The organism is Stenotrophomonas sp. 107298_Sma, from assembly GCF_056480345.1.
Genome location: NZ_CM151094.1, coordinates 3,377,372 through 3,489,049, shown reverse-complemented (window position 1 = coordinate 3,489,049; position 111,678 = coordinate 3,377,372). Strand labels below are relative to the sequence as shown.

Below are 111,678 nucleotides of genomic sequence, written 5' to 3'. Positions count from 1 at the left end.
CCGGTACCGACGTATCCACGGCTGCAGCCACGCGCAGCACATCCCAGTTGGTCATGCGCACGCAGCCGTGCGATTCGGTCTTGCCGACATGGCCGGGCACCGGCGTACCGTGCAGGCCGTAATGGGGTTTGGACAGGTCGATCCAGACCCGGCCGACCGGATTGTTCGGGCCGGGCGGAATCGTGGCCTTGCGATCGCCCTTCCTGGCATCCCAGAACAGCTTCGGGTTGTAGTGGAATGGCGGGTCCGGGTAGACGCCGAGGATCTTCCACTCCCCGATCGGCAGCGGGTCGTGCTCGCTGCCCGACGATACCGGTACCTGCGCGATCACCTTGCCCTGCGCGTCCAGCAGCTGCAGGGTGGAGTCGGATTTGTCTACCACCAGCTTGGCGGCCTTGGGCAATGCAGCGGGCGCGATGTTGGGCACCTGGATGCGGCTGCCGGCCTTGCTCAGATCCACACCGGGATTGAGCGCCTTCAGCAGCTCCGGTGCGGCATGGAAGCGCTCGCCCAGCGCTTCCTCCACGCTGCTGAACCCCAGTGCCTTGAGCTTGGCCTGGTCGGCGGGCTTTTTGGGAACCGCAACGAACGGACCGGCCACGTCCTCTGGGGTCAGCGTGTAGCTGGCAAGGGGGCTGACCGAGTCGGCCTGCAGGGCCTTCCAGGTGGCGTCGTCCAGTTCGCCGCTGACCGTCAGCCCGTGCGCTGCCTGGAAGCCGGACACCGCGCGGCGTTGATTGCTGCCCACTTCGCCATCGATTTCGCCCGGAGAGAAATTGGCGCGGTCCAGAAGTACCTGGGCGTGCAGGGGCGAGTGCGCCGCCGTGTCAGGGCTGGCCTTTTCGGCGATGGGTGCTGGCAGGCCGGCGGGCGGGGGCGTCTGCGCAAAGGCGGGCGACATCAGCAGCGACAGGGCGAGCAGGGCGGGGCGGCATACGGGCATGGGCATCTCCAGGCAGATCACGCCTCCACCCTGCCCGTAGACGCTGCGCAGCCGCCGTGAAAGAAAACTGATGCCAGCATGAGCAGTGGGGCCGCGCCGCCGGGCCATCCTCCCACCGCAGAAGCGGGAGGCCGGGTCTCACCAAGGTGAACGGCTTCCGACGCAGTCGAGCGGGAGGCGATCAAGATTCCCGTTTGGCAGGCCGATATGGGCGCATCCCCCCCGTTTTGGATTCACCCCATGAACTACTTGAGGAACGTCAGGGTCGCCTGGCGTCTTGGGCTTGGCTTTGGCCTGTTGTTGCTGCTGGTTGCAGCCGTGGTCGCTACCGGTGCCACCGCCACCATGGTGCAGAAGCGCGCGATGGAGCAGGTGGTCGAGGTCGGCGTAGCCAAGGTGCGGCTGCTGTCGGAGATGCTTGATGCCAACAACCAGATGATGGTCGTGCGCCGCGAGATGCTGATCCGCCAGGGCGAAGACCGTGCCAACGACGAGCAGCGCATCGCCGATCTGGTCAAGCGCTACGAGGCCAGTTGGACGGCCTACCAGGCCCTGCCCGGCGATGCCGAAGGCAAGGTGATCGGCGAGACCATCGCCGCCAAGCGCGCGATCGCCCGTCCGCTCAACAAGCAGACCAGCGAACTGATGGAACAGGGGGATTTCCCCGGCGCCGTGGCGCTGACCCTGGGCCCGGTCCAAGAAGCGGCCAATGGCTGGAACAAGGCACTGGCCGATGGCGTGGCCTTCGAAGAGAAGGAAAGCCGTGATGCCGCCGCCGAGGCGATCCGCCTGGGCGAGCGCAGCCTGCTGCAGCTGCTGGTGCTGGGTGGGGTGGCGCTGCTGGCAGGCATCGCCGCATCGGTGCTGATCGGTCGCAGCATGACCGGCCCGCTGGCGCGTGCAGTGCAGCTGGCCGAGCGCCTGTCCAAGGGTGAACTGGACCAGGAATTCCGCCTGGGTGGCCGTGACGAGCTGACCCAGCTCGGCGAGGCCATGGCCAGCGTGCGCCAGAGCGTGCAGGCCGCCATCGGCGCGCAGCTGCAGATGGCCGAGCAGCATGAAGCCGGCGCGATCCGTTACCGGATGGACGCCAGTGCGTTCCCCGGCGACTTCGGCCGCATGGTGCAGGCAACCAACCACCTGGTCGAATCGCACGTGCAGGTGCAGCTGCTGATGGCCGAGGTGATGCAGCGCTATGCCATCGGCGACCTCAGTCGCGATCTGCCCGAGTACCCGGGTGAGAAGGGCACGCTGACCCGTACCCTGGCGGCGGTGAAGCAGAGCCTGATGGCGATCAACGCGCAGATCGATGAACTGGCCCGTGCCGCGCGCGCTGGCGATTTCAGCGTGCGTGGCGACGCCGCGGCATTCCAGTACCAGTTCCAGGCGATGGTGAACCACCTCAACGGCATGATGGCCAGTTCGCAGGCCAGCATCGCCGATGTCTCCGACGTGCTGCGCGCCATCTCGCATGGCAACCTCACCGCGCGCATGGAGGGCGAGTACGAGGGCGTGTTCGCGCGCATGCGTGACGATGCCAATGCCACCACCACGCAGCTGACCGGTATCGTGCGTGGCATCCAGGTGGCCGCCGACAGCATCAACAACGCGGCACAGGAACTGGCGGCCGGCAACAACGATCTGTCGCGCCGTACCGAACAACAGGCCGCGAATCTGGAAGAGGCTGCCGCCTCGATGGAAGAGCTGACCTCGACCGTGCGCCAGAACGCCGAGCTGGCACGCCAGGCCGACAGCGAAGCGCATGCGGCCGGCGTTGCCGTGCGCGAGACCGAGCAGGCCATGGCGCAGATGGCCACGGTGATGGGCGAGATCGATCAGTCTTCGGCGCGCATTTCGGAAATCTCCACGGTGATCGATGGCATCGCCTTCCAGACCAACATCCTGGCGCTGAACGCTGCAGTGGAAGCGGCGCGTGCCGGCGAACAGGGCCGCGGCTTTGCGGTGGTGGCCAGCGAAGTGCGTACGTTGGCACAGCGTGCCGGTGTCGCTGCCAAGGAGATCAAGGAGTTGATCGAGGACGCCGCTGCCAAGGTGCAGAGCGGTCTGGCCGTGACCGTGGAATCGGAAGCCGCCATTGCCCGCGTGGCCCAGGCGAGCTCGCGTACCACCCAGCTGATGAGCGACATCGCCGCCGCCAGCAAGGAACAGGCGGCCGGCATCGAGCAGGTCAACCAGGTGGTGGTGCAGATGGACCAGGTGACCCAGCAGAACGCTGCGCTGGTGGAAGAGGCGACCGCTGCCAGCCGCGCGCTGGAAGAACAGGCGCATGCGCTGACCACTTCGGTGTCGGTGTTCCAGCTGGAGCAGGGGGCACGCATGCACAGCCTGCCTGCACGCGCGGCGTAGGCCAACGGCAGCGCGATGTTGGATGGCGCCCTGCATGCGATGACCCGTATGCAGGGCGTCGATGCACGCAATGGTTGAGTGCCGCTAGCGCCCGCGTGCCGAGCGTTCGATCAACCAACCGACCGCGTACAGCAACAGCAGTGTTGGCGGAACCAGCACCGCATACGCGGTCGACCAGGGCTTGCCGTACAACAGGCTGCCTGCGCCAATGGCATCAAGCGCGGCAGACTGCAGGGTGATGGGGAGTGCCATCAGGATGTAGGTACCCTTCGGGTCGGCGTCTGTCTGCGCGCCGTGGACCAGCCACGCGGTCAACAGCAGGTAGACCACGCACAGCGCAAGGCCTGTCCGGCTCAGCAGTCGTCGCATCTTCATCTGCAGGCCTCCTGTCAACGGACGTCGAAGCGGGCCTGCAGGGGCAGGCTTACATTCCGCAACAGATCCCTGACCACCACCTGCGCGGTCCACGTGCCCTTCGGGTCACCTGCTTCGGCGACGAACTTCAGCTGCACACTGGTCATGTACAGCAGGGTTGGCGGGCCGGGCAGGGCGGCAGTGAAGCAGGGAACATCGCGTTCGTCGACACTGGTACTGCCGTCCGGGCGAAGCATGCGCAGATCGCAGTGCACCTTGGGTACGCGGTTCTCATCCAGTTGCGGGTTGGACAGGAATGTCAGCAGGAACAATTCTCCGCCCAGGTGGACTTCGCTGGCCTCGGTAAAGCTGGGAGTGCTCTCCGGTGGAGTTTCCCACTTGGCCCGCCAGTCGGCGTCGGAGGTGACCAGCAGGGATGCCGCAAAGCCATCGCTGGCTTTCATGGCATCGGTCTGCGGCACCGCCTTGCCGTCGCCATTTATCCAGCCATCGCTGGCAAAGGTGGTCAGTGGCAGCATCAGGGCCATCATGGCCAGTGCGTAGGTCCCTCGCATCAACGCTCTCCTTGGTAGCCGCATCCTGCGGCAGAGCCGGCAGTATCGCGCAACCTTGGCCGGCACAGCAGAGGGAGAGCCAGGAAGAGGTTCCTTCGCCTGCCGATCCGGGCGATGCTTGCCAGCAAAGGAGCTGGCATGGGAACGGGACGTGAGGAAAAACAGGGCTGTGATGCCGCGTCGGCCGCGCCGCTGCACGTACTGATGCTGCCAGGCCTGGATGGCACCGGCAGCATGTCGACCCCGTTGCTGTCCGCACTGCAGGCTCATGGGCTGACGACGCAGGCGATCGCGCTGCCTGCGCAGGGCGGGCAGGATTACGCCACGCTTGCCAGATGGCTGTGGCCGCAGCTGCCCCGCCACCCCTTCATCCTGCTTGCCGAGTCCTTCTCGGGGCCGTTGGCGGTCGAGCTGGCCGCGCGACAGCCCGCAGCGCTGCGCGGACTGGTGCTTGCCGCGACCTTTGCGCGCCGGCCCGTGCCATTGCCGGCAGCCGGCGCGGCACTGCTGTCACCGGCCTGGCCGGTGCCTCCCGTGGCGTTGCTGGCGCGCTTCCTGCTGGGGCGGTGGCGCACCGGCGAGCACATGTCGATGCTGCGCGCTGCGTTGGCTCAGATTCCAGCGACCACGTTGCGGCAGCGCGCCGCAGCGACCCTGCGGGTGGACGTACGCGCATTGCTGCCGCAGATCGGGGTGCCGACGCTGTGCCTGCAGGCGGGCCATGACCGGCTGCTGTGGCCGCCGAGCGTAGCCGAGCTGCAGACCCTGCTGCCGGACGCGCGGCACGTGGCCCTGGACGGGCCGCATCTGCTGCTGCAGGCCTGTGCCGAACCGGCCGCCGCGGTGGTGGCCGGTTGGGTGAGGGCGCTGCCCGCTACCGGCTAACTGCCGGCGCGGGTGCGTGCGGCCTTCTTCGCCGCGGTCTTGCGTACCGCCTTTTTTGCTGCACGGGTCTTCGCGGCCTTCTTCGCTGCGGTGCTGCGTGAGGCGCTCTTCTGCGTTGCCTTCCCGGCGGCCGCCTTCTCTGCAGGGACCTTCGCAGGGGCCTTCTTCACCGCCTTCTTTGCAGCAGTCTTCCTGGTGGCGGCCTTCTTCGCAGGCGTCTTCTTCGCAGCGGTCTTATTCGCCACCTTCTTCGCCGGCGCCTTGCTTGCGGAAGCCTTCTTCGCCGTTGTCTTTCTGGCCACCTTCTTCGTTGCCTTGCGCGCGCTGCCGCTGCGCTTGCCACCACCATCCTGCTTGTTCACGGTGGCCCAGGCGATTCGCTCGGCGGTGCCTTCACTGGCACCGCGTTCGCGCTCACTCTCTTCGATATGCTCGGCCTGGCGCTTCTGTTTGTCGGTATAGGCGGATTTGTCACCACGGGGCATGGGGATTCTCCTGTCGGATGGTCAGGCCAGCAGGCGCAGCTTCGGCTCGCGGGCCCACTGGCGGGTGGCGGCAGCGGCGAGGAAGGCCTTGCTGTCCTCGGCCTCGACGGTACCGGCATCGTTGCCGACGCGCGCTGCCTTCAACAGGGCCTGTGCGCCTTCGTCACTGGCGATGGCTTTCAGGTGCGCCCAGGCATCGCTGACAAAGCCCACGGCTGCCGATTCCTTTGCCAAGGCCTTGCCGGCGTCGGCACTCAGCACTACCGCCACTGCGTCGAACACCACCGACGGGGTACCGGCCAGGTGTCCATCGGCGGCCTGCACCTTGCCGTCGCTGAGTGTGGCACCACCGATTTTAGGTGCGATCAGCTTGACGCTGGCGCCGGCCTTTTCGGCGGCCTTGCGCAGAGTGGCGATCACCCGTGCGTCGGAGCCCTCGTCGAACAGGATGCCGATGCAGCGCCCCTGCAGCAGGGGCTTGTTGCGGCCGATCACGCGGACCTCGGGTGCGGCGGGCAGGTCCTGTGCAGGGGTTGCCGTCGGTGCCGGGGCGGGCAGGGTACCCAGTGCCAGCCCGTCGGCCACGCGCTTGGCCAGGCCTTCGTCGATGTTGCGCAGATGGCTGACGGTGCGCACGCGCACCTTCTCGGTTTCCACCTTCGACAGCTCGAACACCAGCGCCGAGGCCAGGTGCGCCTGTTCCGGTTTTTCCAAGCTGCGGAAGAACATCCGCGCCTGGCTGTAGTGGTCGGCAAAGCTCTCCGCGCGGGTGCGGCCCTTGCGCCCATCATCGGCGCTGGCGTGGCTGCGGAAACCGGCAGGCGTCTCGCGAGGGCTGTCTTCCTGCAGCGAGCTGGGGTCGTAGGCCACGCGCCCCTTCGGCACCTGCATCTGCATGTGGCCATCGCGCTGGTGGTTGGCGAACGGGCACTTCGGTGCGTTGATCGGAATCTGGTTGAAGTTCGGTCCACCCAGGCGGATCAGCTGGGTATCCAGATAGGAGAACAGCCGCCCCTGCAGCAGCGGGTCGTTGCTGAAATCGATGCCCGGCGGCACGTTGGCCGGGCAGAAGGCGACCTGCTCGGTCTCGGCGAAGAAGTTGTCCGGCCAGCGGTCCAGCACCATGCGTCCGATCACCTGCAGCGGCACCAGCGACTCGGGAATGATCTTGGTCGGGTCCAGGTGGTCGAACGGGAAGCCATCGGCCTGTTCTTCGGTGAACAGCTGCACGGCCAGTTCCCACTCGGGGAAGTCGCCGCGCTGGATCGCCTCGAACAGGTCGCGGCGGTGGAAATCGTTGTCGGCGGCCTGCAGCTTCAGCGCCTCGTCCCAGATCGTGGACTGCAGCCCCAGCTTCGGACGCCAATGGAACTTGACGAAGGTGGAATTTCCTTCTTCGTCCAGCAGGCGGAAGCTGTGGATGCCGAAGCCTTCGATGGTGCGCAGCGAGCGCGGGATCGTGCGGTCACTCATCGCCCACATGATCATGTGCATCGACTCGGGCATCAGCGAGACGAAATCCCAGAACGTATCGTGCGCGCTGGCCGCCTGCGGGAACGCGCGGTCCGGTTCCATCTTCACCGCATGGATCAGGTCGGGGAACTTGATCGCATCCTGGATGAAGAACACCGGAATGTTGTTGCCGACCAGGTCCCAGTTGCCTTCCCTGGTGTAGAACTTCACCGCGAAGCCGCGCACGTCGCGCGGGGTGTCGACCGAGCCTGCGCCGCCGGCAACCGTGGAGAAGCGGGTGAACACCGGCGTCTTCACCCCGACTTCGGTGAGGATCTTCGCCCGGGTCACCTTGCCCAGCGACCGGGTCAGTTCGAAGAAGCCGTGGGCAGCCGAACCGCGCGCGTGGACGATGCGCTCGGGAATGCGTTCGTGGTCGAAGTGGGTGATCTTCTCGCGCAGCAGGAAGTCTTCCAGCAAGGTCGGCCCACGCGGCCCCTGGCGCAGGGAATTCTGGTTGTCGGCGACAGGGATGCCCTGGTTGCTGGTCAGTACCGGATGGGCGCCTCCTGCCAGCTGATGCAGTTCATCGCCCTGGCCGCGGCTGTCACGGTCGGCGGAGGGAGTGACGGGAGCGCGCTTGCCGGTCGGCTTGCTGGCGGCCATGGAGGTTCTCCTGGAGCGGGTAGGGGCAGACTCCGGACACTGGCGCGGGTGGCGTTAATCCCCAGTCCCCTGGGGGTGAACGCGCAGGGAAATCGGCGGCTCGGGTATGCTTGCCGCATGCGAGTCGAACCCGCCGACATCGAAGCCCTGTTCGACGCCATTCCGGACGTGCTGTTCTTCATGAAGGACCGCCAGGGCCGCTACACCTACGTCAACCAGACCATGCTGCGACGGCTGGGCCTGCGTGCGCGCAAGGACGTGATCGGCCGTACCGCGGCCGAGATCTACCCGACCGGCCTCAGTGCGGATTACGTCGACCAGGACGCCCGTGTGCTGTCCGGCGAGGTGATCGAGAACCTTATGGAGCTGCACCTGTTCGCCAACCGCGAACCGGGCTGGTGCCTGACCTGCAAGCGCCCGCTGGTGGTCGACGGGGCGATCGAGGGCCTGATCGGCATTTCCCGGGACCTTGGCCAGAAGGACAGCCTGGGCACCCAGTACGAGCAGCTGCGACTGGCCCTGGCCCACCTCAATGCGCACTACGCCGAGAACGTACGCATGCAGACCCTGCTGGACATCACCGGCTTCTCGCTGTCCAAGCTTGAACGCAGTTTCCGCAAGGTGTTCCAGATGACCCCGCAGCAGGTGCTGACCCGGCTGCGGATCCAGATGGCCATGCACCTGCTGCACGGCGACGACAGCATCGCCTGCATCGGCCAGGCCTGCGGTTTCAGCGACCAGAGCGCCTTTACCCGCAAGTTCAAGGCTGAAACCGGTTTCTCGCCGCGCGCCTATCGCGCCCGTATCGGTGGGAACGTCGGCGAGCCAGCGCTGGCCTGAGCCGCCTGCTGCGCTGTGCCTATCCCCGTGGGCATGGGACAGGGTAAGGTGTCGCCCCTGTAGCCGCCGCCAGCCCTGCCGATGCCCAACTCGATTCCGACCGCTTCGCCGTCCCGCCTCGGGCACTCGCTCAAGCCCCGCCAGCTGATCATGATGGGCCTGGGCAGCGCCATCGGCGCCGGCCTGTTCCTCGGCTCGGGCGTGGGTGTGCAGGCGGCCGGTCCGGCGGTGCTGGTGTCGTATCTGGTGGCTGGCGCGCTGGTGATCATCGTAATGAACGCGCTGGGCGAAATGGCGGCGGCCAAACCGACCAGTGGTGCGTTCTCGGTATATGCGGCCGACGCCATGGGCGCTACCGCCGGCGCTACCGTGGGCTGGCTGTGGTGGGTGCAGCTGGTGATCGTGATCGCCGCCGAGGCCGTCGGTGCAGCCGGGCTGCTGGCCTCGGTCTGGCCGGTGATACCGGTGCCGATGGCGGCACTGGCCTTCATGCTGTTCTTCACCGCGATCAACCTGCTCGGAGTGAAGAACTTCGGCGAGTTCGAATTCTGGTTCGCCATCCTCAAGGTGGCGGCGATCCTGGCCTTCATCGCCATCGGCGTGGCGCTGCTGATGGGCTGGCTGCCGCAGGTGGCCTCGCCGGGCCTGAGCAACTTCACCGAGCATGGCGGCTTCGCGCCGAAGGGGCTGGCCGGTATTGGCGCGGCACTGCTGGTTGTCGTTTTTGCCTTTGGCGGCACCGAGATCGTGGCGGTCGCCGCAGCCGAAACCGAAGATCCCGAGCGCAGCATCGCCCGTGCCATCCGCACCGTGGCCTGGCGCATCCTGGTGTTCTACATCGGTTCCCTGAGCGTGATCATCGCCGTGGTGCCGTGGACCAGCGAGGCGCTGAAGTCGCCGTTCGCTGCGGTGCTGGATATCGCCCGCATCCCGGGCGCAGGTACGGCCATCACCCTGATCGCCGTGATCGCGCTGCTGTCGGCGCTCAATGCCAACCTCTACGGCGCCTCGCGCATGATGTATTCGCTGGCGCAGCGTCGTGAAGCGCCGGCCGTGCTCGGCTGGACCGACCCGCGCCAGGTGCCGGTGATCGCCGTGCTGGCCAGCGTGCTGTTCGGCTTTGCCGCCACGGTGATGGAGCTGCTGTTCCCGGACCGCGTACTGCCGGTGCTGCTGAACATCGTCGGTTCCACCTGCCTGCTGGTGTGGACGCTGTCGCTGGTCTCGCAGTTGGTGCTGCGCCGCCGCGCCGACCGCCTCGGCACCCGCCTGCCGTTCCGCATGGCCGGTTTCCCATGGCTGACCGTCTGTGCGCTGGGCATCCTGGCACTGATCTTCGGCCTGCTGCTGAGCGAGTCGCATACCCGGCTGCAGTTCCTGTCGATGGTGGCGCTGACCGCCACGATCGCCGCCGGCAGTGCCATCGCACGGCGCATGCGCGAGGCGTGACTGAAGCTGCCGGCCAGCGGCCGGCACTACCACGGGGGCTGCACATCCGCCGTGCCATCCTGATCGCGTGGGCCGCCAGCGGCCCGTCGACCAGGAGTACCGCATGCTGCGCAGTCGCCCCTTCCTGATGTTCACCGGCCAGGCCGAGGCCGCCCTGGCCCTGTACGCCGAAGCCTTCGCCGATTTCCGCCTGCTGGCAATGCAGCGCCATCCGGAAGGCCCGGGAGCGGGCGTGCCGGGGCAGGTGCGCCAGGCCATCTTCCTGCTCGGCGGCACCCATTACCTGTGCTTTGACAGCCTGGACGTGCACGATTTCACCTTCTCGCCGTCGATCTCGCTGTTCGTGGAGTGCTCCGGCGCCGAACAGTTCGAGCGTGCCGCGCGGGTGCTGGGCGAGGGCGGTCACTGGTTGATGCCGGTGGGCGACTATGACTTCAGCAACCGCTATGGCTGGGTGCAGGATCGCTTCGGCGTGTCGTGGCAGTTGAGCCTGGGGCAGATGCCGGACCCGTGACCGGATGTTTGTGGGTGTGGGCCTTGGTCCATACGCCCTTATGAAAACGGCCCGCTTGCGCGGGCCGTTTTCTTTACCGATGCAGCGAGGAATCAAGCCTCGACTTCATCATCCTTGTAGGCATCGACCGGGATACAGGCGCACATCACGTTCTTGTCGCCGTACACGTTGTCGACGCGAGCCACCGGCGGCCAGTACTTCTGCAGCTTCAGGCTCGGCAGCGGGAACGCAGCCAGTTCACGCGGGTAGGCGTGGGTCCACTCGCTGGCGGTCACCGCGGTGGCAGTGTGCGGCGCGTTCTTCAGCGGGTTGTCCTCGCGGTCCAGGCGGCCGTCTTCGATCGCGGTGATCTCTTCGCGGATCTGGATCATCGCGTCGATGAAGCGATCCAGCTCATGCAGCGATTCGCTTTCGGTCGGTTCGACCATCAGCGTTCCGGCCACCGGGAAGCTCAGGGTCGGGGCATGGAAGCCGAAGTCGATCAGGCGCTTGGCCACGTCTTCGGCACCGATGCCGCTGGTCTTCTCCAGCGGGCGCACGTCCAGGATGCACTCGTGTGCCACCAGGCCGTTGCGGCCGGTGTACAGGGTCTTGAAGTGCGGAGCCAGGCGCTTGGCGATGTAGTTGGCGTTGAGCTGGGCGACCTGGGTGGCCTTGCGCAGGCCTTCGGTACCCATCATCGCGATGTACATCCAGCTGATCGGCAGGATCGAGGCGCTGCCGAAGCTGGCCGCGCTGACCATGCCGACCGGGCCGTGGTCCCCCAGCTTTCCCGGCAGGAACGGCGCCAGGTGCTCCTTGACCGCGCACGGGCCAACGCCCGGGCCGCCGCCGCCGTGCGGGATGCAGAAGGTCTTGTGCAGGTTCAGGTGGGAAACGTCCGAACCCCACTTGCCCGGCTTGGCCACGCCGACCAGAGCGTTCATGTTGGCACCGTCGGTGTACACCTGGCCGCCGTGCTTGTGGATGATCTCGCAGATCTCCACCACCTCTTCCTCGAACACGCCGTGCGTGGACGGGTAGGTCATCATGATCGCGGCCAGGCGGTCGCTGTACTTCTCGGCGTTGAGGCGGATGTCCTCGACGTCGACGTTACCGTTGGCGTCGGTCTTGGTCACCACCACCTTCATGCCGCACATCTGCGCCGAGGCCGGGTTGGTGCCGTGCGCCGAGTCCGGGATAAGGCAGATGTCACGATGGTCTTCGCCGCGCGAACGGTGGTAGGCACGGATCGCCAGCAGGCCGGCATACTCGCCCTGCGCGCCGGAGTTCGGCTGCAGGCTCACTGCGTCGTAGCCGGTGCATTCGACCAGCATCGCTTCCAGCGAGTCGATCAGTTCCTTGTAGCCCAGCGCCTGATCGGCCGGCACCAGCGGATGGATCTGCGAGAACTCCGGCCAGGTCACCGGGATCATCTCGGCGGTGGCATTGAGCTTCATGGTGCACGAGCCCAGCGGGATCATCGTGCGGTCCATCGCCAGGTCCTTGTCGGCCAGCGAGCGCAGGTAGCGCAGCAGCTCGTGCTCGCTGTGGTGGGTGTTGAATACCGGGTGGGTCAGGAATTCAGACTGGCGCAGCAGGCCGGCCGGCAGGGCGTCGGCGGTGCTGGCATCCAGTGCGTCCACGTCCAGCGAAGCACCGAACACGGCAGCCACGGCCACGATGTCGGCGCGGGTGGTGGTTTCGTCCAGGCTGATGCCGACCGAGTCGCTGTCGATCGCACGCAGGTTGTAACCGGCGGCACGGGCCTTGGCGTGGATCTCATCGGCGTGCACGCCGGTGACATGCAGGGTGTCGAAGAAGTCACCACCGACCTGCACGCCGGCCTTGCGCAGTGCCGCAGCCAGGATCGAAGCCAGGCGGTGGGTGCGGCGCGCGATGCGGGTCAGGCCTTCCGGGCCGTGGTAGACGGCATACATCGAGGCCATCACCGCCAGCAGCACCTGCGCGGTGCAGATGTTGGAGGTGGCCTTCTCGCGACGGATGTGCTGCTCGCGGGTCTGCAGGGTCAGGCGGTAGGCCGGGTTGCCCTGCGCGTCGATCGAGACGCCGATCAGGCGGCCCGGCATCGAACGCTTGTAGGCGTCACGGCAGGCCATGAACGCAGCGTGCGGGCCACCGAAGCCGAACGGCACGCCGAAACGCTGGCTGTTGCCGACGACGATGTCCGCGCCCCATTCGCCGGGGGCGGCCAGCAGGGTCAGCGCCAGCAGGTCGGTGGCAACCGCCACCAGGCCGCCGCGTGCGTGCACGGCATCGACCAGCGCCTTGTAATCGCCCACCTGGCCGAAGGTATCCGGGTACTGCAGCAGCAGGCCGAAGCCGTCCGCTTCCAGCGCTTCGGCCGGCGTGCCCACGCGCAGCACGATGCCCATCGGTTCGGCGCGGGTGCGCAGCAGTTCCAGCGTCTGCGGGTGTACGGCGTCGTGCACGAAGAAGGTGTCCGACTTCGACTTGGCCGAACGCTTGGCCAGGGTCATCGCTTCGGCGGCGGCGGTCGCTTCGTCCAGCAGCGAGGCGTTGGCGATTTCCATGCCGGTCAGGTCGGCGCACAGGGTCTGGAAGTTGATCAGCGCTTCCATGCGGCCCTGCGAGATTTCCGCCTGGTACGGGGTGTAGGCGGTGTACCAGGCCGGGTTTTCCAGGATGTTGCGCAGGATCACGTTCGGCGTGTGGGTGCCGTAGTAGCCCTGGCCGATGAAGCTGCGCAGTACGGTGTTCTTGTCGGCGATCGCGCGGATCTTCGCCAGCGCCTGCACTTCGGTGATCGACTCCGGCAGCGCCAGCGGTGCCGGCGACTTGATCTTGGCCGGCACAATGGCATCGGTCATCGCATCCAGCGAGGCGTGGCCGATGACGCCGAGCATCTGCGCGATCTCGGCATCGTTGGGGCCGATGTGGCGCTCGACGAAGGCCGAATGATGCTCGAGCTCACGCAGGGAAGGGGTGTTCTGGGACATGGCGAAGGATCCGTCAGGAAAGGGCACACGCACGGGCACAAGCCGCCGGTCGGCGGTCTGCGGGGCGCCCCTCTGTCCTTTTGCCTGAGAGTTTGAAAGCGCGGCGGACCGCTGCTTCTTGCCCCTTCGGCGCCGGATTGAACCGGTCTCTCCAGAGTTCTGTTACGGGTGGTATCGGGCCTGAGCGATTACGGGCGTTGCGCCTTCGGCAGCGGTGTTCCGCTTCTCCCACCGTGTTGCCCGCCGATTATAGCCCGTTGCGCGCCGGCCGGCCGCTCCCGGGAGGCGCCGCTGCGCCTGAATGGCCGATGGCCCGGCCGTGCGTTTTGTGCATCCGTGCATGGCGCGGGGCGCAATCCCCACCTATGATGGGCGGATACCCGAATTCATCTGGCGCTGTCCCTGTTTCAGGGGACTGGCGCCCGCCGTGCGTGCCGCGCATGGCCCTGCCGGACGCCTCTCCATGACCGCCGCTGTTGCTCCCTCCACCCGCCGCATGGCCCTGCTGCTTGCTGGCCTGGCCATGTTCGGTCCGTTCTCGATCGACACCATCTTCCCGGCGTTCCCGCAGCTGGCCCAGCGCCTGGCGGTGGACGAAGTGGCGGTGCAGCAGACCATCAGCGTGTACCTGCTGTTCTACGGCCTGATGAGCCTGGCCCATGGACCGCTGTCCGACGCCTGGGGCCGCAAGCGGGTGATCCTCGGCGGTCTGGTGATCTTCGTCGGCGCCTCGGTGGGCTGTGCATTGTCTACCGACCTGACCACGCTGCTGGCGTTCCGCGCACTGCAGGGCCTGTCGGCAGGTGTCGGCATGATCGTCGGCCGAGCGGTGATCCGCGACCTGTACCACGGCCACGACGCGCAGCGGCTGATGAGCCAGGTGTCGATGCTGTTCGGTATCGCCCCGGCGATCGCCCCGATCATCGGTGGCTGGATCCTGCTCAGCGGCGCTGGCTGGCCGTTGATCTTCTGGTTCCTGGTGGTGTTCGCGCTGGTGCTGCTGGCGGCCACTGCACGCTACCTGCCGGAAACCCATCCGGTCGAGGCGCGCGTGCCGTTGTCACCGCGCGTGCTGCTGCGCGACTACGTGCGCATCGGCTTCAATCCGCGTTTCCTGCGCCTGGCGCTGGCCGGCAGCATCGGCTTCGGTGGCGTGTTCCTGTACATCTCCTCGGCGCCTGTGTTCGTGATGCAGCACCTGCACCTGGGCGAGGGCGGCTTCGCCTGGCTGTTCATTCCCACCATCGGCGGCATGACCACCGGCTCGTTCCTGTCCGGGCGCATGGCCGGGCACAGCAGCCCCACGCGACAGGTCTCCATCGGTTTCGGCCTGTGTGCGCTGTCGGTGCTGCTGAACATCGGCTACGTCGGCCTGGCACCACAGTTCGCACTGCCGTGGGCGGTGATGCCGATCTTCCTGGGCGGCATGGGCATGGCGCTGATCTTCCCGATCCTGGCGCTGGCGGTGCTGGACATGTATCCGCACCAGCGTGGCCTGGCGTCCTCGCTGCAGGCCTTCGTGCAGCTGATGATCAGCACCGTGGTGGCCGGCGTGGTGTCGCCGCTGCTCAGCGCCAGCCCGCTGCACCTGGCACTGGGCCAGGCCGCGTTCTTTGGCGCCGGCTTCGTGTTCTGGTACTGGGAACACCAGCGCGAGCGCGCGGCGCAGGCAGCCTGCACGGGTCATTGAGCAGCGTGCAGGGGTAGAGCTGGCGGGGATGCCGGCACATCCTTGCAGCCGCGGACAACCGGACTAGGCTGGGCATTCCAGCCAGCCGGTGCGTGGATGCACGACAGCCAGCCAATCCGATGTCGTCGCATGAGGTACCCCCATGGCTGCGCAGCAGACCTACCGCCTGTTCGAGGTGGCGCTGAAGGAGCGCCGCGTTCTTTCCCCTTCCCTGGACCGCATGGTGTTCACCGGTGCCGACGTGGCGCGGATGAAGACCGAAGGCCCGGACCAGCGGATCAAGGTGTTCTTCCCCTTGCCCGGCCAGGAGGTGCCACAGGTGCCCAGCGGCGAGGACTGGTATCCGCGCTACCGGGCCCTGCCTGATGAGCTGCGGCCGCCGATGCGCACCTACACCATCCGCCAGCTGCGTGCCGAGCAGGGCGAGGTCGACGTTGATTTCGTCATCCACGGCGTGACCGGGCCCGCTTCGCGCTGGGCCATGCATGCGCGGCCGGGTGACCGTGTCGTGCTGCTGGCCCCCGATGCCGACTGTGCCGACAGCAGCGAAGGTTGGGAATGGAAGCCGCCGGCCGGTGTCGGCCAGGTACTGCTGGTGGCCGATGAGACGGCGTTGCCTGCGGTGGCGGGCATCCTGGAGGAACTGGCGGCCATGCCTGATCCGCCGCGCACGCTGGCATTGCTGGAAGTGGCCCAGGCCGGCGACGCGGTGCCGTTGAAAGCGCCGGACACCGCCGAGCTGGTGTGGTTGCCGCGTGGGCAGGCCGCCTATGGCCAGCCGCTGCTGCAGGCGGTCCAGGAACGGCTGGCAGCGACCTCGAGCGTGGCTGCCGGCGATGCGCTGGAAGAGATCGATGTCGACGCGCAGATCCTGTGGGAGCAGGCCGATGCCAGCGTGGCCGGACCGCTGTATGCCTGGGTGGCCGGCGAGGCGGGTGCGGTCATGGCGATCCGCCGCCATCTGGTGCGTGACTGCGGGCTGGACCGCCGCGCCATCACCTTCATGGGCTACTGGCGGCACGGCAAAGTGCTGGACTGAGCGTTGGCGTGAAGCGGTGCTGCGGGCGGGGTGCGTTATCCTTGCGCCCCCCTCGCAGCGGTACCGCATCATGTCCACCAGCTCCAAGATCCGCCGCGACCAGCGCCGTCGCCAGGAAAAGCAGGCCGCCAACAAGGCAGCCGCGCAGGCCTCGCCGGTGGAGCCGCATGCCGAACTGCGCGACCCGCAGCGTACGCTGCTGGCCGGTATCGTCCGGCGCGATGGCGAATGGGTGCTGGGCATGGATGGCCGCATCGCCGGCCAGAGCGAGAGTGCTGCCCAGGTGCTGGCCTTGATCATGCAGGCCGGCGAACTGCACGAACGCAACGGCACGCCGGTGCGCCTGGTGTACTCGGATGCACTGCGTGATGCTGCGCAGGCCGAAGCGAAGGAAAAGGGCCAGACCTTCGAGGAATTCAAGGCCGAACTGGCCGCAGCGATGGCCGCGAAGAAGAACAGCTGACAGGCATTTCGGTAGAGCCGGCCGCTGGCCGGCTGCCCGTTGGGTCTTCATCGCGTAGTTGCCGGACAGCGGCCGGCACTACCAGAAAGGGGCGGATCCTCGCGGATCCGCCCCTTTTTTCATTTCGCCGCCGGTGCCGCGTTGGCCTGCCAGCCGCACATCTGGCCTTCGTTCTGCTGCTTCAGCCATTCGTTGACCGGGCTGAAGTACTCGATCATCGGGCCGGCATCGAGCTTGTCGGTGCCGGTCAGTTCCTTCAGCGTGGCCTGCCACGGCTGGCTGGCACCCTTGCTCAGCATCGCCCAGTACTTCTGGCCGGCTTCCTTGTTGCCGTAGAAGGTGCACTCATGCAGCGGGCCCTTGTAGCCGGAGGCATCGCACAGGCCCTTGTAGAACTGGAACTGCAGGATGCGCGCCAGGAAGTAGCGGGTGTACGGAGTGTTGCCCGGTACGTGGTACTTCGCGCCCGGATCGAAGAACTCTTCGCCGCGGGTGCTGGCCGGGGCCACGCCCTGGTACTTGGCCTTCAGGTCCCACCACGCCTTGTTGTAGTTGTCGGCGGTGATGGAGCCATCGAACACGCCCCAGCGCCAGCGGTCGATCATCAGCCCGAACGGCAGGAACGACACACCCGACAGCGCCATGCGCATCTGGTTGTTGATGACCGCCTCGCGGCTTTCGGTCGGCGCATCGACCAGGCCGATCGAGCTGAGGTACTTGGGCGTCATCGCCAGCACGATGGTGTCGCCGATTGCTTCATGGAAGCCATCGTTGGCACCGCCCTGGAACAGCGGCGGCAGCGGGTTGTAGGCCAGGTCGTAATAGATGTGGCCCAGCTCGTGGTAGATGGTGGTGAAGTTCTCTTCGTTCGGCTTGATGCACATCTTGGTGCGCACGTCGCCTTCCATGTTCATGTCCCAGGCGCTGGCGTGGCAGACCACATCGCGGTCATCGGGCTTGATGAACTGGGTTTTTTCCCAGTAGGACTGCGGCAGCGACGGCATGCCCAGCGACACGTAGAAGTCCTGCGCGCGCTCGGTCATCTGCTTGGCGGTGCGCAGTTCGGCCTCGCGCTGCGCCTTGTACTGCGCCGCTACGTTGGCATCCTTGCCGGCCTTGGCCAGCGCCGCGCTAAGGTTGGTCTGGTACTGCTTTTCAAGCGCAGCGGTGATGTCCAGGCTGCCGGCACCCGGGTACGGTTCCAGCTGGTCCCACAGGTTCGACCAGTCCTGCTGCCACATGTTGCCCAGCAGATGCGCCGCGATCAGGCCGTTGCCCACTTCGGCCTTGTCCTTGCCGTAGGTCTTGTCCAGCTTGCCGCGTGCATAGCAATGCAGCTGCTCGTACATCGGCTTGACCTGCTCCCACAGGCGGTCGGTTTCCGGGCCGATCTGCTCCGGCGGCATGTCGTAGCCGCTGCGCCACATCTGGCCGGCATCGGTGAAGCCCATGCCCTTGGCACCTTCGTTCACCAGGCCGACAAACTTCTGGTAGTCGCCGCGCATGCTCTTGGTGGTGCTGTGCCAGCCCTGCCATGCGTCGAGCTGCTTGTCGTAATCGCGGCTGCGCGCCAGCACCTGCTCCAGCTCGCCCAGCTGGCGGCAGGAGTTCGGATCGTTGGCATCGGTGCAGTACTTGCCGGCACCGTAGCTGCCTTCCATGCGGGTGGCGATCTGGGTCAGTTCTGCCAGCTTGGCCGGGTCACGGGGTGCCGGCATCGAGGACATCAGCTTCAGCAGGTGGATCGCGCGCTTGCTGTCCTCGCTCATCGGCTTGCCATCGAACTTGGCGGCCTGTTCGATCCAGCTGTTGAGCTGGGTCAGTGAGCGTTCGTTGGCCTTGGCCGCGATGCGTTCCGAATCACTGTTGATGTAGGTGGAGGACAGCCACTGCGCCGAGGTCATCTCCGGGTAGGCGGCCTTGAATTCGGCATTGATGCGGGCCACGAACTGGTCGGCGGTTTCGCCGGCCGGGGCGCTGCTGCTGGCGGTGTCGGTGCCTGGCGCAGCTTCCTTCTTGCAGGCGGCCAGGGCCAGCGTGGCGGCGGCGATTGCCGAGGCCAGCAGGAGATGACGGTGTTTCACGGGCGGTCCTTGGGTGGTGAACGACCGCCGAAGGCTAGTGGGCAGGCGTTGCCACCGCAAGTGGCGGAAGTCGGTAGGGTTCGGCAGGGCTGCGCCCTGCACCCGCAGAAGTAACGGCAACGGCCGAAGCAACAGCAGAAGCGGGCTATCCGTGGGATGGCGGCGCGGCGTGGGCTTGCAGGACACGCCGTAAACCCATCCATGGGGGCTCGATGGCGCCATCCATGGCGCCAACGGTCCTGCAAGCCCACACCGCCCCACCTCTGACAGATCGCGGCGGCCGTTGGTGGGTGTCGACCTTGGTCGACACATCTGTCAGGTATCGAAAATCAAAATGGGGTCGGATCCGTTTTCCTCAGGAAAACGGATCCGACCCCACGGTCGTTCCATCAGATCGCGGCAAACTGTCGAAGGCGGGGTGGGTCCGGTTGCGGGGGCGTGAGCCGCATGGATGCGGCGACCGGGCCTACATGGATGTATTTACGGCGTCCCCCGCAACCGGACCCACCCCGCCACCCCTCGGGAAACCCGCTTCTGCTGTTGCTTCGGCCGTTGCGGTTGACGTTGCCTCTGCAGGTGCAGGGCTGCAAGCCCTGCCGAACAACCCTCAACCTTCGCAGTTGGCGAACACGTCGCGGTCGCGCTCGTACAGCGATGTCTTCACCTGCATCAGACCCAGCACCGACGGGAACAGGTTGTCGTGGTCGGTATACGCTGCCGAACGTGTGCGCAGGCACTGCAGGTTCAATCCGCGGCTGCTGGCGAAGCCCTGCGAGAACCACATCGTCATCGGCACCCGGGTCTGTTCGGCCGGGGCGATCGCGTAAGGCACGCCGTGCAGGAACAGGCCCTTCTCGCCCAACGACTCGCCATGGTCGGACAGGTAGATCATCGCCGAGTCGTAGTCCTGCATGCCCTGCAACGTGCCGATGGTCCTGGTCAGGAAGTGATCGGTGTACAACACGGCGTTGTCGTAGCTGTTGGTGATTTCTTCGCGCGAGCAGCGGCCGATGTCACGGGTGTCGCAGGTCGGGGTGAAGCGTCGGAACGCCGGTGGGTAGCGCTCGAAGTAGGCCGGGCCATGGTTGCCCAGCTGATGCAGCACCACCACCCGGTCGCCCGGTTTCGCACGTACCTGGGCGGCCAGATCCTGCAACAGGATCTCGTCCATGCAGCGGCCATCGGCACACAGGCCCGGTGTGGTCGCGTCGGACAGCGACTGGAAGTCCAGGCCCTCGCACACGCCCTTGCAGCCGGACTGGTTGTCACGCCACAACGGGGCGATGCCGGCGCGGTTCAATACGTGCAGCAGCGACTGGTGTGCGCGGATCTTCTTCTCGTCGTAGTCGTGGCGGCCCCACGGCGAGAACAGACACGGCAGTGAGACTTCGGTGCTGGTGCCGCACGAATGCATGTCGGGGAAATTGACCACGCTGGCCTGTGCCAGTTCCGGGGTGGTGTTGCGCCCGCCGTTGAGGCCCCAGTTCTGCGCACGCACGGTCTCGCCCATGACGATCACCAGCAGGCGCGGCTTGCTGGCTGCTGCGCGTGGGGTGGCCTTGGCGTCGGTGCCGATCGGCAGCTTCGGTGCGCGCTGCACCGGGTTGTCGCCACGCAGTGCACGCGGCAGGCCGAGCAGTACGTTGGCCGGGGTGGCCAGGTAACGCACTTCGCGCTGGTTGCGCATCAGTGCCGAAACATCCTGGAACGAAATCAGCGCACCGCCGAGTGCGGTCACCGCCGCCACCACCAGGAAGCCGATGCGCCACAACAGGTTGCGGCCCCAGCTGCGGCGGCGCAGCTGCACGCGCCACAGCACCACCATCGGCAGCACTGCAAGCAGCAATACCGGCCACAGCAGCGACACCGTCATCAGCTCGCGGCTTTCCTTGGGATCGGTCGCCAGCACATTGCGCAGCATGTCCGCATCCAGATAGATGTGGTAGCGGCTCATGTAATGCGCAGCGAACGCGGTCACCAACAGCAGCACGCTGATCACCACCTTGGCGTTCCAGCGCCAGACCAGGATGCCCAGCAGCAGGCCGTGCGCGCCCAGCAGCAACAGCAGCAACGAAAGCGCGTAACGCAGGCTGCCCGGATGGCTGGCCATCGCGCTGTGCCAGAACAGGCCGTTGCCGGCTACTGCGAAGAACAGGCTGGTCAGCGTGATCAATGCTTCGGTGGACAGCTGCGGACGCCAGCGAAGAAGACCCGCCAACGCAGGGAGGCGGGCGGGGCGTTGGACCGATGCACTCATGCGTTCGCCTCCTGGCGGTTGGGACGGTCCAGCTGACGGCGGATCAGGACGCGTTTGACGATCAGGTACAGGCCCAGCGAAAGCAGCCAGCAGATCATTGCAGTGGCAATGTCATGGGAAAGGAAATGGGCGCCGCGCAGTTGCTGGCCGATGCCGAACACCAGACCAGCACCGAGGCCGATCCACAACCCGGCCCAGCGCCAGGCAGGACGCCACAACAGCGCGAAGAAGTACAGGCACAGCCAAGCGTAGCCGGCGCTGGCGTGGCCAGCGGGGAAGCAGGCCTGGGGCGACATGCCGCTTGGGCGCACGGTGAACAGCCCGATGAAAGGCTGGTGGCCGCCGTAGCGCAGCAGGTCCCAGGGGCATTCCATCGGCACCAGCGACTTCAGCAGGGAGATCACACCCGTGCCCAGCGCCATGGCAATTACGACATAAAGCAGCGCCCACCGCAGGGTGCGATCGCGACCCTTACGCCAGTGGTGGAAGCACAGCAGAATCGCCACAAGGGCTGCTGCCGTGCTCAGCCATTTGCCGGCTTTGTGCACCAGCGTGCGGGTGACAAAGGCGTCCTGCAGCGCCCAATGGCCGCCTTCGAGGCGGAACAGATGATCGGCCACCCACTGGTCGCCGCCGAAACCCATCAGCAGCGTAAACACGGGCAGACCGATTGCGACAGGCAGCCAGAGGTGAGTTACGGCAAATTTTGACGCCAGTGGCGATGTCGCAAGCGGTGCTACCGAATCAATGGGACGGACGGGCATGCTGGGAAAGGGCGGTTCGGGAATCCGCGGCCATGCTCGTCACCTGGATGTCGGAGAAGGGTCGGACGCTCGTTCGTGCCGGGTTAATGTTTGCCCAGCACATGTCAACGTTCAGTCTTCTTCGGCGGTCGACCCGGTCCGTTCGGCATGGCACTCGGGATCCCATGCCGTTCCTGGAAGCAATTGCCAACGATTGCGATTGGCAACACCAATATCAATCACCTTGGCCGGGTCCACGCAGGGGCTCATTGCATCGTCCAGCACCAGCAGCCAGCGCTTGCCCGGTGCCTCGGCCAGCCATGGGCCGGCGTCATGCCACTGTTCGGCCCACGGCCGCTTGAAGCCGAACTCGCGCACTGGGCGGTCGGCCTGCAACAGGTTCTGTTCGCGCCAGGCGACCAGGGCCAGTTCGGCGTCCGGGCCGATCCGCGCGCCGACCCTGCGCATCAGCGCCGAAGCCGAGGCATACGGATCCAGCGCCGGAATCAGCACCAGGCCGTAGAGCATCCACAGCATGCCGTGGGTGAGCAGTACCAGCGTTGCAGCACGACGTACCCGCAACCACACGATCAGCGTGGCCAGGGCGATGGCGAAGGTCAGCAGGCCATCACCGAGCACTGGCAGCAGGGTGTCCGGCATTGCACGGCGTTCCAGCTGAGCCACCGCCCAGGGATGTTCGGTCATCAACATCACGCCGAGCACGCCGGTGGCCAGCATCAGCACCATGCTGTAGCCGAACAGGTAGCGGCGTACGCACAGGCGGCGCAGCAGGCCCGGCAGCAGCGGCGCTACGGCCAGGGCCAGCGCCGGCAGCATCGGCAACAGGTACACCTCGCGCTTGCCCGGGCTGGCGCTGAAGAACACCAGCACCAGTACGGCCCAGCCCAGCAACAGCCACTGCCGACGGTCGCCACGACGCAGGCGGCGCCACCACGGCTTGAACAACATCGGCAGCAGCAGGCTGCCGGGCAGCCACAGCGTCAGAATCACCTGCAGGTAGTACCAGATCGGCTGCCGGTGGTGCCACGCATTGGCGTAGCGGGTGCCGGTCTGCTTGAACAACAGTTCATGTGCGTAGGCCTGCAGTTCGGCGCTGGGTGAATGCAGCAGGGCCCAGCCGAGCGGCGCCAGCCACACTCCCACGCCCAGCAGGAACGCGGGAATCAGCCACAGCAGCGTGGCAGGATGCGGGCCGTCCACGGTGTACCCGCGACGGCGCTGGTACAGCCACCAGCCGAACCAGGGCAGCACCATCAGCAGCGGCAGGAAGCCCACGCCCTTGGTCACGGTACCCAGCCCGGCGGCAAACCCCGCCAACCACAGTGCAGGCAGGTTGCGACGTTCGCACAGATGGCGCATCAGCCCCCACAGGGCCACGGTGGTCATACCGACCAGCGCCATGTCGATCTGCGCACGCTTGGCCATCAACCCGAACTGCAGGGTGCAGAAAAGCGCGGCCAGGGCATAGACGGAATGCCGCGGTGTCCACAGCCGCCGTGCCAGATCCGACACAAGCCACAGGCTGAGCAGGGCACCCAGCAATGACGGCAACAGGAACGACCACTGCCAGCTGCCGACAATTTCATAGGCGACCGCCTGCAGCCACATGAATACCGGCGGCTTTTCCGCATACAGCTCGACGCCACGGTGCGGCAACAGCCATTGCCCGCTCTCGACCATGGTCCTGGCCGCCAGCACGAAGCGCGGCTCGTCCGGTGGCTGTGGCTGCCGAAGACCGATACCCGCTGCCAGCGCAGCGATGATCAGCAGCCACAACAGGGGCAGGCGCCATTGGCGGGGAAAGGCTACGGGCACGGCAGGCTCCGGGAGCAAAACAGCCACTTTGAGGTGACAAAGGTGGAAAAAGCGTCAGAACGGGGCAGGGCGACCGCATTCCGACATGAGCAGCGCTACCATGCTACGAACTTCCGTGGATGTTTCGTGCATGCGTCTGTTGGTGATCGAGGACAACCGCCAGCTGGTGGCCAACCTGTTCGACTATTTCGAGTCGCGCGGGCACGTGCTCGACGTGGCCCCGGATGGCATCACCGGCCTGCACCTGGCCGGCAGCCACCCCTACGATGCGGTGATCCTGGACTGGATGCTGCCGCGCATGGAGGGCCCCGAGGTGCTGCGCCGGCTGCGCGCCGAGCACGCTTCGGAGGTGCCGGTGATCATGCTGACCGCGCGCGACGAGCTGCCGGACAAGATCGCCGGCTTCCGTGCCGGTGCCGATGACTACCTGACCAAGCCATTCGCGCTGCCTGAGCTGGAGGTACGGCTGGAGGCCCTGCTGCTGCGCGCACAGGGGCGCAACCCGCGCAAGCGGCTGCAGGTCGGCGACCTCGTGCTGGACCTTGCGACCCTGGAAGCCCAGCGTGAGGGCCAGGTGCTGCACCTGTACCCGGCCTGCCGCAAACTGCTGGAGGTGCTGATGCGGGCCAGTCCCGGTGCGGTCACCCGCCAGCAGCTGGAATTTGCCCTGTGGGGTGACGAGCCGCCGGATGGCGACCTGCTGCGTTCACACGTCTACGAACTGCGCCGCAGCGTCGATGGGCCATTTGGCGAAAAGCTGATCCATACCCTGCCGCGGGTCGGTTATCGGTTGGCTGTGACCGCCGGCAGCGACGCTGGCAAGGATCCTGATGAAGGTGCGTAAGCCCGGCCCGCTGTACCGGCGCGTGCTGTGGTGGTTGCTGGGGTACCTGGCGCTGCTGTCACTGGCGGTGTTCAGCGTTGGCAACTACGTGCATGAGCATGCCGAGCACGCGGCGTGGCGCGCGCTGCTCAATTCCGAACTGGACAGCATCGTCGAGCATGTTGAACACGAGCCGCATTACCGCTGGCAGGATTCGGACACGCTCAGTCTCTACCGCTTCGATGCGATCAACCTGCCCGACAGCCTGCGCACCCTGCATCCCGGACTGCATGACGGGGTGATGGTGAAGGGCCGCGAGATGGCGGTGATGGTGCGCGAGACCCAGTCGATGGGACGGGTGGCGCTGGCGCTGGACATCTCCGACTTCCACGACCTGGAGCAGTTCGCGACCCGCTGGGTGATGCTGGCGGGCGTGATCATGATCTTCGTTACCGTACTGATGGCCTCGTTCGGCATGGAACGGATGGTGCGCCCGCTGAGCCTGCTGGCCCAGCACATTGCCACGTTGCGGCCGGGGGCGCAGGGCCAGCGCATCGATGTTGATCCGCGCGGCAGCTCCGAGCTGCACACGATTGCCGATGCACTGAACGACTACCTGGATCGCAACGAGCAGTTCGTCGAACGCGAGCGGGTGTTCATCAGCACGGCCAGCCATGAGCTGCGCACGCCGATCGCGGTGATGACCGGTGCCGCCGAGCTGGCGCTGGAGCAGCCGGGCCTGCCCGAGCGTGCGCGCCAGCAGATCCAGCGCGTGCTGCGCACCGCACAGGGCGTGGAGCAGCTGATCGAGCTGCTGCTGGTACTGGCCCGTGATCCCGATCGCCTGGCCTCGCGTGCCGAGCGCATCGCGCTGGACCAGTTGCTGCCGGAGATCGTCGACGATCATCGACACCTGCTGGGCGACAAGGACCTGAGCATCGGTATCCAGGCGGCGCCGGTGGACATTGTTGCGCCGCTGGCGGTGGTGCAGGCGGCGATCGGCAACCTGCTGCGCAATGCCATCGAGAACAGTGGGCGTGGGCATATCGAACTGCGGCTGAGTGCGTCGGCGGTGCTGACCCTGCAGGACCCCGGTCATGGCATGAGCCCCGAGGAGATCGCGGCGATCCATGCGCGGATGGCGCGGGGCGAGCGAACCGACCGCGGCGGCATCGGCCTGGACCTGATCGCGCGGCTGTGCGAGCACCTGGGCTGGACCCTGCAACTGCAACCCTGCGAACCGCGTGGCACGCGGGCGAGCCTGGACTTCAGCGCCTCCCGCCCATCCTGATCCAGATGCCCTGGTAGATGCCAACCTGGGTTGGCATGCTGTCCGTCGACCAAGGTCGACGCCTACCCAGGCAATGGCTGGCCGTGTCCCGGTAGATGCCAATCTAGGTTGGCATGCTGTCCGCGTCCCCGCCCGCCGGCCGCGCCACGTGCTGGTCGATCAGGATCACGTTGCCGTCGGGATCGGCCAGCTGCAGATAGCCCGTACCCTGGCCATCAGGATCGGTGCGGACCGCCAGTTCGATGCCCTGGGCATCCAGTGCGGCCTGCAGCTCACGCACGTCCTGGAAGCGGGGCAGTTCCTGCTTGTGCTGGTCCCAGCCGGGGTTGAAGGTGAGCAGATTGCCTTCGAACATGCCCTGGAACAGCCCGATCACCGTGCCGTTGCTGCGCATCACCAGCCAGTTCTGCGCCGGGTCACCGCCGGTGACTGAAAAGCCGAGGGCCTCGTAGAAGGTGCGGGAAACCGCGAGATCCTTCACCGAGAGGCTGACCGAAAAGGCGCCAAGCTGCATGAGTGGGCTCCCTGAGGGGATGTGGTCGTGGTCGGCACTGCAGCATGACCCGGCGTGAAGACAATGTTAATCTCATCCTGCGCCGCTTCATGCGGCGCTTTTTTTTCCCGCTCTTTCGATCGACAGAGGATCCCATGCCGACCGAACCCGCTACTGCCCTGATCAGCAACGACATCGTTGGCCTGGGCCTGATTGCCGCCACCCTCGCCCTGATCTTCTGGGCTGCCAGTGGTCCGACGCCCTTGCTGAAGAAGATCTTCGCCTGGGTGCCGGCACTGCTCTTGTGTTACTTCATTCCGGCCATCTACAACACCGCCGGTGTCATCGATGGCCACAACACTTCGTTGTACAACCCGGTCGCGCGTGATGTGCTGTTGCCTGCCGCGCTGGTCCTGCTGACGTTGTCGATCGACCTGAAGGGCGTCATCAAGCTGGGTCCGAAGCTGCTGCTGGTGTTCTGTGCCGGCACCGCCGGCATCATGCTCGGTGCCATCGTCTCGTTCCAGGTGATGAAGCTGATCCATCCGGAAACGGTGGCCGGTGATACCTGGGCCGGCATGGCCGCACTGGCCGGCAGCTGGATCGGTGGCGGTGCCAACATGGTCGCCATGCGCGAAGTGTTCGGTACCGATGCCACCACCTTCGGCCAGTTCGCCGTAGTCGATGTGGCCTGCGCCAGCCTGTGGATGGCAATCCTGCTGTTCATGGCCAACCGCGCGCAGCAGATCGACACCCGCAACGGTGCCGACACCCGTGCCATCGACGAAATGAAGGCACGCATCAGTGCCTACGAGGCGCAGAACGCACGCATTCCCAGCATGACCGACCTGATGGTGATTGTGGGTGTGGCTTTGGGTGGCGTCGGCCTTGCGCATGCGATCGCCGCGCCGCTGTCGGGCTGGTTCAAGTCCAACGTCAGCTGGGCCAGCCAGTTCAGCCTGGACAGCCAGTTCGTGTGGGTGATCCTGCTGTCCACCGCGATGGGCCTGACGCTCAGCTTCACCCGCGCGCGCCGCCTGGAAGCCGCCGGTGCATCGCGGCTGGGCACGGTGTTCCTGTACTTCCTGATCGCCTGCATCGGCATGCAGATGAACCTGTTGTCGCTGCTGGATCGGCCGTGGCTGTTCCTGCTTGGTGCAATCTGGATGGCGACCCATGTGCTGGTGCTGTGGGTGGTGGCCAAGCTGCTGCGCGCACCGCTGTTCTTCTTCGCGATTGGTTCGCAGGGCAACATCGGTGCGGCGGCATCTGCCCCGGTGGTCGCAGCGGCCTTCCATCCGACACTGGCGCCGGTAGGCGTGCTGCTGGGTACGGTCGGCTATGCCACAGGCACGGGGCTGGCCTATGTAACCGGCCTGATCCTGAAGTGGATGGCCGGTGCCTGAGTTCTGACCTGACGGACATGTTGCGGGTTCACGGCAAGTGCCGTGAACCCGCGCTCCCCGTGTAGAGCCGAGCCCACGCTCGGCTTTCTTTTTGCCTGCCACCAGGTAGATCCACGCCATGCGTGGATGCATTTCACGGGTATCCATGAACAAAGAAGGGGTCGGATCCGTTTCCCAGAGGAAACGGATCCGACCCCGGATGTTTCTTGCCGTCACCGGAAATCTGTCGAAGGTGGGGTGGTGTCGGATGACGGGGCGTCCCCGCCATCCGACACCACCCCGCCAAATCCACGGAAAACCAGAGCCGACGCTTCGGCCGTTGCCGTTGTCTCTGCGGGCGCCGGGCTGCAAGCCCGGCACCCAATCCTCAACAGCAGCGTCCGCCGTTGCGTCCGCCGTAGCGCGCTTCCTGACGTTCGCGGAAGAACGTCTTGTAGTCCATCGGCTGCTGGTCCGGATGCTTCTCCAGCATGTGCCGGACGTAGTTGTCGTAATCAGGAATGCCACAGCACAGTCGTGCGGTCTGCACCAGGCGCCGCCAGATGCGGCGGTGCGCCTGGTACTGGCCGACGGGAACCAGTTGGGTACTCATCACAGGTCCACCATTTCATGCGGCTTCAGTGCCACGTACGGGGTTTCACGGTCAGTCCGCTGCGGATTGCGGCGTGCTGCCAGGATGGTCTTGATCGAATACACCAGCACCGCACCGACCACCAGCAGGAACAGCGCGGTCAGGCCGGTATTGACGTAGGCGTTGACCACGATCTGCTTCATCTGCGCCACCGACTTGGCCGGCGCGGTGATGGTGTCGCTGGCCAGGGCAGCCTGGAACTTGTGTGCCTGCGCCAGGAAGCCCTGTGCCGGGTTGCTGTCGAAGATCTTGATGAAGCCGGCGTAGGTGGTGCAGATCAGCAGCCACACGGCCGGTACGGCAGTGACCCACGCATAGCGGTCACGCTTCATCTTGAACAGCACCACCGTACCCAGCATCAGCGCGATACCGGCCAGCATCTGGTTGGAGATGCCGAACAGTGGCCACAAGGTCTGGATGCCGCCGAACGGATCGACCACGCCGGTGTACAGCAGGTAGCCCCACAGCGCCACGCAGCCGGCGGTACCGATGATGTTGGCGGTCCACGACTCGGTTTTCTTCAGCGCCGGCACGAAGTTGCCCAGCAGGTCCTGCAGCATGAAGCGTCCGGCGCGGGTGCCGGCATCCACGGCGGTCAGGATGAACAGCGCTTCGAACAGGATCGCGAAGTGGTACCAGAACGCCATCATCGCGTCGCTGCTGCTCGGTATCGCCTGGTGCAGGATCTGTGCGATGCCGACTGCCAGCGTTGGCGCACCACCGGCGCGATGCAGGATGGTCGGCTCACCAATGGCCGCCGCGGTCGCGGTCAGCTGCTCGGGCGTGATGGTGAAGCCCCAGGTGTTGGTGATGTAGTGCGCGGCGGAGGCCGCATCGGCACCGATCACGGCGGCCGGGCTGTTCATGGCGAAGTAGATGCCCGGATCGATGATCGATGCGGCCACCAGTGCCATCACCGCCACGAACGATTCCATCAGCATGCCGCCGTAGCCGATGTAGCGCATGTGCGCTTCATTGGCCAGCAGCTTCGGTGTGGTGCCGGAGGAAATCAGCGCATGGAAGCCGGAGACCGCACCGCAGGCGATGGTGATGAACAGGAACGGGAACATGCCGCCCTTCCACACCGGGCCATCACCGCTGGCGGCGAACTGGGTCAGTGCCGGCATCTTCAATTCCGGCATCACCACGAGGATGCCGATGGCCAGCGCGATGATGGTGCCGATCTTGAGGAAGGTCGACAGGTAGTCGCGCGGGGCCAGCAGCAGCCACACCGGCAGCACCGAGGCGACGAAGCCGTAGCCGATCAGCATCCAGGTGATCTGGGTGCCGGTGAAGGTGAAGGCCGGGCCCCAGGTCGGGTCCGCTGCTACCTTGCCGCCGAACCAGATTGCTGCCAGCAGCAGGATCAGGCCGACCACCGAGATCTCGCCGATCTTGCCGGGACGGATGTAGCGCATGTACACGCCCATCAGGATGGCGATCGGCATCGTTGCGATTACCGTGAACATGCCCCACGGACTTTCCGCCAGCGCCTTGACCACCACCATCGCCAGCACGGCCAGAATGATGATCATGATCAGGAACGCACCGAACAACGCGATGGTGCCGGGCACCTGGCCCATCTCCTCGCGGACCAGGTCACCCAGCGAACGGCCGTTGCGGCGGCTGGACAGGAACAGGACCATGAAGTCCTGTACCGCGCCGGCCAGCACCACGCCGACCACCAGCCACAACAGGCCGGGCAGGTAACCCATCTGCGCGGCCAGTACCGGGCCTACCAGCGGACCTGCACCGGCAATGGCGGCGAAGTGATGGCCGAACAGTACGTGTTTGTTGGTCGGGACGTAGTCCAGGCCATCGTTGTTGATCACCGCCGGAGTGGCCCGGGTCGGATCGAGCTGCATCACCTTGTTGGCGATGAACAGGCTGTAGAAGCGGTAGGCGACGAGGTACAGCGACACAGCGGCGACGACGATCCACAGGGCATTGATGTGTTCGCCGCGGCGCAATGCCACGGTGCCCAGACAGAACGCGCCGAGCAGAGCGAGTACCGCCCAGCCCAGTTTGGAAAACCCTTTCATGAGGTGCTCTCTCCCGGAAAGACTGTCAAAGAGTCCCGCTTGCCCACGGCAGGGTCAATCGGCACAGGACGAATCGGCGTTAGTACTTTGGTCGTACGCAGGGGGTGCTGACGTGCAGCGAACATCAGGGATGGAACAATTGGTTGCGGTGCCATCCATTGGCGTACGGCCATGTGGCGTCCATCTTCACTGGCATCCATACAACAGGAGTCGCCATGAGCCTTCCCGAGCCGGTCCGCGTGCTGCGTACCATCCGTGGCATGCCCACCTCCGACGGTGCCGGTGTGCGCCTCACCCGCGTCATCGGTGGCCCGACGCTGCCCGACCTGGATCCGTTCCTGCTGCTCGATGAATTCGGCACCGATCGCGCCGAGGACTACATCGCCGGCTTCCCGGAACACCCGCACCGCGGTTTCGAGACCGTCACCTACATGCTCGACGGGCGCATGCGGCACCGCGACAACCACGGTAACGAAGGCCTGCTGACCCCTGGCAGCGTGCAGTGGATGACCGCCGGCCGTGGCCTGGTGCATTCGGAGATGCCCGAGCAGGAAAGCGGGCAGATGCGCGGTTTCCAGCTGTGGGTGAACCTGCCGGCGAAGGAGAAGATGACCGACCCGAAGTACCAGGAATTCGCGCCGGAGCGCATTCCGGTGGTGAAGCCGGAAGCCGGCGTGGAAGTGAAGGTGATCGCCGGCAGCGTGGACGGTACCCACGGCCCGATCGTGCAGCCGGCCACTGATCCGCTCTACCTCGACATCACGCTGGCACCGGATCGGGCCTGGACCTACGCGCTGCCGGAAGGGCACAACGCGTTTGCCTATGTGTTCGAAGGTGCAATGACCGTGGGTGAGCAGGACGCCGCGCGCGACGTTGCACGCCAGGAACTGGCGGTGCTGGGCGGTGGCGAACAGCTGCATGTTTCGGCCGGCAGCGAAGGCGCGCGGTTGATCCTGGTGGCCGGCCGTCCGTTGCGCGAGCCGGTGATGCGGCACGGCCCGTTCGTGATGAACACGCGGCAGGAACTGATGCAGGCCTTCGTCGATTTCCAGGAAGGCAAGTTCTGAGGGGGGACGCCGGGCCATGCCCGGCGGATGTCCAGCGCGTTGGATGCGGCGGGGATGCTGCCAGGCAGTCATCCCCGTCACGGTCAGCGACCGGCGGCCACGGCCGACGGGGTCAGGCTCATGCCCTGCGCCAGCTGCTGCAGCGAGCCCAGTTCCTGCGGGCTGTCCGGATACAGCGAAATCTGCGCGTAACGCCCTTTGTCGAGCTTGACCACACTGATGCGGCGCTCGGCATAGCCCGGAGGCTGCTGGCCACCGAGGTCCGGCTGGTACCAGTAGAGTGACTCACCACCGAAGCTGCCCTTTTCCTGGCGCAGCGAACGGTTCAGGGGAATGGACGGGTCACGTGCGCTGAGCATCAGGCTCAGCACTTCACGACCATCGCCGGTGCTGGCGCGGCAGACCAGGAAATCGGTCTGCACCAGCTGCTGCCATTGCAGGCCACTGCTGGCCGGCAGCGAAGGGCATTCGGTGGGAGCCTGTGCGGCGGCGTGGGCCGCAGCGAACAGCAGGCTCGACAACACTACAGGTGCGAACTTCATGCATCCCCCAAGGTGATGTGTCGTTTGGCTCCGCCACAGGGGCGGCGGCCTTGGCATCCCATCCCCGGATGCCGCCCCGTCCGGCATGTGCACGGACGGTCAACTCAACCTTAACGGAACGTGAGCGATCGCACAAATCGCGGTTACACGGGTAACCATTGCGGCCGATGGTCGGCCGCAATGGTCCGCACAGGACTCAGCGGTCGTTGCCGAGCCACTTGTAGATGATGCCGCCGATCGCGCCGCCGAGCAGCGGGGCGACCCAGAACAGCCACAGCTGGCTGATCGCGCCGCTACCGGCGAAGAAGGCCACGGCGGTGGAGCGGGCCGGGTTCACCGAGGTGTTGGTGACCGGGATGCTGATCAGGTGGATCAGGGTCAGCGACAGGCCGATCGCCAGCGGCGCGAACCCGGCCGGTGCCTTGCCGTGGGTGGCGCCCATGATCACGATCAGGAACACCGCGGTGAGCACCACTTCGCACAGGAAGGCCGCTGCCACGCTGTAACCACCGGGCGACAGTGCGCCGTAGCCGTTGCTGGCGAACGCACCAGCCTGGCTGCCATCGATGGCGAAGCCGCTGGCGCCCGAGGCGATCTGCAGCAGGATGAAACCGGCCAGCAGGCCGCCAGCGACCTGGGCGATGATGTACGGGATCAGGTCCTTGGTCGGGAAACGACCGCCGGCCCACAGGCCGACACTGACCGCGGGGTTGAAGTGCGCGCCGGAGATGTGGCCGAACGCATAGGCGCCGGTCACCACGGTCAGGCCGAAGGCCAGGGCCACGCCAAGGAAACCGATACCCAGCGGATTGCCGTCGCCACCGAACTTGGCGGCCAGCACCGCACTACCGCAGCCACCCAGAACCAGCCAGAACGTGCCGAGGAATTCGGCGGACAAGCGTTTACCCATGCTCATGTGTTGCACTCCTTTGAAAGATGTCCGAACTGTGTGGTCGGTCACATTTCAGTGACCGGCGAGTGACGATAGCGTCAACGCCGGGTGCAGGGATACACCTACGGGTGTGTGCAACACGCGATGTTCAGTACTGCGGCAGCGGAATGAACTCCTTGTCATCGCCCGGGATGGTGCCGAAGCGGCCGGCTTCCCAGTCGTGCTTGGCCTGCTCGATGCGCTCCTTCGAGCTGGAGACGAAGTTCCACCACAGGTGACGCGGCCCGTCCAGCGGCTCTCCACCGAACAGCATCGCCTTGACTGGCGTCTTCGCGCGCAGGCGGCCCACCGCACCGGCTTCCGGGATCACCAGGTGCTGGGCGGGGATGTCAACGCCATCCAACTGCGCGTCGCCTTCGAGGATGTACAGCGCGCGCTCGCGGTGGCCATTGTCGATATCGATTTCCGCATCCGGGTCGAGGTCGATCGCCACGTTGAGGGTGTCGGCGAACACCTTCACCGGCGATTCCTCGCCGTAGGCGCGGCCGGCGATCACCCGCAGCCAGACACCATTGCGACGCTGCTCGGGCAGGGTGGCCGCGGCATGGTGGTAGAACGCCGGCTCGATTTCCTCATGCGACTTCGGCAGTGCGACCCAGGTCTGCATGCCGTGGATCGGGTTGTCGTGATCGCGGTCCGGTTGCGGCGTGCGTTCGGAATGGGCGATGCCGCGGCCAGCGGTCATCCAGTTGACGTCACCGGGGCGGATCACCTGGTCCGAGCCCAGCGTGTCGCGGTGGCCGATGGCGCCCGACCACAGGTAGGTGACGGTGGCCAGGCCGATGTGCGGATGCGGGCGCACATCAATGGCGGTGCCGGGGTGCATGAGGGCCGGCCCCATCTGGTCGACGAACACGAACGAGCCGATGCTGCGGGCCTGCAGGGTAGGGACGGCGCGTCGGACTTCGAGTCCGCCGATGTCGTGCACGCGCGGAGCGATGATGGTGGTCATGCGGGCGTTCTCGCTGGCAGGGATCAAGGCGGTCAGCATCGCATGCGGTGGATGCGGTGACATTCCCCGTCCGGGTAACAGGTTGTTCCAGCCAACGGCGCAGCCCCTCGTGGCTGTGGGTTGGTCGCTGAAGGCGAAAGCAGAAGCCGCGCTTGGCCGGGCGGGTGGGTGGCGCAGGACACGCCGTAAACCCCTCCATGGGGGCTCGATGGCGCCATCCATGGCGCCAACGGTCCTGCGCCACCCACACGCCCGGCCTCTGACGGTTTCCGTGTGCTGTCCAGCCACGGAGAAGAAAAAAGAAAATCAAAATCAGACGCCGGTCGCTTCGCTCGCATCCACGCATGGCGTGGACCAAGCGTGTCGACCAAGGTCGACACCTACCAGCTCCCGAAGGTTACCGACCGTCACCGGGAAACTGTCAGGGGTGGGGCGGTGTGAGTTGGCAGGACCGTTGGCGCCATGGATGGCGCCATCGAGCCCCCATGGATGGATTTACGGCGTGTCCTGCCAACTCACACCGCCCCGCCCAACAAACAGAAAAGCCAGAGCCGGCTGTTGCTCCGGCTCTGGCTTTTGCTTCGGCGGTTGCTGTTGCTGTTGCCTATGCGGGTGCCGGGCCGCAGGCCCGGCCGATCAACTCACACCACCGGTTCGCGCAGGGCGGGGTTGTCCCAGCCCGGGCGCGGGGCGAAACGGTCGCCGTGGCGCTGCTGCAGTGCCTTCAGCCGCTCGACGATCGCGTCGGCACCCACCGCGCGGATGTGCTGGATCGGACCGCCACGGAACGGTGCGAAACCGGTACCGAAGATCACGCCGGCGTCCAGCAGGTCCGCGTCGGCCACCACGCCTTCGTGCAGGCACGCCACCGCCTCGTTCAACAATGGCAGGATCAGGCGGTCCTCCAGATCGGCCGGCGCCTGGTAATCGCTGGCCACGTCCGGCTTTTTCGGCTTGCCGTTCTCCCAGGTGTAGATGCCCTGGCCATCCTTCTTGCCGCGCTTGTCCGGCTCCACCGTCTGCAGCGCGGCCGGGATCTGCAGGCCCAGGAACGGTGCCAGTTCGCGGCCAACGCCAGCGGCCACGTCCAGGCCCACGGTGTCGATCAGTTCGATCGGGCCCATCGGCATGCCGAACTTCACTGCGGCCTTGTCGATCACCGGGCCCGGGATGCCTTCGGCATAGGCGGTGGCGGCTTCCAGCATGTACGGGAACAGCACGCGGTTGACCAGGAAGCCCGGGCTGCCGGCCACCGGCACCGGGAACTTGCCCAGTGCCTTGCAGAACGCGGCCAGGCGACGCTCGGTCTCAGGCGCCATGCCATCGTGATGGATGATTTCCACCAGCGGCATCTGCGCCACCGGGTTGAAGTAGTGCAGGCCGGCGAACTGCGCCGGGCGCTGGATGTGGTCGCGCAGCTCCACCAGCGGAATCGACGAGGTGTTGGTGGTCAGCAGCGCGTCCAGCTTCATCTTCGGTTCCAGCGTCTGGTACAGCGCACGCTTGGCTTCGGGGTTCTCGATGATCGCTTCGATCACCAGGTCGGCCTCGGCCACGCCGTTGCCTTCCAGATCAGCCCGCAGGCGTGCGGCCACCGCCGGGCGCTTGCTGTCGTCGCGCACCTTCTTGGCGAACAGGGCCTGTGCGCGTTCCATTGCCGGGTCGATGAAGCGCTGCTCCCGGTCCTGCAGGGTGACCTCGAAGCCCTTGTAGGCAGCCCATGCAGCAATGTCGCCGCCCATCACGCCGGCGCCGACCACGTGCACGTGGCGGATGCCGGATTCACCACCGCCCAGGCCCTTCAGGCGCTCGGTAAGGAAGAAAATGCGGATCAAGTTGCGTGCGGTCGGCGTGCTGGCCAGTTTCACCACGGCGCGGCGTTCGGCATCCAGCCGCGCCTGTATCGGCTTGCCGCCGCTGCGCTGCCAGGTGCTGATCAACGCGTAGGGGGCCGGGTACTGGTCCTTCTTCGCCTTGCGTGCGACCTGCTTGACCATCTGCGGCGCCAGCAGCGTGCGCGCCAGCCAGGTGTTGGTGGCCCAGGCCGTCGCGCGCTGCTTGAACGGGCGGGTGGTGCCGGACAGGGCCAGCGCTACGGCAGTGTCGAGCACCACCGCAGGTGCCACCACCTTGTCGACCAGGCCGATGCCGCGTGCGGCCGAGGCCGACAGGGTGCGGCCGGTCAGCATCATGTCCATCGCCGCCGGTGCCCCCACCAGCTGCGGCAGGCGTGCGCTGCCGCCCCAGCCCGGGAAGATGCCCAGCTGGGTTTCCGGCAGGCCGATACGGGTCGAACTGTCATTCGAAGCCACGCGGTAGCGGCAGGCCAGCGCCAGCTCGGTGCCGCCGCCCAGGCAATGGCCATGGATCGCCGCCACGGTCGGGCAGGGCAGCTCGGCCAGCTTCTGGTAGGTGGACTGCCCGCGGCGGATGGCATCGTTGACGGTGCCGCGGCGGTCGAATTCCTGGAATTCCTTCAGATCGGCACCGGCGATGAAACCGGCCTTCTTCAGCGACTGGATCACCACGCCCTTGGGCGGGTCCATGGCGATACGCTCAAGCAGGTCGCCCAGTTCCAGCAGCACGTCCTGCGACATTGCGTTGACGCTGCTGTCCTGACGATCCAGGGAGAGGACCACCACGCCGTCGTCGCGGATCTCGGGGAGCCAGTGGCTGAAGCGGAGACCATCGAAGCCTGAGAGCATGGACGTTCCATCCGGTTGTGTATGGAGAAGCGGCTATGATCCAGAGGTTGTTTCCCCCGCGTCAAATCCCAATAGCAGGGGGTGCAGCCCCCGGATCCAGAGCCTGGAACCGGGACGCTAACGGAACGGTGGTTAAAAGCTGGTGCGGCGCCAGGTGATCGGCGACTGAACTTTTCCCGGGATTGGCAGTCTCATTGCCCGACGTCGGTTGGGCTGACAGGAGTGCGGCCCCTCATGGCCGATGTTGATACACCTCAGGAGCTGGATCTGGAACTGGTCCGGCGCGTGCAGCACGGCGAGAGTGCCGCCTTCGATGTCCTGGTGCGCAAGTACCAGCATCGGGTCGTGGCCCTGGTCGGTCGCTACATCGCCGACTGGAGCGAATGTCAGGACGTCGCCCAGGACACTTTCATCCGTGCCTACCGCGCGATCGGAAGTTTCCGTGGCGATGCCCAGTTCTCAACCTGGTTGCATCGAATCGCCGTGAATACCGCCAAAAACTACCTGGCTTCACACAATCGCCGCCCGCCGACCGATGACATCGACATCGGCGACGCCGAGCAGTTCGACAGCGGGACGCGCCTGCGCGACACCGACACGCCCGAACGCGAGTTGATGCGCCAGGAGCTGGAACAGACGGTGATGAAGGCCGTCAACGCGCTGCCGGAAGAACTCCGGCTGGCGATCACCCTGCGCGAGGTGGAAGGACTGAGTTACGACGAAATCGCGCAGAAAATGGGGTGCCCGATCGGCACCGTGCGTTCACGGATCTTCCGGGCGCGCGAGGCGATCGACACCGAACTCCGGCCGCTGTTGGACATCGGCAGCGCCACCCGTGAGAAGAGCCGCGTATGACCAGTAATCCGTTCAACGAATCGCAGAACCATCAATCGCCTGCCGGGCAGCGCCTGGACCAGCGCCACCGCGAGCAGCTGTCGGCCCTGGTCGATGGCGAGCTGGGCGCCGATGAAGCGCGCTTCCTGCTGCGCCGCATGGAACATGACCCCGAACTGGCGGGCTGCCAGGAACGTTGGCAGCTGCTCGGCGACGTGATGCGCGGCCAGGCCTCGCTGCTGGCGCCTGCCGGCTTCGGTGCTGCTGTGGCCGCCGCCATCGCTGCCGAACCCGCGCCACAGGCCGAGCCGCGCCGCCAGGTGCGGCGTACCGGCTGGCGGGCCTGGGGCGGTGGTGCCGCACTGGCCGCCTCGGTGGCGGCCGTGGCCCTGTTCATGGGCGGCGAGAAGCTGCAGGAAGCCACGCCGGGCGAGCCGCTGGCGCCGCAGGTGATCGCCAGCCAGGCCGAGCTGGCGCCGGCACCGAGCAACCCGGCTCCGGTCACCGAAGCCTCGGTGGATACCGCAGCGATGGCCGTGGCTGCTGCCCCGGCCGTGGCGATGGCCGCTGCCGGCCGCCGCCAGGACACCCGCCGTGCCAGTGCGACCCGCAGCCAGCAGGCCGCGCGTGCCGCGCAGCGTGACGATGTACCGCAGCGTGCGGTGGCTGCCGCGCAGGCGCCGTTGACCCCGAGCGTGCCGGCCAACGCCAGCCGCAACCTGCCGTTCGGCGAGGTTGGTGGCCTGCAGGCACGGCCGTGGCCGCGCTCCAGCCTGGCGCCCGCCGCCGGTGGCGCGCTCAATGCCAGCTTCCCGGCCCACGCCGGTGGTGCCGCGTTCTACCCGTTCGAGCCGCGCCTGCAGGATGACCTGCCGGTGCCGCCGCGCCCGCGCGACTGAGCCGGGCGCTTTCACGCCCCGCCGTCGGCGGGGCCCGTATTCCTCTTTCCATCCGACCCGGAGGTTGCCGTCCGATGACTCCCCGACTCCGCACGCAGGCCATTGGCCTGTTCGCCCTGACCCTGCCGCTGGTGGCCTGTGCCCAGCCAGCGCCGCCTGCCGCCCAGCCGCAGGCCGCCGCTGCGGCAGCCCCGCGCGCGCCGGCGCAGCCGCTGGTCAGCGGCCTGCCCGATTTCACCCACCTGGTCGAACAGGTCGGGCCGGGCGTGGTCAACGTCGACACCACCATCGTGCGCAACAACCGCCAGGCCTCGCGTGGCCCGATGGGCGGCGACGATGACATGCCGGAATTCTTCCGTCGCTTCTTCGGGCCTGACTTCCCGATGCCGGGGCAGGGGCCGGGCGGGCAGGACGGTGGCCCCAGCATCAAGGGCCGCGGCATGGGCTCGGGCTTCATCATTTCGCCCGACGGCTACGTGCTGACCAACTACCACGTGGTGGCCGACGCCAGCGAGGTGAAGGTCAAGCTGGGTGACAGCCGCGAATTCAACGCCAAGGTGGTGGGCAGCGACCAGCAGTACGACGTGGCCCTGCTGAAGATCGACGGCAAGAACCTGCCGACCGTGCGCGTGGGCGATTCCAATACCCTGAAGCCGGGCCAGTGGGTTGTCGCGATCGGCTCGCCGTTCGGCCTCGACCACTCGGTCACTGCCGGCATCGTCAGCGCGCTTGGCCGCAGCACCGGTGGCGCCGATCAGCGCTACGTGCCGTTCATCCAGACCGACGTGGCGATCAACCAGGGCAACTCCGGCGGCCCGCTGCTGAACACCCGTGGCGAAGTGGTCGGTATCAACTCGCAGATATTCTCCGCCTCGGGCGGCTACATGGGCATCAGCTTCGCAATTCCGATCGACCTGGCGATGAGCGCGGTCGAGCAGATCAAGAAGAGTGGCAAGGTCACCCGTGGCCAGCTGGGCGCGGTGGTTGAGCCGATCGATGCGCTGAAGGCGCAGGGCCTGGGCCTGCCGGACAGCCGCGGCGCGCTGGTCAACCAGATCGTGGCCGGCAGTGCCGCGGAAAAGGCCGGCGTGCAGATCGGCGACGTGGTGCGCTCGGTCAATGGCAGCCCGGTCAACAGCTGGTCGGACCTGCCGCCGCTGATCGGTGCGATGGCGCCGGGCAGCCGGGTCACGCTGGGCGTGATCCGCGACGGCAAGCCGCGTGACCTGAGCGCCACGCTGACCGCGCTGAGCGAAGACGGCCAGGGCAATGCCCGCACGGCCGCAGGACCGAAGCCCGATGCGGCCCCGCAGGCGGGTGCCAATGCACTGCTTGGCCTGGATGTCAGTGATCTGACCGCGCCGCAGCGCAAGCAGTTCGGCCTGGACGGCAACGAAGGTGTGCGCATCACCGGGGTCAAGGGCCAGGCGGCACGTGATGCGGGCCTGTCGCCGGGCATGGTGATCCTGCAGGTCGGCCGCACCACGGTCGGCAGCGTGGATGCCCTGAACCGCGCGCTGTCCAGCTACAAGAAGGACGATGTGGTGATGCTGCTGGTACGTACCGGCAACGGCAACAGTGCCTTCGTGGCGGTCAAGGCCGGCCAGTAAGGCCTGCCGGGGCCGCCCTGGCGGCCATTGCGACTCCCCCGAAGCCCCGCCCTGGCGGGGCTTCGGGCATTCCGGACCCGGCCCGATGAGGCCGTTTTCGCGGCCGGGCCCCGGGCGTGCGATAATCGACCGTTACCCTGACGACGCCGCGCGCCGCCGCCACCTATGTCTTCTGATTCGATGCGGAACATCCGCAACTTCTCCATCATCGCCCACGTCGACCACGGCAAGTCCACGCTGGCCGACCGCATCATCCAGCTCTGCGGCGGCCTCCAGGCCCGCGAGATGGAAGCGCAGGTGCTCGACTCCAACCCGATCGAGCGCGAGCGTGGCATCACCATCAAGGCACAGTCGGTGTCGCTGCCATACCTGGCCAAGGATGGGCAGACCTACCACCTGAATTTCATCGACACCCCGGGCCACGTCGACTTCTCCTATGAAGTCAGCCGCTCGCTGGCCGCCTGCGAAGGCGCGCTGCTGGTGGTCGACGCCGCCCAGGGCGTGGAAGCGCAATCGGTGGCCAACTGCTACACCGCCGTCGAGCAGGGCCTGGAAGTGGTGCCGGTGATCAACAAGATCGACCTGCCCACCGCCGACATCGAGCGCGCCAAGGCCGAGATCGAGGCCGTGATCGGCATCGATGCCGCCGACGCCGTGCCGGTCAGCGCCAAGACCGGCCTGAACGTGCAGGACGTGCTGGAAGCCATCGTGCACCGCATCCCGCCGCCGAAGCCGCGTGACACTGACAAGCTGCAGGCGCTGATCATCGACTCCTGGTTCGACAATTACCTGGGCGTGGTCTCGCTGGTGCGCGTGATGCAGGGTGAGATCAAGGCCGGTGACAAGCTGCAGGTGATGTCCACCGGCCGCAACCACCAGGTCGACAACGTCGGTGTGTTCACCCCGAAGCGCAAGGTGCTGCCGGCGCTGCGCGCCGGTGAAGTGGGTTGGGTCACTGCCAGCATCAAGGACGTGCATGGTGCGCCGGTCGGTGACACCCTGACGCTGGCCGCCGACCCGGCGCCGAAGCCGCTGCCTGGTTTCCAGGAAATGCAGCCGCGCGTGTTCGCCGGCCTGTTCCCGGTCGATGCCGAAGACTACCCGGACCTGCGCGAAGCGCTGGACAAGCTGCGCCTGAACGATGCTGCGCTGCGCTTCGAGCCGGAAAGCTCCGAAGCAATGGGCTTCGGTTTCCGTTGCGGCTTCCTCGGCATGCTGCACATGGAGATCGTGCAGGAGCGCCTGGAGCGCGAGTACAACCTGGACCTGATCAGCACCGCGCCGACGGTGGTGTACGAGGTACTGAAGACCGACGGCACCATCATCAACATGGACAACCCGGCCAAGCTGCCGCCGGTGAACCATGTCGAGGAGATCCGCGAGCCGATCATCCGCGCCAACGTGCTCACCCCCGAGGAGTACATCGGCAACATCATCAAGCTGTGCGAAGAAAAGCGTGGCAGCCAGATCGGCATCAACTACCTGGGCAGCCAGGTGCAGATCAGCTATGAGCTGCCGATGGCCGAAGTGGTGCTGGACTTCTTCGACAAGCTGAAGTCGGTCAGCCGCGGCTATGCGTCGCTGGACTATCACTTCGTGCGCTTCGATGCCGGCCCGTTCGTGCGCGTGGACGTGCTGATCAACGGTGACAAGGTCGATGCGCTGTCGCTGATCGTGCACCGCAGTCACGCCGACCGCCGCGGCCGCGAGCTGTGCGAGAAGATGAAGGACCTGATCCCGCGCCAGCAGTTCGACGTGGCCATCCAGGCTGCCGTCGGCTCGCAGATCATCGCCCGTACCACGGTCAAGGCCATGCGCAAGAACGTGCTGGCCAAGTGCTATGGTGGCGACGTTTCGCGCAAGAAGAAGCTTCTGGAAAAGCAGAAGGAAGGCAAGAAGCGCATGAAGCAGGTCGGCCGTGTGGAGATCCCGCAGGAAGCGTTCCTGGCCGTGCTGCAGATGGACAACAAGTAAGCCCGCACCGGCCCTGCGGGGCCGGTCGTCTGGTGACGTTGCAAAGGACCCTGAATGAAACTGTTTGAGATCCTCCTGGTCGTGCTGACCCTGTCCTCGGGCCTGATCCTGCTCGCGGACAAGCTGTATCTCGCCAAGCGCCGCGCCCAGCGCGCGGGCCTGCTCGATTCCGAGCCGGTGCTGGTGGACTACTCGCGCGCGTTCTTCCCGGTGCTGGCGATCGTGCTGATCGTGCGCAGCTTCATCGCCGAGCCGTACAAGATTCCGTCCAGCTCGATGATGCCGAACCTGCTGATCGGCGACTTCATCCTGGTCAACAAGTTCTCCTATGGCCTGCGCCTGCCGATCAGCAACACCAAGTTCGTGCCGGTCGGTGAACCGTCGCGCGGTGACGTGGTGGTGTTCCACTTCCCGGGCCACAGCGACCAGGATCCGGCCAAGGGCGAGAACTTCATCAAGCGCGTGATCGGCGTGCCGGGCGACACCGTGGTCTTCGAAGGCGACGGCGTGATCCTCAACGGCGAGCCGCTGAAGTACGACAACAAGGGTATCTACGCCGGCCACAAGGGCCAGGGCGAAGGTGCCAACCTGCTGGTCGAGCACCTCCCGGGCCGTACCCATACCGTGCTGGAGACCGACTATCCGCGCGGCCAGGGCCAGTGGACCGTGCCTGCCGGCAAGTACCTGGTGATGGGCGACAACCGCGACAACAGCGACGATGGTCGTTTCTGGGGCCTGCTGCCGGAAGAGAACCTGCGCGGCAAGGCATTCCTGATCTGGCTCAACTGCCAGGGCTGGTTCTGCAAGGATGGCTTCGAGCCGTCGCGGATCGGTTCGAGCATCAACTGATCGGGCATCAACTGAGTATTTTCACATCCAACGCGTATCTGGGGAGAACGCAATGAAGACGATGAACACGCAGCGTGGCATGACCCTGACCTCGTTCCTGGCGGTCCTGATCGTGGTCGGTTTCTTCCTCTACATCGGCATGAAACTGTTCCCGATGTACCAGGAGTACTACGCGGTGCGCTCGGCGATGAAGAGCCTGGCCAACGAGCCGGGCGTGGGCAGCATGGAGCCGTCGCGGATCCAGGACCTGTTCTTCAAGCGCCTGTACATCAACTACTCGGACAACGTGAAGCCGGCCAACGTCAAGTTTGATCGTCGCGACAATGGCTGGACCCTCAAGGTCAACTACGAAGTGCGCCGGCCGCTGGTCGGCAACCTCGATGTGGTTGGCAAATTCGATTCTTCCCAGGACCTGACACGAAGCGGTGCCCAGTAAATTCATCCAACGTGGCGACCTGATCGGTCATGCCTTCAGCGATCCGGCCCTGCTCAAGCAGGCGCTGACGCATCGCAGTGCCGGTGCGCCGCACAACGAGCGCCTGGAGTTCCTCGGCGACAGCATCGTCAACATGATGGCGGCCGAGGCGTTGTACCAGCGCTGGCCCAAGGCTGACGAAGGCGCGATGACCCGTGCCCGTGCCGAGCTGGTGCGTGAAGGCGCGCTGGCGGTGATCGGGCGCACTCTGGAACTGGGCGAACGGCTGACCCTGGGGCCGGGCGAAATGAAGTCCGGCGGTCATCGTCGCGACTCGATCCTGGCCGACGCGGTGGAAGCCGTGGTGGCCGCGATCTACCTGGATGCTGGCTTCGAGGCCTGCCGGGCAGTGGTTCTGCCCTGGTTCAGCGCTTCGATCGAGGCATTGCCGGCCTCCGGCCGGCCCGAGAAGGACCCCAAGACCCGCCTGCAGGAATGGCTGCAGGCCCGACAGAAGGCGTTGCCGCAGTATGAACTGGTGTCAGAATCCGGTGACGACCATGCCAAACACTTCCGGGTACGCTGCATCGTAGCCGACCCGGCCGCCAGCACCGAGGGCGAAGGCGCCTCGCGGCGGCTTGCCGAACAACAGGCGGCTGCGGCCGTCCTAGAACAACTGGATTCCAAGTGAGCGAACAAACTCCCCATCATTGCGGCAGCGTGGCCGTCATCGGCCGCCCGAACGTGGGCAAGTCGACCCTGACCAATGCCCTGGTCGGCGCCAAGGTCAGCATCGTCTCCAACCGTCCGCAGACCACGCGCCATCGCCTGCTGGGCATCGCCACCTATCCGGAAGGCCAGCTGGTGCTGGTCGACACCCCCGGCCTGCACAAGGTGCAGAAGCGGGCGATGAACCGGGTGATGAACCGCGCCGCGCGCGGCTCGCTGGAAGGCGTCGACGCCGGCCTGCTGGTGATCGAAGCGGGTCGTTGGGACGAAGAAGACAGTCTGGCCTTCAATGTGCTGCGCGACGCCGGCATCCCGGTGGTGCTGGTGGTCAACAAGATCGACCGGCTGAAGGACAAGGGGGCGCTGCTGCCGTTCCTGCAGGAAGTCACGGCCGGCCGCGATTTCTCGTCCGTGCATCCGATCTCGGCGCAGAAGCGCAACGGCCTGGAAGCCCTGGTGCGCGACGTGCTGGCACTGCTGCCGGAAGCGCCGCCGATGTTCGGCGAAGACGAGATCACCGACCGCAGCCAGCGCTTCCTGGCCGGTGAGCTGGTGCGTGAACAGTTGATGCGCCAGTTGGGCGAAGAGCTGCCGTATGCCACCACCGTGGAAATCGAACGCTTCACCGAAGATGGCAACCTGCTGCGCATCGGTGCGGTGATCTGGGTCGAGCGCGAGGGCCAGAAGGCCATCGTGATTGGCAAGGGTGGTACCCGCCTGAAGGAGATCGGGGCCAAGTCCCGCCTGCAGATGGAGCGTCTGTTCGGGGCCAAGGTGTTCCTGGAAACCTGGGTACGCGTGCGTGAAGGCTGGTCCGACGACGAGGCCGCACTGAAGGCCTTCGGTTACGAGTAACCCGGAACGGTCGCTTCGATGCTGATCGAGGACGACACCGGCTTCGTGCTGCATGCACGGGCCTACCGTGAGACCAGCCTGCTGGTCGAGGTATTGAGCGCGCAGCATGGCCGCATCGGCCTGCTCGCGCGCGGTGTGTCCACTGCCAAGGGCCAGGTGCTGCGCGCCGCCCTGCAACCACTGCAGTGGATCCGCTTCAGCGCATTGCAGCGCGGTGAGTTGGCCCAGCTGCGTGGCGCCGAGGCGCTGGACGCGGCACCGCGTCTGGTTGGCCAGGCGATGCTGGCCGGCTTCTACCTGAGTGAGCTGACCCTGCGCCTGGCCCCGCGCCAGGACCCGCTGCCGGAACTGTACCTGGCCTACGGCGAAGCGCGTGCGCGACTGGGAGTGGGGGCGGGCCTGGCCTGGACCCTGCGCCGGTTCGAACGCGAGCTGCTGACCGCGCTGGGCCTGGGTTTTGAGCTGGACAGTGCCAGCGACGGTCAGCCGATCGACCCGGCCGCGCGCTATGAACTGGACCCACAGGAAGGCGCGCAGCGCCTGCTGAGCGAGCGCGGTGGCGAACGCCGCGCAGCCGCGACCGGCTCGGCGCTGCTGGCGCTGGCCGCCGATGAAGAGCCTGATGCCGCCGACCTGGCGAGCCTGCGCCTGCCGATGCGGCGGGTGCTGGCCCATCACCTCGGGCCGCGGGGACTGAAGTCCTGGGAAATGCTCGAGCAGCTCGCTCCCAGGCGTTGAGGGGTGTTTGGCAGGGCTTGCAGCCCTGCCGAGCGACCCTCAATGCAGCAGGGCAGCTACCGCGTCGCGGAACCCCGCCTGGGCCTGCCCGGACTCCGGCGCATGATGCAACTGGCGCACCGCACGGGCCAGGCGTGCCGCGCCCACGAAGCCGCAGCTTGCCTGCAACCGGTGCAATTGGCTGCGCAGCTGGCGCTCGTCGTGCTGGTCCACCGCCTGCTCGACCGCATCGCGCACGCCCGGCAATTCGGCCAGGAACAACTCGCGCAGGGCGATCAAATGGTTGCGCTGGCCATTGAGCGCGGCCAGCGCCGCCGTCTCATCCCAGTCCTGGACCTGCAGCTCGACCGCCGCCGGCACCTGTGCCATGACGATCCCGGCGGGGCTGTTGACCAGGGCGCGCCGCACGGCCTTCAGCAACTGGTCGCGGCCCAGTGGCTTGACCAGGGTGTCGCTGAACCCGGCCTCGCGCAGGCGGGCATGAATGGAGGTATCACCGTCGGCGGTATGCGCCAACGCCGGCGTATCGGGGTGTGAACGGCGCAGTTCGCGCAACAGCTGCGCACCGTTGCCGTCAGGCAGGTTGACGTCGATCAGCCACAGATCATGCGCGCCGGGCTCGGCGCTGGCCAGGGCACTGGCCAACGAGTCTGCGGTGTCCACGTCCGCCGGTAACGTTTCCAACGCCGCTTTGAAAAAACCGCGGCTGATGATGTCGTCCTCGACAAGCAGGAAGCGGGGCCGGCTGGCCCGCGGGGTCATCTGCATCAGGGCTGCCTCCATGTCAGCTGCTGTAATCATCAAGCACGGCGGCGGCGGGCGCAAGCGGGTCCGGACCCTGCCGGTCAGGATCTGCGACAATACGCGCCCATTTTTGCCCGCAGCCTGTCGCCACGTGGCCCGATCCCGTTCCCGCATCGACCGTACCCCGTTCCAGACCGAAATCCTCGACCTCAGCCATGATGGTCGCGGCGTCGCCCGCCGTGAAGGCGAGGGTGGCAAGGTCACCTTCGTCAGCGGCGCCCTGCCGGGTGAGGTGGTCATGGCTGAACAGACCGCCCGCAGCCGCCATTTCGACGAAGCGCGTACGGTGGAAGTGCTGAAGGCCTCGCCGCAGCGCGTCACCCCGAAGTGTCCGCACTTCGGCACCTGCGCTGGCTGCGTGCTGCAGCACCTGGACGAAGACCAGCAGATCGTCGCCAAGCAGCGCGTGCTGATGGACAACCTGGAGCGGATCGGCCATGTGAAGCCGGGCACCGTGCTGGCGCCGCTGGTCGGCGAGAGCTGGGGCTACCGCCGCAAGGGCCGCTTCTCGGTGCGCCGGGTCGAGAAGAAGGACAAGACCCTGGTCGGCTTCCGTGAACAGGATCCGCGCTTCGTTGCCGATCTCAGCCAGTGCCTGACCGTGATCCCGGAAATCGGTACCAAGGTCGAGGCGTTGTCGACCTTCATCGAGTCGCTCGATGGCAAGCGCGACATCCCGCAGATCGAATTCATCGCCGGTGACCAGGCCGTGGTGCTGACCGTGCGCCACCTGCAGCCCTTGAGCGATGCCGACCGTGCTGCCTGGGCCGCCTTTGGCCAGCAGCATGGCTTCGTGATCTACCTGCAGTCCGGTGGCGTGGATACCGTGCAGCCGCTGGACGGGCAGGGCGTGCCGCTGTCGTTCCGGCTGGCGCCGTGGGACGTGGAGCTGGCCTTCCGTCCGCTGGACTTCATCCAGGTCAACGCCAAGCTCAACGAGAAGATGATCGCCCATGCCCTCGACCTGCTGGAGCCCGGCGAGGATGAGCGCGTGCTGGACCTGTTCTGCGGCCTGGGCAATTTCACCCTGCCGCTGGCCCGCCGCGTGCGCGAAGTGGTGGGTGTCGAAGGCGATGCCGGCCTTGTCGCCCGCGCCCGTGAGAATGCCGAACGCAACGGCCTGGCCAATGCCCAGTTCTTCAGCGCTGATCTGACCCAGGACCAGCGCAGCACGCCGTGGATGCGCCAGGGCTTCGACAAGCTGCTGCTGGATCCGCCGCGTTCGGGCGCGATCGAAGTGCTGCAGCAGCTGCCGTTGAAGCAGTTCAAGCGCATCGTCTATGTCAGCTGCCACCCGGGCTCGCTGGCACGCGATGCCGGCTACCTGGTCAACGAGCAGGGCTTCACCCTGGTCAGCGCCGGCGCCATGGACATGTTCCCGCATACCGCGCACGTGGAAAGCATCGCGGTGTTCGAGAAGCGCTGAACGGCTGTCATCCCCATCGCGCATAATGGCGCGATGGGCATCGAAATCGAACGCAAATTCCTCGTCAGCAGCGAGGGCTGGCGCGCCGCCGCGCACCGGGTCATCCCGATGGCGCAGGGGTACATCAACGACCTGGGCGCGCTCGATCGCGGCACACAGAACGCCTCGGTGCGCGTGCGCATCGAAGGCGACCATGCCGCGCTGAACCTGAAGTCGCGCACCATCGGCCACACCCGCCAGGAGTTCGACTATCCGATCCCGGTGGACGATGCCCGCGCACTGCTGGCGCTGTGCGTGGGTGGCCTGATCGACAAGCGCCGCCATCTGGTCGAATACGCCGGCCTGACCTGGGAAGTGGACGAGTTCCTCGGCGACAACGCCGGCCTGGTGGTGGCTGAGGTTGAGCTGGACAGCGCTGACCAGGCTATCGACCTGCCGGACTGGGTTGGTAACGAAGTCACCGACGACGCCCGCTACTACAACGTCGCGCTCGCCAACCACCCCTATTCACAGTGGTGAACCCTGAAAAGGGGACGGAGGGGATTAAGCCGCCTTTACCCCATCTGTGCGGAAAGCGACTTAATCCCCTCCGTCCCCTTTTATCGAGGGTGTCGGCCCCCATGTGGAAAGGATGAGAATCGACATCTACTCCGACGTGGTCTGCCCGTGGTGCTGGATTGGCAAGCATCGTTTCCAGCAGGGCGTGCAGTTGCTGGGCGCGGACGCGCCTGAACTCGACATCCATTGGCAGCCGTTCCAGCTGGACCCGGACGCGGACGCTACCCCGGTCCCGCTGCGCGAGGCCTACGTGCGCAAGTTCGGTGGTGTCGAGCGCACCGAGCAGATCCTCGGCCAGACCCAGACCACTGCGCGTGCAGAAGGCCTGCCGATGGATTTCGGCCAGGGCCAGGTGCGGGTGACCACGCTGCCGGCGCACCGGGTGCTGTGGCTGGCCGGCCAGCACGGCGTGCAGGATGCGGTCGGCGAAGCGCTGTTCCGCGCCCACTTCGAGCATGGCCAGAACCTGGCGGACCCCTCGGTGCTGATCAAGGCCGGCGTGGCTGGCGGCCTCGACGCTGGTGAAATCGCGCAGATGCTGGCCTCCGACCGCGGCCTGGCCGAGGTCGAAGCCAAGCTGGCGCAGGCCCATGCGCTGGGCATTTCCTCGGTGCCGACCTTCGTCATCGATGGAAAGTGGGCCATTTCCGGGGCACAGCCGCCGGAGGCCTTCGCCAACGCGCTGCGCCAGATCGCTGCCGAACAGGGCGCTCCGGCAGCTTCGGCTGACGGAGACGAGGCCTGCGGCCCGGACGGCTGCAAGGTCTGAGCGCACCCCAAAAGGGGACGGAGGGAATTAAGACGTATCCAGCCCGTAGGGGCCGATTGCGACTTAATCCCCTCCGTCCCCTTTTCTGACCACTGCGCCTGTCGGCCGGTTCTGCGACAATGCGGCACTGCGCCATGCGGGCGCGCGTTGTGGAGATCGACCATGCTGCTGATCGGCGTTGCCGGCACCGAACTGACTGCCCAGGAGCGTGACTGGCTGCAGCACGATGCCGTGGCCGGGGTGGTGCTGTTCAAGCGCAACTTCGCCTCGCGCCAGCAGGTGACCGATCTGAGCGCGGCGATCCGTGCCGCCGCCCCGCGCCCGCAGCTGATCTGCGTGGACCAGGAAGGCGGCCGTGTGCAGCGTTTCCGCGAAGGCTACAGCGAGCTGCCGCCGCTGCAGGACATCGGTGCGCTGTACGCCACCGATCCGCAGCAGGCGCTGGCCCTGGCCGAACAGCATGCCTGGCTGATGGCCAGCGAAGTGCGTGCCAGCGGCCTGGACCTCAGCTTTGCGCCGGTGGTCGACCTTGGTCGTGGCAACCGCGCCATCGGCAACCGTGCCTTCAGTGAAGACCCGCACGTGGTGGCGGCGTTCACCGCAGCGTACGTGCGTGGCATGCACGCGGTCGGCATGGCCGCCACGCTCAAGCATTTCCCCGGCCACGGCACCGTGCTGGAAGATACCCACGTCGATACCGCGATCGATCCGCGCGCGCTGGACGAGCTGCGCGCGCATGACCTGGTGCCGTTCCAGGCCGGCATCGCCGCAGGCGCTGACGCGGTGATGATGGCGCACGTGATCTATCCGCAGGTGGCACCGGAACCCGCTGGCTACTCGCCGCGTTGGATCCAGGACATCCTGCGTGGCGAGCTCGGCTTCCGCGGCGTAGTGTTCTCCGACGACATCGGCATGGCCGCTTCGCACAGTGCCGGTGGTGTGCCGGCACGCGTGCATGCGCACCTGGATGCCGGCTGCGACGTGGTGCTGGTCTGCCATCCGGAACTGGTCGATGAAGCCCTGCATGCGGTGCAGGGACGCTCCCTGAATACTGCTGCGCTGCTGGGCCTGCTCGGTCGCGGCGCGCTTGGTTGGGACGGCCTGTTGGCCGATGCCCGCCATGGTGACACCCAATCCCATTTGCTTGAAACCCTTGGAAGAACCGTCTGATGCCCAACCTCACCATTTCCCAGGCCCTGGCCCAGGCTGACCTGCTGGTCGACCGCCCCACCATCGACAAGGCCATCGCTGGTATCGCCGACGCCATCGCGCGCGATTACAAGGGCGAGGTGCCGCTGTTCCTGTCCATCATGCACGGCGCGCTGCCGTTTGCCGGCCAGCTGGCGCTGGAACTGGGCGCGCGCGGCCAGGACGTGCAGTTTGATTACCTGCACGCGACCCGCTACCGCGGTGAAACCACTGGCGGCGACCTGGTCTGGAAGCACAAGCCGGCCACCTCGCTGTTCGGCCGCCGCGTGTTGCTGGTCGACGACATCCTCGACGAAGGCTACACCCTGCAGGGCGTGCGTACCTGGTGCCTGGAGCAGGGCGCGACCGACGTGCGCATCGCCGCGATGACCGTGAAGCAGCATGACCGCGCGCTGCCGGACGTGGTTGCCGACTACGCCGGTATCGAACTGCCGGACCGCTACGTGTTCGGCTTCGGCATGGACGTCAACGAAACCCTGCGCTGCGTGCCGGCCATCTACGCGATGAAGGAATAACGGCGCAGCCGCCCGCGGCGTGTCTTCTTCCACCGCCGGCATCCTCGGGTGCCGGCGTTCGTCTTTTCATGGAGTGCTTCGAATGCAACAGATCGCCCTGGCCGTGATCGGCGGTACCGGTGTCTACAACCTGGCCAAGCTCGACGACGTGCAGACCCATGAGGTCGACACGCGTTTCGGTCGTCCCTCCGGCCCGGTACGCGTGGGCACGCTGCTCGGCCATCGCGTAGCGTTCCTGGCACGGCATGGCGAGGGCCATTCGCTGCCGCCGCACAAGATCAACTATCGCGCCAACCTGGCCGCATTGCAGCAGATCGGTGCGCAGCGGGTGCTTGCGTTGAACACGGTGGGTGGCATCGGCGACGACTTCGGTCCGCGCGTGCTGGCTTGCCCGGACCAGATCATCGACTACACCTGGGGCCGCATCAGCACCCTCTGTGAAGAAGAGGGCAGCGACGTGCTCCACGTCGATTTCGGCCATCCGTACACGCCGATGCTGCGCAGCAAGATCCTGGCGGCGGCCAAAGTGACCGGTGTCACGGTCCATGACGGTGGCTGCTACGGCGCGACGCAGGGCCCGCGCCTGGAAACCATCGCCGAAATCGCCCGCATGCGCCGCGATGGCTGCGACCTGGTGGGCATGACCGGTATGCCGGAAGCCGCGCTGGCACGGGAGCTGGGGCTTGATTACGCCTGCCTGGCGATCATCGCCAACTGGGCTGCCGGCTGTGGGGACGGCGAGGAGATCACGATGGCCGAAGTGCTGGCCAACGTGCAGGCGGCCAGCAACGGACTTCCGGAACTGGTGGGCGAATTGGCACGGGGGTGATTGTCTTCGCTGAGCAAGCTTTGCATACTCAGCTTGTGCGCGGGTTCAGCGTACACCACCCATTCATTGCATAAGGTCTCGCATCACCATGCCGAACGGTACCGTCAAGTGGTTCAACGACGCCAAGGGATTTGGCTTCATCTCGCCGGAGGATGGCAGCGCCGACGTGTTCGCGCACTTCTCCGCCATCAACTCCAAGGGCTTCCGCAGCCTGCAGGAAGGCCAGCGTGTCACCTATGACGTGACCCAGGGCCCGAAGGGTGCCCAGGCTTCGAACATCACGCCGGCCGAGTGATCCACTCGACAGTGCGTTGAAAACCCCGCTTCGGCGGGGTTTTTTTTGCATTGCCGCCTGCGACCCGTTCGCCATCGGCCCGGCTCGGGCACAATGCGGGCATGACGGAACGACTGCGCATCGCCGTGATTGGTTACGGCACCGCTGGCCAGGCATTGGCCATCCTGCTCACCCGTGACGGCCACGAGGTGGAGATCTTCGAGCGTGTGCCCACGCCCGGGCCGGTCGGGGCCGGCTTCCTGCTGCAGCCCAGCGGCCTGCAGGTGCTGTGGCAGATGGGCCTGCTCGAGGCCGTGCGTGCGCATGCCGCACCGGTACATCGCCTGTATGGCGATACGCCCTGCGAGCGTGCGGTGATGGACATGCGCTACGACGGCCTGGACGCGCGCCTGCATGGCCTGGGGATGCAGCGCGGGGCATTGTTCTCGCTGCTGGATGAAGCCCGCGCCGGCGCGGGCCAGTTGCATGCCGGAACGACCATCGTCGAGGTGGATGCCGAGCATGGCCGCCTGCGCGACAGCGAAGGGCGTCAGCACGGCCCGTTCGATCTGGTCATCGCTGCCGATGGCGCAGCGTCTTCGCTGCGCGGCACCATCGAGGGGGGCGCCGGGCTGGACCGTGTGTATCCGTGGGGCGCGCTGTGGTGCCTTTTGCCGGCCGAAGATTGGCCGCATCTACAGGAGCTGCGCCAGCGCTATGTGGCTGCGCGCAAGATGATCGGGCTGCTGCCGGTGGGTACCCGCCCGGGCGACGACACGCCGCGGCTGAGCTTTTTCTGGAGCCTGCCACGCGCCGACTTCGAACGCTGGCAGGCCAATGGCATGGCCCCCTGGCTGGATGAACTGCACACGCTGTGGCCGCAGGCCAGTGCGCGCTTCGCGCATCTGCAGGGCGCCGGACAGCTGGCGCGCGCGGTCTATCGCGATGCAGTGATGACGCGCTGGCATCACGGCCGGATGGTGCTGGCCGGTGACGCCGCGCATGCGATGAGCCCGCAACTGGGGCAGGGCGTGAACATGGCGCTGCTGGATGCGTTGGCGCTGCGTGATGCGCTGCGCGCGCACGGCGGCGGTGCGATCGCGCTGCAGGCCTACCAGGCGCAGCGGCGTGCGCACGTGGCCGTATACCAGCGCTGGAGCCGCTGGCTGACGCCGCTGTTCCAATCCGATCGTGATGTGTGGGCGAAGGCACGCGACGTGCTGCTGGGACCGATGGGGCGCCTGCCCGGTGGCCGTGGGCACATGCTGCGTGTGCTCAGCGGCACCCAGCACGGCTGGTTCGGTTCGCTGGCACTCGATCCCGCCTTCATCGATGCACTGGCCGATGTTGCCGAGCCACACCGCATCAGCACGGCAAAAGCACTCGCGTGAAGCCGCGTCGTCACGTGAATTAACGGTTGCCTCACCGCGGATATGCGACAAGAAGGGAGCACGCAAACGTCGCGTCGCCCGTTTTCCTTTCCGTGATCAACATCGCGCGTGGCCCGGGCGGTCCTGCCGTTGCAGCCTGTTGCGGCCCGGATGTGCCGCCCGATGTTGAAGAGGAGGACGCCATGTTGTTCGCGGTCGAAGAGCTGGAATCGGAAATCTGCAAGCTGCGCGGTCTGCTGCAGATGCTGCACGAGGACCAGCCCGACGTACTGGAGGACGTGTTCGAGTTCCATGTCGGCAGCCTGATCAGCCACGCATCGCAGGAGCATCACGCGCGTATCCGCGCCTGTGCGCAGGAGATGCTTGCGGCGATCCGGGCACTGCCGCGGTGGCGTGACGATGACACGCCGGATTTCCGCGTGATGCCGGAGCTGGACATCCGCCCGGCCTGAGTCACGGCGCTGGCAGTTGCACCAGGCTGCCTTCCACGCAGGCCAGCATGCGCTCGCCGCGTGCCGGTGCAGGAACGATGCCAGCGGTGAACGCGGAGAACGCGGGCAGGACCGTGATCCGCTCGCGCAGCCAGAAGGCGGGAAAGCGCCGGCGCAGCGAAGGCAATGCAACCTGCGGATGCAGATGCCCGGCGATCACGTGCAATGCCGCATCCGGTGTTGGTTCATGGCGGAGCAGGAATGGCGGCAGTCGCGCTTCCTCGTGGATCTGCACCTGCAGTTGGGCATGCGGCAGCTGACGGTCGTGATTGCCGCGCAGCACATGCACCTCCAGCCCGGCATTCCGTTCGCGCCAGCCCAGCCACTGCTGGTACCACGCTGCGCGATGCGCTGGCCCATGCAGGATGTCGCCGAGAATCCACAGTTCGCGACAGGCATGCTCGTCCAGCAACACCTGCAGTCGTTGCAGGTCTTCCGAAGTGCCGCCGCTCGGCAGCGCGATTCCCGCGCGGCGGAACACATCAGCCTTGCCCAGGTGCAGGTCGGCGATCAGCAGCGCCTGCCGCGCTGGCCAGTACAGTGCGCGCGTGCCGGCAACAATCATCGGCTCGCCGGCCAGCAGCAGCGGAAGTTCATCGGCCATGGCGGCGTTCCAGCTGGTGTGCGGCGCGCTGCACGCGGGTCCGCCAGTCTTCGTTGCTGAACTGCCCGCGCAGCCGCTCGGCCCACAGCGGGAACCCCAAAGGCGTGAGTGATGAAGGGCGCTGCACCGAAAGGGACTTCGTGCCGATCTTCGCCAGTACCTGCTGCAGTCCGGGAAGGTCCAGGCTGTCGTGCAACACTTCGTGTTCGGCCAATGCCAGCAGCAGATGGTCGGGATCGTGCTCGCGCAGCACGTCGTACAGCAGGCCCGCCGAGGCCTGCAGCTGGCGCAGCGAACGCGGCATGCCGCCTGGCAGGCTCGGCACCAGCAGGCCGGCCACGCGCGCGATGCCGCGGAACTGCCGACGCGCCAGCTCACCGAGGTTCACCGCTGCACGCAGGTCATCGAGCAGTTGATCGGTGGTGAACAGGGCCAGCCACTGCTGCGCGTCCAGATCGACCGCCTGTGCCGGTGCCAGCACCAGGCCGTGGTCGTTCACCGCATAGCCGATGCTGTTGCGCTGCCGGCGCGTGATGCGCAGTGCCAGCAGTGCGGCCAGTGCCTCGTGAACGTGACGGCCGGCAAACGGAAACACGAACAGGAACTGGCCCTCGCGGCGCCGCACCTCCTCCACCAGCAGGCGGTCCTGCCCCGGAAGTGCGGACAGTTGCTCCTGCAGTGCCAGCAGCGGTGCCAGCCAGCGTGATTCGGCACTCGCGTCGGCCCCTGACAGGACCGCTTCCAGTTCGTGCCCGAGCGCCATCGACAACGGCAGTTGGCCACCCTGCCAGCGCGGCACAACGCCGTCGCCAGCTCCGCGCGCCAGCCGCACGAAGGCGGTCATGTCGCGCAGCTGCACCAGCTCAAGCAGGCGGCCCGCGAACTGGAAACGATCACCGCGGCGCAGACGGCTGGCGAACTGTTCCTCCACCGCGCCCAGGCCTCCGCCGCGCAGGAACTGCACGCGAACGCTGCCATCGCTGCTGATGGTGCCGATTGACAACCGGTGGCGCAGCGCCTGGCGGCGATCATGCATTCGGTAGTGGCCATCGGCGTCCTGCACGACCTTGTGGAAATCGGGGTACTGGGCCAACGCCTGGCCGCCCTGCACGATGAATGTCAGCACCGCCTGCCACTGATCATCAGCAAGCGCGGCGAAGGCATGGGTGCGACGTACCTGCGCCAGCAACGCATCGCTGTCGAAGCCGCCGGCGAGCGCGCGGCTGACCGCATGCTGGGCCAGTACATCCAGCGACAGTGTCGGCGGTCGCCGTGCTTCGACCACGCCTTCACGCAACGCGCGGCGCACGGCTGCGTACTCGGCCAGTTCCAGCGCGTGGCTGGGAATGCACAGGACGGTGCCGCTGGCACCGGGACGATGGCGCGCGCGGCCTGCGCGTTGGCGCAGGCGTGCCACGCCCTTAGGGCTGCCGAGCTGCAGCACCTGTTCGACCTCTGGAAAATCCACGCCAAGGTCGAGGCTGGACGTGGCGACCACGCAGCGCAATGCGCCGGCGCGCAGTCCTTCCTCGACCTGCTGGCGCAGCACCGGATCCAGCGAGCCGTGGTGCAGCGCCAACGTGTGTGGATCTTCCGGCCAGACCGCGGCCAGCGCCTGGTGCCACAGTTCGGCCTGCGCGCGGGTGTTGGTGAATAACAGGCTGCTGCGCGCCTGCATCAGCGCGTCCAGCACACGCGGCAGCTGTGCAAGGCCAAGATGCCCGGCCCACGGAAAACGTTCTCCTGGTTCGGGCAGCAGGCTGCGTACCGTGATCGGGCGCGGGCGGACGCCTTGCACGATCGGTGCGTCCGGACGGTCGGGCAGCAGCACGTCGCGCGCCTGGGCAAGATTGCCCAGCGTGGCCGACAGCCCCCACAGCTGCAGCGCGGGGGCGGCGTCGCGCAGCACCGCCAGGTCCAACTGCAGCAGCACGCCGCGCTTGTTGCCCAGCAGTTCATGCCATTCGTCCACCACCACGCAGCGCAGCTGGCGCATGCGCGGCAGCGTATCCGGATAGCTCAGCAGCAGCGCCAATGATTCCGGCGTAGTCACCAGCACATCGACGCGACCCTCGCGTGCCTGTCGGCGTTCGCGGCTGCTGGCGTCGCCACTGCGCAGCCCGACGCGCCAGCCCAGTCCCAGTCCATCGACCACGGTCTGCAGTGCGTGGGCGGTATCGCTGGCCAATGCGCGCAAAGGCGTGACCCACAGCACCTGCGGCGGACGCACCGCACTGGCGCGGCGGGGAGCCGGCTGCGGATCGATCATCGCCTGCAGCAAGGGGCCGCCGAACATCGCCAGCGTCTTGCCGCTGCCGGTGGGTGTGTGCAGCAGGCCGGATTCTCCTGCCAGGTAATGCCGCCACATCGCGCGCTGGAACGGCAGTGAGCGCCAGCCTCGCGTCGCGAACCAGTCTTCCAGCCGGCGCAGCGCCTGGCTGCGGGTCATCGCGCCAGCGCCTGCAGGCTGGCCAGCTGGTCGGCCTCACTGGCCGGTTTGTCGTGCCGCCAGCGCAGGATGCGCGGAAAACGCACGGCGATCCCGGACTTGTGCCGGCTGCTGCGGTTGACCGCTTCGAACCCGAGTTCGAATACCTGTTCGGCGCGCACGCTGCGCACAGGCCCGAAGCGCTCGCGCGTGTTGGCGCGGATCCAGCGATCGAGAGCCAGGATCTCCTTGTCGTCCAGACCCGAATAGGCCTTGGCTACCGGCACCAGCGTGTCGCCGTCCCATACCCCGAAGGTGTAGTCGGTGTACAGCGTGCTGCGCCGCCCGTGTCCAGCCTGCGCGTACAACAGCACGGCATCGATGGTGAGTGGATCGACTTTCCATTTCCACCAGTCGCCGCGTCGTCGTCCGGACTGGTAAGCCGATGCGCGCCGCTTCACCATCAATCCTTCGACACCACGCTCGCGTGCTGCTTCCCGCAGTGCTGCAGCCTGCGACCAGTCATCGGCGGGAACTTCGGGCGAGAGCTGGATACGCGTGTCGCCCAGTGCGCCGATGACTTCGGCGAGGCGCATGCGCCGTTGCTGCAACGGCAGTCCGCGCAGATCCGTGCCCGCCTGTTCAAGCAGGTCGTAGGCCAGCACCCGTACAGGTGTGTTGCGCAACGTCGCCGTACCGGGCTTGCGCCGTTGGATGCGGGTCTGCAGCGCGGTGAAGGCGCGCGGCAGGCCGGTGGCCTCATCCCAGGCCAGCAGCTCGCCGTCCAGCACGCAGCCATCGGGGAGGCTCATCGCCGCCTGTTCGATCTCGGGGAAGCGGCCGTCCAGGCGCTCCTCGCCGCGTGACCACAGTGCCACTTCGCCACGCCGGCGCAGCAGTTGCAGGCGGATGCCATCCCATTTCCATTCCAGCAGCCAGTCGTCGACGGGACCGAGGCGATCGCCGGGAGTGCCTTCCAGTGGCGAGGCGAGGAAGAACGGGTAGGGCTGTTGCCGGTCCAGTGGCAGCTCGTCCGGCGACAACAGCTGGCCCAGCAGCCCGGGTGAGGGCACCCAGTCGCCGAGCATGCGCTGGGCGATGCGCGCGATGTCCAGGCCGGACCATTCGGCCAGCGCCTGCTGCACCAGACGCTGCGAAACACCCACGCGCAGGGCGCCGGTGAGCAGTTTGTTGAACACCAGGCGTTCGCGGCTGCACAGCTGCTGCCAGCCCGAGACCACCGCCTCGCGGCGTACCGGTTCGGGCTGGTTGGCCACCGCCAGGAGGTGCTGTTCGATCCATTCGGCCAATGGCCGGTCGAGCGAAGGCTGCGCTGGATCATCCAGCAGCAGGGTCAGTGTCTCGGCCAGGTCTCCGACCTGGGCATAGCTGTCTTCGACCAGCCACGGTGGCAGCGCCGATTCTTCGGCAATCCAGGCGCGCAGTTCGCCACTGGCGGCGATCTTGCGGCGTGCGCCGCCTACCTTGCCGCCGCTGAGCAGGTACAGCGCCCACGCCGCATCATGCGCACGTGCATGGCGGAAGTAGTCGACCAGCGCCGCACGCTTGTCCAGTGTCGCGGTGCTGCGGTCCAGGCGCTGGTAGAGCGCGGCGAAGGCCTTCATTCCTCGCTCCCGAAATCGGTACGGAAGGCTTCGGCAGCCACGCCGCGCTCGCGCAGGTAGGGAATCAATGCGTCGGTATTGCCATGGGTGGCGATTACCCGCTGCGCGCCGGTCTGTTCGATGGTCTGCAGCAGTGCGGGCCAATCGGCGTGGTCGGAAATGACGAAACCGCGATCGACATTGCGGCGACGACGGTTGCCACGCAGTTGCATCCAGCCCGAGGCGAAACCCAGCTGGTGGCGGCCGAAGCGGCGCATCCATGGTGTGCCCGCGGCCGAGGGCGGGGCGAGGATCAACTGGCCCGCCGCGTCCGGCTGGCGGCCCTGTTCGGCCACGGCGAGCGTCTCCAGCATCGGTACGCCGGCCTGCCGGTAGACCGCCACGCCATTGGCGATGGCGCCGTGCAGCCAAACCGGGCGATCATCCAGCGGCAGCAGTTCAGCCAGCACCCGCTGCGCCTTGCCGAGGGCATAGCAGAGCAGGATCGCGGCCTCGCCGCGCTGCTCGCATTCGCGGCGCCAGGCGACGATCTCTGCAGCGACTGCGGGGGTGTCCGGCCAGCGATAGATCGGCAAGGCAAAGGTGGCCTCGGTGATGAAGGTATCGCAGCGCACCACTTCGAACGGCGTGCAGGTGGGATCAGGCTGGCGCTTGTAATCGCCGGAGGCTACCCAGACCTGCTCGCCGTCATCGATGCGCACCTGCGACGAACCGAGTACATGGCCGGCCGGATGCAGCGACACCTGCACCCGGCCGAGCTGGAAGGGCACACCTTCGGCATGCGCCTGCACCGGTACATCACCGAGCCGCCAGCGCAGGATCGGCAGGCTGCCTTTGCTGCAGTGGTATTCGCCCATGCCCGGGCGGGCGTGGTCGCCATGGCCATGGGTGATGACCGCGCGCGGCACCGGCCGCCAGGGATCGATATGGAAATCACCCGCGGCGCAGTACAGCCCTTCCGGGCGCAGTACCACCAGATCGTCGTTGCCTGCCATGCGATCACTGTGGCGCGCGCTTCGTGCACGGGGTGAGAATCGGCCTGAACGCGGGCTTGGCGGGCGATGCGGCACAATCGGGACGCACACTTCTTGCCGCCAGGATGGACCGGATGAGTGGACCGAGCTTCAGCAGCAATGCGCCCTTCGAAACCCATGTGGTGCTCAACCAGCCACCCCCGTTTGCCGGCCGCCAGCTGTGGACCGACGATGTGGCGTTGATGGAGGCGGTGCAACGCGAAGGCGCCGGCAGCTTCGCGCCGCGGTTGGCGGTGTACGGCGCGCTGGCCGGTGATGAGCTGTACCGGCTCGGCTTCGATGCCAACCGCGATCGCCCGCGCCTGCGCACGCACGATGCGCAGGGCCACCGCATCGATACGGTGGAGTTCCATCCGGCCTATCACCAGCTGATGGGTACGGCGAAGTCGCACGGCGTCGCTGGATTGTCCTGGCACGAGCCACAGCCCGGCGCACATGTCGCGCGGGCGGCGCTGAGCTACCTGCACCACCAGGCCGAGGCCGGCACCAGTTGCCCACTGACCATGACCCACGCAGCGGTGGCGGTGCTGCAGTCGCAGCCGCACCTGGCCGAGTGGGCGCGCAAGGCCGCCGCGCCGGTCTACGACCCGCGCGATGTACCGGCAACGGACAAGGCCGGCATTACCCTCGGCATGGGCATGACCGAGAAGCAGGGCGGTTCGGATGTGCGTGCCAACAGCACGCGGGCCGAACCGATCGATGGCGAGCGTTACCGGCTGGTTGGCCACAAGTGGTTCTTTTCGGCACCGATGTGCGATGGCTTCCTGGTGCTGGCACAAGCGCCGGGGGGATTGACCTGCCTGCTGATGCCGCGCCGGCTGGCCGATGGCGACCGCAATGCGTTCCGGTTGATGCGGCTGAAGGACAAGCTCGGTGACTGGGCCAACGCGTCCAGCGAGGTCGAGTTCTGCGGTGCGCAGGCATGGCGCGTGGGCGAGGAGGGGCGCGGCGTGGCCACCATCATCGGCATGGTGATGATGACCCGCCTGGACTGCATGCTGGGCGCGGCGGCGGAGATGCGCATGGCCTTGTCGCAGGCGCTGCACCATGCACGCCATCGGCGCACGTTCGGCAAGCTGCTGGTGGAGCACCCGCTGATGGCCAACGTGCTGGCCGACCTGGCGCTGGAGTCGGAGGCGGCCACGGTGCTGTCGATGCGCATCGCGCGTGCAGTGGACCGTGCCGGTGTGGACGCCAATGAGGCGGCGCTGGCGCGGGTGGGTACGGCGCTGGGCAAGTACTGGGTCTGCAAGCGTGCGGCGGGCTTCGTCAACGAGGCGCAGGAATGCCTGGGTGGCGCGGGCTATGTGGAAGAGTCGATGCTGCCGCGCTTGTACCGGCAGGCGCCGTTGAATTCGATCTGGGAGGGCAGCGGCAACATCCAGTGCCTGGACGTACTGCGCGCGTTGGCGCGTGAGCCGGAGGCGCTGGAGGCGCTGCGCACTGAACTGGCGTCGGTGGCCGACCGGGATGCGCGCTATGCAGCGGCATTGCAGCGCTGGGCAGCGGCGGCGCCGCCGGACGAGTCGCAGGCGCGGCTGTTCTGCGAGCGCACCGCGCTGCTGCTGCAGGCCGCGCTGCTGCTGCGTGCGCGCAGCCCGATGGCGGAGGCATTCGTACGCAGCCGGTTGGAAGGGGAGCACGGGCTGGCGTTCGGGACGCTGCCGATGGGGCTGGATCTGTCGGCGATGCTGGCGCGTGCGCTGCCGTAGGAGGTGGCCAACGGCGGAGCCCCTCGTGGTGGACGGCGCGGAGTCTGCGTCGTGAGCGGGCCGCGCGGGTAGGTCGCGCAGGGGGCGCTGCAAGTACGTCCATGTAAGCTCGGTCGCCGCTTGCTCGTGTACGCAGTCCTGCGCACACGGCAAGACCGGGGTTGGGCGTCCTGCCCAACCCGCCCGAGGCATGCCTCGGGCCCATGCGGCTCACGCCCCTGCGCAACCCACCCGCGCGGCCGGGACAGTTTCCGTGGGCGGCACACCACGGAATCAACAGAAGAAGCGAAAAGCAAAAAGCAGAAAAGCCGCGGCAGTGCCGCGGCTTTTCCTGTGGCGCCGAGCCGATGCCTGGCGAACGAACCTTTAGTGCTTGGCTTCTTCCTTGGCCGCGTTGGTCTTCGCGTCGTTGGCGACATCGCGGGCCTTGTCGGCAACCTTCTGCGCGGCGTTGGCGGTGGCGTCGCTGGCGTGTGCGGCGGCGTCGGTTGCAGCGTCCTTGGCCTTGTCGGCAGCGTTGGCGGTAGCGTCTGCTGCCTTGTCCAGCGCCTGCTGGGTATCGGCGGCGGCCTGCTCGGAGGCGGCGGCGGTCTTGTCGGCGGCTTCGCGGGTGGCAGCCGCAGCCTTGTCGACGGCGTCGCGGGCGGCAGCGCCAGCGCTGTCGGCGGCCTGCTGTGCGTCCTGCTTGGCCTGTTCGGCTTCCGGGCCCTTGCAGGCGGCCAGGGCCAGCAGCAGGGAGGCGGCCAGCAGGGTGGTGGTGATCGGACGAATCTTCATGGCGGTCTCCGGTACTGCAATGGATGGGGACGCCAGCCTATTCATGCCGTTGTGAAGACGGGGTCGCGATGCAGCGGCTCAGTCGCGCGCATTCGGGAAAAGAAAAAGCCGCTGGCGAACCAGCGGCTTTTCCAGAACAGCGTGAAGAAAGAAGTTATTACTTCTTGGCTTCTTCAGCAGCGTCCTTGGCCTTCTCAGCGGTGCCTTCAGCAGCCTTGGCAGCGTCAGCAGCGGCGCCGGCAGCGGCGTCGGTGGCAGCAGCGCCAGCCTGGGCAGCAGCGTCAACCGAAGCGTCAGCAGCGGTGGCGGCGGTGTCAGCGGCCTGCTGGGCAGCGTCGGCGGTCTGGGCGCCAGCAGCGGCGGCCTGGTCGGCAGCAGCCTGGGCTTCGGTGGCGGCTTCGTTGGCCGAAGCAGCGGCGTCCTGGGCAGCTTCCTGCTTCGAGCAGGCGGCCAGGGCCAGAGCCAGGGACATCGCGACCAGCAGCTTGTTGATGCTCATTGTGTAAATCCTCGTCGTTAGAATTAGGCAACGCGCATGCTGCGCGCCGACAACATGATGACAAGCCAAGATTGGGTGTCAAGCGATCCCGCATTCATTTTTGCGAAATCATCGTTAAATCTTTTTAAATCAATTCGATGGCGATTGCGGTTGCTTCGCCGCCGCCGATGCACAGGGTGGCAATGCCGCGCTTGCCACCGCGCGTGCGCAGGGCGTTGACCAGGGTCACCACCAGGCGTGCGCCGGAGGCACCGATGGGATGGCCCAAAGCGCAGGCACCGCCATTCACGTTGAGCTTGTCGTGCGGGATGCCCAGTTCGCGCATCGGCGCCATTGCGACCACGGCAAAAGCCTCGTTGATTTCGAACAGGTCGACCTGGTCCAGCGACCAGCCGGTCTTGTCCAGCAGCGTGTGCAGCGCGCCGATCGGGGCGGTGGTGAACCACTCCGGTTCCTGCGAATGGGTCGCGTGGCCGACGATGCGGGCCAGCGGCGTGATGCCGCGCGCCGCGGCGTCTTCCTCAGTCAACAGGACCACTGCAGCAGCGCCATCGGAGATGCTGGAGGAGCTGGCGGCGGTCACGCTGCCGTCCTTCTTGAAGGCCGGACGCAGGGTCGGAATCTTGGCGATGTCCGAACGGCCCGGCTGCTCGTCCGTGGCGACCTCAACCTCGCCCTTGCGGGTGGCGACCTTCACCGCGACGATTTCATCGGCGAACGCACCGTTGGCCTGTGCCGCCTGCGCGCGCTTGACCGATTCGATGGCGTAGGCGTCCTGCTCTTCGCGGCTGAACTGGTACTTGTCCACCGCACATTCGGCGAACTCACCCATCGCCTTGCCGTCGTATGCGTTGACCAGCCCATCGTGGGCCATGTGATCGACCGCCTGGAAGTTGCCGAAGCGGTTACCGGTGCGCGAGTTGGGCAGCATGTGCGGCGCGTTGGACATCGATTCCATGCCGCCGGCGACCACGATGCGGGCCGAACCGGCCTTGATCAGGTCATGGCCGAGCATGATGGTCTTCATGCCCGAGCCGCATACCTTGTTGAGGGTGGTGGCACCGACCGACAGCGGGATGCCGGCAGCGATCGCGGCCTGGCGGGCGGGCGCCTGGCCGAGGTTGGCCGGCAGCACGCAGCCCATCAGGACTTCAGAAACGTCGCTGGCCGGGACACCCGACTGCTCCAGGGCGGCGGCGATGGCGGCCGCGCCGAGGGTCGGGGTCGGCACACCGGTGAACTGGCCGAGGAAGGAGCCGATGGCGGTGCGCTTGGCGGCGGCGATGACGATGTTGGACATGGCAATCTCGTTGATGCGTAAGCAATGTTCGGAAAGGAAACCGGGGGCCGTTGGAAGCGTCCCGGTTTCCCGGCAGACTGCGTGGGGGTCGGCCCAAGTATAGAGGGTCGGGGAGGGCCGCCGCTGGGCGCCGCCGCATGCCTGCCAGGATCAAGGCAGGCCAACGTTCATGGGAAGGAATCGATGGAGCGCACGACGATGATGAGGTCTGTCCTGGCAACCGCGCTGGCGCTGGCGCTGACCGCTTGTGGTGGAGGTGGTGGCGGCAGCAATGTGCGCATCGATCCGCCTGCTCCCCCCGTGCCGCCACCGACCACGCCGCCACCCACCACGCCGCCGCCGGCCAAACCGCAGGAGCCGACCTTCGATGCGCATCTGGCAGTCACCAACGCGCGTGCCGCACAGGCCGCCGGACTGACTGGCCAGGGTGTGCGCATCGGTATCGTTGACTCGGGCGTGCAGCGCAATGCGGTGGCGCTGAATGGACGGGTGCTGGCCAACTTCAACTACATCGATCCGGCCAGGAACAATCTGGGCGTTGACGACGTGGTCGGCCATGGCACCGCGGTGGCCAGCCTGGCCGCCGGCGCAGCGGTGGGGTCGTGGCCGGGGGGGATCGCGCCGGACGCCCAGATCGTGTCGGCACGGATCATTTCCGACAAGCCACCGACCGATGACGGCAGTGGCCAGGGCAATTCCTTCAGCGGCCCGCTGGGCGTGGCCCAGGTCCATCAGGACCTGATCAGCTACAACGTGAAGGTGATGAACAACTCATGGGGCGGCCTGTACTGGACCGACCTGCCGACCACTGCGCAGGTGGCTGCCGAGTACCGGCCGTTCGTGATCAGTCACGGTGGCCTGGTGGTGTTCGCCGCTGGCAACGATGGTCGCAGCGAGCCGAGCAGCCTGGCCGCGCTGCCCAGCCAGAAGGGCGTGGCCGGTTCACTGCCCGCGGCCGATCTGGAGCGCGGCTGGCTGGTGGCCACCGCCGTGGATCCCTATGCGCCCGGTACTCTGGCCAGCTACGCCAATGCCTGTGGGCAGGCCGCACGCTATTGCCTGGCGGCACCGGGCAGCGCGGTCTATCCCGATGCCGGTGGCGGCAGCTACTACTGGAACTACGGCACCTCGTTCGCGGCGCCATTGATTTCCGGCGCTGCCGCACTGGTCTGGCAGCGCTTCCCATACTTCGACAACAACCTTGTACGGCAGACCCTGCTGGGCACCGCCAAGGACATCGGCGCGCCCGGCGTGGACCCGGTGTTTGGCTACGGTCTGCTCGACATCGGTCGTGCGATCAACGGTCCCGGCCGCTTCGACTGGGGTGATGTGGTCGCCAACGTGGATGCGGGCTCGACCAATTCGATCTGGAGCAATGACATCACCGGCGGCGGTGGCCTGGTCAAGCAGGGCGGCGGCAAGCTGGTGCTGGTCGGCAACAACAGCTATGCCGGCGCCACCCGCATCGAGCGCGGCATCCTGTCGCTGCAGAACGGCGGCGTCATCCGCTCCAACGTGACCATTCTCGGCCAGCCCGATCCGGACTCCACTGGGCTGCAGTTCAACGGTGGCACGCCACGGGTGATCGGGCACGTGACCAACGGCAGCAGTGTGTTCCTCACCACCGCTAATACCACCGGCACCATCGAGGGCAATTACACCCAGCAGGCCGGTGCGCAGCTGATGATCGCTCTCGGCGCCAATGCGCTGCAGGTCACCGGCAACGCGAAGATCGACGGCGGCGTACGCGTGCACGGCATGGTCACCGGCTACGTGCCGCAGAACGGCGCCCGCCAGGATCTGATCCATGCGGCGGGCAGCCTGAGCGGCACCTTCAGCACCCCGGCCACGTCTACCGGTCTGCAGGGACTCTCCCTGGTGTCATCCACTTATGGCTATGACAGCAACAACGCCTGGTTGAACCTGACCCAGGTCAGCGTCACTGCCGCGGCCAGTGGACTGAGTACCTCGGCGCAGGCGGCCGCGCAGCGCGTGCAAGGCGCATTCGCTGTGCTCGATGGCAATCCCGGCCTGCAGGGATCGCAGTTCGGTGCGGCAGCCGCTGCGCTGCAGTGGACCGGCGGTGGCCAGCAGGGTCTCGCCGACAGCCTGCAGAGCCTGTCCGGGCAGGCGCATGCGCGGGCCGAGGCGGCGACGTTCGACAGCATCGACATGTCGCGGCGCGCGATCGCCGAGCGCTTCGATCGCGTGCAGGCGGCACCGCGGCTGCGCGGCACCTGGCAGAGCGCGCTGGGCGAGGCCGGGCAGGGCAGCTTCGCCGGCAATACCGCCGACAGCCGTGGCTGGATGGCGGGCCAGGATCTGCCGCTGGGCAGCAACGGCTTGATGGGCGTGGCCTTCGGCGAGACCCGCAGCAACGGTGGCAGCAGCTTCGGTGGTGATCGCGGCCGCGACCGGCAGGCACAGGCGCAGCTGTATGCCGGCTGGAACCTCGGGCGTGGTTACGCGCTGGCCCAGTTCGGCAGCGGCCAGTTCACCCGCGCGCTGGACCGCCAGCTGCTGCTGGGCGCTGGCGCGTATGGCGTGTCTGCACGCTACGGCGGCCGTTTCAGCAGTGCCAGTGTCGAAGGCGGTTATCGCTTCGGTCGCGCAGGGGCATCGTTGACGCCGTATCTGGGGGCCAGCAGCACCCGCGTCGATACTGATGCGTTCAACGAGCTGGGCGGGTTCGGCTTCGGCCTGCGCGGTGATGCCAACCGCGTGCAACGCAGCCAGATGCTGGCCGGCCTGCGTGGTGAACGCGGGTGGGGACGCTGGACCCTGCGTGGTCACGCCGAATGGCAGCAGCGCTTGGATGGACGCGACGCGGACTGGCAGGCCAGTTTCGTCGGCGTCGATGCCTGGGCGCCACTGGCCGGCTGGGATGCGCCGCGCGGCAGTGCGCTGTTCGGTGTGGCGCTGGAATCGTGGTGGGGCCGCAATGGACGCCTGAGCCTGGGCTTCGACCAGCGCGTGGGTGGCAATGATGCGCGGCAGGCCGCGTTGCGCTACAGCACCGGCTTCTGAGGATCGGGTCGCGCCGGGGAATGCCCGGCGCGACCACGGCAGGCTCAGCCGCCGCGCAGGTTGCCCAGGCGCGGGGTGCTGCGGCCGAGCGGCATCTTCAGCTTGCCGATCGACAGGATGCGGCTCTCGGCGATGCGGTCGGCCGCCCGCTGCGGCGCGATGTTCTCGCGCTGCGACAGTTCGAAGATGCGGGTGAGGTTGTGGTAGATGCTGCGGATCAGGCGCATCGCGCGTTCGCGGTTGTAGCCATCGATCTCCAGCGACACGTTCATCACGCCGCCGGCGTTGACCGCATAGTCCGGCGCATACAGGATGCCGCGCGCGTGCAGCTCATCGCCGATTTCCAGGCTCGACAGCTGGTTGTTGGCGGTACCGCAGATGATCTTCGCCTTGATCCGCGGCAGGGTGTCGGCATTGATGGCGCCTTCCAGTGCGCACGGTGCGAACACATCGGCGTTCACCTCGTGGATCTCGTCCGGCTTGACTGCTTCGGCGCCGAAATCGCTGACCGCGCGATCAACCAGCGCGCTGTCCAGATCGGTGACATACAGCTTGGCTCCGCGATCGCGCAGCAGCTTCACCAGTTCCATGCCGATGTGGCCCAGGCCCTGCACCGCGATGCTGGTCTTGCCCACTTCCTCATGGCCGAACTTGAAGCGCATCGCCGCCATCAGCGCCTGCAGCGCACCGTAGGCGGTGAAGGGCGCCGGATCGCCGGAGCCGCCATGGACCTGGTGAACGCCGGTCACGAACTGGCTCTCCAGGTAGATGTTCTCCATGTCGTTGACGTCGGTGCCGACGTCCTCGGCGGTGATGTAGCGCCCACCGAGCGAATCGACATAGCGGCCGAAGGCACGGAACAGAACTTCGGTCTTGTCCACCTTCGGGTCGCCGATGATCACGGCCTTGCCGCCACCCACGTTGAGGCCGGCCAGCGCATTCTTGTAGGTCATCGTCCGGCTCAGCCGCAGCACGTCAGCCAGTGCCTCGTCGGTGCTGGCGTAGGGACGCATGCGCACGCCGCCCAGGGCCGGGCCCAGGGTGGTGTTGTGGATGGCGATGATCGCCTGCAGGCCGGCGTCGTGGTTGTGGCAGAACACCACCTGTTCGTGGCCGGTGGTGGCGAGGGTTTCGAATAGCATGGCGTCTCCGATGGCGCGAACAGCGGCGAACTGCAGCGAACGGCCAGTGAACGGTAGGGTCCCAAAACAAAAAAAGCGACGTCGTCGGTGCAGGGGGACGGGTCGCGCGGCGCCATTCTAGTCCATTCCCCCGGCCGGTGCCGTCGACATCGGCAGCCTTCCGGTTAAAGAAGATGAAAGTGCGGCCGATGCTGCGACGACGGCGGGTAGCCGGATTCGTGTGAAGAGGCAGGGCAGTCAGTGACGGCACGGGCACCACAACGACAGGGCGGGCGGCGATGACGCCGGCCTGGTGGCGATCGCTGCGCGGCTGGCTGGCGCGCTCGACCGGGACCGCACCGTCCCGCTTGGCGGCTGTATCGCGACAGGCAGTGGCGGCGGCAGCTGCCAGCCTGCAGGGTGAAGCCCTGCCATCGGCGGAGATCGCGGCACATCTGCAGCGCGGCCTGCATGCGCTGGCGCTCTACCCTCGGCTGGCCGGTGAGCCGGCGCCGGTGCAGGATCCGGCGTTGGGGGAAGCGGTGGCACGCGCGCTGCAGGACCGCGACTGGGCCACCCGGCAGCTTCCACGCCGTCCGCAGCTGCTGCCGCAATTGATCCAGACCGTGAACGACGATGCCGCCTCGGCACGGGTAATGGCCGCGATCATCGGCCAGGACCCGGTGCTGACCGGCAATTTGCTGCGCATCGCCAACAGCCCGGCCTACAAAGTGCACGAGCGACCGGTGGAGAGTCTGCAGCGGGCGGTGACCCTGGTCGGTACCGAAGGCGTGCGGCAGATCATCAGTGCAGTGCTGGTGCAGCCGGTGATGCAGATGCAGTGCGATGCGTTCCCGCAGTTCAGCACGATCATCTGGGAGCACGCGCTGCTGGCTTCGCGCGCGGCTGCCGACCACGCGCGCACGGTCACCTTCGGTGATGCCTTCGCCGCACAGTGGCTGGGTCTGGTGCAGGGGCTGGGTGCGGCGCTGGTGATGCGCCAGCTGCTGCAGGAAGCCCAGGCACGCGGAGAAGCTGTGGAGCCGGCGCTGGCCCTGCAGCTGCTGCAGCAGTGGTCGCTGCCGTTGGCACAGCGCGTGGCAGCGGCATGGGAACTGCCCGAGCCGGTGCACCAGGCGCTGGCGCCGGAGGCGGACGGACCACTGGCCGACAGCCTCCGCCTGGCCAGCGCGGCGGCTGCGGCCAGCCTGTTGTGCCGGCATGGCCATGCCAGCCAGGGCCGCATGCTGGCCCTGCTTGAACAACTGCCGTCGGCACCACCGCATGCGCTGCGCTGGATCTGGCGGCGCCTGCACGGCCGCAGCGTGGAAACGCTGGATGAAGCCGCACAGGATGAGGCCGGAACGGCACCCTGAGCGCTACAGCTGCGATTCCACCGGCAGCCAGCTGATCACCCGCGCGGTCCAGCGCTTGCCTAGGCTGGCACCGGGTTCGGCTTCGACCCAGTGCGGCGGCGGCTGCCGTTGCAGCCAGCGCAGCGCATCGTTCCGGCCCAGTGCCAGCCACCAGCTGTGTTCGGGGCTGGCCAGGCGCAGGTATTCATCGCGCAGCTGCGCCCCCAGCACTGGGTCGTCGAACAACACGCCCATCTCGGTATTGAGGAAGGCCGAGCGCGGGTCGAGGTTGAACGAGCCGACGAAGCCGCGGCGGTCATCGACCACGAACGCCTTGGTGTGCAGGCTGGCACCGCTGCTGCCGAACAGGCTGGTATCCAGCTGGCCATGCGCCTTCAGCTCGTACAGCTGCACGCCGGCCTTCAGCAACGGCACGCGATAGCCCATGTAGCCACCGTGTACCGCCGCCACGTCGTTGGCGGCCAGTGAGTTGGTGACCACGCCGACCTGCGCACCGCGCGCAGCCATTGCCGCCAAACCCTCCACGCCTTCCACGCCAGGCACGAAGTACGGCGAGATCAGCAATGCACTGCGACGGGTGCTGCGCAGTTCCTCACTGAGCGTGCTGACCAGCCAGCCGCGGCGATCATCGTCGCGGTGCTTCATCGGTGGATCGGAAGCGATGCGTACGTTCGCGCTCCAGTGCAGCGGCTCAGGGCTGGGCCGCTGCAGGCGGCGCGAGTCGGCCACACGCTGCAGATAGGGCTGCGCCTTGGCATGCATCGCATCCAGGTCCGACTGCCGTACCAGCTGTCGCAGCTGTTCATCGCTGTATGACGCCAGCGCGGAAATCGGGATGGCCGCGCTGCTGTTCCAGTAGTCGTCGAAGATCTGGTTGGCCTGCTGCACGGCGGGCCCGGCCACCACCAGGTCCAGGTCCTGGAAGTTCACGTCGTCGCGCGCGCTGAAGTATTCCTCGCCGATGTTGCGGCCACCGACGATCGCGATGCGGCCGTCTGCGATCCAGCTCTTGTTGTGCATGCGGTGGTTCACGCTGAAAGCGCGCTGCACCAGCTCCAGCGTACGCGCGATGCCGCTGCGGTTGCGGAACGGGTTGTACAGGCGGATCTCGATGTTCGGATGCGCATCGAGCGCCATCATCAGCGCGTCCTTGTCCTTGGCGTTCATGTCGTCGAGCAGGATCCGCACGCGCACACCGCGCTCGGCGGCGTCGTACAGCGCCTTGGCCATCAGGTGGCCGATCAGGTCGTCGTGCCAGATGTAGTACTGCAGGTCGAGGCTGCGTCCCGCATGCGAGGTGATCATCGCGCGCGCCGCGAAGGCGTCCATGCCATCGCTGAGGAAGGCCACGCCGGATTGCCCGGGATGGGCCGCCTGCAGCGGCCCGATCTGCTGGTCGATACGGGTCTGCGCCGGCTGCAGTGGCAGCACCTGCGAGGGCACGCCACGCGCCTGCGGGGTGAGGTGGTCGGCCAGCAGCAGGCCGGACAGGACCAGCAGCAACAGAATTGCGAGGAGGATCGCAGCGACGCGCAGCAGGCGTCGCCACAGGGGCTTGGGCGGGCTCATGCCCCGATGGTAGATCCACGCCATGCGTGGATGAAAGCCAACAGACCTGTCGCCGTAGATCCACGCCATGCGTGGATGGGGTCAGAGCCCTTTCCCGCGGAAAGGGATCCGACCCCGAGGGTTGAAGGGGCAGAGCCCTTGCCTGCGGCAGGGGATCCGACCCTGGACGGCCTCAGAACCGCTCGTCGCTGCCCAGGTAGCGCCACTGCCCCGGCGGCAGCGGCCCCAGCGCCACGCGGCCGATGCGCAAGCGGCGCACTGCGGCAACCTGCAGCCCCACGGCGCCGACTGCCACGCGCAGGCCCTTGGCCGTCAGGCCCTTGCCGGCGAAGCGCAGGCGCTGCTCACTCTGCCAGCTGACCTTGGCCCCACCGGATTCGTGCTGCAGCCGCGCCATCAACCAGGGCCCGCGTTCGGGTCCGCCTTCAGCCACTTCGATCAGGTACTCCTGCTCGGTGCGGCCGAGATTGCGCTGCAGGTGGGCGAGCGTCGCCGGATCCTGGCTGACCACCACCAGGCCGCTGTCGCTGGCCGGAAGCGCGGCAGCCAGCTGCAGTCCATGGAAATGGCGCTGCAACGGGCGGGTACCGCTGGCATCAAGTTCACTGCGGCTGTCGCTGCTGATCAACGCACACAGCGCTTCGGCCGCGACGCCAGCAGGCTTGTGCAGCAGCATGGTGACCCGCTCGGCCTTGTCATCGCTGGCCTGTTCGGCCACCACGATCACCGCGCTCTCGTCGACCGGGCGCTGCGGCTGCTCGACCACCTCGCCATTGACGCTGACCCAGCCGCCTTCGATGTAGCGCCGGGCTTCACCGCGCGGGATGCCGAGCAGGGCGGACAGGCGTTTGTCGAGACGGGTCGGTTCCATGGCGGAAAGGTCAGGCAGGGGGCGCGCAGTGTAGCCGCAACGCCGGTTCAGCGCTGGCCGCGGTTGGCCAGCTCGGTCAGGTACAGGCGGGTATCGAACTCCAGCTGCAGGTAATCCGGCTCCATGTGCTGGCACAGCTGGTAGAAGGCCTTGTTGTGGTCGGCCTCCTTCAGATGGGCCAGTTCGTGCACCACGATCATGCGCAGGAATGCGGCAGGCGCCTGCCGGAACACGGTGGCGATGCGGATCTCGCGGCTGGCCTTGAGGCGGCCACCGTGTATGCGGGAAATGGCGGTGTGGGTGCCCAGTGCGTGCTTGATGACTTCCAGCGTATTGTCGTAGCAGACCTTGTTGAGCGGCACCGATTTGCGCAGGTAGCGGTCCTTCATGTCCTGCGTGTAGTCGTACAGCTGGCGGTCGCTGCGCACTTCATGCGGATCGGGATAGCGCTGCTGCAGCCAGGGGCCGAGCTTGCCCTGCGCCAGCAGTTCGCTGACCTGGGCGACCAGGGGTTCGGGATAGCCGGTGAGGTACTTCAGGACTGCCATGCAGGGGCGGCGGGGCGTCGGTAGAATGGGGCCTCCAGATTACACGCGGTACGCATCGACCATGGCAAAGCCCAACGCGCTGCAGGAACAATTGCTCAAGGCCGGCCTGGCCAAGAAGTCGCAGGCCAGCGCCGCCGCGAGCGCGCAGGCCAAGGCCCGCCAAGGCAAGGCCGAATCGACCTCGGCCGAGGTCCAGCGTGAGGCTGAACGTGCCCGCGCGGAGAAGATCGAGCGCGATCGCGCGCTGGCGGCCGAGCGCAATGCCCAGGCCAAGCAGGCTGAACAGAAAGCCCAGGCCAAACAGATCATCAGCGCCCATGCCGTGCCCCACAAGGGCGACGACGAGTACCGCTTCAGCGACGGTGCGGCGATCCGCACCCTGTTGATCGACCCCAAGCTGCGCAAGGCGCTGTCGGTGGGCGTGCTGGTCATCGTCGCCCACGGCGAGGGCTACGCGTTGCTGCCGCGCGCTGCCGCCGAAAAGGTGCGTGAACGTGCCCCGGAAGCGATCATCGTCGATCACGGCCAGCAGGGCTCGACCTCCGAGATCTCCACCGGCAACGCTGAAGACGATGCCTACTACGCCCAGTTCCAGGTGCCGGACGACCTGGTCTGGTAAGCAAGAAAGGGGACGGAGGGGATTAAGTCGCGATCGACCTGATCCGGGCCGTCTGCCTTCTGCTCAGCTTGCTGAAGGCCCGCCGGGAATGGCCCGGCGCTACCGTTTACTGCGCGGTGTATCGTCCCCATATCAGGCGACACACGTGCGGAGGATGGCCATGGCCACCGGTTGGGCGGGAGACGGCGCGGTCCAGGACCAGATCGATGCCACGGTTGACGATGCGATTGCCCGCGCGCGGCGCCAGCTGCGTGAGGGCCCGGGTCTGGAGCACTGTGAGGAGTGCGACGCACCGATCCCGTTGGCGCGGCGCCAGGCCGTGCCTGGTGTACGTCTGTGCGTGGCGTGCCAGCAGGCGCACGACGAAGAGCAGGCGCACAGTGGCTACAACCGGCGCGGCAGCAAGGACAGCCAGTTGAGGTAAAGGTTGTTCGGCAGGGCTTGCAGCCCTGCACCCGCAGATGCTTCAAGCCAGGGCAACAGCAACAGCTGGCATTCAGTGGGATGGCGGGACGGTGTGGGTAGGCAGGACACGCCGTAAACCCATCCATGGGGGCTCGATGGCGCCATCCATGGCGCCAACGGTCCTGCCTACCCACACCGTCCCACCTCTGACAGATTTCCTGGATCTGATAGATCCACGCCATGCATGGATGAAATCTGTCAGATATCGATAGTCAAATTGGGGTCAGAGCCCGTTGCGTAGCAACGGGATCCGACCCCGTGCCGTCCCGGCAGATCGCGGAAATCTGTCGAAGGCGGGGTGGGGCCGGTGGCGGGAGTGTCCGCGGCATGGATGCCGCGGCCAAGCCCCCATGGACGGGTTTACGGCGTCTCCCGCCACCGGACCCACCCCGTCATCCCACAGGAAGCCAGCTTTTGCTGTTGCTTCGGCTGTTGCTGGTGCTGTTGCCCCAGCTCGTAGCGGGTGCAGGGCGCAGCCCTGCCGAAAACCACCCTCAGCCGTCGCCCTGGATGCCACCGGGGGCCTGTGCCGGGTCACGCCAGCGGCGCACCGTGCGCTGGAAGAACAGGTTGTTCGGCAGCTGCAGCACCGTGCCCTCGTGGCCGTCGCCGGTTTCCTGCAGCGTGGTGTAGATCAGGTTCACGTCGATCACCCGGCCCTTCAGGCCCGGCTTCTCGCCGTTCTCCAGTACTTCGATGTAATCGTGCAGGCGGAACGGGCGGGTGGTGAAGATCAGCAGCGTGCAGAAAATGTTGGACAGCACGCTCCAGGCCGCGAAGAAGGCCACCGCGCCCACGGCAGCGAAACCGGTGAACGCAGTCCACAGCACCGAAGGTGACGCGCCCAGCAGGCTGAGGATGTACAGCAGCGCGCTGAAATAGACCACGAAACTGCTGATCCGGCGTGCGCCCATCGCCATCTCCGGCGGCAGTGTGTAGTGCTCGGCGAAGCGGCGGATCAGGCGCCGTGCCAGCACCCTGACCAGCCAGGCGGCAAGCAGGGTCAGCAGGATCTTCACGGCGATACCCACGTCATGCAGCCAGGGGTAGGTCCAGGGGGGCAGGTGATCCTTCAGCGACAACATCATGGGACGACAACAGGTGGCGGTAACAAACGCTGATGTTACCCGGCGCGTGCCGGCGATTCGACCGTGGGTGTCCAGGCCAGGCAGACCAGCTCCTGGCGATGCTGCTGCAGGCAGGCGCGTCCGTTGTCCGCACGCAGCTGCAGTGACAGGCCCAGTGCCTGCAGCACAACGCAGGCGGCGATCACCAGCAGGGCGGCGCAGGATGGGCTGGACATGGCAGGGCTCCCGGACGGCATTTTCATGAAGGACCTACCATGGATGCAGCAGCCGCCGAAAAGGTTGCATCGCGTTGGCGGTCGATTGCCTTAAACCTTTTCCCGGGCCGGTGCATCCAAGCGATATGCTCGACACCACCATGCCCGCGCTGCCTGCCGCCAACGACGCCGTCGACGAACCCGCCCTGGTGCGGGCAGCGGCCGCCGGCGATACCGCTGCCTATGAACTGCTGTACCGGCGCCATGCGCCCCGTGTATTTGCTGTGCTGTGGCGGCTGTGTGGCGGCCAGCAGGCACGCGCCGAAGACGCATTGCAGGAAGCGTTCCTGCAGGCGTGGAAGGCGCTGCCGGGGTTCCGCTTCGAAAGCAGCCTGTCGACCTGGCTGCATCGCCTGGGCGTCAACGCCGCGCTGATGGAACTGCGTGGGCGTGCTGCCGGGCAGGATCACGACAGTCTCGACGAAGTGGACGGAGGCTTGCAGGAACTGGCGGTACACGACCGCTGCGCCGGCACCGAACGCGACCTCGAACGGGCGCTGTCGACGCTGCCACCACGGGCACGTGCGGTACTGGTACTGCACGACATCGAAGGCTGGAAACACCAGGAAATCGCCGAACAGCTGCAGATGGCCGTCGGCAGTTCCAAAGCACAGTTGCATCGTGCGCGCGGCTTGTTGCGCGCACGGCTGGGAGACATGACATGAGTACACGCGACCACGATTCCGACCACGACCTGCTGGCACGCCTGCGCGCGCTGCCAGCCGAACGCAGCGTACCCACCGATGGCTGGGCGCGCCTGTCGGCGCAGTTGCCGCCGCGCGAAGCGCCCGTGGACCCCACGCCGGCCGACAACGTGGTGGCCCTGCCGCTGCGCCCACGTCGCCGGTGGTGGTTGCCGGTGGGGGCTGCACTGGCCGCCAGTCTGGCGCTCTACGCGGTGGTGCCTTGGCGCCATGCGCAGTTGGATGCGCCGATGCCGGCACAGTCAGCGCTGCAGCTGCAGGCGGCGGCAATGACCGAGCAGTACCAGCAGGCCGTCGCTTCGCTGCCCGATGGACGGGCGCCGGAATGGCAGCCAGCCCTGCACGAACTGGATGAAAGTGCGGCGCAGATCCGTGCCGCACTGGCGCAGGACCCGCGCGCCCCGCACCTGCTTGGCCAGCTCAAGCGTACCTACGCGCTGCGGCTGGAACTGACCCGGCAGGCGGCCTATGCCGCCGAGTCCGGCTTGACGACCTGAGGAGACCCCCATGACCCGAATCCTGATGACCTGCTGCGCCGCCCTGTTGCTGGTGCCCGCCGTGGCGCTGGCCGATACGCGGATCGACGAGCGCCACAACCTGGCGCCGGGCGGCCGCATCGAGCTGAGCAACGTAGCCGGCAAGGTGACCGTGCGCGGCTGGGACCGCAACGACGTGCAGCTCACCGGCACGCTCAGCGATGGCCTGCAGCTGCGCCAGGAAAAGAGTGCAAACCGCGTGCGCTGGGAGATCGAATACCCGCGCCGCAACAACAGCGGTGGCGCCACGCTGGTGCTGAATGTGCCACGCTCGGTGGAGCTGCTGTTGAGCACGGTCAGCGCCAGTCAGGAGATCAGCGGCATCGATGTTCGCCGGCTGCAGGCCGACACCGTCAGCGGCAGCCTGAGCGCGTCAGGGCGCAGTGGCGACAGCAAGCTCAATACGGTCAGTGGCAGCGTCAATGCTCGCCTGCAGACGCCGAGACTGGACGTGAACACGGTCAGCGGTCGCATCGAAGCGGGCGGCGGCGTGTCCGGTGATATCGGTGCGCAGACCGTATCGGGTCGGGTCGACGTCGATGCGGGGCGGGTGCAGCGCCTGGCGGTGGAAACCGTGTCGGGCAGCATCGACCTGGCCGCGGCCGGACTGGCGCCGGGTGGCCGCATCAATGTCGAATCGGTGAGTGCATCGGTCAACCTGCGCCTGCCGCGCACGGTGTCGGCACAGCTGTCGGTGAACAGCTTCAGTGGTTCGATCAACAGTGACGCCGGTGACGTCGAGCGGCCGCGCTATGGGCCGGGCAGCCGCCTGGACACCCGGCTGGGCGGCGGTGATGGTGACATCCGCATCCAGTCGCACTCGGGCAGCGTGCAGGTACGCCTGGATCGCTGAGCGCGGTCCGGCAGGCCGCGGCGGCAGCGCCGCCGCGGTCGGGGGAGGGTCAGCTGGCTTTCTTCAGCGCCCAGGTGGTACCGAGAACTTCGATCTTGCCACCGCTCTTGCGGAACGCGGCCAGGTCCGAAGCGATCGAGTCGCTGCTGACCACGGTGCTGGCGGATGCGCCCTTGCGTTCACTGCGGATGCTGTTGCTGGCCTTCGCGGGGGTCTTTGCCTTGCGGGGCATGGTGGCTCCTGTCAGGTGGAAGGGGAGGAAAGCGCGCAGGACTCGGCCTGGCGCAGGTAGTCCTGCCGCTCGCGGCGGCAGTCGTCGCCGCCCATCGAGAACTGGCGGCAGATCGCCGGGCGCTGCGAATAGATCGTGCAGCGCAGGTGATACGGATCGATCGCCGCGCACCAGCCTTCTTCGTTGCGCGCCATCACGGCACGGCCGTGGGTGTCGCGCGACAGGAACTGGCCGGGCACGTGGTCGCCGGGCTGCAGCAGGACCGGCAACCGGCAACAGACCGCGTCACAACGGCGGCAGTCGATGGGTGCTGGTTCAGCGTCAGGTTGTACGGCCACAGGGGCCTGGCGGGTGCCCAAAGCGGGTCTCGATGGCGGCTCGGGTAGTACGCGGACCATGATCGAGCCAGAGGGCATGGTCGCCAGGCCCGCTGGGCGGGCCAGGCTGCACCATGGGTACACACACCGGCGAGGCCAGTGGACGGTGCAGCGGTTTTCTAGCCGGCCAAGGGTAGCGCAGACCGCGTAACGTTTTGTTAATCCTGGCTGGCTGCCGCCAGCGCCAGGCCCTGGACCACGCCCAGCGAGGGTTCGCCATGGACCATGCGGGCACCCGGGAAGGCCTCGGCCACCGCCTTGCGGAGGTAGCCTGCGCGGGACATGCCGCCGGTCAGGAACACCGCATCCGGGTCGCCGCCGATGTCGCTGCGGACCTGGGCCAGCAGTTCGCGGATCTGGCTCAGGTAGCCATGCGCGGCGGCGGCCAGGCCATCGGCGCTGCTGTCGGCGTGCAAGTCGCGGGCAATGTAGTCAAGCGTGCTGCGGTGCTCGCTGCTGGCACTGAGCGCGATCTTGGCGCGCTCGACATCGCGGTACAGGCGGGCCGTGTTGCCGGTGTCCTGCAGTGCCTGCAGGCGCGCGCCCCACGGCGCGTCGACGTGGTCGTAGTTGTGCTGGCGGAAGTCGCGCTGGCGGGTCATGTCCTGCACAGTGGCCGCTTCCACGTAATGGTGGGCGGGCACACGGGTGATGCCGCGGCCGAACAGCGGCATGTAGCCGGACAGGCTCAGCGCCAGGTCGATGTCGGTACCGCCACGTGCGATGCCCCAGGCGCGGTGGATGCGCGGAGCGGTTTCACCACCAACTTCGGCGTGGGCGATGTCGGTGGTACCACCGCCGATGTCGACGATCACCGCCTGGTGCCGCTCACGGCTTTCGGCGTGGTAGTGCATGGCCGCCGCCGCAGGTTCTTCGAGGAAATCGATCTGGTCGAAGCCGGCCTGGGTGGCCGCCTCGCGCAGGATGTCCAACGCCTGGTCGTTGCCTGCAGCGCCGATCGAGCTGCGGAACTGCACCGGGCGGCCAAGCAGGGCGGCGCGCAGCGGCTGGCCGAGCTGGGCGCTGGCGGTCAGCCGGATGTGTTCGAGGATGTGCGCGGCGATACCGGTGATGGTCTGCTTCGCGCGCGGGTGCAGGTTGTAGCCCAGCATCGACTTCGGGCTCTGCACCAGGTTGCCCTCGTGTTCCTCGAAATAGGCTTCCAGCGCTTCATCGCCGTAGATCGCGTTCTGCAGCAGGTCATTGGCACTGCGTTCCTTGCCGGCGCGCGCTTCCATCCATTCGCGACGCAGGGCGCGCAGGGCTTCGCGACGCAGCGCCTGCGGCGTGCGTTCCTGGCCGGCGGCGCGGGCCGCGCGCGCGGCGCTGTCGATCATCTGCTGCAGCTGGTGTTCCTGGCCGTCATCGAGCTGGAAGTCGTCCGGGTCGGGGACCACGCCGGGGAAGTACACGCTGGTGCGGAACTGCTCGGCGTCACCGAAGCGGATCGGCAGCAGTTCACCGTCACGCACGATGGCGGCGGCGGAGTTGCTGGTACCGAAGTCGATGCCGAGGCGCATGGGGGGTTCCGGGGACGATCAGGGGCCGCGCACTCTGCTGCAGTTCGCGGCCGACTGCAAGTTCCTGCGTCCTCGCGGGCCGGGCTGGACCGGGGCTCCCTCACGCACCACCCGTGGAAATGGGAAAAAAGGCCGGGCGGTTACAATGCAGGCTGTTGATTCATTTCGAGGTACTTGCCGATGTCTTCTGTTCCCGCCTGCCCGCAGTGCACCCTGGAAAACACCTATGCCGATGGCGCGCTGTGGATCTGCGCCGACTGTGGCTTCGAGTGGACCGCCGAAGAAGGTTCCGGTTCGACCCTGGTCGTGCGTGACAGCAACGGCAACACCTTGCAGGCCGGCGATACCGTTACGGTGATCAAGGACCTGAAGGTCAAGGGCTCCTCGATTCCGCTGAAGCAGGGCACCGTGATCCGCAACATCCGCCTGGTCGAGGATGATGCCGAGCACATCGAAGGCAATTCGGACAAGATCAAGGGACTGGTCCTGAAGACCTGCTTCCTCAAGAAGGCCTGACCGCCGATCAGCGCCGGGCCTGCTGCTGCGCGCGCCAGCGGGCCAGGCTGTCCAGCTTGGCCTGGTAGCGCGCCTGCTCGGGGGCTCCGCCGAGTTCCTGCGCACGCAGCAGTTCACGGTCGGCGCGCCTGAGCTGGCCGGCCAGGAAATACACCCGCGCCAACCCGAAGTGGAACTGGTGCGCGGTGTCGTACAGGCGTACTGCCTGCCGGTAATAACGGATCGCCGCATCCAGCTGGCCCGCGCGTTCGGCCTTGGCGCCGAGCATGTACTGGGCGAATGGATCTTCGCGCTGGACCCACTGCAGGCGCCGTTCCAGCACCTGCGCCTGGGCCACCAGCCCCAGCTTGCGGTACAGCGCACTGGCGTTGTTCAACGCGGCGTCATGGCGGCCATCCAGGCGCAGGGCCATTTCCAGTGAACGGCGCGCCGCAGCGACATCGCCGCTGCGGTTTTCCAGCACGCCCAGATTGTTCCAGGTGGCGGCAAAACTACTGTCCTGGCCCAGCGCGGCCGCGTAGAACGCACGCGCGCCGGGAATGTCGCCAGCGGCCATGCGTTCGGCGCCGCGGTTGTTGTAGAAATGCGCCAGCGCACGCGCCTGACTGATCGGTTGCGGGCCGTGGCGGTCGTACAGCACGTTGCGGTCCAGGTCGACGGTGGCGAAGCGCCCGCCGAATCCAACCCCGGCATTGACGTGGCCCACGCTGTAAACCAGTCCCTGCGCCTGGTCCTGGTACCAGGACACCACCTGGCCCACCTCCTGCACGCGCGCCTGGATGCCGGCCTCGCGTGCCAGCGCAACGAACATCAGGGTGAAGGCCAGGCAGTTGGCACGACGCTGCTGCCAGATCTCGCTGACGGTGAGGGTCGCGTCGGCGTCGTACTGCAGGTCCATGCCGTGGCGGTCGAAGATCATCTCCACCAGTCCCTGCAGGCGTTGCTCACGCGAGTAGCCGCGATTGATCACCTGCGTGCGCAGCATCTCGCGCATCTCAGCGGGGATCGCCGATACCTGCTGCGGCGACGGAATGGTGGGGGAGGCGGCGATCGCGGTGGCATCGGCCCCGGCGGGGCCCAGTGCAAGCGCGGGCGGCGCTGCCAGCGTGGCCAGTGCGAGGAACAGGAAGCGAGCGGCAGGATGGTACATGACGGCTCCCGACAGCGGCGGGCGCTCCCGCCTGCGGCGAGTGTAGACCCGCGAGGAGGCCGCCGGCGTCACCGTTGGTCGGCAGCGCCATCCATCCACAACCGGTGTGGACCAGCGCTCGACAAAGCTGTGGACAACCGCGTCCAGGCCGCGCCTGGCAAGCGTCGTGAGGGTGTGGTGAAAAAACCGCCAGCTTGCCCGGTGCCAGCACAGGCGTGATGATCCGGGTATGGACTTCTCTCCGCTGACGCTTGCACCGGCGCAGTGGCAGGCGCTGCAGGACAGCTATGCAACGCCGCCACGGGCCTACCACCACTTCGGCCATGTGCGCGCGGTGCTGCAGCACTGCCAGGAGGTGGCCGAGGGCCCGGGCTGGCAGCAACCGGCCGAAGTCTATCTGGCCGTGCTCTACCACGATGCGGTCTACCAGGCCGGGCGCAAGGACAACGAGGCGCGTTCGGCGCAGCTGGCGGTGCAGGCCATCGCGCAGGCGCCAGAACTGGCCGGCGTCGATGCGGCCCGGGTGGAGCAGCTGATCCTGCTGACCGCACGCCATGGCGCGCTGGGGCTGGACGATGTCGACGCCGAAGCGGCCTTGTTCCTGGACTGCGACATGGCGATCCTGGCCGCGCCGGAACCGGTGTTCACGGCCTACGACCGCGGTGTGGCCGAGGAGTACAAGGGCGTGGTGCCAGGCTTCCTGTACCGTGCCGGCCGGCGTCGATTCCTGCAGGGCCTGCTGCGCGCGCCGCGCATCTTCCTCAGCGAATTCTTCCACCAGCGCCTGGACGCAGCGGCCCGTGAAAACCTGCGCCGCCAGTTGGGCGCCTGAGCCAGCCCGTTACACTGGGGCCTGTTTCCACCGATTGCCGTTTGCCACCGTGTCCGTCACTGATCCCGATCCCCGCCCCGTGCCGCCGGAAGAACCCGGTCCCAACGAATGCTGTGGCAGTGGCTGCCCGCTGTGCGTACTCGACCTGTATGCCGACGAGCTGCAGCGCTATCGCAAGGCGCTGGCCGAGTGGAAGGCGCGGCATCCGGAGGCGACGCCATGAGCCGCATGCGGCCTGCGGCGCTGCTGGCGATGGCGGCATTGCTGCTGTTCATGGCCACAGCGTTGTGGACCCAGTTCGCACGCACCGACCTGGACTGGGTGCGGGCAACGCTCAGCCTCTACCTGCACGGACCGTGGGGGCTGCTGCTGCGAAGTGCGTACTGCCTGCTCGCGCTGGCGATCGCTGTGCTGGGCATCGCGTTGTATCGCGGCAGCATCGGCCCACGGCGCAGTTCGGCGGCGCCGTTGTTGTTCACGGCGTCCGCGCTGGGCCTGGCCACGGTCGCCATCGGTGACAGCTGGTTGCCCGAGGCAACACCGCTGCTGGCCCCTTTCATCCATGGGCTGGCGGCCAATACCGCGTTCCTGTGCGCCAGCGTCGGCATGCTGCTGCAGGCCTGGTACCTGCGCCGCGAACCGGGCTGGAAGACCGCTGCCGGCCTGCTCTGGGGCTGGGCCTGGCTGGCCTTCGTGCTGCTGTGGCTGCATGTGTTGTGGCGCGCCGGGCCGCCGCGCGGGCTGGGGCAGAAGGTGGTGATCGCGGTGATCGTGGGCTGGCTGCTGTACTTGGCCCTGGCGCTGTACCGCCGCGGCCGTCAGGCCGCAGCCGACTGAATCCCCAACGGACTGCGCCGGTACATGCCGTGCACGCGGCAGCGGCGTATCGTGTGCGCATTCCACCGGGGTTGCGACATGAAGCATGCAGGGCTGGGCAGGGCAATGGGAGTGGTACTGGCGCTGGCTGCACTGCCGGCGACAGCGGCGGTCACCGCACAGCAGTTCAGTCATGGGCGCTTCGAGCAGATCCCGGTGCACATGCCGGCCGGCACGCCGCAGCGTGTGGTGATCTGGTTCCATGAGCCCGCCGCCGGTGGCGACACCAGCCGCCTGCCGATCGAGGCCCTGCGTGCAGACGGCGCGCTGGTTGCGGCGGTGGACATCGCGCACCTGCGCGGGGTGCTCAAGCGCGAAGGTGATCCGACCTGTTCGTTCGGCTCCGGCGATGTGGAGAATTTCTCGCGCTGGCTGCAGGCCTCCCTGCATCTGCCCGGCTACCACCTGCCGCTGGTCGGCGGCGATGGCGAAGGTGCCGAGATGGCCTACACGCTGGCGGCGCAGGCCGACACCCAGGTGTTCGCCGGCCTGCTGACCACTGGCTTCTGCCCGGACCACAACCATCAGCGCATGGTCTGCGGCGATGGGGTCAAGCACAACGCGCTGCAACCGGCCGAACTGAATTTCCCGTGGTTGAGCGCGGCTGGCGACCGCGGCTGCAAGGTCGGCCAGGCCAGCGCGTTCGTGCAGCAGGTCGCGATGGCGCGCGAGTTCAAGCGCACCACGCGTGGTGATGCATCACCGGGCCTGGTGGCTGCGGCGCGGGTGATTGGCGCACAGGCGGGCATCAGCCTGGCCCCGCCACCAGCTGTGCTGAAGGGGTTGCCAGTAGTGGAAGTGCCGGCCTCCGGCAACGGTGACACGCTGGCGGTGTTCGTCTCCGGTGACGGCGGCTGGGCCGGCCTGGACAAGGACGTTGCGTCTGCGCTCAACGAGCAGGGCGTGGCAGTAGTCGGCATCGATTCGCTGCGCTACTTCTGGAGCGAGCGCACGCCGAAGGGCTTTGCCGGTGACCTGCAGAAGATCATCGACCACTACCGCACCCAGTGGCATCGCGACAAGGTGATGCTGATCGGCTTCTCGCAGGGCGCCGACGTACTGCCGGCCACCATCAACCAGCTCGATGCCAGTACGCGCGACTCGCTGGATCGTATCGTGCTGCTGTCGGTCGGGAAGAAGGCCGACTTCGAGTTCCACGTCAGCAACTGGCTGGGCGGTGGTGGCGACGGCCTGCCGATCGCACCGGAAGTGGCCAGGTTGCCGGCAGCCAAGACCGTGTGCGTGTATGGCGACAAGGACGAAGACGCACTGTGCCCGGATCTGCCGGCCAATGATGGTGTGAAGAAGGTAAAGCTGCCCGGCGATCACCATTTCGGTGGCGATTATGACCGCCTCGCCGAAGTGATCCTGAAGGGCGGTATGTAGCGCTTGGTAGATGCTGACCTTGGTCGGCGCTGGGGCTGAGGGGCCTTGGGGATGAGCGTGTCGACCAAGGTCGACACCTACCGGGCGCATGTAGCGTCGAGCATGTCGACCAAGGTCGACACCTGCCGGGTGGCAAGTAGCGCCGGGCCATGCCCGGCGGATCGCGGCCTCAATTCCGCCGTGGGTCCAGCGAGATCAGCCGCGTGGCATCGAGCAGCGCGGCGGGCAGGTGCATGCCACCGGGTGCGGCCAGATAACGCGGCCGCCATTGCGGGTCGAACTTGGACTTGAAGCGGCGCAGGCCACTGAACCCGTAGAAGCGCTCGCCGTGTCGTGCCAGCAGGCCGGCCAGCCGGTTCCAGCGCCCGGCCAGTCGATGCTGGGCCAGCCCGGACAACGGCGCCATGCCCAGCGAGAAACGCGCATAACCCTGTGCGCGGCCCCACAGGAACAGCTCGATGAAGAGGAAGTCCATCGTGCCCTTCGGAGCTTCGTTGACGTGGCGCATCAGGTCCACCGACAGCTCGGCACCGGCCGGTGCCTGCCACAGGTTGGCGAAGGCCACGATCTGGCCCTCGGCTTCGACCAGTGCCACCGGGAAGCGGACCAGGTAATCCGGGTCGTAACTACCGAGCGAGAAGCCCTTCTCGTCGCCGGCCTTGTCTTCCAACCATGCGTTGGAGATCGCGTGCAGGCGCGGCAGGAGGCTTGGGATCTCTTCCACCGATGCCACGCGGAAGGACAGGCCGCTGCGCTTGCCGCGGTTCCAGGCCTGGCGCAGGTCGGCACGCTCGCGTCCCTCCAGCCCGAAATCATGCAGCGGCACCATCGCTTCTTCGCCCAGCTTGACCAGTCCCAGGCCGAGGTCGAGATAGGTCTGCCAATAGGTTTCACCGACCTGGTAGAACACCGGCCGCAGCCCGAGCCGGTCGGCTTCCTCGCGGAAGCGCCAGATCAAGGCGCGCGCCACGTCCGGCGGACCGACCGGATCGCCCATCGCGATCAGCGAACCGCCATAGCGCTGCATCATCACGAAGCCCTGCTTGGCCTCATCACGCAGAACCGCCTTGTCGGCAGTCAGGACCAGGCAGGCCTGGGTATCAGTGGCGCCAGCCAGCACGGGTGCCAGTGACTGCAACGTAGCCTCGTCGGCGGGTTGCAGTGGGCTGCGCGTGCTGTGCAGCAATCGCGCCAGGCCGAACATCACCAGCGCGATCGCGACCACCAGCAACGCACGCAGTGCGCGCGGTGCATTGCCCGACACTGCGAACTGCCACCACAGCTCGTTCTGGTACTCGACGTGGCTGTAGGTGAAGAACAGCAGCCAGGTGACCGCCACCAGCACCAGGCCGAGGTTGCGCAGCCATGGCCATGACCAGGCTTCATCGAGCAGTGCGCCCTGGCGGTAGAACTCGCGGCGTGCGGCCCACAGCGCCATCGCCACCAGCAGCGCAGAAACCGCGATCAGCAGCTGGCCACCGCGCAGCCACAACGGCAACGGGGTGATCACGCACACCGCCATCGCCAGCATCCACGCGGCGTGGCTGCGCCTGGCCAGGCCTTGTCCGATCAGCAGCAGGGCGACACCGCTGAGACTGCCGATCAGGTGCGAGGTTTCCAGGATCGGCAGCGAGGCGCCGACCAGATGACGACGTGGTGTTGGCAGCGTGCCGTCAATGACCAGCGCGGCACCGATGCTGAACACCGCCAGCGCGATGATCTGCGGCAGCCATGGGCGCAGCGCGTTCCAGCCGGCACGGGTTGCCCCAGCACTGGCCTGCAGCGGTTGCCGCAGCGCGGGCGCGAGGGCAAGCAGGGTGGCCAGCAGTAGTGGCAGCACGTAGTAGGTGACGCGGTAGATCAGCGCTGCGGCCAGCACCGCTGCCGGGGCTACCTGTGGCAGCAGCTTCAGCAGGCTCCACTCGAACACGCCCAGGCCCGCCGGCACGGTCGAGACCAGGCCGGCCAGCACCGCCACCAGGTACAGGCCGACGAAGCCGGGCAGGCCGGTGGGCGTGGAGTCGGGCAGCAGCACATAGAACGCAGCACTGGCCAGCACCAGCTCGATGACGCTGAGTACGGTGACACCCAGCATGGTGCGGCGGTCGGGCAACCAGAGTGCATGGCCGAACACGCTGAACTGCCGTCCCTCGCGGCCGACCAGCAACACGGTGCCCACAAATGCGAGCAGGGCGGCCACGCCGACCACGCGCACCGCGTCTGGATTCAACGGCAATGCCAATGCCGCCGCTGCAGGCTCCATGCACAGCGCCACGCTGATCAACAGCCACGCACCGAACACGAAACCGAGCGTACTCATCAGCACCACCTGGCCGATCTGCGCCAGGTCCAGGCCGGCGCTGCGGTAGCCGCGCAGGCGCACGGCGCCGCCGGTCAGTGCGGCAAAGCCCACGGTCTGGCCGAGGGTGTGCGCGAGGAAGGCCGTGATGCCGATGCGCGCCGGATGCACGCGGATGCCGCTGCGGCGCAGGCCGATGGCGTCGAAGCCGATCAGGCAGGCATAGCTGGCCAGGCCGAGTACCACGGTAAGCGCGATCTGGGTACCGCTGAGCTGGCGGAAGGCCTGGCGGATGGCACGGTAGCCATGCTCGTCGAACTCACCGGCCAGGCCATGCAGGGCCAGTGCCAGGATCAGCAGCGGGATGACGATGGTGGCCACCCGCTTCCAGGTGGGCGTGGAAGGGGGAGCGATGGAATCGGAGGGGGCGGTCATCGGCGCAAGGGTGCGGCAGCAGGGGCGAGGGCGGTGTCAACGCGGGCGTGGCGCATCGTGCGCCTGTCGCTGGCATTTGACCAGCAGAACTGTCATGGGCAGGTAGTGGCATTGCGCGGAAAGCGTCCATGCACCCACCGTTGGCTGGTTTGGAGGACAATGCAGGCCTGATCACCCGCAGGAGCCACGCCCATGATGGAGCGTTACGACGTCGGACCGCGCATGTCCGAAATGACCGTGTACAACAAGGTCGCCTATCTCTCCGGCCAGATTCCGGAAGACACCAGCCAGGACATCACCGGGCAGACCCGGCAGGTGCTGGCCGAGATCGACAAGCTGCTGGCGCTGGTGGCCAGTGATCGCCAGCACGTGCTGCGTGCGGAAGTCTTCCTCGCCGACATCGCCGATTTCGATGGCATGAACAAGGCGTGGGACGAGTGGGTGGTCGAGGGTGCAACGCCGGCCCGCGCAACGTTCGAAGCCAAGCTGGCCCACGCCGAGTGGAAGGTCGAGATCGTGGTGACGGCGGCCGTACCGTAATCATTGAACGGGGTCAGATCCCTTTTCCGAAGGAAAAGGGATCTGACCCCCTGTTACAGGCGCACCAGCTCGATGCAGTCCACCGGGCACGGCGGGATGCAGAGCTCGCAGCCGGTGCACAGATCGGCGATCACCGTGTGCATGTACTTGGCACCGCCGACAATGGCATCCACCGGGCAGGCCTGGATGCACTTGGTGCAGCCGATGCAGTCGGCTTCCACGATCAATGCCACCTGCGGCGCCTTGTGTTCGCCGCGCGTGCGGTCGAACGCAGCCGCAGGCACACCCAGCACCTGCGCCAACGCCCGCGCGCCTGCGTCGCCTCCGGGTGGGCAGCGGTCCACGCCGGCTTCGCCACGTGCCATCGCCTGCGCATACGGGCGGCAGCCGTCGTAGCCGCATTGCCCGCATTGGGTCTGCGGCAGCAGGCGGTCGAGGCGTTCGGTCAAGGGCGGGGTCAGGCTCATGCGTGGCGAAGGCTGCGCGTTGGGGTTACTTCAGGGGTTTGCCACGGAACCAGCGCTCGTGCGCCAGCGCCAGCATCGGTTTGTCTTCGGAACTGTCACCGTAGGCATGGATGCGTACGTAGCGCGACAGATCGAACTGGCGGCGGATGTGCTCGACCTTGCGCGGGCCGCAGTCGCCGCCAGCATAACGGCCGGTCAGGCGGCCGTCCTGGCTTTCCAGCCGGTTGCAGATCAACTGCAGGCCCAGCTGCTCGCACCACGGCTTCAGGTACAGGTCCAGCGAACCGGACACGATCACCACGGTGTGCTGCTGTTCCTTGTGCCAGCGGATCTGCTCCAGCATCTCCGGCCGCACCACTTCGGGCAGCACATCACGCGAGAAACCGGCTGCCAGCGTGGTGATGTCATCGCTATGACGGTCGCTGAAGGCCAGGCGGGTGACGCGTGCGCGGATACGTTCTGCCGAGATCAGCTTCAGCTTGTACGCAGCCAGCCACGGGCCGATCTTCCACCATGCCTGTGCCAGCTGTTCGGCCGTGGCGACGCGGCGCAGGAAGCGGCCATAGGTATCGCAGGTGGTCACGGTGTGGTCGAAGTCGAACAGCGCCAGTTCCATTGCGTTGCCTCCCATCGCGTTGCTTCCCCGGGCCGGTGCCGGCGGGCGCGGCCATAGGCCACGCCCGCCGCGGGCATCAGCGGACCGGCATGCCCGGCTGTGCGCCGCTGTCGGCGTCCAGCAGCGCCAGTGCGCCGCCGTCGAAACCGGCCGACAGGATCATGCCTTCGCTCAGGCCGAAGCGCATCTTGCGCGGGGCCAGATTGGCGATGAACACCACGCTGCGGCCGACCAGCTTTTCCGGCTCGCCATAGCTGCCGCGGATGCCGGAGAAGATCTGGCGCTTGCCCAGTTCGCCGGCGTCCAGTTCGAAGCGCAGCAGCTTGTCCGAACCTTCCACGAACTCGCACGCCAGCACCTTGCCAATGCGCAGATCGAGCTTGGCGAAGTCGTCGATGCCGATCGTGGCCGGTGCATCGGCGTTGTTCGCTTCGGGTTTGGCGGCGACAGGCGCGGCGGGCTTGGCAGCTTCGCTCTTGGCGGTGGGGGCTGCAGCGGCGGTGGTCTGCAGGGTGTCCTTGGAGGCGTCGATCATGGCGTCAATCTTCTTCGGGTCGATACGGGTGAACAGCGGGGTGTAATCGGCGATGCGATGGCCCAGCAGCGGCTGCGCCAGTTCAGTCCAGTCGTTCACCTGTGCGGCCAGGAAGGTTTCGGCCTGTGCGGCGGTGGCCGGCAACACCGGCTTGAGTGCGGTGACCAGCACGCGGAACAGGTTCAGGCCCTGGCTGCACACGGCCTGCAGCTGCGCATCGGCGCCTTCCTGCTTGGCGATCACCCACGGCTTTACATCATCGATATAGCGGTTGGCTTCGTCGGCCAGCGTCATGGTCAGGCGGATGGCGGCGGCCGGGTCGTTGCGCTCGTACGCTTCTCGGATCGGTGCCAGGCCATCGACGAAGCGCTGGTACTGGGCCGCGTCGGGCAGCTGCGCAGCCAGAAGGCCGTCGAAACGCTTGCTGATGAAACCGGCACAGCGGCTGGCGAGGTTGACGAACTTGCCGACCAGGTCCGCATTGACGCGCGCGATGAAGTCACCCAGGTTCAGGTCGAGGTCGTCGACGCCGCCACCGGACTTCGCCGCGAAGTAATAACGCAGCGCTTCCGGTTCCAGGCCGGCATCGAGGAACGTACGCGCCATCACGAAGGTGCCGCGCGATTTGCTCATCTTGGCACCGTCCACGGTCAGGTAGCCGTTGACGTGCAGGCGGGTTGGCGCGCGGTGGCCGGTGCCATGCAGCACCGCCGGCCAGAACAGGCCGTGGAAGTTGACGATGTCCTTGCCGAGGAAGTGGTGCAGCTCGGTGCTGGTGTCGGCGCGCAGGTGCGCCTCGAAGTCTTCGCCGATCCTGCCGCACAGGGTCTGGAAGCTGGACAGGTAGCCGATCGGTGCGTCCAGCCAGACGTAGAAGTACTTGCCCGGCTGGCCGGGAATCTCGAAGCCGAAATACGGCGCATCGCGCGAGATGTCCCACGCGCGCAGGCCACCTTCGGCATTGAGCCACTCACCCAGCTTGGCCTTCACGCCCGGCAGGGCGACATCGCCGGCCAGCCATTCGCGCAGGAACGCATCGAAGTGGCCGACCTCGAAGAAGAAGTGCTCCGAATCGCGCATTTCCGGTGTGGCGCCAGAGATGACCGAGCGCGGCTCCTTCAGGTCGGTCGGCGCATAGGTGGCGCCGCAGACTTCGCAGTTGTCGCCGTACTGGTCGGCGCTGCCGCAATTCGGGCAGATGCCCTTCACGTAGCGGTCGGGCAGGAACATTCCCTTGGCCGGGTCGTAGAACTGCGCGACCGAGCGGCGACTGATGTGGCCGGCCGCTTCCAGCTTCAGGTAGAACTGCTCGGTCAGTGCCTTGTTGGCTGCCGAATTGGTCGAGTCGTAATGGTCGAAGGCCACGCCGAAGGCGGCGAAGTCACGTTCGTGGCTGGCCTGGATGTTGGCGATGAAGGTTTCCGGGGTGACCCCGGCCTTTTCCGCGGCCAGCATGATCGGGGTGCCGTGGGTGTCGTCGGCGCAGACGAACCAGGCCTTGCCGCCGCTCATTCGCCGCGCGCGCACCCAGATGTCGGCCTGGATGTAGCCGACCAGGTGGCCCAGGTGCAGCGGGCCGTTGGCGTAGGGCAGGGCGGTGGTGACGAGCGCGGTACGGGTCATGGTCGCGGGGTGAAGCCGAGGGGAACCGCAGAGTATCGCATGCCCGCAACGAGGTGACCCGGCCGGGGCCGGGTCACGGGTGTGAAGCGGGGGACGTGGCGCTTACTCGCGCTGCCAGGTCTGCGCGCGGCAGATGAAGGCGATGCAGCCGGACACATCCAGCTTGGTGCCGCCGGCCTGCAGCTCCATCTTCGACTTGTAGGTCTTGCCGTTGGCCGGGTCGAGGATGGTGCCGCCGGACCACTTGTTGGCGCCGTCGGCCTTCAGGTTCCAGAGGATGGTCATGCCCTTCACCGGCTTGTTCTTGTTGGCACCTTCACAGCCGTCGCAGACCGGGTTCGGGCCCTTGTCCGAGTGCAGGATGTCGACCACCTTGCCGGACAGCGTGCCATTGGCGGCCTGGGTGATCTCGACGATCGACTTCACCTTGCCGGTCTTGTCGTCGATGGTCTTCCAGCGGCCGGCGGCGCCGTCGGCGGCCTGCGCCGAGAGCGCGGCCAGGCACAGTGGCAGCGCCAGCAGCAGGGTCTTGAAGGTCTTGCGCATGGTCCCCTCCCAGGGTTCATTCCGGCACGGTGCCGGTATGGGTCGACTGTATACCCATTCGGCGGGGTATGGGGAAGGGGGGTGTTGGCCGGGTTGCACCCGGCGCCCGCAGAGGCAACCGCAACCGCAACGGCCGAAGCAACGGCACGCATTCCGTGGATGGCGGGGTGGGTCCGGTTGCGGGGGACGCCGTAAACCCATCCATGGGGGCTTGGCCGCGGCATCCATGCCGCGGACACCCCCGCAACCGGACCCACCCCGCCTTCGACAGGTTCCGCGATCGGTTGGAATGGCATTGCCTGCTCTTGGTGGGTGTCGACCTTGGTCGACACGCAGATCCACGCCATGCGTGGATGAATCTCCGCGATTGAAAATCGCTCAAGCGATCTCGTACAACTCCAGCGGCAGGTCGTCGGGGTCGGCGAAGAAGGTGAAGCGGCGGCCGGTGTATTCGTCCACGCGGATCGGTTCGCAGGCTATGCCATGCGCGGCCAGGCGCTCGATGAATGGTTCCAGCATGGCGACGCGGAATGCGAGGTGGCGCAGGCCCTGGGCTTCCGGGCGGCTGGGACGGGGCGGCGGGGAAGGGAAGGAGAACAGTTCCAGCTGGCTGCCGTCGGGCAGTGCCAGGTCCAGCTTCCAGGAGTCGCGCGCGCTGCGGTGGTTCTCGGCCAGCACGCGCAGGCCGAGGATGCGCACGTAGAAGTCTTTCGAGCGCGCGTAGTCGCTGCAGATCAGTGCGGCGTGGTGGATGCCCAGCAGGGCGCAGGCGTCATCGCTCATTGCAGGGTGTCCAGCCAGCGCTGGGCAATCTTCTGCGCCAGCGGATAGGGTTCGGGGTCGTTGCGGTTGCTCAGCACGATCACGGTCAGGTGCTTTTCCGGATGGCGCACGATCACGTTGCGGAAACCGATGCTCTCGCCGCTGTGCCATTGCACCGGCCCGTTCAGGCGCCAGCCGAAGCCGTAGTGCGGCACGTCGGCTTCGGGCGTCGACGTGGCCGGGCTGAACATCGCGCGGCGCGAGGCCTTCGACAGCAGGCGGTCGTCATACAGCGCGGCATCCCAGCGGGCGAGGTCGTCCAGCGAGGAATAGATGCCGCCATCACCCAGCACGGCGCTGGTGGTGCTCTGGTCGGTGCGTTGCCAGTGGCCGTCCAGCTCGCTGTAGCCATAGGCGCGCTGAGCCACCACATCGACGCCGTCCTGGTGGGCCACGGTATGGGCCATGCCCAGCGGGCGGAAGATCCGCTGTTGCAGGAAGCCCGCGAAATCCTGGCCGGAGGCGCGGCCGACGATCAGCGCCAGCAGCGCGTAGCCACTGTTGCTGTAGCGGTATTGCGTGCCGGGTGCGAAGTTCAAGCGGTCCGCGCGCGACAGCAGGGCCAGCACATCGGCATCGTGCACCTGGCGGGTGCCGGCCGGGTCCATCAGGTCTTCGTAATCGAGCAGGCCACTGGTGTGCGAGAGCAGTTGGCGGATCGTGATGTCCGCCGCCACCGGGGGCAGCTCCGGCAGCCAACGTCGGGCCGGCTGGTCGAGCCCAAGCCGGCCATCCTCCACCAGCAGCAGCACAGCCGCGGCGGTGAACTGCTTGCTGACCGAGGCCAGCCGGAAGTTGCTGGCCGGAGTGACTGCGGTGCGGTCTTCCACCACCGCCAGGCCATAGCCGCGGCGGAACACCGGTTTGCCGTCGTGCAGCACCAGCACGGCGGCGCCGGGCACCTGGCCGTCGTAGGCCTGCATCAGGCCGTCGATGCCCGTATCCGGTGGGTTCAGCACCGGTGCGGCGGCGCCCGCCAGAGGCAGCAGGCCCAGCACGGCAGCGAACAGGGCGACGGCAGGGCGCATGACGGCTCCAGAGGGGTCAGGGCGAAGGCGTGGGCGTGGTGCTGGCCGGCTGCGCCATCCAGCGTTCCATCTTGCGGCTCAGTACGTCCAATGGCATCGAGCCGTCCTTCAGCAGTTCGGCGTGGAAACGTCGCAGGTCGAAGGCTGCGCCCTGCCGTGCCTTGGCCTTGTCGCGCAGGGCCACGATGGTGGTCAGGCCGGCCACGTTGGACAGCGCCTGGCCGGGCTGGGCCATGATCCGCTCGACTTCGGCGTTGGCGTCATCGCTGCTCATGTCCACGGTCTTCTGCAGGTAGGCCACGGCCTGTTGCTTGCTCCAGCCCTGCGCGTTCACACCGGTGTCGGCCACTACGCGCGCGGCGCGCAGCAGGCGCGAGTACAGATAACCGATGCGGTCATAAGGGTCGGTGTAGATGCCGAGATCCTCGCCCAGGGTTTCCGCGTACAGGCCCCAGCCTTCGACGAAGGCAAGGTCGCCACCCAGGCGGCGGAAGCGCGGCAGCTTGGCAAGTTCCTGCTGCAGGCCCAGCTGCACGTGGTGGCCGGGAATGGCTTCATGCAGGTACTGCACCGGCACGCTCCAACGCTTGCGGCTGGGCAGGTCTCGGGTGTTGACGTACAGCAGGCCTGGTTGCCCGGCCGGCGACGGCTGGTAGGCCGCCGCAGCGGAGGTGAGTGCACGCTCGGGCTCCACCGCGCGTATTTCCAGTGTGGACTTGGGCAGGGTGTCCAGCACCTGTGGCAGGCGCGCGTTGACCTGCTGCTGCACCTGGCGATAGCGGTTGATCAACGCATTGGCGTCGCCGTACTGGAACTGGCGGTCGTTGCGCATGCTGCGCAGCAGCTTGGACGGCGTACCGCGCAGCTTGGCGTCCTTCATCACCGTGGCGATCTGAGCCTGCAGCTCCTGCACGCGCTGCTCGCCCAGCGCGTGCAGCTGCGCGGCGGTCTGGTCGCTGGCGGTGGTCTGCACGATCAGGTTGGCATACCAGGCCTGGCCATCGGGCAATGCGCCCAAGCCGCTGCTGGCGCGGGTGGCCGGCAGGTACTCGGTGGCGATGAAGCCGCGCAGGGCACGGTAGGCCGGCATGATGCGCAGTTCGATCATGCGCTTGTACTCAGCACTGATACGCGCCTTGTCCTCGGCTGCGATGGTGTTCGGCATGGTGCGGATCGGCGACCAGAAGATGCTCTCCTCAGCGGTTGGCTTGATCACTGCATCCAACTGCGGAATAACCTTCTCCATCAGGTCGCGCGGCTGCACCACGCCGGCCTTCACGCCCTGCCGCATGTTGTCGATGGCCTGGTCGAACAGCTCGGGAATGCCCAGCGAGCGGCGCGACCAGGTGTCGTAGTCCTGCGCGGTATTGAACGGCTGCGCGCCGGCACCGGAACCGAGGATCGCCATGATGCTGCCGACGTTGTAGTACTGGCTGATCGGCATCATCCAGCTCGGGTAACGCTCGGCGGCCAGCGAGGCGCGCGCATCGCGCACGAAGATCTCGTAGCTGAGCAGGTCCTGGCCCTGCAGGCCGTCATTGCCGAGTTTCTCGACCTTGCCCAGCCATTCGGTAGTGAAGTCGTGCGACTGCTGGCGCCAGGTGGGGGACAGGATGTTGGGCAGCTGGTCGTTGTAGCGGGTCTCGCCCTGGAAGGTGGCCTGCAGCGGATTCAACCGCATCGAGGCATCCCAGTACTCGTCGTACAGGCGCTCCAGCTGCACCTGCTTGGGCACGGCGCGGGCCGGTGCGACGGGACGTGGCGCAGCGCGGCGCGCCGAACTGCCACGGGCCGGCGCGGTGGCGCGGGCGGGCCTGGCCTTGGGCTTGGCGGCCTGGCGAGTCTGCGCGGCGGCAGGGCGGCTGGCCTTCTTCTTCGCTGCTTCGGCCGACGGCACGGCACTGAACAGGAACAACGCGGCAATGGCGGCGGCCAGGGCGCGGGGGGAATACGGCATCAAGAAGCTTCCGTGGAACACAGACCGTGGAGCTTGCACGATCCGCGCGCGTACGGCCAGCGTGAAGGCGCAGTCAGCTTGGTGGCGCTGGGGCTTCAGTCAGCCGCGGCGGCGGCACGCAGTGCGGCGGCGCGATCGGCGCCCAGATAGCGGGTGATAGCCCGCCGCATCAGGTACAGCAACGGAATCAGGGCAATCGCAAAGCCCATCTTGTACACGTAGTTGACGCTGGCGACTGCCAGGAACAGCGAGGTCGGCCAGTGTTGCGGGCCCAGCACGAAGGCGATCCAGATCACCACGAAGCTGTCCACCACCTGCGAGATCGCGGTCGAGCCGGTCGCACGCAGCCACACGTGGCGCTCACCGGTAGCCTGGCGGATGCGGTGGAACACCGCCACGTCGATCAGCTGGCCGAGCAGGAAGGCCACCAGCGAACCGGCGATGGTCCACATGCCCTGGCCGAACACCGCAGCGAACGCGGCCTGGTAGTCGGGCACCCCGTAGCCGTTCATCGACGTTACCCACCAGCTGGCCGGTGCCAGCGAGATCGCTGCGAAGGCGAACAGGAAACCGTAGCCGATCAGCACCACCGCCAGCCACGAGATGAAGCGCACGCCGCGCTTGCCGAAGAACTCGTTGATGGTGTCGGTCATGATGAACACCACCGGCCACAACAGGGTCCCGGCGGTGAAGCTGAGCGAGCCGGTCTGGCCGAACAGGTTCCAGTTCAGCGGATCGATGCCGAGCGTGTCTTCGAGGGCGAAGATCTTCACCCCGATCAGCTCGGCCAGCACCGCGTTGCCGCAGAAGAACGCGGCCAGCACGATGAACAACAGGACCGCACGATCCTGCAGCGGGCGCTCGAATGGCGCCGCGGTCATTCGGCGCGATCGCCGGCGCGGGTGAACGGCACGGTGGGCGGGGCAACCGCGCCGCCGGAGATGATGAAGCTCATCGCCTGGTCCACGGTCCAGTCGGTCGGGGTCAGCAGCTCGACCGGCACGATCTCCAGATAGCCCGAGGTCGGGTTCGGCGTGGTCGGCACGTATACCGCGGCCAGCTCACGATCGGTGCCGTGTTCCTTGATGACCCGGGTCACCAGGCCGACCGACTTCATGTCGCGGTGCGGGAAGTCGATCAGCACCACACGCTGGGTGCTGCCCGGCTCGGTCTGCAGCATGTCCAGCAGCTTCTTGGCGCTGTCGTAGATGATGCTGGCCAGTGGAATGCGCTTGATGACCGCGCCGACCCAGCGCAGCAGGCGCTGGCCGAGCACGCGGCGGCTGGCCACGCCCACCGCCAGGATCACCAGCAGGGTGGCCAGCAGGGCGATGATGTCCTGGATCCACTCGGCACGGACCCAACCGAGATAATGCGGGAAGTTTGTCGCGATCTGCTCGGACAATGGCACCACCAGCGGACTGGAAATGCCCGACAGCAGCACGAACACGAATTTGACCACGACCCAGGTCAGCCAGATCGGCAGCAGGGTCAGCAGGCCGGTGAGAAACAGGCGCTGCAGGGAGGGGCGGGGGACCAGGGCGGGGGCTTCGAGCGACATGCGCGCATTGTAGCGGTCACTGCCGGTCGATTACGCTGGGTGATCGACTGCGGCAACGGCACATGGAAGGGAAGCTGTGTTGAAGATCCTGCGCGGACTGGGCTGGACCCTGGGCGGCCTGCTGGTGCTGGCGATCGTGGTGTGGTGCGCCTCGCGCATGTGGCCCGTGCCCGAATCGAGGGTGCTGGCGCAGCAGCGACTGGAGGCGCGCCTGCCGGCGACCGGGCGCAATGGCTATGCGCTGTTGTGGACGCTTCCGTTTGACGGGCTGGATGCCCGCCAGCGTGAGCAGGCGCTGGCCGAGGACGCGCGGCGCTGGGCGGCCGACCCGCGGGGCGGCAGTATTGGCCAGACCCACCTGGCGGCCAGCCACGCCGAGCTGCACTCACGGCCAGGTGCCAGTTGCGGGCCGACTGCCAGCAACTGCCTGGCCCAGGTGCGCGCCGACCCGCAACGCTTCGTGGACGCCCACGCCGGGCACCAGCAGTTGCACACGCGCCTGGACCAACTGGCTGAAGCGGACCACTTCGTGTCCCCATTCCAGCCGAAGGGCGAGGGCATTCTCGTCCCGTTGCCGACCTATGGCCTGGTGGTGGACGCCACCAGCGCCCGCGCGCTGGCCTATGTGCAGGGCGACGTCGAGGGTGCGTTGCGCGGCAGTTGCCGTGGCCTGCAGCTGGGCCGTCGGCTGGTGCCCGGGGGCAGCTACCTGGTCGAAAGCATCGTCGGTGCCAGCCTGGTCCAGGCCAACGCCCAGCTGCTGGCCGACATGCTGGTGGAACTGCCCGCCGACCATCCCTTGCCGGTCGAGTGCGAGCAGGCGATGCAGCCGATGCTGGCTGACGAACAAAGTCTGTGCCGCGCGACACAGGGGGAGTACGCAATGAGCCGGGCAGCGATTGAAACCTCGGCGAGCGAATTCGGCGGCGTACTGGTGCTGGACCGCAGCAGCACCCTGGCACGCGTGGCCGGCAATCTCGGCTGGGCCTGTGGTGCCACCGCCATGGCGGCGCTGGAAGCAGATCGACCGTTGCCGGTGCAGGCACCGCCGCAGCGGGATTTCGGTTGCCTGTCCAACGTCATGGGTTGCGTATTGACCGACATTGCGGCGCCGATCTATCCCGCGTATTCGTCCCGGACCCAGGACGCTGCGGCGATGCTGCGCCTGCTGGGTGCACAACGCTGGCTGCGCCAGCAGGCCGGTGATCCGGTCGATGCACTGCAGCGGTTGCCCGCGCAGTTCCGCTCGCCGGTACGCACCCCGCGCCTGTCGGCCGATGGCAGCCGCCTGCAGGTGCCACGCCGCTCGCCGCCGCGCAGCAACGATGAAAGCGCCTGGCTGTCGGTACCACTGGCCGCAGGTGCGCCTTCAACCGCCGCACGCGATTGAGGGCAGGTTCAACCGGCCCCGACCAACGGATCGAATCCCCAGCCATCGCCGACCGTTTCAAGCGTCCAGCGCCGACTGCTGCGCAGCGGTTGCCAGCGCACGCTGTCGGTATCGGTCTCGATGCTGCCTTCAACCTGTTTTACCTTGCCGGTGGAAAAGTTGACGCTCAACGACTCGGTCTGCCCGGAGTTGCGCATCACCGAATCGCGGTCATAGCCGATCAGGGCGAAGGCGCCGTTCTGCCAGCGGAAGGTGAACGCGGTCGTGCCCATCGACCAGCTGCCTGCGCTGGCGAACGAAAACAACGCCACCCTCAGCGTGCCGCGCTGGATGCTGACGCCGCCATCTTCGAGCGGATCGCTGAGCACGGGACTTTCCGGGCGCGGAATCAGCTTGTGGTCCTGCGCCGCGAGCACGTAGCCGGACGGGCGCGACCAGGCGATGGCGAGGATGCGCGGATTGCTGTCATACGGAGAAGGACCGAAGCCATCGTGCTCGATGACGTTGCGCGGATCCTGCTGGCGCAGCACCAGCACCAGGTCGGCGCGACCATCGTGGTCGAGGTCACCTTCCAGTCGGGTTTCCAGCGTCCAGCCCTTGGGCACGAAGCCGGCCGCATCGGCCGCCTGCGCCGGCAGCGTCGGGTACTGCACCGGTGGCACATCCAGTGCGTGGGCGGCGAAGGACAGCGGGGTCAGCAGTGCAGCAAGGGCGAACGGGCGCATTGGAGCCTCCATGGCGGGGAGGCAGAGAATAGCGCCGATGCCGCCGATCAGCGTGCGTGTGGTTTCAACCGCAGGTAGACCTGCTTGCGTACCTGTGCGACCACTTCGCCGCTTTCATCGACCACGTCGTTGCTGAACCAGCGCAGCACTTTGTCGCCGCTGGCCGCTTCGGCGCGCAGTTCGTCCAGCAGTGCGTCATCGATGCGGAACGACGTACGTACGGTGCCGCGGCCGGGCTTGAGGAAATCGATCGCACCGGCACGGTCCCACACGTAGTAGTCGCGGCCGAGGATGTGCAGCAGGCCAAGCATCCAGAACGGATCGGTCATCGCAAACAGGCTGCCGCCGAAATGCGTGCCGACGTAGTTGCGGTTCCAGGGCCGCATGCGCAGTTCGACGTCGATCTGCCGGTAGTCCGGCGAGACCCGGGTGACGTGGATGCCGGTGAACAGGAACGGCGGCCAGAGGTTGATGCCGAAGCGGAACAGGCGGGCGTTCATGCGGGTCCGGGGGGCGCAGGGCGAGGCCTACAGTCTAGCCATTCGCATGCGTATGTTGCACCTGGGCCGGTGTTCAGGCCTCGCCGTCGATCACGTAACCGTCGCGCCCGTTGGCCTTGGCCTGGTACAGGGCGGTGTCGGCACCTTCGACGAAGTCGTGCGGTTGCAGCTCGCCGTCCGGCACGCGGGTGAACACGCCGATGGTGAGGGTGACGCCGGCATCGCTGCCTTCACCGGGCGCCGGCAACGCCCGCACGCAGGCGATCAGGTCTTCGATCACCAGGCGCGCGCCTTCGGCCGGCGTATCCGGCAGCACCAGCGCGAATTCGTCGCCACCATAGCGTGCGGCCATGTCGCGCGGGCGCCGTGCATGCGCACCGATCAGGCGCGCGACATCGCGCAGCACGCGGTCGCCGACCTGATGGCCGTGGCGGTCGTTGTGGCGCTTGAAATGGTCGACGTCGATCAGCGCCAGGCTCAGCGGCTTGCCACTGCGCCGCGCCGCATCGCATTCCTGCTGCAGCGACTGCTCGAAGCGCAGGCGGTTGCCGAGGCCGGTCAGCGCATCGCGGTTGGCCTGGCGGTGCCAGGCCGAAATCCGCCAGGTCGCCCAGGCCAGCAGTACCAGGGTGATGCCCAGCATGGCGCTGGCCGGGGCCCACCACAGGTCGCAGGCGCGCAGCAGCAGCCAGCTCAGCAGCGGCGCCAGCGGCAGCGAGCACAGCGCAGCCAGCCACGGCAGGCGCAAGCCGAGCAGGATCACGCACAGTGCCACCAGCACGCCGCTGATGGCGTGCTGCCAGAGGCGGGGCAGCAGGTCGATCTGCTTGTGCTGCAGCAGCATCGAAGCAATGTTGGCCTGGTACTCGCTGCCACTCATCCAGAATTCGCGGGTGGTCGGGGTCAGCAGCCGCGGCGCGACGCCGCTGGCGGTCATGCCCACCACGATGCGACGGCCGTGCAGCATGGCCATGTCCACGTGGCCATCGAGCACGTCGGCGTAGGAAACCTGGGGCAGGCGTTCGGGTGGGCCGGCGTAGCGCACCCGCACGTAGTCGTCGCGCCGCCATTGATAGGGCGAGTTCACGCCAGGATCGGGATCGGGCAGTCCGCGTACCGCGCCCGGCGGCAGATCGGCCAGCGCCAGCCCGAGTGCGGGCCAGTGCGCACGGCCGATGCCTGCGTGCAGGTACACGCCGCGGGCAACGCCATCGCCATCCACTTCGACGTCGGTATGGCCGATCGCCGCCGCGCTGGCTGCGATCCGTGGAATCGGCAGCATTTCCTCGGCCATGCGATCGCCGGCTGCGGGCGCCGCCAGGACCGGCAGCACCACCCGGCCGTTGCGCCGGATGGCCGCCGCCAGCTGTTCATCCTGGCGGCTGTCGCGGCGGTCAGGTTCGGACAGCATCAGGTCCAGCGCCACGCGCTCGGCACCGGCATCGGTCAGGCGATCCAGCAACCGCGCATGGATCGAGCGCGGCCATGGCCACTGGCCGATGCGCTGCAGGCTGCCCTCGTCGATGGCCACGATCAGTACGCTGGGATCGGGACGGTAATCCCAATTGCCGACCATGGCGTCGTAGGCGGCTTCGTCCTGTCGCCACAACCATTGGCCATGGCTGGCCACGATCGTCAGTATTCCTGCCAGCAGCGCCAGCACGATCCGCTTCGACCATGGAAGCGGCGACCGCCTCACAACAACAACCACAGCAGCAGGGCGCCACCACCGGCGCCGTAGCACAGGCGGCAGGGCAGCTTGATCTGCTGGGCAGGGGAATACTCGCCAGCGTGGCCGTCGTCATCGATGTACTGCACGCGCACGTGCAGGGTGCCGCTCCACGGCCGCTTGAAGCTGACCTGCGGCTCGGTCACGGTTTCGTCGACGAGCGGCGCCTTGAAGTCGCCATGGCGATCCACCTGCACCCGGTAGCGCTGGCCCTCGCTGCCGGCCTGCCAGCGCAGGGTCAGCGCGCCATGCGCGGCTTCGGGTGGTTGCAGGGCGGGATCGACCGGTTCATTGCTCAGTTGCAGCGGCAGTGCCTGGCCGTAGCGGCCCTGGTGTTCGTTGCCATCGCGCGAGGCCACCCGCCAGAAGTACTGGCCCGGCGGCAGGGGCTGTGCCAGGCGCAGGTCGGTGTTCTGAGTGGTCTGTTCCTGCAACGGCTGCTGGAAGGTCGGTTCGGCGGCGATCTGCAGCACGCTGCTGTGCGCGCCGGGGGCCTGGCTCCAGCGGAAACGCGGGCGGTCACTGTTGATCGTCTGGCCGTGCAGCGGTGCGACCGTCAACGGCGGTGGCGGCTGGTCGCTGAGTTCGAAATCGGCACTGGCATCGAGGCCTTCCACGCCCTGGGCATCGACGGCGCGCAGCAGGATGCGCAGCTGGCCCGGTGGCAGGTCGCCGATCGACAGGCGGGTGTCGGTGGTGGTGGCGGCGAACAGCAGGATCTCCGGTGTCGCCGCCTGTACCACTTCAACGCGGTACTGCGCGGCGCCGTCGACCGGCTCCCAGGCCAGTCGGGTCGGCAGCGGCGCCAGGCGCAGTTCATCGTTGCGCAGCTGCGGCGCAGGCAGCAGGGCGGAGACCGCATCGGGCGCGCTATCGGCGCTGCTGCTGCGGCTGGCGTGGCCAGGCTTGACCAGCTGCCGGCCATGGCTGTTGCCGACCTGTACCTTGCCCTGCAGGACTTCAGTGGCGGCAACATGCTGGGTGTCGCCGGCACTGACCCGGAACACGGTGCCGCGAACGCTGCTGGTCGCGGTGGGTGCGTCGATGATGTAACGCGACGCAGGACCGCGGGCTGGCGTCACGCGGTTGCTGGCGCGGCCCTGCTGCAGGCGCAGGCGGGTGTCGACCATACCGGTGTGGCCGTAGCGGCTGAGCTGGTCCAGGCGCAAACGGGAATATTCGCGCAACTGCAGGCGCGAGGCATCGGCAAATTCGAGAGTGACGCTGGAATCGCCTTCGGTCTCGATGGTGTCACCGATGTGCAACTGCTCGCCGGCCAGAATGGCGCGGGTAGCCCTGCCATCGGCGCCGGACAGTTCGACCTTGCCGCGTACCGACAGCACCCGGGCCGGCGCCGGTTCGATGCGCAGCCAGCTGATCGGGAAACGCAGCAGCTGGCCGGGCGGCAACTGGTAGGGGTTGTCGATGCGGTTGTGCTGCTGCAGCTGCTGCCAGCGCACCGAGGGCTTGAGGTAAACGCCACCAAGGTCCCACAGGGTATCGCCGGGGCGGACCCGGTAGTTCCAGTCCTGGGCCGCAGCCACGGTCGGCAGCAGGAGGAGGGCGCAGAGCAGCGCACCCTTGAAGCGCATGGCAAACGACAGCGAGCGGACGAAGGTCACAGTTGGCAATCCCGGCAATGCGGGGGCGCAGCTGCAAGACCCCATGGCCCCGACCTCATCCCCCCGAACGGATCGTGGCGACCGTACGGCCGCCATCCCGCGCATTATTGCCCGCGTTCAGTGCAGGGATTCTGAACGAAGCGGGCTCCCGTTCAGAACAGCAGGGACGCCATCCGGCGGCGGTACTGCCCGACCAGGTCCTCGTCGGAGATCACATTGAAGGCGTCGATCAGCGCTTTGCGCGGCAGCCCTTCCTCGAAACCACGGTCGATCCGCAGCATTTCCAGGAACTGTTCCAGCGCGGCTTCGTCGTGGCCGCCAAGCAGCAGCTGCACGCCGCGCAGGTGGCGGGCCTTGAGGTCCTTGCCGTCGGCGGCAATTCGCGCTTCCAGCACCTCGGCGGCCGGGGCGTCCTTCAACGCAGCGGCAAATGCCAGGCGGGCGCGGCCACGCACGGCGCGATCATCGGTGGCCAGGTTGGCCGGCAGGCCATCGATCAGCGTGCCGGCTTCGTCCACGCCGCCGATCTGCAGCAGGGCCAGGGCCAGGTCCAGCTTCAGCTCATCCTTGTCCGGCTCGGCGGCGATCTGCGCACGCAGCACGTCCACCTGTGCCTGCGGGTCCAGCGGCGCGTCGTCCTCGGTGAGGGTGTCACCAGCATCGGCCGGCACCACACCGTGCTGGGCCAGGAACTCACGCAGCTGGCCTTCGGGAATGGCGCCGGGGAAGCCGTCCACCAGTTGGCCGCCCTTGACCAGGAACACGGTGGGCACCGAACGGATCTGGAAAGCGGCGGCGATCTGCTGTTCGGCGTCGACATCGACCTTGGCCAGCTCGAAGGCGCCGTTGTATTCAGCGGCCAGCTTTTCCAGCATCGGGCCCAGGGTCTTGCAGGGCCCGCACCAGGTCGCCCAGAAGTCCACCAGAACCGGGGTCTGCAGCGACTTCTGCAGGACTTCGGCCTCGAAAGTCGCAGTGGTGGCGTCAAATACGTAGGTCGTCTCGGTCATGGGGGAGGCATCGCTTGGCGTCTGGAGACCGATTCTATGGTGACGATCGATGCCGGTCTCAACCCGGGTTGCGGCAAATACCTGACAATGCAGCCTTCCCATAGACGTCGTTTCCGGAGCCCGCATGTCGCCCCTGTCACCGTTGCTGCGCCTGTCCGGTCTGGCTGCCGCGCTGTTGTTCGTAGTGGCGGTGCTGGGTTTCGGCGCCGGCCTGGACGGCTACGCGCAGGCGCGCCACCCTGTGGCGCTGCTGGGTGCGCAGGGCGTGCCGCACGCGCTGGCCTTCAATCTGCTGGGCTTCGTGCTGCCGGGCCTGCTGGCGGTGGTGGTTGCCGAGTGCCTGCGCCGGCGCCTGCCGGCCACGGCCAGCTGGGCGCCGCGGGTCGGCAGCCAGATGCTGCTGCTGGCCGGGCTGGCGTTCGCCGCGATGGGCCTGCTGCCGCTGGACGTGGACGATCTGCACGGGCCGGCCAGCCAGCTGCACGCCAGTGCCTGGATGGTCTGGGTGCTGGGCTTCGTCGCCGGCACCCTGTTGCTGGGCATCTCCCAGCTGCGCCAGGCGCGCGGCCGCGCGCTGGGCGGGGCGGCGGTTGCCTGCGGCGTACTGGCGGCGTTGGCGGCTTTCGCCCTGCAGGGCGTACTGCCGGCACCGCTGGCGCAGCGGGTCGCTTTTGCCTGCTGGGCGGTCTGGCTGGCGCTGGCCCTGCCGCTGTCGCGGCCACGCTGAGACAGGTTCCGGGCGCTGGCGGCGCCTGCGTCGGGCGAGCAGGATTGGAGCCATTTGCCGCACTGCGGTACGCTGTACCGCTTTGCCGCCGCAACCGCGTGTTACATGACCAGCGTCGAACCCAACGTTTACGATCCGCAGCAGGTTGAATCCGCCGCCCAGCAGTACTGGGATGCCACCCGTGCCTTCGAGGTCGATGAAGCCTCGGACAAGCCGAAGTACTACTGCCTGTCGATGCTTCCGTACCCGTCCGGCGCGCTGCACATGGGTCATGTGCGCAACTACACGATCGGCGACGTGATCAGCCGCTACAAGCGCATGACCGGCCACAACGTGCTGCAGCCAATGGGCTGGGACGCATTCGGCCTGCCGGCGGAAAACGCTGCAATCAAGAACAAGACCGCGCCGGCGGCGTGGACCTACAAGAACATCGATCACATGCGCACCCAGCTGAAGTCGCTGGGCTACGCCATCGACTGGTCGCGCGAATTCGCCACCTGCCGCCCGGATTACTACGTCCACGAGCAGCGCATGTTCACCCGCCTGATGCGCAAGGGCCTGGCCTACCGCCGCAACGCGGTGGTGAACTGGGACCCGGTCGACCAGACCGTGCTGGCCAACGAGCAGGTCATTGATGGCCGCGGCTGGCGCTCCGGTGCGCTGGTCGAGAAGCGCGAGATCCCGCAGTGGTTCCTGCGCATCACCGACTACGCCCAGGAGCTGCTGGACGGCCTGGACGAGCTGGACGGCTGGCCTGAATCGGTCAAGACCATGCAGCGCAACTGGATTGGCCGTTCCGAGGGCCTGGAAATCCAGTTCGACGTGCGTGATGTCGACGGTGGCGTGCTGGACCCGCTGCGCGTGTTCACCACCCGTCCGGACACCGTGATGGGCGTGACCTTCGTGTCGATCGCCGCCGAGCATCCGCTGGCACTGCACGCGGCGAAGAACAACCCCGATCTGGCGGCACTGCTGGCCGACCTGAAGCAGGGCGGCGTGTCCGAGGCCGAGCTGGAAACCCAGGAAAAGCGCGGCATGGACACCGGCCTGCGCGCCATCCATCCGGTCACTGGCGAGCAGGTGCCGGTATGGGTCGCCAACTTCGTGCTGATGGGCTACGGCACCGGTGCGGTGATGGCCGTTCCCGGCCATGACCAGCGTGACAACGAAGTGGCCAACAAGTACGGCCTGCCGATCGTGCAGGTCATCGCGCTGAAGGATCCGCGCAGCGAAGAAGAGCGCAACTGGGACGCCACCCGCTGGCAGGACTGGTACAGCGACAAGAACCGTGCCTTCGAGCTGGTGAACTCGGCCGAGTTCGATGGCCTGGACTTCCAGGGGGCCTTCGAAGCCCTGGCCGAGCGTTTCGAGCGCAAGGCGCAGGGCCAGCGCCGCGTCAACTACCGCCTGCGCGACTGGGGCGTGAGCCGCCAGCGTTACTGGGGCTGCCCGATTCCGGTGATCTACTGCGCCAAGTGCGGCGCGGTGCCGGTGCCGGAAGAACAGCTGCCGGTGGTGCTGCCGGAAGACGTGGCCTTCGCCGGTACCGGCTCGCCGATCAAGACCGATCCGGAATGGCGCAAGACCACCTGCCCGGAATGCGGCGGCGCGGCCGAGCGCGAAACCGACACCTTCGACACCTTCATGGAGTCGAGCTGGTACTACGCCCGTTACACCTCGCCCGGTGCGCGTGATGCGGTGGACAAGCGCGGCAACTACTGGCTGCCGGTTGACCAGTACATCGGCGGCATCGAGCACGCGATCCTGCACCTGATGTACTTCCGCTTCTACCACAAGCTGCTGCGCGACGCGCGGATGGTGGACAGCAATGAACCGGCACGCAACCTGCTGTGCCAGGGCATGGTGATCGCCGAAACCTATTACCGCCCGAACGCGGACGGTTCCAAGGACTGGATCAACCCGGCCGACGTGGACGTGCAGCGTGACGAGCGCGGCCGCATCACCGGCGCCACCCTGATCGCCGATGGCCAGCCGGTGGTGGTCGGTGGCACCGAGAAGATGTCCAAGTCGAAGAACAACGGCGTGGACCCGCAGGCGATGGTCGGCAAGTACGGCGCCGATACGGTGCGCCTGTTCTCGATGTTCGCCGCGCCGCCGGAACAGTCGCTGGAGTGGAACGAAGCGGGCGTGGACGGCATGGCCCGCTTCCTGCGTCGCTTGTGGGCGCAGGTACAGAAGCACGCTGCCGACGGTGCCGTACCGGCGCTGGACGCGGCCGTGCTGGACGCCAGCCAGAAGGCGCTGCGCCGCAAGACCCACGAAACCATCGGCAAGGTCGGCGACGACTACGGCCGCCGCCACAGCTTCAACACCGCCATCGCTGCAGTGATGGAGCTGATGAACGCGCTGGCCAAGTTCGACGATGGCAGCGACCAGGGCCGAGCGGTACGCCAGGAAGCGCTGCAGGCCATCGTGCTGCTGCTCAATCCGATCACCCCGCACGCCAGCCACGCACTGTGGCAGGTGCTGGGCCACGGCGAGACGCTGTTGGAAGACCAGCCGTTCCCGCAGGCCGACGCTGCCGCGCTGGTGCGCGATGCGCTGACCCTGGCCGTGCAGGTCAACGGCAAGCTGCGTGGCACGATCGAGGTGGCCGCCGATGCCGCGCGCGAGCAGGTGGAGGCACTGGCCCTGGCCGAGCCGAACACCGCCAAGTTCATGGAAGGCCTGACGGTGCGCAAGATCATCATCGTCCCCGGCAAGATCGTGAACATCGTCGCTGCCTGATGCTTCCCGCACCGGCCGCCCACGGGTGGCCGGTGCTCTTTCCGGTACAGGGCCAGGCACTTGATGGCCCTGCATTCACGCGGCTTCGGGCAGGCTGTGTGTTGCCGTGATCGCCCGGCTCCGCCAGACTGTCTCCATGACCCGAATCCTGCTTGCCCTCGTTCTTGTCCTCGGCCTTGCCGGCTGCGGTTTCCATCTGCGCAGCAAGCTGATGCTGCCGACCGACACGGCACCGGTGAAGGTGGTCTCCACCGCGCCGTACAGCGAACTGGTCAAGCTGCTCAACCGCAGCCTGCTGGCGTCCGGCGCCAGGTTGGCCGATGAGGACAGCAAGGAGCCCAGTGCCCAGCTGCAGGTGCTGTCCGAGCGCTGGGGTGATCTGCCGATCGCCATCGATTCGCAGGGCCGTGCACAGGAATACAGCCTGCGCTACGCAGTGATTTTCATCTTCCGCCGCGAGGACGGCAGCGAGCTGGTGCCGCAGCAGGTGATCGAACTGTCGCGCGACTACGTGTCGCCGCCGACCGACGCCACCGGTACCACCACCGAACGCGAAATCCTGGCCAATGAGCTGCGCCGCGAGATGTCGGCCTCGATCATCCGCCGCATCGACAGCGTGGTCCGCGCCGAGATCGAGAAGGGTGGCAGCTTGTCGGCACCGAAGACCGCGCCGGTCGAAGATGCGGTGCCGGCCGGGCCGGCACCTGCAGTGAAGCACTGAGCCGCGACGATGGAACTGCGTCCGGAGCAGCTGGCCAGCCAGGGCGCTGATACCGCGCTGGCGCCGGTCTATCTGATTGCCGGGCCGGAAACCCTGCGCGTGCTGGAGGCGGCGGATGCCATCCGCGCGCGCGCGCGCGCCGCTGGCATCGGCGAGCGCGAGGTGTTCGACGCGGACGGCCGTGATTTCGACTGGAACCAGCTCGACGCAACATTCAACGCGCCCAGCCTGTTCAGCGCCCGCCGCCTGGTCGAGGTGCGCCTGCCCAGCGGCAAGCCGGGCAAGGACGGGGCCGAGGTGATCAGCCGGTTCTGTGCCAACCCGGCGCCGGACGTGGTGCTGATGATCACCGCCAACGAATGGAGCAAGGCCCACCAGGGCAAGTGGGCCGAGGCGGTCAACCGTATCGGCGTGCTGTCGGTGGCCTGGGCGATCAAGCCGCATGAACTGCCGGACTGGATCGAGCGCCGCCTGCGTGGCAAGGGGCTGCGCGCCGATCCGGCCGCGGTGCAGCGGCTGGCCGAACGGGTGGAAGGCAATCTGCTGGCTGCCGCGCAGGAGATCGACAAACTGGCGCTGCTGGCCGATGGCCAGCCGCTGGATGTAGAACGGATGGAGTCGCTGGTGGCCGATGCGGCCCGCTACGACGTGTTCCGGCTGGTGGAGGCCACCTTCTCCGGCCAGGCGCCGGCGGTGCTGCGCATGCTGGCGGGCCTGCGTGGTGAAGGCGAGGCCGTGGCGGCACTGATGCCGATCGTGATCCGCGAACTGCTGGCCGGTGCCGGCCTGGCACGGGTGCAGGCGCGTGGCGGCAATCTGGCCGCCGAAATGAAGTCCCGTGGTATCTGGGAATCGCGGCAGGCGCCGTACAAGCGCGCGCTGCAGCGGCACCCGGAAGGCAAGCGCTGGGAACGCTTCGTGGCGGAGGCCGGGCTGGTCGACCGCATCGCCAAGGGACGCGCCGACGGCGATGCCTGGCTGGCGCTGGAGCGCCTGCTGGTGGCCGTGGCTGAAGCGCGTGCCGTGCGCCTGCTGGCGCGGGCCTGAGCAATGAGCCTGCGGATCTATTACGGGGGCACCTTTGATCCGGTGCACCTCGGCCACCTGGCGATCGCGCGCGCAGCGCGTGACGAACTGCAGGTGGCGGTGCGCATGATGCCCGCGGCCGACCCCCCGCACCGTGCGCTGCCCGGTGCCAGCGCCGAACAGCGCTGCACCATGTTGTCGCTGGCCATCGGCGACGAGCCGGGCCTGCTGCTGGATCGCCGCGAACTGGATCGAGCTGAACGCTTTCCCGGCCGCCCGTCCTATACCGTTGATACCCTGCGCGACCTGCGCGGGGAGCTTGGCCCGAGCCGGCCGCTGGCCTGGCTGGTGGGGGCCGACAGCCTGCTTGGCCTGCCCAGCTGGCACGAGTGGCAAGACCTGTTCGGGTTGGCCCATTTCGTGGTGGCAGAGCGCCCCGGCAGCCCGTTGCAGGCCTCGGTGGACGGCGAGCTGGGCCGGGCACTGGAGGGGCGCTGGGCCGACAGCGAGCAGGCTCTGTTTTCCAGCCCGGCCGGCCGTATCCTGCGCCTGCACCATCCCCTGCGCGCAGAATCGGCCAGTGCTGTGCGTGCCCAGATTGCCGCCTCCGGCCCCTGGCGGGCGCTGCTGCCGCCGGCCGTGGCCGACTACGTCGCTGCACACGGCCTGTACCGCCCGGCCACGCCGTGAATGGCGCGGCAGCAGCATCCCCGTATAATCGCCCCTACGTTTATCGAGTCGATCCACTTTGAGCAACCAGACCCAGCCCCAGACCATCAAGGTCGATCTGCCCAGCCCGCCGCCGTCCGTGCCGGAACTGCTGGCCAGCGTCCGCCAAGCCACTGAAGACCTGAAGGCCAAGGACCCGGTCGAGATCGACGTGCGTGGCCGCTCCAGCGTCGCCGACTACATGGTGGTCGTGTCGGGTACGTCGACCCGCCACGTCAAGTCGATTGCCGATGAAGTCGTGCGTTTTGCCAAGAAGATCGATGTCATGCCGTTGGGCGTGGAAGGCGAGCGCGAGGCCGAGTGGGTGCTGGTGGACCTGGGCGACGTGATCGTCCACGTGATGCTGCCGCGCGTGCGTGAGTTCTATGCACTCGAGCGCTTGTGGACCGTCGGCGACCAGCCGCCGTCCCGCGACGACGACGAAGTGGCCTGAGCCACACGTTGATGCATCCCTTCGACGGCGCCGATGGCGCCGTCGACGTTTTGGAGGACCGTTGATGAAAGCCCGACTGATTGCTACCGGCGAGCGCGCACCCAGCTGGGTCGCGCAGGGCTTCGCCGAGTACCAGAAGCGTCTTTCGCACTGGCTGCCCTTCGAGCTGGTGGAAATCGAGCCGGGCCTGCGTGGCAAGGGCCGTGACCCGCGCCGCGCCACCGAAGATGAAGGCAAGCGGGTGATCGCTGCGCTGCCGAAGAATGCCTACGTGGTGGCGCTGGATGTACCGGGTCGCCAGCTCAGTTCCGAGCAGCTTGCACAGCGCCTGGAACATTGGCGCGGGCAGGGTAGGGATCTCGCGTTCCTGATCGGTGGGCCGGAAGGACATTCGCCGGAAGTCTCGGCGCTGGCTGATGAGAAGTGGTCGATCGGCCCGCTGACGCTGCCGCACATGCTGGTGCGTCTGGTGGTGGCCGAACAGCTGTATCGCGCTGCGGCGATGTTGGCAAATCACCCCTACCATCGCGCGTGAAGAGTGGTTATACTAGTCGTCTGCCCGAATAGCTCAGCCGGTTAGAGCACTTGACTGTTAATCAGGGGGTCGTTGGTTCGAGTCCAACTTCGGGCGCCACCTTGAGAAACCTGCATCGCGAGATGCAGGTTTTTTTTTGCGTCGATTGTCCGGCCCTACAATCCTTCTTCATCCATAGGGAAGTCGGATATGCGTGCGTCTGTCATTGTCATTGCCATTGCAGTGCTGCTTGTACTGTCGCCCTGCGCGGCGATGGCGGTAACGCCAACCTGGCAGCCACCACCGGGCAGCACCGAGATGCCGCTGTGGCCAGCGGGCAAGGTAACGGCGCCACCGAAACTGAAAGGGCCCGAAGAGATCAGGGATACCATCTCGAAGGCCAGCGGCGAACGCTGGGCGATGCTGCAGAACGTGGCCGTGCCGACGCTGACCGTGTTTCCCGCCAAGGGTGGTGGCAACGGAACGGCGGTGATGGTGGTGCCCGGCGGAGGCTACCGCGTGTTGGCGATGGATCTGGAAGGCAGCGAGATCTGCGACTGGTTGACCGGCCAGGGCATCACCTGCGCGCTGCTGAAATACCGTGTGCCGGCATCGGGGCCGAACTGGGATAGTGACTGCAACTGCCGAGACATTCCAGCGGTGCCGATGGCGCTGCAGGATGCACAGCGTGCGATGGGCCTGCTGCGTGCGCAGGCCGGACGCTGGAAGATCGATCCGAAGCGGGTGGGGGTCATCGGCTTTTCCGCTGGTGGCCACGTGGTGGCTGGACTGAGCACGCATGGCGCGCGCAGCTACGTTGCGATCGATGCCGTAGATGCGCAGCCGAGCCGCCCGGATTTCGCCATGGTGATGTACTCCGGGCATCTGTGGACCGGTGCGAAGCACGGGCTGTCGCTGGCCGGCGACATTACGGTGGATGATGCGGTGCCGCCGACCTTTATCGTGCAGGCCACCGATGACCCGACCGATGACGTGCGCGAATCACTGACCTATTACCGTGCGCTGGTCGGCGCGGGCGTGCCGGTGGAAATGCATCTGTTCGCGCGTGGCGGCCATGCCTTCGGCCTGCGTGTGAAGGACGCGCCGGTGGCGGAGTGGCCGCATCTGGCCGAACGCTGGATGCGCGATATCGGGATGCTGCCCAGGGTCTTGTAGAGTCAAACCCATGTTCGGCCGCTCTGCTTCGTAGCGTCGAGCTTGCTCGACTGCTGCGGAAAACCAGTCGAGCAAGCTCGACTCTACCCAGGTGCAGCCTAGCCATGCTCGGCTTTACAGTGTCAGTGCTCCTCGCCAGAACGCCACCAGCGTGGCGATCGCTACGATCAGGATCGCACCAAACAGCACCCACTCCCAAGGCGTGAATACCTGTTCGCCGCGTTGGCGCCGGGTCAGCGCGAACAACACTACGCCCGGTACGTATAGCAGCACCGACAGCAGCAGGTTGTCCAGGCCGCCTGCATACACCAGCCACAGAGCATACGCGCTGGCCAGCAGCGCAACCGCGAAATCGCGCCAGCGCACACCCGGTTCACCTGCGTAGGCGTGACCGCGCCAGGCCAGCTGCACACCGAACGCGGTCGACAGGAAATAGGGCACCAGGCTCATCGATGCGGCCAGCAGCACCAGCCCGGTGTAGCTGCCGGAATTGACCAGCACCAGCAGCAGGAACAACTGGATCAGCCCGTTGCTCAACCAGAGTGCATTGGCCGGCACACCGCGCGCGTTTTCGCGGCCCAGGAACGCGGGCATCGTGCCATCGCCCGCGGCGGCGTACAGCACT

Annotated in this window: 104 protein-coding genes, 1 tRNA gene and 1 riboswitch (2 of these 106 only partly in view); of the genes, 54 read left to right on the top strand and 51 right to left on the bottom strand. The window is 67.0% G+C overall.

Translation table 11 applies throughout. The annotated features are described in order from the left end of the window. Nucleotides 1-949, bottom strand: the 5' portion of a protein-coding gene (locus ACZK2G_RS16395) for a L,D-transpeptidase family protein (RefSeq protein WP_478473855.1). The gene continues 17 nt to the left of window position 1, outside the view; only the first 949 of its 966 coding nucleotides appear in the window; its start codon is at nt 947-949; its stop codon lies beyond the left edge, outside the window. Nucleotides 950-1,183: 234 nt separating this feature from the next. Here ACZK2G_RS16395 and ACZK2G_RS16390 point away from each other — a divergent pair, with 234 nt between their 5' ends. Further along, the gene (locus ACZK2G_RS16390) at nt 1,184-3,310 is read left to right on the top strand and encodes a methyl-accepting chemotaxis protein (protein WP_478473853.1); all 2,127 of its coding nucleotides are present in this window, start codon (nt 1,184-1,186) and stop codon (nt 3,308-3,310) included. Between the two features lie 84 nt (nt 3,311-3,394). Here ACZK2G_RS16390 and ACZK2G_RS16385 read toward each other — a convergent pair whose 3' ends face one another. Together ACZK2G_RS16385 and ACZK2G_RS16380 are read right to left on the bottom strand one after the other, a co-directional pair. Continuing rightward, a complete protein-coding gene (locus tag ACZK2G_RS16385; protein WP_478473851.1) occupies nt 3,395-3,685 on the bottom strand; it encodes a hypothetical protein in 291 nt (96 codons plus the stop codon). A 14-nt stretch (nt 3,686-3,699) separates the two neighbouring features. Continuing rightward, on the bottom strand, nt 3,700-4,239 hold the full coding sequence (locus tag ACZK2G_RS16380) for a hypothetical protein (protein WP_046985098.1): 540 nt from the start codon (nt 4,237-4,239) through the stop codon (nt 3,700-3,702). 138 nt (nt 4,240-4,377) lie between these two features. Here ACZK2G_RS16380 and ACZK2G_RS16375 point away from each other — a divergent pair, with 138 nt between their 5' ends. Continuing rightward, on the top strand, nt 4,378-5,124 hold the full coding sequence (locus ACZK2G_RS16375; RefSeq protein WP_478473849.1) for an alpha/beta fold hydrolase: 747 nt from the start codon (nt 4,378-4,380) through the stop codon (nt 5,122-5,124). On the opposite strand, the gene ACZK2G_RS16370 is transcribed toward ACZK2G_RS16375, so the two are convergent. Then, nucleotides 5,121-5,609 carry a hypothetical protein gene (locus ACZK2G_RS16370; protein ID WP_478473847.1) on the bottom strand — a complete coding sequence of 163 codons (489 nt, stop codon included), beginning with the start codon at nt 5,607-5,609 and terminating at the stop codon, nt 5,121-5,123. The genes ACZK2G_RS16375 and ACZK2G_RS16370 overlap by 4 nt on opposite strands. Before the next feature lie 21 nt (nt 5,610-5,630). Continuing rightward, complete coding sequence (locus tag ACZK2G_RS16365) at nt 5,631-7,727, bottom strand: catalase (protein WP_478473845.1); 2,097 nt, start codon at nt 7,725-7,727, stop codon at nt 5,631-5,633. Between the two features lie 117 nt (nt 7,728-7,844). Between ACZK2G_RS16365 and ACZK2G_RS16360 the strand changes: the two genes are divergently transcribed. From ACZK2G_RS16360 to ACZK2G_RS16350, 3 genes are all read left to right on the top strand, one after another. Further along, nucleotides 7,845-8,567 (top strand): AraC family transcriptional regulator, encoded by a 723-nt coding sequence (locus tag ACZK2G_RS16360; protein WP_046985102.1) that lies wholly within the window; start codon nt 7,845-7,847, stop codon nt 8,565-8,567. Nucleotides 8,568-8,648: 81 nt separating this feature from the next. Then, entirely contained in the window at nt 8,649-10,016 is a 1,368-nt protein-coding gene (locus ACZK2G_RS16355) for an amino acid permease (protein ID WP_253079731.1), read from the top strand. Nucleotides 10,017-10,119: 103 nt separating this feature from the next. After that, nucleotides 10,120-10,530 (top strand): VOC family protein, encoded by a 411-nt coding sequence (locus tag ACZK2G_RS16350; RefSeq protein ID WP_253079732.1) that lies wholly within the window; start codon nt 10,120-10,122, stop codon nt 10,528-10,530. Nucleotides 10,531-10,622: 92 nt separating this feature from the next. On the opposite strand, the gene gcvP is transcribed toward ACZK2G_RS16350, so the two are convergent. Further along, on the bottom strand, nt 10,623-13,490 hold the full coding sequence (gene gcvP, locus ACZK2G_RS16345; RefSeq protein WP_046985105.1) for an aminomethyl-transferring glycine dehydrogenase: 2,868 nt from the start codon (nt 13,488-13,490) through the stop codon (nt 10,623-10,625). A gap of 62 nt (nt 13,491-13,552) precedes the next feature. Continuing rightward, nucleotides 13,553-13,655: riboswitch (glycine riboswitch) on the bottom strand. 298 nt (nt 13,656-13,953) lie between these two features. Between gcvP and ACZK2G_RS16340 the strand changes: the two genes are divergently transcribed. The 3 genes from ACZK2G_RS16340 (at nt 13,954) to ACZK2G_RS16330 (ending at nt 16,682) form a co-directional block, all read left to right on the top strand. Then, the gene (locus tag ACZK2G_RS16340) at nt 13,954-15,180 is read left to right on the top strand and encodes a multidrug effflux MFS transporter (protein WP_046985110.1); all 1,227 of its coding nucleotides are present in this window, start codon (nt 13,954-13,956) and stop codon (nt 15,178-15,180) included. A 142-nt stretch (nt 15,181-15,322) separates the two neighbouring features. Then, nucleotides 15,323-16,219: a siderophore-interacting protein gene (locus tag ACZK2G_RS16335; protein WP_478473841.1), complete on the top strand. Its 897-nt coding sequence runs from the start codon at nt 15,323-15,325 to the stop codon at nt 16,217-16,219. Nucleotides 16,220-16,289: 70 nt separating this feature from the next. Next, nucleotides 16,290-16,682 (top strand): hypothetical protein, encoded by a 393-nt coding sequence (locus ACZK2G_RS16330; protein ID WP_046985107.1) that lies wholly within the window; start codon nt 16,290-16,292, stop codon nt 16,680-16,682. Between the two features lie 119 nt (nt 16,683-16,801). On the opposite strand, the gene ACZK2G_RS16325 is transcribed toward ACZK2G_RS16330, so the two are convergent. From ACZK2G_RS16325 to ACZK2G_RS16310, 4 genes are all read right to left on the bottom strand, one after another. Then, complete coding sequence (locus ACZK2G_RS16325) at nt 16,802-18,766, bottom strand: M2 family metallopeptidase (protein WP_125895308.1); 1,965 nt, start codon at nt 18,764-18,766, stop codon at nt 16,802-16,804. Nucleotides 18,767-19,373: 607 nt separating this feature from the next. Then, nucleotides 19,374-21,023: a phosphoethanolamine transferase gene (locus ACZK2G_RS16320; protein ID WP_478473839.1), complete on the bottom strand. Its 1,650-nt coding sequence runs from the start codon at nt 21,021-21,023 to the stop codon at nt 19,374-19,376. Beyond that, nucleotides 21,020-21,787 carry a phosphatase PAP2 family protein gene (locus ACZK2G_RS16315; RefSeq protein ID WP_136639994.1) on the bottom strand — a complete coding sequence of 256 codons (768 nt, stop codon included), beginning with the start codon at nt 21,785-21,787 and terminating at the stop codon, nt 21,020-21,022. Before ACZK2G_RS16315 ends, ACZK2G_RS16320 begins: the two co-directional genes overlap by 4 nt. A gap of 111 nt (nt 21,788-21,898) precedes the next feature. After that, nucleotides 21,899-23,620: an ArnT family glycosyltransferase gene (locus ACZK2G_RS16310; protein ID WP_478475594.1), complete on the bottom strand. Its 1,722-nt coding sequence runs from the start codon at nt 23,618-23,620 to the stop codon at nt 21,899-21,901. Between the two features lie 112 nt (nt 23,621-23,732). On the opposite strand from ACZK2G_RS16310, the gene ACZK2G_RS16305 reads away from it, so the two are divergent. After that, a complete protein-coding gene (locus tag ACZK2G_RS16305) occupies nt 23,733-24,446 on the top strand; it encodes a response regulator transcription factor (protein WP_136639992.1) in 714 nt (237 codons plus the stop codon). Beyond that, a complete protein-coding gene (locus tag ACZK2G_RS16300; protein ID WP_136639991.1) occupies nt 24,433-25,716 on the top strand; it encodes a sensor histidine kinase in 1,284 nt (427 codons plus the stop codon). The genes ACZK2G_RS16305 and ACZK2G_RS16300 overlap by 14 nt, the downstream gene beginning before the upstream one ends. A gap of 103 nt (nt 25,717-25,819) precedes the next feature. Here ACZK2G_RS16300 and ACZK2G_RS16295 read toward each other — a convergent pair whose 3' ends face one another. Continuing rightward, entirely contained in the window at nt 25,820-26,230 is a 411-nt protein-coding gene (locus ACZK2G_RS16295) for a VOC family protein (RefSeq protein WP_428710402.1), read from the bottom strand. 134 nt (nt 26,231-26,364) lie between these two features. On the opposite strand from ACZK2G_RS16295, the gene ACZK2G_RS16290 reads away from it, so the two are divergent. Further along, nucleotides 26,365-27,615: a DUF819 family protein gene (locus ACZK2G_RS16290; RefSeq protein ID WP_136639989.1), complete on the top strand. Its 1,251-nt coding sequence runs from the start codon at nt 26,365-26,367 to the stop codon at nt 27,613-27,615. A 367-nt stretch (nt 27,616-27,982) separates the two neighbouring features. Here ACZK2G_RS16290 and ACZK2G_RS16285 read toward each other — a convergent pair whose 3' ends face one another. Continuing rightward, complete coding sequence (locus ACZK2G_RS16285) at nt 27,983-28,207, bottom strand: YbdD/YjiX family protein (RefSeq protein WP_006383180.1); 225 nt, start codon at nt 28,205-28,207, stop codon at nt 27,983-27,985. Further along, nucleotides 28,207-30,288 (bottom strand): carbon starvation CstA family protein, encoded by a 2,082-nt coding sequence (locus ACZK2G_RS16280; protein WP_136639988.1) that lies wholly within the window; start codon nt 30,286-30,288, stop codon nt 28,207-28,209. The genes ACZK2G_RS16285 and ACZK2G_RS16280 overlap by 1 nt, the downstream gene beginning before the upstream one ends. A 215-nt stretch (nt 30,289-30,503) precedes the next feature. Here ACZK2G_RS16280 and ACZK2G_RS16275 point away from each other — a divergent pair, with 215 nt between their 5' ends. Continuing rightward, nucleotides 30,504-31,355, top strand: a complete 852-nt coding sequence (locus tag ACZK2G_RS16275; protein ID WP_478473838.1) for a pirin family protein — start codon at nt 30,504-30,506, stop codon at nt 31,353-31,355. An 83-nt stretch (nt 31,356-31,438) separates the two neighbouring features. Here the strand turns inward: ACZK2G_RS16275 and ACZK2G_RS16270 are convergent, their stop codons facing one another. The 4 genes from ACZK2G_RS16270 to ACZK2G_RS16255 all read right to left on the bottom strand — a co-directional run bounded on the left by ACZK2G_RS16270 (nt 31,439) and on the right by ACZK2G_RS16255 (nt 36,506). Then, a complete protein-coding gene (locus ACZK2G_RS16270; RefSeq protein ID WP_136639985.1) occupies nt 31,439-31,897 on the bottom strand; it encodes a hypothetical protein in 459 nt (152 codons plus the stop codon). Between the two features lie 196 nt (nt 31,898-32,093). Next, complete coding sequence (gene aqpZ / locus ACZK2G_RS16265; RefSeq protein WP_136639984.1) at nt 32,094-32,813, bottom strand: aquaporin Z; 720 nt, start codon at nt 32,811-32,813, stop codon at nt 32,094-32,096. 124 nt (nt 32,814-32,937) lie between these two features. Continuing rightward, entirely contained in the window at nt 32,938-33,801 is an 864-nt protein-coding gene (locus tag ACZK2G_RS16260) for a pirin family protein (RefSeq protein WP_136639996.1), read from the bottom strand. A gap of 641 nt (nt 33,802-34,442) precedes the next feature. Next, nucleotides 34,443-36,506 (bottom strand): 3-hydroxyacyl-CoA dehydrogenase NAD-binding domain-containing protein, encoded by a 2,064-nt coding sequence (locus tag ACZK2G_RS16255; RefSeq protein WP_295377854.1) that lies wholly within the window; start codon nt 36,504-36,506, stop codon nt 34,443-34,445. Between the two features lie 234 nt (nt 36,507-36,740). On the opposite strand from ACZK2G_RS16255, the gene rpoE reads away from it, so the two are divergent. The 9 genes from rpoE to recO all read left to right on the top strand — a co-directional run bounded on the left by rpoE (nt 36,741) and on the right by recO (nt 45,409). Next, on the top strand, nt 36,741-37,361 hold the full coding sequence (gene rpoE / locus ACZK2G_RS16250) for an RNA polymerase sigma factor RpoE (RefSeq protein ID WP_006383094.1): 621 nt from the start codon (nt 36,741-36,743) through the stop codon (nt 37,359-37,361). Then, nucleotides 37,358-38,239: a sigma-E factor negative regulatory protein gene (locus ACZK2G_RS16245; protein ID WP_046985801.1), complete on the top strand. Its 882-nt coding sequence runs from the start codon at nt 37,358-37,360 to the stop codon at nt 38,237-38,239. The genes rpoE and ACZK2G_RS16245 overlap by 4 nt, the downstream gene beginning before the upstream one ends. A gap of 74 nt (nt 38,240-38,313) precedes the next feature. Next, complete coding sequence (locus ACZK2G_RS16240; protein WP_012511810.1) at nt 38,314-39,849, top strand: DegQ family serine endoprotease; 1,536 nt, start codon at nt 38,314-38,316, stop codon at nt 39,847-39,849. 180 nt (nt 39,850-40,029) lie between these two features. Continuing rightward, nucleotides 40,030-41,823: a translation elongation factor 4 gene (gene lepA, locus ACZK2G_RS16235; protein ID WP_046985802.1), complete on the top strand. Its 1,794-nt coding sequence runs from the start codon at nt 40,030-40,032 to the stop codon at nt 41,821-41,823. Between the two features lie 54 nt (nt 41,824-41,877). Then, complete coding sequence (gene lepB / locus ACZK2G_RS16230) at nt 41,878-42,672, top strand: signal peptidase I (protein ID WP_006382890.1); 795 nt, start codon at nt 41,878-41,880, stop codon at nt 42,670-42,672. 52 nt (nt 42,673-42,724) lie between these two features. After that, nucleotides 42,725-43,108: a DUF4845 domain-containing protein gene (locus tag ACZK2G_RS16225; RefSeq protein WP_006382889.1), complete on the top strand. Its 384-nt coding sequence runs from the start codon at nt 42,725-42,727 to the stop codon at nt 43,106-43,108. Further along, entirely contained in the window at nt 43,098-43,778 is a 681-nt protein-coding gene (gene rnc, locus ACZK2G_RS16220) for a ribonuclease III (protein ID WP_046985803.1), read from the top strand. Before ACZK2G_RS16225 ends, rnc begins: the two co-directional genes overlap by 11 nt. Continuing rightward, a complete protein-coding gene (gene era / locus ACZK2G_RS16215) occupies nt 43,775-44,671 on the top strand; it encodes a GTPase Era (protein WP_006382863.1) in 897 nt (298 codons plus the stop codon). Before rnc ends, era begins: the two co-directional genes overlap by 4 nt. Nucleotides 44,672-44,689: 18 nt before the next feature. Next, nucleotides 44,690-45,409, top strand: a complete 720-nt coding sequence (gene recO, locus ACZK2G_RS16210) for a DNA repair protein RecO (protein ID WP_046985804.1) — start codon at nt 44,690-44,692, stop codon at nt 45,407-45,409. A 39-nt stretch (nt 45,410-45,448) separates the two neighbouring features. Here recO and ACZK2G_RS16205 read toward each other — a convergent pair whose 3' ends face one another. Further along, a complete protein-coding gene (locus tag ACZK2G_RS16205) occupies nt 45,449-46,177 on the bottom strand; it encodes a response regulator (RefSeq protein WP_046985822.1) in 729 nt (242 codons plus the stop codon). A 127-nt stretch (nt 46,178-46,304) separates the two neighbouring features. Here ACZK2G_RS16205 and rlmD point away from each other — a divergent pair, with 127 nt between their 5' ends. The 9 genes from rlmD (at nt 46,305) to ACZK2G_RS16160 (ending at nt 53,636) form a co-directional block, all read left to right on the top strand. After that, a complete protein-coding gene (rlmD, locus tag ACZK2G_RS16200) occupies nt 46,305-47,639 on the top strand; it encodes a 23S rRNA (uracil(1939)-C(5))-methyltransferase RlmD (RefSeq protein ID WP_010482826.1) in 1,335 nt (444 codons plus the stop codon). Between the two features lie 33 nt (nt 47,640-47,672). Further along, nucleotides 47,673-48,158, top strand: a complete 486-nt coding sequence (locus tag ACZK2G_RS16195) for a CYTH domain-containing protein (RefSeq protein ID WP_046985805.1) — start codon at nt 47,673-47,675, stop codon at nt 48,156-48,158. 112 nt (nt 48,159-48,270) lie between these two features. Beyond that, nucleotides 48,271-48,966: a DsbA family oxidoreductase gene (locus tag ACZK2G_RS16190; RefSeq protein WP_012511804.1), complete on the top strand. Its 696-nt coding sequence runs from the start codon at nt 48,271-48,273 to the stop codon at nt 48,964-48,966. 162 nt (nt 48,967-49,128) lie between these two features. Further along, nucleotides 49,129-50,136 carry a beta-N-acetylhexosaminidase gene (gene nagZ, locus ACZK2G_RS16185; protein WP_478473834.1) on the top strand — a complete coding sequence of 336 codons (1,008 nt, stop codon included), beginning with the start codon at nt 49,129-49,131 and terminating at the stop codon, nt 50,134-50,136. Continuing rightward, on the top strand, nt 50,136-50,690 hold the full coding sequence (locus ACZK2G_RS16180) for a hypoxanthine-guanine phosphoribosyltransferase (RefSeq protein ID WP_006382796.1): 555 nt from the start codon (nt 50,136-50,138) through the stop codon (nt 50,688-50,690). Before nagZ ends, ACZK2G_RS16180 begins: the two co-directional genes overlap by 1 nt. An 82-nt stretch (nt 50,691-50,772) precedes the next feature. Beyond that, nucleotides 50,773-51,519, top strand: coding sequence for an S-methyl-5'-thioinosine phosphorylase (locus ACZK2G_RS16175; protein ID WP_046985807.1), 747 nt, complete (start codon nt 50,773-50,775; stop codon nt 51,517-51,519). Between the two features lie 88 nt (nt 51,520-51,607). Continuing rightward, nucleotides 51,608-51,814 carry a cold-shock protein gene (locus tag ACZK2G_RS16170; RefSeq protein WP_005410590.1) on the top strand — a complete coding sequence of 69 codons (207 nt, stop codon included), beginning with the start codon at nt 51,608-51,610 and terminating at the stop codon, nt 51,812-51,814. A gap of 101 nt (nt 51,815-51,915) precedes the next feature. Next, nucleotides 51,916-53,184: an FAD-dependent oxidoreductase gene (locus ACZK2G_RS16165; RefSeq protein ID WP_478473831.1), complete on the top strand. Its 1,269-nt coding sequence runs from the start codon at nt 51,916-51,918 to the stop codon at nt 53,182-53,184. 182 nt (nt 53,185-53,366) lie between these two features. Further along, on the top strand, nt 53,367-53,636 hold the full coding sequence (locus tag ACZK2G_RS16160) for a hypothetical protein (protein WP_426355478.1): 270 nt from the start codon (nt 53,367-53,369) through the stop codon (nt 53,634-53,636). Nucleotide 53,637: 1 nt separating this feature from the next. Here ACZK2G_RS16160 and pdeM read toward each other — a convergent pair whose 3' ends face one another. Genes pdeM through ACZK2G_RS16140 form a run of 4 tightly spaced genes read right to left on the bottom strand, consistent with a single transcriptional unit; the run spans nt 53,638 to nt 59,327 of the window. Next, the gene (gene pdeM, locus ACZK2G_RS16155) at nt 53,638-54,279 is read right to left on the bottom strand and encodes a ligase-associated DNA damage response endonuclease PdeM (RefSeq protein WP_295376415.1); all 642 of its coding nucleotides are present in this window, start codon (nt 54,277-54,279) and stop codon (nt 53,638-53,640) included. Further along, nucleotides 54,269-56,728, bottom strand: a complete 2,460-nt coding sequence (locus ACZK2G_RS16150) for a ligase-associated DNA damage response DEXH box helicase (protein WP_478473829.1) — start codon at nt 56,726-56,728, stop codon at nt 54,269-54,271. Before ACZK2G_RS16150 ends, pdeM begins: the two co-directional genes overlap by 11 nt. Beyond that, nucleotides 56,725-58,332: an ATP-dependent DNA ligase gene (locus ACZK2G_RS16145; protein ID WP_478473828.1), complete on the bottom strand. Its 1,608-nt coding sequence runs from the start codon at nt 58,330-58,332 to the stop codon at nt 56,725-56,727. The genes ACZK2G_RS16150 and ACZK2G_RS16145 overlap by 4 nt, the downstream gene beginning before the upstream one ends. Further along, nucleotides 58,329-59,327 (bottom strand): ligase-associated DNA damage response exonuclease, encoded by a 999-nt coding sequence (locus ACZK2G_RS16140; RefSeq protein ID WP_046985813.1) that lies wholly within the window; start codon nt 59,325-59,327, stop codon nt 58,329-58,331. The genes ACZK2G_RS16145 and ACZK2G_RS16140 overlap by 4 nt, the downstream gene beginning before the upstream one ends. A 113-nt stretch (nt 59,328-59,440) precedes the next feature. Between ACZK2G_RS16140 and ACZK2G_RS16135 the strand changes: the two genes are divergently transcribed. Beyond that, the gene (locus tag ACZK2G_RS16135) at nt 59,441-61,078 is read left to right on the top strand and encodes an acyl-CoA dehydrogenase family protein (RefSeq protein WP_046985814.1); all 1,638 of its coding nucleotides are present in this window, start codon (nt 59,441-59,443) and stop codon (nt 61,076-61,078) included. A 366-nt stretch (nt 61,079-61,444) separates the two neighbouring features. Here ACZK2G_RS16135 and ACZK2G_RS16130 read toward each other — a convergent pair whose 3' ends face one another. The 3 genes from ACZK2G_RS16130 to ACZK2G_RS16120 form a co-directional block, all read right to left on the bottom strand. After that, a complete protein-coding gene (locus ACZK2G_RS16130; RefSeq protein WP_046985815.1) occupies nt 61,445-61,855 on the bottom strand; it encodes a hypothetical protein in 411 nt (136 codons plus the stop codon). Nucleotides 61,856-62,012: 157 nt separating this feature from the next. Beyond that, nucleotides 62,013-62,354: a hypothetical protein gene (locus tag ACZK2G_RS16125; RefSeq protein WP_004153024.1), complete on the bottom strand. Its 342-nt coding sequence runs from the start codon at nt 62,352-62,354 to the stop codon at nt 62,013-62,015. A gap of 124 nt (nt 62,355-62,478) precedes the next feature. Beyond that, entirely contained in the window at nt 62,479-63,654 is a 1,176-nt protein-coding gene (locus ACZK2G_RS16120; RefSeq protein ID WP_012511797.1) for a thiolase family protein, read from the bottom strand. Nucleotides 63,655-63,837: 183 nt separating this feature from the next. Here ACZK2G_RS16120 and ACZK2G_RS16115 point away from each other — a divergent pair, with 183 nt between their 5' ends. Next, on the top strand, nt 63,838-66,681 hold the full coding sequence (locus tag ACZK2G_RS16115; RefSeq protein WP_478473826.1) for a S8 family serine peptidase: 2,844 nt from the start codon (nt 63,838-63,840) through the stop codon (nt 66,679-66,681). Nucleotides 66,682-66,725: 44 nt separating this feature from the next. Here ACZK2G_RS16115 and ACZK2G_RS16110 read toward each other — a convergent pair whose 3' ends face one another. Beyond that, nucleotides 66,726-67,823 (bottom strand): Glu/Leu/Phe/Val dehydrogenase dimerization domain-containing protein, encoded by a 1,098-nt coding sequence (locus tag ACZK2G_RS16110; protein ID WP_004153019.1) that lies wholly within the window; start codon nt 67,821-67,823, stop codon nt 66,726-66,728. Between the two features lie 278 nt (nt 67,824-68,101). Here ACZK2G_RS16110 and ACZK2G_RS16105 point away from each other — a divergent pair, with 278 nt between their 5' ends. Beyond that, nucleotides 68,102-69,178, top strand: coding sequence for an HDOD domain-containing protein (locus ACZK2G_RS16105; protein WP_046985817.1), 1,077 nt, complete (start codon nt 68,102-68,104; stop codon nt 69,176-69,178). Between the two features lie 3 nt (nt 69,179-69,181). On the opposite strand, the gene ACZK2G_RS16100 is transcribed toward ACZK2G_RS16105, so the two are convergent. The 3 genes from ACZK2G_RS16100 to ACZK2G_RS16090 form a co-directional block, all read right to left on the bottom strand. Then, a complete protein-coding gene (locus ACZK2G_RS16100) occupies nt 69,182-70,771 on the bottom strand; it encodes a phospholipase D family protein (protein WP_046985818.1) in 1,590 nt (529 codons plus the stop codon). A gap of 148 nt (nt 70,772-70,919) precedes the next feature. Continuing rightward, on the bottom strand, nt 70,920-71,618 hold the full coding sequence (locus tag ACZK2G_RS16095; protein WP_046985819.1) for an RNA pseudouridine synthase: 699 nt from the start codon (nt 71,616-71,618) through the stop codon (nt 70,920-70,922). A 47-nt stretch (nt 71,619-71,665) separates the two neighbouring features. Beyond that, nucleotides 71,666-72,166: a M48 family metallopeptidase gene (locus tag ACZK2G_RS16090; RefSeq protein ID WP_046985820.1), complete on the bottom strand. Its 501-nt coding sequence runs from the start codon at nt 72,164-72,166 to the stop codon at nt 71,666-71,668. Between the two features lie 61 nt (nt 72,167-72,227). On the opposite strand from ACZK2G_RS16090, the gene ACZK2G_RS16085 reads away from it, so the two are divergent. Together ACZK2G_RS16085 and ACZK2G_RS16080 are read left to right on the top strand one after the other, a co-directional pair. After that, a complete protein-coding gene (locus ACZK2G_RS16085; RefSeq protein ID WP_046985821.1) occupies nt 72,228-72,785 on the top strand; it encodes a DUF2058 domain-containing protein in 558 nt (185 codons plus the stop codon). Between the two features lie 160 nt (nt 72,786-72,945). Next, nucleotides 72,946-73,209, top strand: coding sequence for a DksA/TraR family C4-type zinc finger protein (locus ACZK2G_RS16080; protein WP_046985823.1), 264 nt, complete (start codon nt 72,946-72,948; stop codon nt 73,207-73,209). A 535-nt stretch (nt 73,210-73,744) separates the two neighbouring features. Here ACZK2G_RS16080 and ACZK2G_RS16075 read toward each other — a convergent pair. Then, nucleotides 73,745-74,338: a mechanosensitive ion channel family protein gene (locus ACZK2G_RS16075; protein WP_136639571.1), complete on the bottom strand. Its 594-nt coding sequence runs from the start codon at nt 74,336-74,338 to the stop codon at nt 73,745-73,747. 35 nt (nt 74,339-74,373) lie between these two features. Then, nucleotides 74,374-74,553 (bottom strand): hypothetical protein, encoded by a 180-nt coding sequence (locus ACZK2G_RS16070; protein ID WP_046988612.1) that lies wholly within the window; start codon nt 74,551-74,553, stop codon nt 74,374-74,376. Nucleotides 74,554-74,678: 125 nt separating this feature from the next. On the opposite strand from ACZK2G_RS16070, the gene ACZK2G_RS16065 reads away from it, so the two are divergent. From ACZK2G_RS16065 to ACZK2G_RS16055, 3 genes are read left to right on the top strand one after another with little or no spacing between them, the layout of a single operon-like run. Next, complete coding sequence (locus ACZK2G_RS16065) at nt 74,679-75,257, top strand: RNA polymerase sigma factor (protein ID WP_019337006.1); 579 nt, start codon at nt 74,679-74,681, stop codon at nt 75,255-75,257. Continuing rightward, nucleotides 75,254-75,793 (top strand): hypothetical protein, encoded by a 540-nt coding sequence (locus tag ACZK2G_RS16060; protein ID WP_136639570.1) that lies wholly within the window; start codon nt 75,254-75,256, stop codon nt 75,791-75,793. Before ACZK2G_RS16065 ends, ACZK2G_RS16060 begins: the two co-directional genes overlap by 4 nt. A gap of 10 nt (nt 75,794-75,803) precedes the next feature. Next, entirely contained in the window at nt 75,804-76,685 is an 882-nt protein-coding gene (locus ACZK2G_RS16055) for a DUF4097 family beta strand repeat-containing protein (RefSeq protein ID WP_136639569.1), read from the top strand. Nucleotides 76,686-76,734: 49 nt separating this feature from the next. On the opposite strand, the gene ACZK2G_RS16050 is transcribed toward ACZK2G_RS16055, so the two are convergent. The 3 genes from ACZK2G_RS16050 to ACZK2G_RS16040 all read right to left on the bottom strand — a co-directional run bounded on the left by ACZK2G_RS16050 (nt 76,735) and on the right by ACZK2G_RS16040 (nt 78,814). Beyond that, on the bottom strand, nt 76,735-76,917 hold the full coding sequence (locus ACZK2G_RS16050; protein WP_012511788.1) for a hypothetical protein: 183 nt from the start codon (nt 76,915-76,917) through the stop codon (nt 76,735-76,737). Between the two features lie 11 nt (nt 76,918-76,928). After that, on the bottom strand, nt 76,929-77,186 hold the full coding sequence (locus ACZK2G_RS16045) for a YkgJ family cysteine cluster protein (RefSeq protein ID WP_032971993.1): 258 nt from the start codon (nt 77,184-77,186) through the stop codon (nt 76,929-76,931). Nucleotides 77,187-77,452: 266 nt separating this feature from the next. Continuing rightward, complete coding sequence (locus ACZK2G_RS16040; RefSeq protein WP_478473822.1) at nt 77,453-78,814, bottom strand: Hsp70 family protein; 1,362 nt, start codon at nt 78,812-78,814, stop codon at nt 77,453-77,455. Between the two features lie 180 nt (nt 78,815-78,994). Here ACZK2G_RS16040 and ACZK2G_RS16035 point away from each other — a divergent pair, with 180 nt between their 5' ends. Then, complete coding sequence (locus tag ACZK2G_RS16035) at nt 78,995-79,330, top strand: zinc ribbon domain-containing protein YjdM (protein ID WP_046985596.1); 336 nt, start codon at nt 78,995-78,997, stop codon at nt 79,328-79,330. A gap of 7 nt (nt 79,331-79,337) precedes the next feature. Here ACZK2G_RS16035 and ACZK2G_RS16030 read toward each other — a convergent pair whose 3' ends face one another. Then, on the bottom strand, nt 79,338-80,480 hold the full coding sequence (locus tag ACZK2G_RS16030) for a transglutaminase domain-containing protein (RefSeq protein WP_046985597.1): 1,143 nt from the start codon (nt 80,478-80,480) through the stop codon (nt 79,338-79,340). A gap of 229 nt (nt 80,481-80,709) precedes the next feature. Between ACZK2G_RS16030 and ACZK2G_RS16025 the strand changes: the two genes are divergently transcribed. From ACZK2G_RS16025 to ACZK2G_RS16010, 4 genes are all read left to right on the top strand, one after another. Next, complete coding sequence (locus tag ACZK2G_RS16025; RefSeq protein WP_046985598.1) at nt 80,710-81,312, top strand: HD domain-containing protein; 603 nt, start codon at nt 80,710-80,712, stop codon at nt 81,310-81,312. A gap of 49 nt (nt 81,313-81,361) precedes the next feature. Next, nucleotides 81,362-81,535 (top strand): oxidoreductase-like domain-containing protein, encoded by a 174-nt coding sequence (locus ACZK2G_RS16020; protein ID WP_046985606.1) that lies wholly within the window; start codon nt 81,362-81,364, stop codon nt 81,533-81,535. Beyond that, on the top strand, nt 81,532-82,149 hold the full coding sequence (locus ACZK2G_RS16015) for a DUF998 domain-containing protein (RefSeq protein ID WP_046985599.1): 618 nt from the start codon (nt 81,532-81,534) through the stop codon (nt 82,147-82,149). The genes ACZK2G_RS16020 and ACZK2G_RS16015 overlap by 4 nt, the downstream gene beginning before the upstream one ends. Before the next feature lie 78 nt (nt 82,150-82,227). Next, nucleotides 82,228-83,574 (top strand): virulence factor family protein, encoded by a 1,347-nt coding sequence (locus ACZK2G_RS16010; RefSeq protein WP_046985600.1) that lies wholly within the window; start codon nt 82,228-82,230, stop codon nt 83,572-83,574. A gap of 169 nt (nt 83,575-83,743) precedes the next feature. On the opposite strand, the gene mprF is transcribed toward ACZK2G_RS16010, so the two are convergent. After that, complete coding sequence (mprF, locus tag ACZK2G_RS16005; protein WP_046985601.1) at nt 83,744-86,308, bottom strand: bifunctional lysylphosphatidylglycerol flippase/synthetase MprF; 2,565 nt, start codon at nt 86,306-86,308, stop codon at nt 83,744-83,746. Nucleotides 86,309-86,500: 192 nt separating this feature from the next. On the opposite strand from mprF, the gene ACZK2G_RS16000 reads away from it, so the two are divergent. After that, nucleotides 86,501-86,848, top strand: coding sequence for a RidA family protein (locus ACZK2G_RS16000; RefSeq protein ID WP_005418155.1), 348 nt, complete (start codon nt 86,501-86,503; stop codon nt 86,846-86,848). A 53-nt stretch (nt 86,849-86,901) separates the two neighbouring features. Here the strand turns inward: ACZK2G_RS16000 and rnfB are convergent, their stop codons facing one another. From rnfB to ACZK2G_RS15955, 9 genes are all read right to left on the bottom strand, one after another. Further along, complete coding sequence (gene rnfB / locus ACZK2G_RS15995; RefSeq protein WP_046985602.1) at nt 86,902-87,315, bottom strand: Rnf electron transport complex subunit RnfB; 414 nt, start codon at nt 87,313-87,315, stop codon at nt 86,902-86,904. A 25-nt stretch (nt 87,316-87,340) separates the two neighbouring features. Further along, nucleotides 87,341-87,931 (bottom strand): HAD family hydrolase, encoded by a 591-nt coding sequence (locus ACZK2G_RS15990; protein WP_046985603.1) that lies wholly within the window; start codon nt 87,929-87,931, stop codon nt 87,341-87,343. A gap of 76 nt (nt 87,932-88,007) precedes the next feature. Next, nucleotides 88,008-90,089 carry a methionine--tRNA ligase gene (gene metG / locus ACZK2G_RS15985; protein ID WP_478473820.1) on the bottom strand — a complete coding sequence of 694 codons (2,082 nt, stop codon included), beginning with the start codon at nt 90,087-90,089 and terminating at the stop codon, nt 88,008-88,010. 102 nt (nt 90,090-90,191) lie between these two features. Next, nucleotides 90,192-90,635, bottom strand: a complete 444-nt coding sequence (locus ACZK2G_RS15980; protein ID WP_046985605.1) for a DUF2147 domain-containing protein — start codon at nt 90,633-90,635, stop codon at nt 90,192-90,194. 378 nt (nt 90,636-91,013) lie between these two features. Next, nucleotides 91,014-91,418, bottom strand: coding sequence for an SMU1112c/YaeR family gloxylase I-like metalloprotein (gene gloA2, locus ACZK2G_RS15975; RefSeq protein ID WP_046983546.1), 405 nt, complete (start codon nt 91,416-91,418; stop codon nt 91,014-91,016). Continuing rightward, nucleotides 91,415-92,485, bottom strand: coding sequence for a serine hydrolase domain-containing protein (locus ACZK2G_RS15970; protein ID WP_478473818.1), 1,071 nt, complete (start codon nt 92,483-92,485; stop codon nt 91,415-91,417). Before ACZK2G_RS15970 ends, gloA2 begins: the two co-directional genes overlap by 4 nt. A gap of 16 nt (nt 92,486-92,501) precedes the next feature. Beyond that, nucleotides 92,502-94,442 carry a DUF885 domain-containing protein gene (locus ACZK2G_RS15965; RefSeq protein WP_046983548.1) on the bottom strand — a complete coding sequence of 647 codons (1,941 nt, stop codon included), beginning with the start codon at nt 94,440-94,442 and terminating at the stop codon, nt 92,502-92,504. Nucleotides 94,443-94,537: 95 nt separating this feature from the next. Continuing rightward, on the bottom strand, nt 94,538-95,323 hold the full coding sequence (locus tag ACZK2G_RS15960; protein ID WP_046983549.1) for a queuosine precursor transporter: 786 nt from the start codon (nt 95,321-95,323) through the stop codon (nt 94,538-94,540). After that, nucleotides 95,320-96,003 (bottom strand): DUF502 domain-containing protein, encoded by a 684-nt coding sequence (locus tag ACZK2G_RS15955; protein ID WP_046983550.1) that lies wholly within the window; start codon nt 96,001-96,003, stop codon nt 95,320-95,322. The genes ACZK2G_RS15960 and ACZK2G_RS15955 overlap by 4 nt, the downstream gene beginning before the upstream one ends. A gap of 76 nt (nt 96,004-96,079) precedes the next feature. Here ACZK2G_RS15955 and ACZK2G_RS15950 point away from each other — a divergent pair, with 76 nt between their 5' ends. Next, nucleotides 96,080-97,393: a hypothetical protein gene (locus tag ACZK2G_RS15950; RefSeq protein WP_136639640.1), complete on the top strand. Its 1,314-nt coding sequence runs from the start codon at nt 96,080-96,082 to the stop codon at nt 97,391-97,393. A gap of 8 nt (nt 97,394-97,401) precedes the next feature. Here the strand turns inward: ACZK2G_RS15950 and ACZK2G_RS15945 are convergent, their stop codons facing one another. The 5 genes from ACZK2G_RS15945 to trxA all read right to left on the bottom strand — a co-directional run bounded on the left by ACZK2G_RS15945 (nt 97,402) and on the right by trxA (nt 102,979). Continuing rightward, on the bottom strand, nt 97,402-98,118 hold the full coding sequence (locus ACZK2G_RS15945) for a hypothetical protein (RefSeq protein WP_046983552.1): 717 nt from the start codon (nt 98,116-98,118) through the stop codon (nt 97,402-97,404). 47 nt (nt 98,119-98,165) lie between these two features. Beyond that, entirely contained in the window at nt 98,166-98,618 is a 453-nt protein-coding gene (locus ACZK2G_RS15940; RefSeq protein WP_046983553.1) for a DUF4442 domain-containing protein, read from the bottom strand. Nucleotides 98,619-98,691: 73 nt separating this feature from the next. Further along, nucleotides 98,692-100,317 carry a CHASE2 domain-containing protein gene (locus ACZK2G_RS15935; protein ID WP_046983554.1) on the bottom strand — a complete coding sequence of 542 codons (1,626 nt, stop codon included), beginning with the start codon at nt 100,315-100,317 and terminating at the stop codon, nt 98,692-98,694. Further along, nucleotides 100,314-102,014, bottom strand: a complete 1,701-nt coding sequence (locus ACZK2G_RS15930; RefSeq protein WP_308518031.1) for a FecR family protein — start codon at nt 102,012-102,014, stop codon at nt 100,314-100,316. The genes ACZK2G_RS15935 and ACZK2G_RS15930 overlap by 4 nt, the downstream gene beginning before the upstream one ends. A gap of 107 nt (nt 102,015-102,121) precedes the next feature. Next, nucleotides 102,122-102,979, bottom strand: a complete 858-nt coding sequence (gene trxA, locus ACZK2G_RS15925; protein ID WP_046983556.1) for a thioredoxin — start codon at nt 102,977-102,979, stop codon at nt 102,122-102,124. A 124-nt stretch (nt 102,980-103,103) separates the two neighbouring features. Here trxA and ACZK2G_RS15920 point away from each other — a divergent pair, with 124 nt between their 5' ends. From ACZK2G_RS15920 to ACZK2G_RS15880, 9 genes are all read left to right on the top strand, one after another. Continuing rightward, a complete protein-coding gene (locus tag ACZK2G_RS15920) occupies nt 103,104-103,706 on the top strand; it encodes a DUF998 domain-containing protein (RefSeq protein ID WP_136639643.1) in 603 nt (200 codons plus the stop codon). 105 nt (nt 103,707-103,811) lie between these two features. Continuing rightward, complete coding sequence (leuS, locus tag ACZK2G_RS15915) at nt 103,812-106,454, top strand: leucine--tRNA ligase (protein WP_136639644.1); 2,643 nt, start codon at nt 103,812-103,814, stop codon at nt 106,452-106,454. Between the two features lie 136 nt (nt 106,455-106,590). Continuing rightward, nucleotides 106,591-107,175 carry an LPS-assembly lipoprotein LptE gene (locus ACZK2G_RS15910; protein WP_046983559.1) on the top strand — a complete coding sequence of 195 codons (585 nt, stop codon included), beginning with the start codon at nt 106,591-106,593 and terminating at the stop codon, nt 107,173-107,175. A 9-nt stretch (nt 107,176-107,184) separates the two neighbouring features. After that, on the top strand, nt 107,185-108,222 hold the full coding sequence (gene holA / locus ACZK2G_RS15905) for a DNA polymerase III subunit delta (RefSeq protein ID WP_478473815.1): 1,038 nt from the start codon (nt 107,185-107,187) through the stop codon (nt 108,220-108,222). A gap of 3 nt (nt 108,223-108,225) precedes the next feature. Further along, nucleotides 108,226-108,891, top strand: coding sequence for a nicotinate-nucleotide adenylyltransferase (gene nadD / locus ACZK2G_RS15900; RefSeq protein WP_046983561.1), 666 nt, complete (start codon nt 108,226-108,228; stop codon nt 108,889-108,891). A gap of 58 nt (nt 108,892-108,949) precedes the next feature. After that, nucleotides 108,950-109,363 (top strand): ribosome silencing factor, encoded by a 414-nt coding sequence (rsfS, locus tag ACZK2G_RS15895; RefSeq protein ID WP_012511764.1) that lies wholly within the window; start codon nt 108,950-108,952, stop codon nt 109,361-109,363. Nucleotides 109,364-109,427: 64 nt separating this feature from the next. Next, nucleotides 109,428-109,898, top strand: a complete 471-nt coding sequence (gene rlmH / locus ACZK2G_RS15890) for a 23S rRNA (pseudouridine(1915)-N(3))-methyltransferase RlmH (protein WP_012511763.1) — start codon at nt 109,428-109,430, stop codon at nt 109,896-109,898. A gap of 22 nt (nt 109,899-109,920) precedes the next feature. Next, nucleotides 109,921-109,997 (top strand) — tRNA-Asn (locus tag ACZK2G_RS15885). Nucleotides 109,998-110,108: 111 nt separating this feature from the next. Next, entirely contained in the window at nt 110,109-111,053 is a 945-nt protein-coding gene (locus tag ACZK2G_RS15880; protein WP_308518032.1) for an alpha/beta hydrolase, read from the top strand. A gap of 114 nt (nt 111,054-111,167) precedes the next feature. Here ACZK2G_RS15880 and ACZK2G_RS15875 read toward each other — a convergent pair whose 3' ends face one another. Then, nucleotides 111,168-111,678, bottom strand: the end of a protein-coding gene (locus ACZK2G_RS15875; protein ID WP_478473813.1) for a basic amino acid/polyamine antiporter. The gene runs 911 nt beyond the window's last position; the window shows 511 of its 1,422 coding nt (coding positions 912-1,422); its start codon lies beyond the right edge, outside the window — the gene reads right to left on this strand; its stop codon occupies nt 111,168-111,170.

What these genes read in the sequence shown, in the direction of transcription:
- ACZK2G_RS16090 (WP_046985820.1), bottom strand. Translation starts at nt 72,166, where the DNA reads ATGGCAGTCCTGAAGTACCTCACCGGCTATCCCGAACCCCTGGTCGCC.
- ACZK2G_RS15920 (WP_136639643.1), top strand. Translation starts at nt 103,104, where the DNA reads ATGTCGCCCCTGTCACCGTTGCTGCGCCTGTCCGGTCTGGCTGCCGCG.
- ACZK2G_RS15960 (WP_046983549.1), bottom strand. Translation starts at nt 95,323, where the DNA reads ATGACCGCGGCGCCATTCGAGCGCCCGCTGCAGGATCGTGCGGTCCTG.
- ACZK2G_RS16295 (WP_428710402.1), bottom strand. Translation starts at nt 26,230, where the DNA reads ATGCAGCTTGGCGCCTTTTCGGTCAGCCTCTCGGTGAAGGATCTCGCG.
- ACZK2G_RS16365 (WP_478473845.1), bottom strand. Translation starts at nt 7,727, where the DNA reads ATGGCCGCCAGCAAGCCGACCGGCAAGCGCGCTCCCGTCACTCCCTCC.
- ACZK2G_RS16335 (WP_478473841.1), top strand. Translation starts at nt 15,323, where the DNA reads ATGGCTGCGCAGCAGACCTACCGCCTGTTCGAGGTGGCGCTGAAGGAG.
- ACZK2G_RS16025 (WP_046985598.1), top strand. Translation starts at nt 80,710, where the DNA reads ATGGACTTCTCTCCGCTGACGCTTGCACCGGCGCAGTGGCAGGCGCTG.
- ACZK2G_RS16375 (WP_478473849.1), top strand. Translation starts at nt 4,378, where the DNA reads ATGGGAACGGGACGTGAGGAAAAACAGGGCTGTGATGCCGCGTCGGCC.
- ACZK2G_RS16175 (WP_046985807.1), top strand. Translation starts at nt 50,773, where the DNA reads ATGCAACAGATCGCCCTGGCCGTGATCGGCGGTACCGGTGTCTACAAC.
- ACZK2G_RS16145 (WP_478473828.1), bottom strand. Translation starts at nt 58,332, where the DNA reads ATGAAGGCCTTCGCCGCGCTCTACCAGCGCCTGGACCGCAGCACCGCG.
- ACZK2G_RS16170 (WP_005410590.1), top strand. Translation starts at nt 51,608, where the DNA reads ATGCCGAACGGTACCGTCAAGTGGTTCAACGACGCCAAGGGATTTGGC.
- ACZK2G_RS16125 (WP_004153024.1), bottom strand. Translation starts at nt 62,354, where the DNA reads ATGAGCATCAACAAGCTGCTGGTCGCGATGTCCCTGGCTCTGGCCCTG.
- ACZK2G_RS15970 (WP_478473818.1), bottom strand. Translation starts at nt 92,485, where the DNA reads ATGCGCCCTGCCGTCGCCCTGTTCGCTGCCGTGCTGGGCCTGCTGCCT.
- ACZK2G_RS15930 (WP_308518031.1), bottom strand. Translation starts at nt 102,014, where the DNA reads ATGGGGTCTTGCAGCTGCGCCCCCGCATTGCCGGGATTGCCAACTGTG.
- ACZK2G_RS16110 (WP_004153019.1), bottom strand. Translation starts at nt 67,823, where the DNA reads ATGCTATTCGAAACCCTCGCCACCACCGGCCACGAACAGGTGGTGTTC.
- mprF (WP_046985601.1), bottom strand. Translation starts at nt 86,308, where the DNA reads ATGACCGCCCCCTCCGATTCCATCGCTCCCCCTTCCACGCCCACCTGG.
- ACZK2G_RS16060 (WP_136639570.1), top strand. Translation starts at nt 75,254, where the DNA reads ATGAGTACACGCGACCACGATTCCGACCACGACCTGCTGGCACGCCTG.
- ACZK2G_RS16105 (WP_046985817.1), top strand. Translation starts at nt 68,102, where the DNA reads ATGACGCCGGCCTGGTGGCGATCGCTGCGCGGCTGGCTGGCGCGCTCG.
- ACZK2G_RS16280 (WP_136639988.1), bottom strand. Translation starts at nt 30,288, where the DNA reads ATGAAAGGGTTTTCCAAACTGGGCTGGGCGGTACTCGCTCTGCTCGGC.
- ACZK2G_RS16300 (WP_136639991.1), top strand. Translation starts at nt 24,433, where the DNA reads ATGAAGGTGCGTAAGCCCGGCCCGCTGTACCGGCGCGTGCTGTGGTGG.
- ACZK2G_RS16195 (WP_046985805.1), top strand. Translation starts at nt 47,673, where the DNA reads ATGGGCATCGAAATCGAACGCAAATTCCTCGTCAGCAGCGAGGGCTGG.
- ACZK2G_RS16050 (WP_012511788.1), bottom strand. Translation starts at nt 76,917, where the DNA reads ATGCCCCGCAAGGCAAAGACCCCCGCGAAGGCCAGCAACAGCATCCGC.
- rnfB (WP_046985602.1), bottom strand. Translation starts at nt 87,315, where the DNA reads ATGAGCCTGACCCCGCCCTTGACCGAACGCCTCGACCGCCTGCTGCCG.
- ACZK2G_RS16285 (WP_006383180.1), bottom strand. Translation starts at nt 28,207, where the DNA reads ATGAGTACCCAACTGGTTCCCGTCGGCCAGTACCAGGCGCACCGCCGC.
- ACZK2G_RS15965 (WP_046983548.1), bottom strand. Translation starts at nt 94,442, where the DNA reads ATGCCGTATTCCCCCCGCGCCCTGGCCGCCGCCATTGCCGCGTTGTTC.
- ACZK2G_RS15945 (WP_046983552.1), bottom strand. Translation starts at nt 98,118, where the DNA reads ATGCGCCCGTTCGCCCTTGCTGCACTGCTGACCCCGCTGTCCTTCGCC.
- ACZK2G_RS16150 (WP_478473829.1), bottom strand. Translation starts at nt 56,728, where the DNA reads ATGACCCGCAGCCAGGCGCTGCGCCGGCTGGAAGACTGGTTCGCGACG.
- ACZK2G_RS16140 (WP_046985813.1), bottom strand. Translation starts at nt 59,327, where the DNA reads ATGGCAGGCAACGACGATCTGGTGGTACTGCGCCCGGAAGGGCTGTAC.
- ACZK2G_RS16260 (WP_136639996.1), bottom strand. Translation starts at nt 33,801, where the DNA reads ATGACCACCATCATCGCTCCGCGCGTGCACGACATCGGCGGACTCGAA.
- ACZK2G_RS16000 (WP_005418155.1), top strand. Translation starts at nt 86,501, where the DNA reads ATGATGGAGCGTTACGACGTCGGACCGCGCATGTCCGAAATGACCGTG.
- ACZK2G_RS16240 (WP_012511810.1), top strand. Translation starts at nt 38,314, where the DNA reads ATGACTCCCCGACTCCGCACGCAGGCCATTGGCCTGTTCGCCCTGACC.
- ACZK2G_RS16270 (WP_136639985.1), bottom strand. Translation starts at nt 31,897, where the DNA reads ATGAAGTTCGCACCTGTAGTGTTGTCGAGCCTGCTGTTCGCTGCGGCC.
- pdeM (WP_295376415.1), bottom strand. Translation starts at nt 54,279, where the DNA reads ATGGCCGATGAACTTCCGCTGCTGCTGGCCGGCGAGCCGATGATTGTT.
- ACZK2G_RS16255 (WP_295377854.1), bottom strand. Translation starts at nt 36,506, where the DNA reads ATGCTCTCAGGCTTCGATGGTCTCCGCTTCAGCCACTGGCTCCCCGAG.
- ACZK2G_RS16290 (WP_136639989.1), top strand. Translation starts at nt 26,365, where the DNA reads ATGCCGACCGAACCCGCTACTGCCCTGATCAGCAACGACATCGTTGGC.
- ACZK2G_RS16135 (WP_046985814.1), top strand. Translation starts at nt 59,441, where the DNA reads ATGAGTGGACCGAGCTTCAGCAGCAATGCGCCCTTCGAAACCCATGTG.
- ACZK2G_RS16190 (WP_012511804.1), top strand. Translation starts at nt 48,271, where the DNA reads ATGAGAATCGACATCTACTCCGACGTGGTCTGCCCGTGGTGCTGGATT.
- ACZK2G_RS16315 (WP_136639994.1), bottom strand. Translation starts at nt 21,787, where the DNA reads ATGCCCGTCCGTCCCATTGATTCGGTAGCACCGCTTGCGACATCGCCA.
- ACZK2G_RS16035 (WP_046985596.1), top strand. Translation starts at nt 78,995, where the DNA reads ATGTCTTCTGTTCCCGCCTGCCCGCAGTGCACCCTGGAAAACACCTAT.
- ACZK2G_RS16180 (WP_006382796.1), top strand. Translation starts at nt 50,136, where the DNA reads ATGCCCAACCTCACCATTTCCCAGGCCCTGGCCCAGGCTGACCTGCTG.
- metG (WP_478473820.1), bottom strand. Translation starts at nt 90,089, where the DNA reads ATGACCCGTACCGCGCTCGTCACCACCGCCCTGCCCTACGCCAACGGC.
- ACZK2G_RS16320 (WP_478473839.1), bottom strand. Translation starts at nt 21,023, where the DNA reads ATGAGTGCATCGGTCCAACGCCCCGCCCGCCTCCCTGCGTTGGCGGGT.
- ACZK2G_RS16055 (WP_136639569.1), top strand. Translation starts at nt 75,804, where the DNA reads ATGACCCGAATCCTGATGACCTGCTGCGCCGCCCTGTTGCTGGTGCCC.
- ACZK2G_RS15955 (WP_046983550.1), bottom strand. Translation starts at nt 96,003, where the DNA reads ATGTCGCTCGAAGCCCCCGCCCTGGTCCCCCGCCCCTCCCTGCAGCGC.
- ACZK2G_RS16120 (WP_012511797.1), bottom strand. Translation starts at nt 63,654, where the DNA reads ATGTCCAACATCGTCATCGCCGCCGCCAAGCGCACCGCCATCGGCTCC.
- ACZK2G_RS15910 (WP_046983559.1), top strand. Translation starts at nt 106,591, where the DNA reads ATGACCCGAATCCTGCTTGCCCTCGTTCTTGTCCTCGGCCTTGCCGGC.
- rpoE (WP_006383094.1), top strand. Translation starts at nt 36,741, where the DNA reads ATGGCCGATGTTGATACACCTCAGGAGCTGGATCTGGAACTGGTCCGG.
- ACZK2G_RS16165 (WP_478473831.1), top strand. Translation starts at nt 51,916, where the DNA reads ATGACGGAACGACTGCGCATCGCCGTGATTGGTTACGGCACCGCTGGC.
- ACZK2G_RS16080 (WP_046985823.1), top strand. Translation starts at nt 72,946, where the DNA reads ATGGCCACCGGTTGGGCGGGAGACGGCGCGGTCCAGGACCAGATCGAT.
- ACZK2G_RS16065 (WP_019337006.1), top strand. Translation starts at nt 74,679, where the DNA reads ATGCTCGACACCACCATGCCCGCGCTGCCTGCCGCCAACGACGCCGTC.
- ACZK2G_RS16115 (WP_478473826.1), top strand. Translation starts at nt 63,838, where the DNA reads ATGGAGCGCACGACGATGATGAGGTCTGTCCTGGCAACCGCGCTGGCG.
- recO (WP_046985804.1), top strand. Translation starts at nt 44,690, where the DNA reads ATGCTGATCGAGGACGACACCGGCTTCGTGCTGCATGCACGGGCCTAC.
- ACZK2G_RS16245 (WP_046985801.1), top strand. Translation starts at nt 37,358, where the DNA reads ATGACCAGTAATCCGTTCAACGAATCGCAGAACCATCAATCGCCTGCC.
- ACZK2G_RS16100 (WP_046985818.1), bottom strand. Translation starts at nt 70,771, where the DNA reads ATGGCGTGGATCTACCATCGGGGCATGAGCCCGCCCAAGCCCCTGTGG.
- ACZK2G_RS16010 (WP_046985600.1), top strand. Translation starts at nt 82,228, where the DNA reads ATGAAGCATGCAGGGCTGGGCAGGGCAATGGGAGTGGTACTGGCGCTG.
- ACZK2G_RS16330 (WP_046985107.1), top strand. Translation starts at nt 16,290, where the DNA reads ATGTCCACCAGCTCCAAGATCCGCCGCGACCAGCGCCGTCGCCAGGAA.
- ACZK2G_RS16355 (WP_253079731.1), top strand. Translation starts at nt 8,649, where the DNA reads ATGCCCAACTCGATTCCGACCGCTTCGCCGTCCCGCCTCGGGCACTCG.
- ACZK2G_RS16130 (WP_046985815.1), bottom strand. Translation starts at nt 61,855, where the DNA reads ATGAAGATTCGTCCGATCACCACCACCCTGCTGGCCGCCTCCCTGCTG.
- lepB (WP_006382890.1), top strand. Translation starts at nt 41,878, where the DNA reads ATGAAACTGTTTGAGATCCTCCTGGTCGTGCTGACCCTGTCCTCGGGC.
- aqpZ (WP_136639984.1), bottom strand. Translation starts at nt 32,813, where the DNA reads ATGAGCATGGGTAAACGCTTGTCCGCCGAATTCCTCGGCACGTTCTGG.
- ACZK2G_RS16360 (WP_046985102.1), top strand. Translation starts at nt 7,845, where the DNA reads ATGCGAGTCGAACCCGCCGACATCGAAGCCCTGTTCGACGCCATTCCG.
- ACZK2G_RS15990 (WP_046985603.1), bottom strand. Translation starts at nt 87,931, where the DNA reads ATGGAACTGGCGCTGTTCGACTTCGACCACACCGTGACCACCTGCGAT.
- ACZK2G_RS16390 (WP_478473853.1), top strand. Translation starts at nt 1,184, where the DNA reads ATGAACTACTTGAGGAACGTCAGGGTCGCCTGGCGTCTTGGGCTTGGC.
- nagZ (WP_478473834.1), top strand. Translation starts at nt 49,129, where the DNA reads ATGCTGCTGATCGGCGTTGCCGGCACCGAACTGACTGCCCAGGAGCGT.
- ACZK2G_RS16075 (WP_136639571.1), bottom strand. Translation starts at nt 74,338, where the DNA reads ATGATGTTGTCGCTGAAGGATCACCTGCCCCCCTGGACCTACCCCTGG.
- lepA (WP_046985802.1), top strand. Translation starts at nt 40,030, where the DNA reads ATGCGGAACATCCGCAACTTCTCCATCATCGCCCACGTCGACCACGGC.
- ACZK2G_RS16340 (WP_046985110.1), top strand. Translation starts at nt 13,954, where the DNA reads ATGACCGCCGCTGTTGCTCCCTCCACCCGCCGCATGGCCCTGCTGCTT.
- ACZK2G_RS16385 (WP_478473851.1), bottom strand. Translation starts at nt 3,685, where the DNA reads ATGAAGATGCGACGACTGCTGAGCCGGACAGGCCTTGCGCTGTGCGTG.
- ACZK2G_RS16095 (WP_046985819.1), bottom strand. Translation starts at nt 71,618, where the DNA reads ATGGAACCGACCCGTCTCGACAAACGCCTGTCCGCCCTGCTCGGCATC.
- leuS (WP_136639644.1), top strand. Translation starts at nt 103,812, where the DNA reads ATGACCAGCGTCGAACCCAACGTTTACGATCCGCAGCAGGTTGAATCC.
- ACZK2G_RS16275 (WP_478473838.1), top strand. Translation starts at nt 30,504, where the DNA reads ATGAGCCTTCCCGAGCCGGTCCGCGTGCTGCGTACCATCCGTGGCATG.
- rlmH (WP_012511763.1), top strand. Translation starts at nt 109,428, where the DNA reads ATGAAAGCCCGACTGATTGCTACCGGCGAGCGCGCACCCAGCTGGGTC.
- ACZK2G_RS16305 (WP_136639992.1), top strand. Translation starts at nt 23,733, where the DNA reads ATGCGTCTGTTGGTGATCGAGGACAACCGCCAGCTGGTGGCCAACCTG.
- ACZK2G_RS16085 (WP_046985821.1), top strand. Translation starts at nt 72,228, where the DNA reads ATGGCAAAGCCCAACGCGCTGCAGGAACAATTGCTCAAGGCCGGCCTG.
- ACZK2G_RS15940 (WP_046983553.1), bottom strand. Translation starts at nt 98,618, where the DNA reads ATGAACGCCCGCCTGTTCCGCTTCGGCATCAACCTCTGGCCGCCGTTC.
- ACZK2G_RS16015 (WP_046985599.1), top strand. Translation starts at nt 81,532, where the DNA reads ATGAGCCGCATGCGGCCTGCGGCGCTGCTGGCGATGGCGGCATTGCTG.
- ACZK2G_RS16030 (WP_046985597.1), bottom strand. Translation starts at nt 80,480, where the DNA reads ATGTACCATCCTGCCGCTCGCTTCCTGTTCCTCGCACTGGCCACGCTG.
- gcvP (WP_046985105.1), bottom strand. Translation starts at nt 13,490, where the DNA reads ATGTCCCAGAACACCCCTTCCCTGCGTGAGCTCGAGCATCATTCGGCC.
- trxA (WP_046983556.1), bottom strand. Translation starts at nt 102,979, where the DNA reads ATGACCGAGACGACCTACGTATTTGACGCCACCACTGCGACTTTCGAG.
- ACZK2G_RS16040 (WP_478473822.1), bottom strand. Translation starts at nt 78,814, where the DNA reads ATGCGCCTCGGCATCGACTTCGGTACCAGCAACTCCGCCGCCGCCATC.
- ACZK2G_RS15980 (WP_046985605.1), bottom strand. Translation starts at nt 90,635, where the DNA reads ATGCGCAAGACCTTCAAGACCCTGCTGCTGGCGCTGCCACTGTGCCTG.
- ACZK2G_RS16205 (WP_046985822.1), bottom strand. Translation starts at nt 46,177, where the DNA reads ATGCAGATGACCCCGCGGGCCAGCCGGCCCCGCTTCCTGCTTGTCGAG.
- ACZK2G_RS16070 (WP_046988612.1), bottom strand. Translation starts at nt 74,553, where the DNA reads ATGTCCAGCCCATCCTGCGCCGCCCTGCTGGTGATCGCCGCCTGCGTT.
- ACZK2G_RS16160 (WP_426355478.1), top strand. Translation starts at nt 53,367, where the DNA reads ATGTTGTTCGCGGTCGAAGAGCTGGAATCGGAAATCTGCAAGCTGCGC.
- nadD (WP_046983561.1), top strand. Translation starts at nt 108,226, where the DNA reads ATGAGCCTGCGGATCTATTACGGGGGCACCTTTGATCCGGTGCACCTC.
- ACZK2G_RS16370 (WP_478473847.1), bottom strand. Translation starts at nt 5,609, where the DNA reads ATGCCCCGTGGTGACAAATCCGCCTATACCGACAAACAGAAGCGCCAG.
- holA (WP_478473815.1), top strand. Translation starts at nt 107,185, where the DNA reads ATGGAACTGCGTCCGGAGCAGCTGGCCAGCCAGGGCGCTGATACCGCG.
- ACZK2G_RS16225 (WP_006382889.1), top strand. Translation starts at nt 42,725, where the DNA reads ATGAAGACGATGAACACGCAGCGTGGCATGACCCTGACCTCGTTCCTG.
- ACZK2G_RS16380 (WP_046985098.1), bottom strand. Translation starts at nt 4,239, where the DNA reads ATGCGAGGGACCTACGCACTGGCCATGATGGCCCTGATGCTGCCACTG.
- gloA2 (WP_046983546.1), bottom strand. Translation starts at nt 91,418, where the DNA reads ATGAGCGATGACGCCTGCGCCCTGCTGGGCATCCACCACGCCGCACTG.
- ACZK2G_RS16350 (WP_253079732.1), top strand. Translation starts at nt 10,120, where the DNA reads ATGCTGCGCAGTCGCCCCTTCCTGATGTTCACCGGCCAGGCCGAGGCC.